104 protein-coding genes, 1 tRNA gene and 2 pseudogenes are annotated in these 115343 nt (G+C 58.2%); 36 read left to right on the top strand and 71 right to left on the bottom strand.

All coding sequences use genetic code 11. The annotated features are described in order from the left end of the window. Window positions 1–88: 88 nt before the first annotated feature. Complete coding sequence (locus AWM69_RS21280; RefSeq protein WP_020300784.1) at window positions 89–889, bottom strand: SDR family NAD(P)-dependent oxidoreductase; 801 nt, start codon at window positions 887–889, stop codon at window positions 89–91. Window positions 890–990: 101 nt separating this feature from the next. Between AWM69_RS21280 and AWM69_RS21275 the strand changes: the two genes are divergently transcribed. Further along, window positions 991–1731: a DUF2889 domain-containing protein gene (locus AWM69_RS21275; RefSeq protein ID WP_218728342.1), complete on the top strand. Its 741-nt coding sequence runs from the start codon at window positions 991–993 to the stop codon at window positions 1729–1731. Window positions 1732–1815: 84 nt separating this feature from the next. Here the strand turns inward: AWM69_RS21275 and AWM69_RS21270 are convergent, their stop codons facing one another. From AWM69_RS21270 to AWM69_RS21255, 4 genes are all read right to left on the bottom strand, one after another. Then, window positions 1816–2391 carry an aromatic-ring-hydroxylating dioxygenase subunit beta gene (locus AWM69_RS21270; protein WP_020300786.1) on the bottom strand — a complete coding sequence of 192 codons (576 nt, stop codon included), beginning with the start codon at window positions 2389–2391 and terminating at the stop codon, window positions 1816–1818. 95 nt (window positions 2392–2486) lie between these two features. Next, window positions 2487–3887 carry an aromatic ring-hydroxylating dioxygenase subunit alpha gene (locus tag AWM69_RS21265; RefSeq protein WP_047530990.1) on the bottom strand — a complete coding sequence of 467 codons (1401 nt, stop codon included), beginning with the start codon at window positions 3885–3887 and terminating at the stop codon, window positions 2487–2489. A 123-nt stretch (window positions 3888–4010) separates the two neighbouring features. Next, on the bottom strand, window positions 4011–5009 hold the full coding sequence (locus tag AWM69_RS21260; protein WP_218728341.1) for a fumarylacetoacetate hydrolase family protein: 999 nt from the start codon (window positions 5007–5009) through the stop codon (window positions 4011–4013). After that, window positions 5006–5707, bottom strand: coding sequence for an SDR family NAD(P)-dependent oxidoreductase (locus AWM69_RS21255; RefSeq protein WP_047530994.1), 702 nt, complete (start codon window positions 5705–5707; stop codon window positions 5006–5008). The genes AWM69_RS21260 and AWM69_RS21255 overlap by 4 nt, the downstream gene beginning before the upstream one ends. A 139-nt stretch (window positions 5708–5846) precedes the next feature. Between AWM69_RS21255 and AWM69_RS21250 the strand changes: the two genes are divergently transcribed. Both AWM69_RS21250 and AWM69_RS21245 read left to right on the top strand, forming a co-directional pair. After that, a complete protein-coding gene (locus AWM69_RS21250) occupies window positions 5847–6245 on the top strand; it encodes a Zn-ribbon domain-containing OB-fold protein (RefSeq protein WP_218728339.1) in 399 nt (132 codons plus the stop codon). Continuing rightward, window positions 6245–7435, top strand: coding sequence for a thiolase family protein (locus AWM69_RS21245; protein ID WP_047530996.1), 1191 nt, complete (start codon window positions 6245–6247; stop codon window positions 7433–7435). Before AWM69_RS21250 ends, AWM69_RS21245 begins: the two co-directional genes overlap by 1 nt. Before the next feature lie 9 nt (window positions 7436–7444). On the opposite strand, the gene AWM69_RS21240 is transcribed toward AWM69_RS21245, so the two are convergent. From AWM69_RS21240 to AWM69_RS21215, 6 genes are all read right to left on the bottom strand, one after another. After that, window positions 7445–8230 carry an IclR family transcriptional regulator gene (locus AWM69_RS21240; RefSeq protein WP_077748093.1) on the bottom strand — a complete coding sequence of 262 codons (786 nt, stop codon included), beginning with the start codon at window positions 8228–8230 and terminating at the stop codon, window positions 7445–7447. A gap of 88 nt (window positions 8231–8318) precedes the next feature. Then, on the bottom strand, window positions 8319–9905 hold the full coding sequence (locus tag AWM69_RS21235) for an MFS transporter (RefSeq protein WP_077748092.1): 1587 nt from the start codon (window positions 9903–9905) through the stop codon (window positions 8319–8321). Window positions 9906–9944: 39 nt separating this feature from the next. Continuing rightward, window positions 9945–10829: a fumarylacetoacetate hydrolase family protein gene (locus AWM69_RS21230; RefSeq protein ID WP_218728337.1), complete on the bottom strand. Its 885-nt coding sequence runs from the start codon at window positions 10827–10829 to the stop codon at window positions 9945–9947. Between the two features lies 1 nt (window position 10830). Further along, window positions 10831–11781 (bottom strand): VOC family protein, encoded by a 951-nt coding sequence (locus tag AWM69_RS21225; protein WP_218728336.1) that lies wholly within the window; start codon window positions 11779–11781, stop codon window positions 10831–10833. Window positions 11782–11847: 66 nt separating this feature from the next. Next, window positions 11848–12606, bottom strand: a complete 759-nt coding sequence (locus AWM69_RS21220) for an SDR family NAD(P)-dependent oxidoreductase (RefSeq protein WP_218728335.1) — start codon at window positions 12604–12606, stop codon at window positions 11848–11850. Window positions 12607–12657: 51 nt separating this feature from the next. Next, a complete protein-coding gene (locus AWM69_RS21215) occupies window positions 12658–12894 on the bottom strand; it encodes a ferredoxin (RefSeq protein WP_020300797.1) in 237 nt (78 codons plus the stop codon). Window positions 12895–13256: 362 nt separating this feature from the next. On the opposite strand from AWM69_RS21215, the gene AWM69_RS21210 reads away from it, so the two are divergent. From AWM69_RS21210 to AWM69_RS21195, 4 genes are all read left to right on the top strand, one after another. Next, window positions 13257–14519 carry an MFS transporter gene (locus AWM69_RS21210; protein WP_077748089.1) on the top strand — a complete coding sequence of 421 codons (1263 nt, stop codon included), beginning with the start codon at window positions 13257–13259 and terminating at the stop codon, window positions 14517–14519. Window positions 14520–14547: 28 nt separating this feature from the next. Continuing rightward, the gene (locus AWM69_RS21205) at window positions 14548–14868 is read left to right on the top strand and encodes a 2Fe-2S iron-sulfur cluster-binding protein (protein ID WP_047531008.1); all 321 of its coding nucleotides are present in this window, start codon (window positions 14548–14550) and stop codon (window positions 14866–14868) included. 20 nt (window positions 14869–14888) lie between these two features. After that, on the top strand, window positions 14889–16124 hold the full coding sequence (locus AWM69_RS21200) for an NAD(P)/FAD-dependent oxidoreductase (protein ID WP_060766162.1): 1236 nt from the start codon (window positions 14889–14891) through the stop codon (window positions 16122–16124). Between the two features lie 85 nt (window positions 16125–16209). Then, a complete protein-coding gene (locus AWM69_RS21195) occupies window positions 16210–17043 on the top strand; it encodes an oxidoreductase (RefSeq protein ID WP_218728334.1) in 834 nt (277 codons plus the stop codon). 43 nt (window positions 17044–17086) lie between these two features. Here the strand turns inward: AWM69_RS21195 and AWM69_RS21190 are convergent, their stop codons facing one another. The 5 genes from AWM69_RS21190 to AWM69_RS21170 all read right to left on the bottom strand — a co-directional run bounded on the left by AWM69_RS21190 (window position 17087) and on the right by AWM69_RS21170 (window position 22029). Then, a complete protein-coding gene (locus AWM69_RS21190) occupies window positions 17087–17437 on the bottom strand; it encodes a nuclear transport factor 2 family protein (RefSeq protein WP_218728333.1) in 351 nt (116 codons plus the stop codon). A 23-nt stretch (window positions 17438–17460) separates the two neighbouring features. After that, window positions 17461–18762, bottom strand: a complete 1302-nt coding sequence (locus AWM69_RS21185; protein WP_218728332.1) for an MFS transporter — start codon at window positions 18760–18762, stop codon at window positions 17461–17463. 32 nt (window positions 18763–18794) lie between these two features. Then, entirely contained in the window at window positions 18795–19583 is a 789-nt protein-coding gene (locus AWM69_RS21180; protein WP_047531017.1) for an SDR family NAD(P)-dependent oxidoreductase, read from the bottom strand. Window positions 19584–19668: 85 nt separating this feature from the next. Further along, the gene (locus AWM69_RS21175; protein ID WP_047531019.1) at window positions 19669–20700 is read right to left on the bottom strand and encodes a hypothetical protein; all 1032 of its coding nucleotides are present in this window, start codon (window positions 20698–20700) and stop codon (window positions 19669–19671) included. A gap of 51 nt (window positions 20701–20751) precedes the next feature. Beyond that, complete coding sequence (locus AWM69_RS21170; RefSeq protein WP_177346229.1) at window positions 20752–22029, bottom strand: cytochrome P450; 1278 nt, start codon at window positions 22027–22029, stop codon at window positions 20752–20754. Window positions 22030–22211: 182 nt separating this feature from the next. Here AWM69_RS21170 and AWM69_RS21165 point away from each other — a divergent pair, with 182 nt between their 5' ends. Continuing rightward, window positions 22212–22877 carry a TetR/AcrR family transcriptional regulator gene (locus AWM69_RS21165; RefSeq protein WP_020300807.1) on the top strand — a complete coding sequence of 222 codons (666 nt, stop codon included), beginning with the start codon at window positions 22212–22214 and terminating at the stop codon, window positions 22875–22877. Window positions 22878–22978: 101 nt separating this feature from the next. On the opposite strand, the gene AWM69_RS21160 is transcribed toward AWM69_RS21165, so the two are convergent. The 8 genes from AWM69_RS21160 to AWM69_RS21125 form a co-directional block, all read right to left on the bottom strand. Further along, window positions 22979–24583, bottom strand: a complete 1605-nt coding sequence (locus tag AWM69_RS21160) for an NAD(P)/FAD-dependent oxidoreductase (RefSeq protein WP_060766166.1) — start codon at window positions 24581–24583, stop codon at window positions 22979–22981. A gap of 98 nt (window positions 24584–24681) precedes the next feature. Continuing rightward, window positions 24682–25503, bottom strand: a complete 822-nt coding sequence (locus tag AWM69_RS21155; RefSeq protein ID WP_032904481.1) for an SDR family NAD(P)-dependent oxidoreductase — start codon at window positions 25501–25503, stop codon at window positions 24682–24684. A gap of 30 nt (window positions 25504–25533) precedes the next feature. Then, entirely contained in the window at window positions 25534–26352 is an 819-nt protein-coding gene (locus tag AWM69_RS21150) for an enoyl-CoA hydratase/isomerase family protein (RefSeq protein WP_218728331.1), read from the bottom strand. Further along, complete coding sequence (locus AWM69_RS21145; protein WP_020300811.1) at window positions 26349–27320, bottom strand: hypothetical protein; 972 nt, start codon at window positions 27318–27320, stop codon at window positions 26349–26351. Before AWM69_RS21145 ends, AWM69_RS21150 begins: the two co-directional genes overlap by 4 nt. A 46-nt stretch (window positions 27321–27366) precedes the next feature. Next, entirely contained in the window at window positions 27367–29898 is a 2532-nt protein-coding gene (locus AWM69_RS21140; protein ID WP_218728330.1) for an RND family transporter, read from the bottom strand. A gap of 35 nt (window positions 29899–29933) precedes the next feature. Next, entirely contained in the window at window positions 29934–31064 is a 1131-nt protein-coding gene (locus tag AWM69_RS21135; protein WP_218728329.1) for a YCF48-related protein, read from the bottom strand. Window positions 31065–31159: 95 nt separating this feature from the next. Further along, window positions 31160–32527 (bottom strand): DUF1329 domain-containing protein, encoded by a 1368-nt coding sequence (locus AWM69_RS21130; RefSeq protein WP_218728328.1) that lies wholly within the window; start codon window positions 32525–32527, stop codon window positions 31160–31162. A gap of 30 nt (window positions 32528–32557) precedes the next feature. Continuing rightward, complete coding sequence (locus AWM69_RS21125; RefSeq protein WP_218728327.1) at window positions 32558–34219, bottom strand: DUF1302 domain-containing protein; 1662 nt, start codon at window positions 34217–34219, stop codon at window positions 32558–32560. Between the two features lie 419 nt (window positions 34220–34638). Here AWM69_RS21125 and AWM69_RS21120 point away from each other — a divergent pair, with 419 nt between their 5' ends. Together AWM69_RS21120 and AWM69_RS21115 are read left to right on the top strand one after the other, a co-directional pair. Continuing rightward, on the top strand, window positions 34639–35484 hold the full coding sequence (locus AWM69_RS21120) for an SDR family oxidoreductase (RefSeq protein WP_218728326.1): 846 nt from the start codon (window positions 34639–34641) through the stop codon (window positions 35482–35484). A gap of 64 nt (window positions 35485–35548) precedes the next feature. Beyond that, window positions 35549–36433: a DMT family transporter gene (locus AWM69_RS21115; protein ID WP_218728324.1), complete on the top strand. Its 885-nt coding sequence runs from the start codon at window positions 35549–35551 to the stop codon at window positions 36431–36433. Here AWM69_RS21115 and AWM69_RS21110 read toward each other — a convergent pair. The 9 genes from AWM69_RS21110 to AWM69_RS21070 all read right to left on the bottom strand — a co-directional run bounded on the left by AWM69_RS21110 (window position 36430) and on the right by AWM69_RS21070 (window position 47416). Continuing rightward, window positions 36430–37215 (bottom strand): tyrosine-protein phosphatase, encoded by a 786-nt coding sequence (locus AWM69_RS21110; protein ID WP_218728322.1) that lies wholly within the window; start codon window positions 37213–37215, stop codon window positions 36430–36432. The genes AWM69_RS21115 and AWM69_RS21110 overlap by 4 nt on opposite strands. A 2-nt stretch (window positions 37216–37217) precedes the next feature. After that, window positions 37218–38405 carry a phosphotransferase gene (locus AWM69_RS21105; RefSeq protein ID WP_373274347.1) on the bottom strand — a complete coding sequence of 396 codons (1188 nt, stop codon included), beginning with the start codon at window positions 38403–38405 and terminating at the stop codon, window positions 37218–37220. Next, window positions 38402–39439, bottom strand: a complete 1038-nt coding sequence (locus AWM69_RS21100; RefSeq protein ID WP_077748081.1) for an amidohydrolase family protein — start codon at window positions 39437–39439, stop codon at window positions 38402–38404. Before AWM69_RS21100 ends, AWM69_RS21105 begins: the two co-directional genes overlap by 4 nt. A gap of 210 nt (window positions 39440–39649) precedes the next feature. After that, entirely contained in the window at window positions 39650–41011 is a 1362-nt protein-coding gene (locus tag AWM69_RS21095; protein WP_047531045.1) for a DUF1329 domain-containing protein, read from the bottom strand. A gap of 27 nt (window positions 41012–41038) precedes the next feature. Continuing rightward, complete coding sequence (locus tag AWM69_RS21090; protein ID WP_047531047.1) at window positions 41039–42706, bottom strand: DUF1302 domain-containing protein; 1668 nt, start codon at window positions 42704–42706, stop codon at window positions 41039–41041. Window positions 42707–42770: 64 nt separating this feature from the next. Next, window positions 42771–44261 carry an aldehyde dehydrogenase family protein gene (locus AWM69_RS21085; RefSeq protein ID WP_218728320.1) on the bottom strand — a complete coding sequence of 497 codons (1491 nt, stop codon included), beginning with the start codon at window positions 44259–44261 and terminating at the stop codon, window positions 42771–42773. Continuing rightward, window positions 44258–45877, bottom strand: a complete 1620-nt coding sequence (locus tag AWM69_RS21080) for a GMC family oxidoreductase (protein ID WP_218728318.1) — start codon at window positions 45875–45877, stop codon at window positions 44258–44260. Before AWM69_RS21080 ends, AWM69_RS21085 begins: the two co-directional genes overlap by 4 nt. A 52-nt stretch (window positions 45878–45929) precedes the next feature. Continuing rightward, window positions 45930–46139 carry a ferredoxin gene (locus tag AWM69_RS21075; protein ID WP_077748078.1) on the bottom strand — a complete coding sequence of 70 codons (210 nt, stop codon included), beginning with the start codon at window positions 46137–46139 and terminating at the stop codon, window positions 45930–45932. Next, entirely contained in the window at window positions 46136–47416 is a 1281-nt protein-coding gene (locus AWM69_RS21070) for a cytochrome P450 (protein ID WP_077748077.1), read from the bottom strand. The genes AWM69_RS21075 and AWM69_RS21070 overlap by 4 nt, the downstream gene beginning before the upstream one ends. 239 nt (window positions 47417–47655) lie before the next feature. Here AWM69_RS21070 and AWM69_RS21065 point away from each other — a divergent pair, with 239 nt between their 5' ends. Continuing rightward, window positions 47656–48279 carry a TetR/AcrR family transcriptional regulator gene (locus AWM69_RS21065; protein ID WP_032904483.1) on the top strand — a complete coding sequence of 208 codons (624 nt, stop codon included), beginning with the start codon at window positions 47656–47658 and terminating at the stop codon, window positions 48277–48279. A 5-nt stretch (window positions 48280–48284) separates the two neighbouring features. Here AWM69_RS21065 and AWM69_RS21060 read toward each other — a convergent pair whose 3' ends face one another. Beyond that, the gene (locus AWM69_RS21060) at window positions 48285–49196 is read right to left on the bottom strand and encodes a LysR family transcriptional regulator (protein WP_218728316.1); all 912 of its coding nucleotides are present in this window, start codon (window positions 49194–49196) and stop codon (window positions 48285–48287) included. Window positions 49197–49338: 142 nt separating this feature from the next. Between AWM69_RS21060 and AWM69_RS21055 the strand changes: the two genes are divergently transcribed. Then, on the top strand, window positions 49339–50244 hold the full coding sequence (locus AWM69_RS21055; RefSeq protein ID WP_077748075.1) for an AraC family transcriptional regulator: 906 nt from the start codon (window positions 49339–49341) through the stop codon (window positions 50242–50244). Between the two features lie 39 nt (window positions 50245–50283). Here the strand turns inward: AWM69_RS21055 and AWM69_RS21050 are convergent, their stop codons facing one another. The 8 genes from AWM69_RS21050 to AWM69_RS21015 all read right to left on the bottom strand — a co-directional run bounded on the left by AWM69_RS21050 (window position 50284) and on the right by AWM69_RS21015 (window position 59303). Then, window positions 50284–51210, bottom strand: a complete 927-nt coding sequence (locus AWM69_RS21050) for a zinc-binding dehydrogenase (protein WP_077748074.1) — start codon at window positions 51208–51210, stop codon at window positions 50284–50286. Between the two features lie 94 nt (window positions 51211–51304). Beyond that, window positions 51305–52552 (bottom strand): MFS transporter, encoded by a 1248-nt coding sequence (locus AWM69_RS21045; protein WP_218728314.1) that lies wholly within the window; start codon window positions 52550–52552, stop codon window positions 51305–51307. Between the two features lie 11 nt (window positions 52553–52563). After that, window positions 52564–53385 carry an SDR family oxidoreductase gene (locus AWM69_RS21040; RefSeq protein ID WP_077748072.1) on the bottom strand — a complete coding sequence of 274 codons (822 nt, stop codon included), beginning with the start codon at window positions 53383–53385 and terminating at the stop codon, window positions 52564–52566. Between the two features lie 59 nt (window positions 53386–53444). Next, a complete protein-coding gene (locus AWM69_RS21035) occupies window positions 53445–54809 on the bottom strand; it encodes a phosphotransferase family protein (RefSeq protein WP_077748071.1) in 1365 nt (454 codons plus the stop codon). A 38-nt stretch (window positions 54810–54847) separates the two neighbouring features. Next, window positions 54848–55297 carry a nuclear transport factor 2 family protein gene (locus AWM69_RS21030; protein ID WP_218728312.1) on the bottom strand — a complete coding sequence of 150 codons (450 nt, stop codon included), beginning with the start codon at window positions 55295–55297 and terminating at the stop codon, window positions 54848–54850. Window positions 55298–55330: 33 nt separating this feature from the next. Next, window positions 55331–56149, bottom strand: coding sequence for an SDR family NAD(P)-dependent oxidoreductase (locus tag AWM69_RS21025; RefSeq protein ID WP_218728310.1), 819 nt, complete (start codon window positions 56147–56149; stop codon window positions 55331–55333). 64 nt (window positions 56150–56213) lie between these two features. After that, a complete protein-coding gene (locus AWM69_RS21020) occupies window positions 56214–57566 on the bottom strand; it encodes a DUF1329 domain-containing protein (RefSeq protein WP_218728308.1) in 1353 nt (450 codons plus the stop codon). A 66-nt stretch (window positions 57567–57632) separates the two neighbouring features. Continuing rightward, complete coding sequence (locus tag AWM69_RS21015) at window positions 57633–59303, bottom strand: DUF1302 domain-containing protein (RefSeq protein WP_218728306.1); 1671 nt, start codon at window positions 59301–59303, stop codon at window positions 57633–57635. 231 nt (window positions 59304–59534) lie between these two features. Here AWM69_RS21015 and AWM69_RS21010 point away from each other — a divergent pair, with 231 nt between their 5' ends. From AWM69_RS21010 to folE, 5 genes are all read left to right on the top strand, one after another. Then, window positions 59535–59984: a hypothetical protein gene (locus tag AWM69_RS21010; protein WP_218728305.1), complete on the top strand. Its 450-nt coding sequence runs from the start codon at window positions 59535–59537 to the stop codon at window positions 59982–59984. A 196-nt stretch (window positions 59985–60180) separates the two neighbouring features. Further along, window positions 60181–63744: an indolepyruvate ferredoxin oxidoreductase family protein gene (locus AWM69_RS21005; RefSeq protein WP_218728303.1), complete on the top strand. Its 3564-nt coding sequence runs from the start codon at window positions 60181–60183 to the stop codon at window positions 63742–63744. Between the two features lie 70 nt (window positions 63745–63814). Continuing rightward, a complete protein-coding gene (locus AWM69_RS21000) occupies window positions 63815–64996 on the top strand; it encodes an acetyl-CoA C-acetyltransferase (RefSeq protein ID WP_218728301.1) in 1182 nt (393 codons plus the stop codon). After that, complete coding sequence (locus AWM69_RS20995; RefSeq protein ID WP_218728299.1) at window positions 64993–65622, top strand: TetR/AcrR family transcriptional regulator; 630 nt, start codon at window positions 64993–64995, stop codon at window positions 65620–65622. Before AWM69_RS21000 ends, AWM69_RS20995 begins: the two co-directional genes overlap by 4 nt. A 36-nt stretch (window positions 65623–65658) precedes the next feature. After that, entirely contained in the window at window positions 65659–66216 is a 558-nt protein-coding gene (gene folE / locus AWM69_RS20990) for a GTP cyclohydrolase I FolE (protein ID WP_218728297.1), read from the top strand. Window positions 66217–66244: 28 nt separating this feature from the next. Here folE and AWM69_RS20985 read toward each other — a convergent pair whose 3' ends face one another. The 6 genes from AWM69_RS20985 to AWM69_RS22950 all read right to left on the bottom strand — a co-directional run bounded on the left by AWM69_RS20985 (window position 66245) and on the right by AWM69_RS22950 (window position 72419). Continuing rightward, entirely contained in the window at window positions 66245–67000 is a 756-nt protein-coding gene (locus tag AWM69_RS20985; protein WP_218728295.1) for an SDR family NAD(P)-dependent oxidoreductase, read from the bottom strand. A 17-nt stretch (window positions 67001–67017) separates the two neighbouring features. Further along, window positions 67018–68070 carry a phosphotransferase family protein gene (locus AWM69_RS20980; protein ID WP_218728293.1) on the bottom strand — a complete coding sequence of 351 codons (1053 nt, stop codon included), beginning with the start codon at window positions 68068–68070 and terminating at the stop codon, window positions 67018–67020. Next, window positions 68067–69362 carry an acyl-CoA dehydrogenase family protein gene (locus AWM69_RS20975; RefSeq protein WP_218728291.1) on the bottom strand — a complete coding sequence of 432 codons (1296 nt, stop codon included), beginning with the start codon at window positions 69360–69362 and terminating at the stop codon, window positions 68067–68069. Before AWM69_RS20975 ends, AWM69_RS20980 begins: the two co-directional genes overlap by 4 nt. A 24-nt stretch (window positions 69363–69386) precedes the next feature. Continuing rightward, the gene (locus tag AWM69_RS20970; RefSeq protein ID WP_020300842.1) at window positions 69387–70124 is read right to left on the bottom strand and encodes an SDR family NAD(P)-dependent oxidoreductase; all 738 of its coding nucleotides are present in this window, start codon (window positions 70122–70124) and stop codon (window positions 69387–69389) included. A gap of 327 nt (window positions 70125–70451) precedes the next feature. Beyond that, entirely contained in the window at window positions 70452–71459 is a 1008-nt protein-coding gene (locus tag AWM69_RS22955) for a CoA transferase (protein WP_373274346.1), read from the bottom strand. Further along, the gene (locus tag AWM69_RS22950) at window positions 71460–72419 is read right to left on the bottom strand and encodes a CoA transferase (protein ID WP_256930474.1); all 960 of its coding nucleotides are present in this window, start codon (window positions 72417–72419) and stop codon (window positions 71460–71462) included. 192 nt (window positions 72420–72611) lie between these two features. Between AWM69_RS22950 and AWM69_RS20960 the strand changes: the two genes are divergently transcribed. Further along, window positions 72612–73019: a VOC family protein gene (locus tag AWM69_RS20960; RefSeq protein ID WP_077748063.1), complete on the top strand. Its 408-nt coding sequence runs from the start codon at window positions 72612–72614 to the stop codon at window positions 73017–73019. Here the strand turns inward: AWM69_RS20960 and AWM69_RS20955 are convergent. From AWM69_RS20955 to AWM69_RS20945, 3 genes are read right to left on the bottom strand one after another with little or no spacing between them, the layout of a single operon-like run. Beyond that, window positions 73016–73795, bottom strand: coding sequence for an SDR family oxidoreductase (locus AWM69_RS20955; RefSeq protein ID WP_077748062.1), 780 nt, complete (start codon window positions 73793–73795; stop codon window positions 73016–73018). The genes AWM69_RS20960 and AWM69_RS20955 overlap by 4 nt on opposite strands. Window positions 73796–73819: 24 nt before the next feature. After that, the gene (locus tag AWM69_RS20950) at window positions 73820–74851 is read right to left on the bottom strand and encodes an oxygenase (RefSeq protein WP_218728289.1); all 1032 of its coding nucleotides are present in this window, start codon (window positions 74849–74851) and stop codon (window positions 73820–73822) included. 17 nt (window positions 74852–74868) lie between these two features. Further along, window positions 74869–75810 carry a Rieske 2Fe-2S domain-containing protein gene (locus AWM69_RS20945; RefSeq protein ID WP_218728287.1) on the bottom strand — a complete coding sequence of 314 codons (942 nt, stop codon included), beginning with the start codon at window positions 75808–75810 and terminating at the stop codon, window positions 74869–74871. A gap of 310 nt (window positions 75811–76120) precedes the next feature. Between AWM69_RS20945 and AWM69_RS20940 the strand changes: the two genes are divergently transcribed. From AWM69_RS20940 to AWM69_RS22945, 4 genes are all read left to right on the top strand, one after another. Further along, window positions 76121–76600 (top strand): MarR family winged helix-turn-helix transcriptional regulator, encoded by a 480-nt coding sequence (locus AWM69_RS20940; protein WP_218728286.1) that lies wholly within the window; start codon window positions 76121–76123, stop codon window positions 76598–76600. 154 nt (window positions 76601–76754) lie between these two features. Further along, window positions 76755–77774 (top strand): HlyD family secretion protein, encoded by a 1020-nt coding sequence (locus tag AWM69_RS20935; RefSeq protein ID WP_256930473.1) that lies wholly within the window; start codon window positions 76755–76757, stop codon window positions 77772–77774. Between the two features lies 1 nt (window position 77775). Continuing rightward, window positions 77776–78816, top strand: coding sequence for a DHA2 family efflux MFS transporter permease subunit (locus AWM69_RS20930; protein WP_373274345.1), 1041 nt, complete (start codon window positions 77776–77778; stop codon window positions 78814–78816). Further along, window positions 78817–79293, top strand: a complete 477-nt coding sequence (locus AWM69_RS22945) for a hypothetical protein (RefSeq protein WP_256930471.1) — start codon at window positions 78817–78819, stop codon at window positions 79291–79293. Here AWM69_RS22945 and AWM69_RS20925 read toward each other — a convergent pair. Further along, window positions 79281–79661 (bottom strand): annotated as a pseudogene (locus AWM69_RS20925) (methyl-accepting chemotaxis protein); the annotation flags it as partial. The gene AWM69_RS22945 and the pseudogene AWM69_RS20925 overlap by 13 nt on opposite strands. Further along, a pseudogene (locus AWM69_RS20920) lies at window positions 79625–80231 on the bottom strand (transposase); the annotation flags it as partial. The pseudogenes AWM69_RS20920 and AWM69_RS20925, both read right to left, overlap by 37 nt. 114 nt (window positions 80232–80345) lie before the next feature. On the opposite strand from AWM69_RS20920, the gene AWM69_RS20915 reads away from it, so the two are divergent. Continuing rightward, window positions 80346–81308, top strand: coding sequence for an ArdC family protein (locus tag AWM69_RS20915; protein WP_218728284.1), 963 nt, complete (start codon window positions 80346–80348; stop codon window positions 81306–81308). A 131-nt stretch (window positions 81309–81439) separates the two neighbouring features. Here AWM69_RS20915 and AWM69_RS20910 read toward each other — a convergent pair whose 3' ends face one another. After that, a complete protein-coding gene (locus AWM69_RS20910; protein ID WP_218728282.1) occupies window positions 81440–81637 on the bottom strand; it encodes a hypothetical protein in 198 nt (65 codons plus the stop codon). A gap of 220 nt (window positions 81638–81857) precedes the next feature. Between AWM69_RS20910 and mobH the strand changes: the two genes are divergently transcribed. The 6 genes from mobH (at window position 81858) to AWM69_RS20880 (ending at window position 88407) form a co-directional block, all read left to right on the top strand. Further along, window positions 81858–83582 (top strand): MobH family relaxase, encoded by a 1725-nt coding sequence (gene mobH, locus AWM69_RS20905; RefSeq protein WP_218728280.1) that lies wholly within the window; start codon window positions 81858–81860, stop codon window positions 83580–83582. Window positions 83583–83801: 219 nt separating this feature from the next. Continuing rightward, window positions 83802–84566 carry a hypothetical protein gene (locus tag AWM69_RS20900; RefSeq protein WP_218728278.1) on the top strand — a complete coding sequence of 255 codons (765 nt, stop codon included), beginning with the start codon at window positions 83802–83804 and terminating at the stop codon, window positions 84564–84566. A gap of 447 nt (window positions 84567–85013) precedes the next feature. After that, window positions 85014–86150 carry a nucleotide kinase domain-containing protein gene (locus tag AWM69_RS20895; protein WP_218728276.1) on the top strand — a complete coding sequence of 379 codons (1137 nt, stop codon included), beginning with the start codon at window positions 85014–85016 and terminating at the stop codon, window positions 86148–86150. Further along, window positions 86150–87034: a nucleoside triphosphate pyrophosphohydrolase family protein gene (locus tag AWM69_RS20890; protein ID WP_218728274.1), complete on the top strand. Its 885-nt coding sequence runs from the start codon at window positions 86150–86152 to the stop codon at window positions 87032–87034. The genes AWM69_RS20895 and AWM69_RS20890 overlap by 1 nt, the downstream gene beginning before the upstream one ends. Before the next feature lie 225 nt (window positions 87035–87259). Beyond that, a complete protein-coding gene (locus AWM69_RS20885) occupies window positions 87260–87757 on the top strand; it encodes a TIR domain-containing protein (RefSeq protein ID WP_218728272.1) in 498 nt (165 codons plus the stop codon). A gap of 2 nt (window positions 87758–87759) precedes the next feature. Further along, window positions 87760–88407: a hypothetical protein gene (locus AWM69_RS20880; protein WP_218728271.1), complete on the top strand. Its 648-nt coding sequence runs from the start codon at window positions 87760–87762 to the stop codon at window positions 88405–88407. A gap of 135 nt (window positions 88408–88542) precedes the next feature. Here the strand turns inward: AWM69_RS20880 and AWM69_RS20875 are convergent, their stop codons facing one another. From AWM69_RS20875 to AWM69_RS20830, 10 genes are all read right to left on the bottom strand, one after another. Then, a complete protein-coding gene (locus AWM69_RS20875; protein WP_218728430.1) occupies window positions 88543–91044 on the bottom strand; it encodes a hypothetical protein in 2502 nt (833 codons plus the stop codon). 199 nt (window positions 91045–91243) lie between these two features. Continuing rightward, window positions 91244–92080: a hypothetical protein gene (locus tag AWM69_RS20870; RefSeq protein ID WP_218728269.1), complete on the bottom strand. Its 837-nt coding sequence runs from the start codon at window positions 92078–92080 to the stop codon at window positions 91244–91246. Further along, a complete protein-coding gene (locus AWM69_RS20865) occupies window positions 92077–93267 on the bottom strand; it encodes a toll/interleukin-1 receptor domain-containing protein (protein ID WP_218728267.1) in 1191 nt (396 codons plus the stop codon). The genes AWM69_RS20870 and AWM69_RS20865 overlap by 4 nt, the downstream gene beginning before the upstream one ends. 6 nt (window positions 93268–93273) lie before the next feature. Beyond that, entirely contained in the window at window positions 93274–93816 is a 543-nt protein-coding gene (locus tag AWM69_RS20860; RefSeq protein WP_218728265.1) for a TIR domain-containing protein, read from the bottom strand. An 844-nt stretch (window positions 93817–94660) separates the two neighbouring features. After that, window positions 94661–96517 carry an integrase arm-type DNA-binding domain-containing protein gene (locus tag AWM69_RS20855; RefSeq protein ID WP_218728263.1) on the bottom strand — a complete coding sequence of 619 codons (1857 nt, stop codon included), beginning with the start codon at window positions 96515–96517 and terminating at the stop codon, window positions 94661–94663. 235 nt (window positions 96518–96752) lie between these two features. Continuing rightward, window positions 96753–96828: transfer RNA gene (locus tag AWM69_RS20850), tRNA-Gly, on the bottom strand. Window positions 96829–96894: 66 nt separating this feature from the next. Next, the gene (gene pgsA, locus AWM69_RS20845; protein WP_048380566.1) at window positions 96895–97452 is read right to left on the bottom strand and encodes a CDP-diacylglycerol--glycerol-3-phosphate 3-phosphatidyltransferase; all 558 of its coding nucleotides are present in this window, start codon (window positions 97450–97452) and stop codon (window positions 96895–96897) included. Window positions 97453–97484: 32 nt separating this feature from the next. Further along, window positions 97485–99308 carry an excinuclease ABC subunit UvrC gene (uvrC, locus tag AWM69_RS20840; RefSeq protein WP_048380568.1) on the bottom strand — a complete coding sequence of 608 codons (1824 nt, stop codon included), beginning with the start codon at window positions 99306–99308 and terminating at the stop codon, window positions 97485–97487. A gap of 3 nt (window positions 99309–99311) precedes the next feature. Further along, the gene (gene uvrY, locus AWM69_RS20835) at window positions 99312–99950 is read right to left on the bottom strand and encodes a UvrY/SirA/GacA family response regulator transcription factor (protein WP_131654146.1); all 639 of its coding nucleotides are present in this window, start codon (window positions 99948–99950) and stop codon (window positions 99312–99314) included. A 126-nt stretch (window positions 99951–100076) separates the two neighbouring features. Continuing rightward, on the bottom strand, window positions 100077–100442 hold the full coding sequence (locus tag AWM69_RS20830) for a helix-turn-helix domain-containing protein (protein ID WP_131654166.1): 366 nt from the start codon (window positions 100440–100442) through the stop codon (window positions 100077–100079). Window positions 100443–100523: 81 nt separating this feature from the next. Between AWM69_RS20830 and AWM69_RS20825 the strand changes: the two genes are divergently transcribed. From AWM69_RS20825 to AWM69_RS20800, 6 genes are all read left to right on the top strand, one after another. Then, window positions 100524–100766 carry a DNA-binding protein gene (locus AWM69_RS20825; RefSeq protein ID WP_218728261.1) on the top strand — a complete coding sequence of 81 codons (243 nt, stop codon included), beginning with the start codon at window positions 100524–100526 and terminating at the stop codon, window positions 100764–100766. A 619-nt stretch (window positions 100767–101385) separates the two neighbouring features. Beyond that, window positions 101386–102474 carry a 3-deoxy-7-phosphoheptulonate synthase gene (locus AWM69_RS20820; protein WP_218728259.1) on the top strand — a complete coding sequence of 363 codons (1089 nt, stop codon included), beginning with the start codon at window positions 101386–101388 and terminating at the stop codon, window positions 102472–102474. Between the two features lie 128 nt (window positions 102475–102602). Beyond that, entirely contained in the window at window positions 102603–102884 is a 282-nt protein-coding gene (locus AWM69_RS20815) for a peptidylprolyl isomerase (protein WP_048380578.1), read from the top strand. A 121-nt stretch (window positions 102885–103005) separates the two neighbouring features. Beyond that, window positions 103006–103776 (top strand): 3-hydroxybutyrate dehydrogenase, encoded by a 771-nt coding sequence (locus tag AWM69_RS20810; RefSeq protein ID WP_218728257.1) that lies wholly within the window; start codon window positions 103006–103008, stop codon window positions 103774–103776. A gap of 148 nt (window positions 103777–103924) precedes the next feature. Beyond that, window positions 103925–105031, top strand: a complete 1107-nt coding sequence (locus tag AWM69_RS20805; protein WP_218728255.1) for an enoyl-CoA hydratase/isomerase family protein — start codon at window positions 103925–103927, stop codon at window positions 105029–105031. Window positions 105032–105034: 3 nt separating this feature from the next. Continuing rightward, a complete protein-coding gene (locus AWM69_RS20800; RefSeq protein ID WP_218728254.1) occupies window positions 105035–106186 on the top strand; it encodes an acyl-CoA dehydrogenase family protein in 1152 nt (383 codons plus the stop codon). Window positions 106187–106296: 110 nt separating this feature from the next. Here AWM69_RS20800 and AWM69_RS20795 read toward each other — a convergent pair whose 3' ends face one another. From AWM69_RS20795 to selD, 7 genes are all read right to left on the bottom strand, one after another. Continuing rightward, a complete protein-coding gene (locus tag AWM69_RS20795) occupies window positions 106297–107070 on the bottom strand; it encodes an enoyl-CoA hydratase (protein ID WP_131654152.1) in 774 nt (257 codons plus the stop codon). A gap of 16 nt (window positions 107071–107086) precedes the next feature. Continuing rightward, window positions 107087–108214 carry an acyl-CoA dehydrogenase gene (locus tag AWM69_RS20790; RefSeq protein WP_218728252.1) on the bottom strand — a complete coding sequence of 376 codons (1128 nt, stop codon included), beginning with the start codon at window positions 108212–108214 and terminating at the stop codon, window positions 107087–107089. A gap of 9 nt (window positions 108215–108223) precedes the next feature. After that, complete coding sequence (locus AWM69_RS20785; protein ID WP_218728250.1) at window positions 108224–109417, bottom strand: acetyl-CoA C-acyltransferase; 1194 nt, start codon at window positions 109415–109417, stop codon at window positions 108224–108226. Window positions 109418–109427: 10 nt separating this feature from the next. Beyond that, window positions 109428–110195, bottom strand: a complete 768-nt coding sequence (locus AWM69_RS20780) for an SDR family NAD(P)-dependent oxidoreductase (RefSeq protein ID WP_131654155.1) — start codon at window positions 110193–110195, stop codon at window positions 109428–109430. A gap of 28 nt (window positions 110196–110223) precedes the next feature. Then, complete coding sequence (locus tag AWM69_RS20775) at window positions 110224–111888, bottom strand: AMP-binding protein (RefSeq protein ID WP_218728248.1); 1665 nt, start codon at window positions 111886–111888, stop codon at window positions 110224–110226. A gap of 205 nt (window positions 111889–112093) precedes the next feature. After that, window positions 112094–113185 (bottom strand): tRNA 2-selenouridine(34) synthase MnmH, encoded by a 1092-nt coding sequence (mnmH, locus tag AWM69_RS20770; protein WP_218728426.1) that lies wholly within the window; start codon window positions 113183–113185, stop codon window positions 112094–112096. Beyond that, a complete protein-coding gene (gene selD / locus AWM69_RS20765) occupies window positions 113185–114219 on the bottom strand; it encodes a selenide, water dikinase SelD (protein WP_048380596.1) in 1035 nt (344 codons plus the stop codon). The genes mnmH and selD overlap by 1 nt, the downstream gene beginning before the upstream one ends. 657 nt (window positions 114220–114876) lie before the next feature. On the opposite strand from selD, the gene AWM69_RS20760 reads away from it, so the two are divergent. Further along, window positions 114877–115206: a hypothetical protein gene (locus AWM69_RS20760; RefSeq protein WP_131654157.1), complete on the top strand. Its 330-nt coding sequence runs from the start codon at window positions 114877–114879 to the stop codon at window positions 115204–115206. Window positions 115207–115343: the final 137 nt, after the last annotated feature.

The following is a 115343-nucleotide window of genomic DNA, read 5'->3' as shown; positions in this document are numbered from 1 at the left end:
ACTCAAGGACAACGCGTTTTACCAGAACGTGCGCGTTATCGTTAACGTCCATCGCGAGCAAGCTCGCTCCTGCATTAATCGTGTGAAATCAATACTCGCGCACGGGAATGCCTTTGGGGCGGGAGTTGTAACCGGGTAGGTGCAGGCCACCGTCGACGTGAATGGTCTCGCCGGTGATAAAGCGCGACATCTCCGACGCGAGGAATACCACCACCGGGCCAATGTCGGCTTCAGGCTCGCCACAGCGGCCCAGCGGACGCATTGAAGCGGACATTTCGGCAAAGCCCGGGTTTTCTGCGGCAAGTTTGTGGAAGGTGGCGCCCATCGCGGTAGGTGCGATGGCATTGGTTCGAATGTTGAACCGCCCCCATTCAGAGGCGGCGCTGCGAGTCAGCCCGACGATCGCTGCCTTGGCCGTGTTGTAATCGCCGTGCAGCCAGGCGCCGATCTCGATATCGATTGAATAGAAGTTGATGATCTTGCCACCGCCCCGCGCTTTCATATGCGGCAGTGCGGCTTTCATCGCCCACCAGGCCGCCCACACCGTAGAGCCGAGGGTTTGCTCCAGCATCGCGTCGGTTTTTTCTTCCAGAAGGACATTAGGGGTGGGTGCAAAGGCATTGTTAACCAGGATGTCCAGGCCACCAAATTGATCAACGGCTAATTGCACGGCGGCTTCGATATCGGCCTTGCTGCACACGTCAGTCTTGATGAACACCGCTTGGGCACCCAGCGCTTTGAGTTCGGCGACTACGGCCTCGCCACTGGTGACATCCAGCTCGGCGACCACCACGGCAGCGCCCTCTTTGGCAAAGTTCAGCGCAATGCCGCGGCCGATTCCGCCACCTGCGCCAGTAATCAGCGCAACCTGTTCATTTAGCAGTGCCATAGTCACTCCACTTCTTGTTTTTTAGTGAACATTTTTGGTTATAGTGTTCAAATATAGCTTATTTCGTCAGCCTGAACAGCATTGAAACAAGGATATTGAGGATGACTGCATTTCGTCGCCGCGTAGACATCATTGCTCAGCATACCAATGGCACGGGCGAAGCTCGCGCCGCTCTGGAAGACGACTTCCACCACTTCCGGGTGTGGGTCAGCTACCGCGCAGGTGAAGTCATCGCCATTGGCGGTGAAGCGCTGCGCTATCCCTATTCCCTGTGCCCGCAGGCTTGCAATCAATTACAGCAATTGCGGGGGATGAAGCTGGACCGGATAGCCCATTCAGTCACCCGGCAGACCGACGCCAGTCATCAATGCACCCACTTGCTCGATCTCGCGGGGCTCGCCATTGCTGCTGCCGCACGTGGCACCCGCCAGCGCCGCTATGACATTAGCGTGGGCCAGCGCATCGACAACCGCACCCGCGCTACGTTGGTACGCGATGGCAATGAAGACCTGACCTGGGAAGTAGACGGCACCATGATTGAAGGACCCTCACCCTATTGCGGCATCAATCTTCGCGAAGGCATGGCACGCTGGGCACTGAATGCCCTCAATGAAGAAGCCGCCGAAGCGGCTCTTTTACTTCGCCGCTGCACCCTGATTTCGATGGGCCGCGCGTACAACCTCGACGAGCAGATTCATGCCCTGAACACCGGCCGCTGCTACAGCCAACAACCCGAACGCGCGGAACAGGCACTGCGCATGAAGGGTTCGACGCTGGACTTCAGCAATGAACAGTTCAGATTGTGCGCCCAGGACCAGGAGTGGCTTAGGCAGCACCAATAGTCACACGGCTCCCATATCAAAAGCCGCGCGACCATCACCCGCAAGGCCCGGCGATCCGGATTCGAACCAGACCGCCGATAATGCCTAGAGGAAGACGGCCAGATTTGGCGTTCCAAGCACCGCTTGGTCGATGATGACTTCGCGCCGCGCCAGCTTGAATCCCGCCTCACTCAGACGCAGCACATCACGCCGTTCGCCACTGATGATGTCGACATGGTGATCTTTGAAACGGCTACGGGTCAGCAGCAGGTAACTGGTCACCACAAACTCATCGCTCTTGTCGGTTTCTTCGACAAACACGTTAGTCACCAGACGTCGGGTACGCGAAGGAGGATCTTCCGCCCAGGCACTTTTGCCGGACAGGCGCAGGATTCGGCCCATGATCGAGCGGTAGTCATCGTGGTAATGCTGAACGCTGCGCACGATGGTGGTTTTCAACTCGGCGGCCAAGCGCGTCTGGCGCAGCGGCACGGTGTACACCAGGTCGGTGTCCAGGCGTTCGGCCCACTCCTGCAGGCGAATCTGGTCGAGCAGCGTGGCTTCCTCGTAGAGAAAGGTCACCACATCGTTGTAAATCGGCGAACCCACCGGTACTCGCTTGGTACCGACTGGGGAACCCGGCTGGATATCCTCCACACCGCGTTGTTGAACCTGAGCCATGAGTAACTCCTTAACTTTTATTCTTGTACTCGTGAATGCTGTTACCGGCGACTGCGGCCCGCTAGGATCGCTGTCGAACCAGGACTGGCGAACGCTTATTTCTCGTCCGATGCGGTCATCAGCTCATGCCAGTACAACCACCAGTGCCACTGGGTATCGTCCTTGGTGAAACCTTCGTTGACGATGCCGGGGCCAGGCCACCCTTCCGGTGCTCCGGTTTCAAAGACTGCCTGGTATTTCATCGTGCTCTTGCGGCCCATCGCCCCCTTGGCAGCCAGCGTCATGTGCGGCCAGGTATCGGAGTCATCCTGCTCGACCATGCCGGACGTGCCGAACAGCTGGATGGTTTGCTTGAGCATCTTGTCGCGCAGTTCCGGGGAAGCGTCTTTCTCGGCAAACACCCAGTTGACGAACTCGAGCTTGTCCGGACCTTGCGGCACGTAGGCGTGCAGGGTCATCGAGCCGACGACAGTGCCATCCGGCTGTGGAATGTAGACAAAACCGAAAAGAATATTCGGGAACATCCCACCGACTTGCGGCGGCATGCTGGTGAGCACTTTCAACTGATCTTCGGTCAAGTTGCGTGCCAGCTGTTCGACCATGTCGGCGGTCATGCCGGCAGGCGGCAATGCTTCGAGCTTTTGCTGCACACTCAACTCTGCCGGATCGAGTCCGGTGAGGCGCTTGATCTTGCGCGCCAGGTCGATGCAACGCAGCGCATGGCCGTGCGGCGAGCTGATTTCGACGCCGATCATTTCCGGGCTGAGGTCGGCTGTTTCGCCCTCGCCTTTCTTGGCGTAGTTACCCACTTCGCCTAACCAGCGGTGCAGGGTCAGTGTGTGGAAACCGTCGGCCGCCGATTGCTCGCCAGCCGTCTTCCAGTTGGCGTTAACGATAAAGCGCTGCGGTGGACCGAGTACTTCCATGCCTTTGTCGGAGCGGCAGAAGAGCATGTCGTAATACCACTTGGCATCGCCCAGGAATTCGTCGAACGATGGTCCATCGATATTCCAGGTCGCAAAGACCAGACCGCCATACAGCGTGACCCGAGCCTTTTTCAGGCCCAGTTCTTCTTTGGGCAGCATTTTGCCGTGCATGCATTCACGCTCGACGGGTGAGCCGACAAAGTCGCCATTCGGGCGGAAGGCCCAGCCGTGGTAGATGCATTTATGAATTTGTGTATTGCCGCAATCAGCGGTACTGATGCGCATGCCGCGGTGCGGGCACACATTGAGGTTTACAAACACCTCGCCCTCTTTGCCACGGGCAACAATGACCGAGTCGGAGCCCAGGTCGCGGACCATGAAGTCCCCGGAATTGGGGATCTCCGACTCGTGACCCAGGAGTACCCAGATCTTGCCGAAGATTTTTTCCATCTCCAGCTCGTAGATTTCGCGGTCAGACAACACGCGCATTTGTACTTCACGGCTGGATGGATAGATAAGGTCCGAGACCTTGGTTCCATCAGACAATACGGGGCTTGTTTTTGTTAGCATGATTGCCTCCTGATCAGAGCGTCACGACAGTGGTCGCAACGAAATATAAGACACTTTCTATATTTATGTACATAGAATTCACTTTCTACTTGTAAGTGAATTCTTCCGTCATTCACGTATGCGTTAATCCTTGCTCGATGGCTTGCCCGCTTGAGTACGCAGCACACCAATGCCGTCGATCTCCAGTTCAACCACATCACCAGGCTTCAAATAACGTAATTGCTCCAGGCCGCAGCCGTTGCCGACCGTCCCGGAGCCCAGAAACTCACCGGGGTACAGCGTTTCCGAGCAGGACACGTGGGCAATCACGTCTTCGAAACTCCAGCGCATATCACGGGTATTACCGCGCCCCCACTCCTCGCCATTGACCCGGGCAACCATATTCAGGTCATAGGGATCACCCAGTTCATCGGCTGTCACCAGGCAGGGCCCCATAATGTTGGCCGTATCAAAATCCTTGCTCTTGGCCGGGCCGAGCATGCCGGGCATTTCCAGGGCCTGGGCGTCGCGGGCACTCATGTCGTTGAAGATGGTGTAGCCGACGATATGCGCCCGGGCGGCCTCACGGCTGATGTCCTTGCCGCGCTTACCGATGTAGCAACCGAACTCGAGTTCGAAATCCATCGCCCGGCTGTAGCTCGGCCATTGAAATTCATCGTCGATGCCAATCACCGCGAAACGGTTGCCCTTGTAGTAGATGGGCTGCTTGTTGAAAGTCTCGATGACCCGATCGTCAGCACGAGTGTTCATCGCTTTCAGCGTGGCTTCCGGGTCTTCGGTACGTAGCGCACGCGCGCGACGGGCCGCCGCGAAGCTCTGGCGCAGATGCAATTCGAAGCAGGAACAGTCGCGCATTTGTGGAGGTGGCTGGATCGGTGCGCGCAGCTTCACGCTGGCACGCTCCAGCACCGCCGCCGAGGGTGCCTTGGTAACCAGCGCACGGGCCAGGTCCAACGCCGGCTCACCGGCCTCCACCAAGGCCAGAATGCTGCTCAATGCCACACTGTCACGACCTTCTCGCAGGCGGTAAGCATTTTGCAGATCGAGCACCTGCTGGTCCCGATTGAGCAATGCCCCCGCGCGATCAAAACCTTCGGCATCGGTATACGTCACCAGCCTCATACGCGGCCACTCACAGGCAGCAGTGCACCGGTTACCGCTGCGGCTTCGTCGGATAATAGAAACGCCACTACCGCCGCCAACGCCTGCGGAGTGACCCAGCGGCCGCTGTCGGCATCAGGCATGTCGGCGCGGTTGGCGGGGGTGTCAATGATGCTCGGCAGCACAGCGTTGACCGTTACACCACGATCCTTCAGCTCCTCGGCCAACGCCTCGGTCAACCGGGCTACACCGGCCTTGGAGGCGGCATAAGCCCCCATACCGGTTGCGGCTTTGACCGAGGCCAGCGCGCCAATGTTGACGATGCGCCCGGCCTTGGAATCCAGCAGGTGCGCCAACGCAGACTGGGAACTGACCACGGCGGTACGCACGTTCATCTGGTAAAGCCGATCCCAGGTCAGCAGGCTGCCGCCTTCGACGGTCTCCCAGGCAAAACCGCCCGCGACATTGACCAAACCGTCGATGCCACCCAAATGCGCCGCGACCTGCTCGAACGCAGCGCTGGCCGACTCGCTCGAGGTCAGGTCGACACCGCCCAGGCACAGCAGGTTTTCCGTATCCAGCAAGGCAGCTGGGGCCTCGTTGCGATCCAGCAACGCAACCCGCGCGCCTCGCGCCAGCAGAAATGTGCCAAGTGCGCTGCCGAGGGCACCAAACCCGCCGGTGACGACTACCCTCTTGTCCAATAATGATTGGAACATCGCGAAATCCTCTTGTTGTTGTTTTACGGCGCGAACGGTCGATTCGCGCCTTTGTCCAGATGAATATATGACACTTTTAGAAAATATGTACAAATGATACCGTATGACTTCAAGTCAAACACTCACCTGCGGACCGCTGATGCCTAGAAAACTGCCTGCACTCAACGCCGACAACCGCGCCTTCTGGCAAGGCGGTCAACAGGGCGAACTGCTCGTTCATCGCTGCGCGGCCTGTAGCCGGTATTTCCACCCGCCCGCCCCGCTCTGCCCGCATTGCGCAAGCTTTGACGTGGCGCCGCAAGCGGTGTCCGGCAAGGGCAAAGTGCTCAGCTTCACCATCAACTATCAGCCCTGGACCCCCGACTTGGAGGTGCCCTATGTGGTGGCGATCATCGAGTTGGTTGAGCAACCCGGCTTGCAGTTCGTGAGCAACGTGGTGGGCATGCCGGTCACGGATGTGCAGATCGACATGCCGGTACGGGTCATCTTCCTCAATGTCGAGGATGTATGGTTACCTCTGTTCGAGAAGGATCAGTGATGTTCGATCATCGTTATGAAAAAGACGTAGCCATTACCGGTATCGGTCAATCAGAGATCGGGCGACCGTCGAGCAAGTCAGCGATGCGCCTGACCCTGGATGCCTGCCTGGAAGCCATTGCGGACGCCGGCCTGCAACGCAGCGACATCGACGGCGTGGCCTGCTGGCCGGGCGACAACAACAATGGCGACCCGTTTTCACCGGTCGGTCCCAGTGCGCTGAAGAGTGCCCTCGGGCTCAACGTCAACTGGTTCGGTGGCGGTTATGAAGGGCCCGGCCCGCTCACCGGGGTGATCAACGGGGCCATGGCGATTGCGGCGGGCCTGTGCAAGCACGTACTGGTGTTTCGCACCATCACCGAAGCGTCGGCGCGCATGGTCAACAAACAGGCCGGCGCACTGACCAATAAAACCCAGGGTCGCGACAGCAGCTACGCCTGGCAGTGGTTTACCCCGTTCAATGTGCAATCGGGCATCAACCTGATGGCGTTGTATGCCCAGCGTCACTTCCATGAATACGGCACCCGACCGGAGCAGCTGGCGCAGATAGCCCTGACGTGTCGCCAGAACGCCATGCGCAACCCTAAGGCGCTGTATCGCACGCCGATGAGCATGGACGACTACATGGCATCGCGGATGATTTCAACGCCTCTGCGCATGTTCGACTGCGACGTGCATTGCGATGCGTCCACCGCCATCATCCTGTCCCGTCGCGATATCGCCCAGGACCAGCCGAACAAACCGATCCGCATCGAGGCCATGGGCGCAGCGTTGAACCAGCCATGGTCGTGGGATCAGATCTCCCTGACCAAAATGGCCGCCTTCGATGTCGGAGAGATGATGTGGGCACGCACCGACTACACCCCGCAGGATGTTGAATCTGCGCAGTTGTATGACGGATTTTCGATCTTGACCCTGATCTGGCTTGAAGCCCTGGGCCTGTGCCCCACCGGGGAAAGTGGTGCGTTCGTCGAGGGTGGCACGCGCATCGCACTGGAGGGCAGCTTGCCCATTAATACCAATGGCGGGCAGCTGTCTGGCGGACGCACCCACGGCCTGGGTTACGTGCATGAAGCCTGCCTGCAACTGTGGGGCCGTGCCGAAGGCCGGCAAACCCGCGAACACCGCGTCAGTACGGTGGCAGCCGGAGGCGGCCCGCTGGGGGGCAGCCTGCTACTGGTTCGCGAGTAACGGCGCGCCTCAGTAGAGTACGCCGGCCACTTCGCTACAGAACTCGATCAACGCCTTGCCCAGTTCGGCAAGGCCCTCTTCGTCCCGTTGGCCACGGAACATCACTGCTGACACGGTGAAATCGATGCTGTTGGTCGGTGAAAAGACCGGCGCCGCAATCGCAAGAATCCCCCCCGAGAAATGCCCGTCGTCCATTGCCCAACCACGCTCGGCAGCCTGTCTCACTTCCTCACGGTAAACCACCAGCGAAAGAGGTTGAGCCCAACGAATCGTCTCGAAACTGCTCTGTACTTCCGGATCGTCGAGGTCGATCTGCGTAGCGAACAACCGGCCGCTGGCGCCCATCAGAATCGGCAGACGCTGACCTTCGGCCATGTCGATACGCACATCGGTCGGGCTTGCAGCGGAACTGACAATGACGATGCGGTCAGGGCTCATTTTTCGCCACAGGGTGATGGTCACCCGCTGGCGTGCAGCCAGGTTCTGCAACAGCGGTTTGGCCATCTGAACGCGATGACCCTGGGTAACCAATTGTTCGACCAGACGCGCCAGGCCCAGGCCCACGGTGTAACGCTTGGAAAGAGCACTGAAATCGACCACATCCTCTTGCACCAGGGTACGCAGGATGTTGAAGCAGGTGCTTGGATTGATTTTCAGTTGCCGGGCGATGTCCACTGAACGTTCCGGCGTACCCACCTGACTGAGGTAACGCAAGATGCGTATGGCGTTGGAAACGGGTTTGACGAGGGTTGCGCCGGCCGATTTGCTGCTGTCGTTGACGTCAGTGAGTTCCATGCCCGATCCAGTAACTTTAGAGTGGCGCCATTCTAACCTGAGAATGATTGGCGTCGTAAAAGTTTTATCTGGGAATTATTCGATCACTTCAATCGGTTAGTTTCACTGGCGGCTGATAGATCAAACGACGGGTTTGCAGATCTTCGCGACGAAAACGCTCGATGAGACGCTCTTGGGCATGGTCGGCCTGGGTCACCCGAACCTGTTGGCGCAAGTATTCCAGCCAGGACTCGACAATAAAGCGCTCGCTGTAGAGTTGCGGGTCCGCCATGTCGCGGTACAAACGCCAGTTTTGCGCGCCGTTGCGCCGTCGCGCCTTGCCTACCGTGTATACAGCGGCCAGAAAGTCATCGCGGTCCGGCGCAGCCACCTGGTACACAATCTCCACCGATACCGGTCCATCGGAATGGGACACCGGACTGGCCAGCTGGAGTGTGTCGGTCAACTGCACCTCGGCAAAGTCTGCTTCCTGGCCCAGTTCCACATGGCCATTTCGGGTCAGCGCGATGCCGACCAGCAACAACAGTGTCGAGAGCAACAAGCTCTGGCTCAACCCCAGATACTCGGCCAATGCCCCCCATATCGCACCGCCGGCCGCCATCGCGCCCATCAGGATCAACACATAGACCGATGCGACCCGTGCGCGCACCCAATTGGCGGCATAGGTTTGCACCACCGTGGAAATGGTCGCGTTGACCGCCATCCAGCCGAACCCCGCCAGCAGCATCATCGCGCAGACCGCATAGCGGTTGTTGGATAGCGCGGCAGTGAGGGTGGCGAGGGCAAAGGAGATGGCGCCGCAAACCAGCAGATGACGCATGCCCAATACGCGATACAGCCGCGGCAAGCTGAGCGCAGCCAACACTGCACCGGCGCCAAGAAACGCCATGAGCAAGCCATAACCACCGGCATCCATACCCAATTCCTGCTTGGCCACCAGCGGCATCAAGGCCCACAAAGCGCTGGCACTCGTGGTGAACACCAGAACCTGCTTCATGGCGCTGAACAGGACCGCTGAATGCCGGATATAGCGCAGGCCACTGCGCATGCCACCGGTCAGGGTTTCCGGTGGCAAGCCCACGGCAGGCGGGTTGGGAGCGATACGAAAGAGGAATAGCAGCACCGCGAACATACACAGCGCGATCACCAGAAATACCGAGGTCGTGTTCCAGTATGCAATCAGTGCACCCGCCAACGCGGGGCCCAAAGCGCGGGTGGCGTTGATGGAAATTCCGTTCAAGGACACTGCGGCCGGCACCTGGTCGCGGGGCAGTACACCTACCATGGTCACCATCCACGCCGACATGCCCAGCGCACTGCCAGTACCGAGCACAAAGGTAAACGCCAACAAGCCCCAGGTTTCCAGGTGCGCGCTGTACGCCAGCACACACAACACCAGTGCGGCGAACAGCATCATGCACTGGGTAATGATCAGCCAACTGCGACGGTCCACCCGATCGGCAATCACCCCACCGGGAAAGGCAAACAGGAATACCGGCAGGGTCACGGCGGTTTGCACCAGAGAGACCATGGCTGCCGACGTCGTCAATGTGGTCATGATCCACGCCGCGGCGACCGTCTGCATCCAGATAGCCATGTTGACCACTGCGGCTGCCAGCCATAAGCCGCGGAACGCTTTGTTGCGAAACGGCGCCCACGCCGAACCCTCGCTCATCATCACTCCTCAGCGTCTATTCCTGTCAAAATCAGCGGGTTAGTTACCCAGCGGCTGACCCAGTCGCCCAGCCGCACGTGCGGGGCAGAGCTGGCGTGGCAGAGCGACGGTATTGCGCAGTCGGCCGACGCCTTGGATTTCAGCCTCGACCCGATCACCCGGCCGCAAAAAGCGCCCGCTTTCCAGGCCCACACCGTGGGTAGAACCGGTAAACACCAGGTCGCCAGGACGCAGACTGATGCGTGCATCCAGATAATTGAGCAACTCATCCAAAGGAAAAATCATCTGCCGCGTATTGTCCTGCTGGCGCAGCTCGTAGTTGACGCTGAGGCGTATATCCAGCGCCGGTTGCCCCGTTACGCCCAATTCGTCTGCCGTCACAATCCAGGGACCTACCGGAGTAGTGCGGTCCATGGCTTTCTGGGTCAACAAGTCCAAGCGGCCGATCTGTTTACCGGCATCTCGAGCACTGATGTCATTGCCCACCGTGTACCCCAGCAGGCAGTCGCTGGCATGGGGTTCATCCAGCAACGGTCGGCCCACCACTGCGACCAATTCGACCTCATAGTCAAGCTGGGTTGTCAGCGGCGAATATTCGATCTCGTCATTGGCGCCGACCAGCGCTGACTCAGGTTTCATGTAGGCCAGAGGGTGTGCCGGCGCATCACTGCCGAGGCGCTTGAGGTGGCTGAGGTAATTGAGACCCACACCAAACACCCGACTGCCCGGTTCCAGCGGCGCAAGCAGGCGCGCAGCCGACAACGGCAACCAATCGCCACTCAGGTCCAGGGCGTCTGACGCAAGATCCGCCCCTAGCCCGGCCCAGTGGGTGAACGGCGCATCAATACGCCGCAGGCGGTCAGTTTGCGCATCCAGCAACGCCCAGAACGCTTGCCCTGCAACTTCGACCCGCGCCAGACGCATGTCAGCGCTTGGCCAGGTACGTCGGCAGGTACTCGGCGTCGAGCACTTCTTCCGGTGTCTTGACGCTGGCGCCGAGAATTGGCCCGACCATTTCGTGGCCCCACAGGCTGAGTTTTTCCGGATTCAGCTCGTAGGGATCGCCTTGCCATGGCTCGATTTCAGCAATGGTCTCGAAGGCAAACCCGGACGGATTGAAATGGTAAAACGACAGATGGGGGTCCTGGGCATGTTGGCCGAGGGTCATCATCATCGGCAGTTCACGCTGACGCACGATGTCGTAGGTCTCACCGACATCACGCACGTTGCGCACAAACAACCCGACATGCTGCACGCCCATGCGACCCGGCCCGTGGCCATACGCGATGTCATGACTGGTGTGATGGTTGAGTTTGGAGCGGAAGAATCCGGTTCGTCCTTTGCCCGCACCGGCGCCATACCAACTGAAACCCATGACGTTAAGCAGGAAGTCCTCCAGTTCTGGCGTGTAGTCCGGAGTGATCAGCACCACATGACCCGCACCTCGTTCGTCGGCAAGGAAACCACTGTGCGGACGGCCCGGCTGGAACGAGCGCGGCATCCATTTTTGCCCGTAAAACAATTCGTGCTGATACCCCACCGGGTCACGAAAACGCACTATTTCACGCACGCCACGCTTTTCGCACAGTTCAGCGTCACCGCGGGTGAAGTCGATATTGGCGGCCGCCAGCTTCTTGATACCGTCCTCGAACGCCATGCGCCCCACCGCTTCCCAACCGATGTAGACAATTCGGTCAACCTTGCCTGGATGGAAAGCGAAGCGATGGCGGCGATCATCGATTTTGAAGTACAGCGAATCGGGGTCACTCTCGGGGTTCTTGCCGATGCCAAAACCCATCACCTGCGGGCCGTACTCGCGCCACGCGTCGAGATTGGGGGTCTCAAAGCCCATGTAACCGATACCGATGATGTCCACGTTATTCACCTTGTTATTGTTCGAGATGAAAGGGTGCCGGTAGCCCTTGCCAGGGCGCCGCGCGTGCTAGATCGCGAGTAACCCGCCGTCGATGACGAAGTCCGAACCGGTAATGAATGAAGCTTCATCCGAGGCGACAAAGACCGCCATCGCCACCACTTCCTCGGGTTCGCCGGGGCGATCCATCAATACCCCATCCAGCAGCATCGCGCGCATTTTTGGGTCTTCCAGAAACGGCCGGGTGCCCGGCGTCGCGACAAATCCCGGGCTCAAACTGACCGCACGGATACCGAACGGCGCGCCTTCTACCGCCAACTGGCGAGTGAAGGACACCACAGCGCCCTTGGCAGCGGAATGCGCGGAAATGCCGGCGACTTTCGAGCCACCCCACGCGGCGGTGGACGATACGTTGATGATCACTCCGCGCTGTTCGGCCAAGTGGTGCCAGGCATATTTGGTGGTATAGAACAGCAGGTCGATTTCGTTGCGCATGGTGTACTGCCAATCTTCGATCGACAGCTCGCTGACCAGCCCGAATCGTGCGGCGGAAGCGTTGTTGTAGAGAATGTCGATGCGCCCGTGTTCAGCTACGGCGGCATCGATCCAGACCTTGGCCTGTTCGTGATCGCCCAGGTCCACGGGTGCCGAGCCATACAGGGTAAACCCCTCGGCTCGCATCAAGGCTGCCGTCTCCTCGTGGCCTTCGGCATTGAAATCGCAACCGACCACAATCGCCCCTTCGCGGGCAAAACGCAACGCCGCCGCCCTGCCCTGGCCGCCGCCAGTACCGGTAATCAGCGCGACCTTGTTTGGTAATCGTCCCATAAGCACATCCTCACCTCAGTGGTTATCACGTTGCGGCTGACGCTCACGCCATCAAACAGCTTCGTCATCCGGGGTGATGGGCTCAAGCCAGATGGCCTCCGCAGGGCAGGCGGCTGCACCCTCACGAGCCTCCTCCTCCAACTCCGGTGGCACACGGGCATCGTCGAGGTACACCATGCCATCGGCATCAAGCTTGTACAGGCTGGGACAAATCGCAGCACACAAACCATAACCACAGCAGCGGCTTCGGTCGGCCACCGCTTTGAATTGCGCTTTTTCTGAACTCATTTTTTTCTCCTTTATCAGGTTCAGCCCCTGCAAATTATGAACACTTATTTATTTTATGTGCAATTAATTTTTAACGCGGATATGCTGAGACTCATCCGCTGTCGCTAATCACTGCCTTGGCATCAAAACGGGTGAATCGCAGCAGGATGTTGAACACGGTTGGCTTCAGAGTGATTCAACAGTGGGTGCAACGCATGAAATTCGTTTGTCCGTTAGTCAGATAGCTGCGCTGGACAAATCCGAATTTCTGATTTTATTCTGATTAAAAAACCAGATTCTGTTCAAAGAATCTGCTGGCGGTGGTCCACATCACCACTTGTAGCAGTGCTTGGCTCAACAAAACCTATAAGGAAGCCAACTTCATGCACCCGTCTAGAAACGAAGCGGCAATCGATCTGCGCGAGTTCCGCCAAAGCTGGAAAATCCTGATTTTGTCGGTCGCCGGAGTGGCCATCAGCATCAACGCCGCCCTGCTCTATGGCTTCGGCACACTGGTCGTGCCGCTCGGCGATGCCTTTGGCTGGAGCAAAAGTGAACTGCAAGCCTGCATCACCTTTCTGTTTGGCGGCGCGGTGGTGTCATTGCAGTTGGTGGGTTGGTTCAACCTGCGCTACGGCATGAAGCGCGTTACGGTTATTTCCCTGCTGCTGTTATCACTCGGCTACCTGGCGACCACGCAACTGACCCAATCGATATGGTCGATGTACATCGCCTTTGCGCTACTGCCCATCGTCGGCATGGGCGCGCTGGCGGTGACCTGGACCCAACTGATCAGCCTTTGGTTCGACAGCAATCGCGGCCTGGCGCTAGCCATTGGTCTGTCCGGGACCGGCGTCACCGCCGCCACCATCCCTCGCCTGATGGCTTGGGGCATAGAGCAATGGGACTGGCGTGCGGCCTTCGTGATTCTCGCGCTGCTCAACCTTTTGGTTCTGCTGCCGCTGATTCTGCTGTGGTTCAAGCTACCCACTGTTGCAGGTCACCGTGACGACGGCCATGCGCTGGAGCAATTGCCCGGCATGTCTTTTCGTGAAGGTATGGGCTCGCTGAAATTCTGGACCTGCAACCTGGCGCTCAGCCTGGTGATTTCTTCGATTGTCGGCATGGTCACCAGCACCGTGCCCATGCTGCAATCCCGAGGTCTGTCCGCTGGGGACGCGGCCACCATCTTCAGCTGTTTCGGTATTTCGCTGATCTTCGGCCGAATGCTGATTGGTTATTTGCTCGATCGCCTGTGGCCGCCAGCCGTGTCTGCACTAAGCCTGGTGCTACCCGCCGTCGGTTGTTTCATCTACCTGAGCCCAACCACCGAATTTGCCCCGCTCATGCTGGCAGCGGTGCTGGTTGGTTTCGGCGCCGGGGCGGAGTTCGATATTGCCGCATTCCTGATTGCCCGCTACTTCGGCCTGCGCGAATACGGCCGCCTGTTCGGCGTGCATCAGGGCCTGAATACCGTGGCCTCGGCGCTGGCCCCGCTGCTCTTCGCGTACATGCTGGCGCGCACCGGTTCGTATAGCGCGATGCTGGTGTACAGCGCCGCTTGCTGCCTGATCGGTCCGCTGTTGCTACTGACCCTGGGGCGTGTGCCGCGCTTCAATGCGCAAACCATTCCCAGACAATCCTGAGCCCCACCCAACAAGATCGGAGCAGAACATGCCCACATTGACGTTTATTGAACACAACGGCACCGCCCATCAGGTCAAAGGCGACATCGGCCAATCAGTGATGCAAGCCGCGACCTTCGCCTCGGTGCCGGGTATTTCTGCGGACTGCGGTGGTGCATGCAGTTGTGCCACCTGCCACACCTACATTGACGATGCCTGGCTGGGCAAAGTGCAAGCGGCGGAAGGCATGGAGAACGACATGCTCGAGTACGCTTTCGAGCGCCGTGACAGCAGCCGCTTGAGCTGTCAAATGATCATCAGCGAAGACATGGACGGCATGGTTCTGCACCTGCCGTCGTCGCAATTCTGAATGCGCTTGAAGGAGCTCCCATGACCCTCGCCTCAGTCGTTATCGTCGGTGCTGGCCAGGCCGGATTTCAGGTCGCTGCCTCCCTGCGTCAGGAAGGCTTTGACGGGCGCATCACCCTGATAGGCGATGAGCCAGGCCTGCCCTACCAGCGCCCGCCATTGTCCAAGGCCTATCTGCTCGGCAAGATTCAGGCGACCAATCTGCTGTTTCGTCCTGCGGATTTCTACACCACCCAGCGCATTGAACTGCTGCATGACCAGGCAACCGCGATCGACCGCCTGAACCGACGCGTGATATTGGCCTCGGGTGCTGCCGTCAGTTACGACCATTTGGTGCTGGCGACCGGCGCGCACAACCGCCCCCTGCCGGTTCCTGGCGCAGAGCTGCCGCAAGTGTTCGGTATCAAAACCAAAGCCGATGCCGACTCGCTGGCGCCGCTGGCTAAAGAAGCGCGCAACGTGGTGGTGATTGGTGCCGGGTTTATCGGCCTCGAGTTCGCGGCAGTGGCCGCTGCCCTAGGGGCTAACGTGCACGTACTGGAGCTGGGCGAGCGTCCCATGGCCCGCGCCGTTTCGCGGGAGATGTCCGAGCTGTTTCGCCAGGCACATGAAGCCTGGGGTGTGCATTTTGACTTTCGCCAAGGCTTGAGCCGCATCGACGGCGACAACGGCAATGTGTGCGCGGTGCAAACCGGTGATGGACGTGCGCTCCCAGCTGACCTGGTGGTGTTTGGTATCGGTGTGATCCCCAATGCACAACTGGCGACTGAAGCCGGTCTGGACATCGAGAACGGCATCAAGGTGGACGCCAGTCTGCTGACCTCTGACCCGCAAATTTCCGCAGTGGGGGATGTCGCCAGCTTCCCATGCCTGCAAAACAATGAGTTACACACCCGCCTCGAGTCGGTGCAGAACGCCATCGACCAGGCCCGCGCAGTGGCTGCACGCTTGATGGGCAAACCAGCGCCTTATAGCGCCCTCCCCTGGTTCTGGACCGACCAAGGCAACTTGAAACTGCAGATCGCCGGACTCTCCCATGGCTATGACAGTACCGTCGTGCTCGGTTCAGTCGAAGAACATCAAGCGTCCGTGCTGTGCTTCCGCAATGACCGTCTGGTGGCCGTGGAGTCCTGTAATCGCATGGGCGATCACATGGCGGCGCGCAAGATTCTCGCTCGCGCGCCCAAGCTGACGGCAGTCGAAGCCGCCACTGACGGGTTCGATCTGAAAGCTTGGGAAGCGGCCAACCGCGACTGAGCGTCGCACTGATCTTTCACGCCCGCTGCCGCGCCCGCCTCAAAGCTGACGCGGCATTTTTTTGCACAACGACTGGAGCGATGCAATGAACAAAGTCTGGTTTATTACCGGTGCGGCCCGAGGCTTGGGTGCTGCGATCGCCAAAGCCGCGTTGGCCGACGGTGACCGTGTGGTGGTCAGCGGCCGGCGTATCGAACCGCTTGAAAACGTCTTCGCCGAGTACGGTGAGCGCGTTATGGCAGTGGCCCTGGATGTGACCGACGAAGCCCAGGCGCTTGCCGCCGTAGAGACTGCCGTCGGGCGTTTTGGACGAATCGATGTGCTGGTCAACAACGCCGGTTATGGCCAACTGGCGCCGTTTGAAGACAATTTCGCCAGCGACGCCGCCCAGCAATTCGCGACCAATGTGTTTGGTGTGTTCAACGTCTGCCGCGCCGTGCTGCCTGTCATGCGTCAGCAACGCAGCGGCCGGGTGTTCAACGTGTCTTCAATGGGGGGCATGGTCGGGATGGGCGGTGCGGCGTTGTACTGCGCATCCAAGTTTGCCGTGGAAGGTTTTTCCGAATCCCTGGTCCAGGAAGTGACGCAGTTCGGCATCAAGGTCACGCTGGTGGAGCCCGGGGTTTTCCGTACGGACTTTCTCGACCCCAGCTCCGCGGTCTTCGGTACCCGCGGGCTGGAGGATTACGCTGCATTCACCGCCAAGGTCAAAAGCGCTTCGGCCGCCTACAACCATCAGCAAACCGGCAACCCGGCGAAACTGGGCGATGCGCTGGTGCACCTGGCCAACAGCGAACATCCACCGTTGCGTTATCTGGCGGGCTCCGACGCTTATCAGCAGGTCAGCGACAAGCTCAACAGGATGCTCGCGGAAATCGAGCAATGGCAGCAGTTGTCCCATTCCACCGATGGCGTCTAGGCGCCGACGCGCACAGCCTTTCTGACGAGGCTGTGCGCAACGATTACTGGTTGATGAAGTAACGTACGGACAACTTTCCATCTTCGAACCGATACAACTCGATCGTTTCGATGCCACCTTCCTGCTCACGAAAGGCGTTCAGGTGATGGCACGCCGCTTCATTGCCATTGACGATGCACTGGCGCACCTCGACGCGAACCCTGGTTTGCTGCTGCGCCCACATGCCTTCCAGCACCTGCCATGCATCAGCCTGCGGCTTGCCGACGTATTCGATACTCAAGCCGTTGGACGAGACGCTGCGATAGTGAGCGAAAAAGCCCTCTTTATCGCCTCGGTTCCAGCAGTCGATCTGCCCGTGCAGAAAGTGCTCGATGGTGTGTTTGTCCATGTTCATTTCACGTTCATCCTCAAGTGGGTTCAGGCATGTGGTCGTAGCTGGAGGTTTTGCTGACGGGCGAGGAAACTTAGCTCCATCCTCAACCACAGCAGAATGGTCGGGCCGATAATGGCGCAGCAGAAACAGCACACCAGCACGGCGGAATAGCTGCCGTACAGGTCATAAAGATGGCCGAACAGCATGGGCACCAGACCGGAAACAATGGTGATCAGGCACAGGTGCAGACCAAATATCCGCGCGTAGTCCTTCAAGCCGAAATAGCGCGCCATCAGGAATGCCGCCAGATCGAACTCAGCTCCGGCACTGGCGCCGATGCACAGGGTCGCCAACACCAGCAACGGTGTGTTCTGCGCCCCGCCAAAGAGAAAGATCGCGCAGCCCAATGCGGGTAGCGCCAGGCTCACGGCGGCCACCACCGAAGGTGAATAGCGGTCCAGCAGATAACCCACCAACAAACGCCCGCCGATGATGGAAATACCAAAGGTGCTGAAGATCTGGCTGGCTTGCTGCGCACTCAGGCCCTTGCTTTGCAGCATCGGCACCATGTTGGTGACCATGCCGACGGTCAACGACACCGACAATATCAACGCGACGTTAAAGCCCCAGTACATGCCTGAGCGCAATGCTTGTTTGAAGGACATGCCGGACAGCTCCGGAAGTTCCTTCTGCGTTGTCGCGTCAGGACTGGCGAGCAGCGCCGGCATGCGCAGCCACATCAATGACAAGGGCAGCGTAAACAGCAAAGGCATTGCGCCCAATGCAATAAACCCGGCTTGCCAACCGTAGGCGGCAATCAGCCGCGACAACAGGGGTGGCAGAATCATTGCCATCAGCCCGGTGCCACACAAAATCACGGCCAGCGCCAGTCCACGGTTACGCTCGAACCAAAGGTTGACCAATTGCGTCCAGGTGATCGCAATGGTGCCGGCACAGATGATCGGCATGCTGAAAAACGCCAGGTACAACCAGCCGATCGAACCCTGAATCCGCGTGATCGCAAAGTAACCGACGATCTGCAGCACGATCGAAACAATCGCCACCCGGCGCAGGCCGAAGCGACGGTACAGCCAGCCGACCAGTTGCGTGGAAATCGCCACCCCGGCGAAGAGAAAGGTGATGGAGGCTTGCAAGTCGCCCCGGCTCCAGCCGAACGCCTGTTCCAGCGGAATCACCAGGGTGCCGAAGGCGTACAGCAACGCAGCGGTAATGCTGGTGCAGATGCCAAACAGGCCTAACACAACCACGCGCCAGCCGCGCCTGAACTCGGTAAAATCATTGCCAGCGTGGGCCGTGGTGTTGCTACTGCGTGTATCCGATGTCATGACCTGACTCCCATCGCGGACGTGCGACTTGATTAATGGCCCTTGAGGATTTCTTCGACCTTGGGCAACGCGATCATGGTGGCGCCGCCATCCACCAGCAACGAGGTGCCAGTGATATAGGAAGCCTCGTTGGAGGTCAGAAACAGTACGGCGTTGGCAATGTCGGCGGACTCGCCCAGACGCCCTACCGGGAAATGTGCAGCGAGTTTATGCGGCAGTTCATTGCCAAGGGTTTCGAGCATGTGGTCAGTGCCGATCAGTCCGGGCTCGACGACGTTGACCAGAATATTCATGGCGCCGAATTCCACCGCCAGGCCACGGGCGAAGGCATTCATGAAGGCTTTGCTGGAACCATAGGCAATCAGTCGAGGGGTGTATTTGCGGTTGGCTTCGCCGGACGAGATGAAAATCAGCCGGCCTTTGTCGGCGGCTTTCGACAGATAAGGTGCGCAGTCCTTGGCCAACCAGAACAACGATTGAATATTGCTGCGAACGATGTGATCAAAAGTGTCATCGGCCATTTCGGCGATCAGCCCGTGACTAGTATCGGCGGCGCAATGCACCACGATGTCCAGGCCACCAAAGTGCTCTACACCACCTTGCACCATTGACTTGATCGCCTCGCGGTCGGCGATGTCGCCACCGACCAGGCAGGCTTGCGCACCCAGGGCCTTGATCTGTGCGATCGTTTCTTCACCGTATCGAGCGGTGCGTGCCGACACCACCACCTTGGCGCCTTCTCGGGCATAGGCCAGGGCAATGGCGCGGCCCATGCCTCGGCCGGCACCAGTGACCAGCACGACTTTGTCACGGAATTTCATCGTGATTCCTCATTGTTGTTATTAGAGAGGCTACTGATGCAGCGTATGCGCCGGATAATGATCGCAACCCGGCGCACCCGGCTGATTACAGGTCCTTGCCTGGAACGTTGCGGGCCGAGCCGTTACGCCGGTCCGATTCACCCCAGCCCAGCCAGTGCGAAGGCTCGCGGGTATCGCCAACCCGACGCCAGCGCCCTTCCTGCTGCGCCGTGATCGGGAAGCCGCCGACGAAGTCGATCATCTCGCCCTTCTCATCAGGCAAAAACTCCCACTCTTCCTTGCCTTCCAGCACGATTTTCGCGGACTTCAGGAAGTAGCTGCCGTCCTTGTGTTCGGTTTGTCCTTCGATATCGGTGGTGACCCGAACCTCGCCTTTCTCATTGTTGAAAATGGCGTAGCCCAAATGGTCGTGACCGACCATGAAAGAGCCGGTATCCCAGGTGCCGTCTTTATAAACGGTGACAAAGGACCACCAGATCACATGCTTGTTGTTGTTCACCACCAGGTCTTTCTTGAAGTGAATGGCGCCGCCTTCGGCCATGTAGAACTGGTCCAGTGCCATGGCGCCCTTGACCGGACGCCCCTCACAGACACCGGCGATGTCCCACAACTGCGAAACGTAGAAGGTGCCCCATTCCACGCCGGGCAAATACCACTGCAGTCCCGGACCGAGCAGACGCCCTTCGAGGTGAAACAGGCCTTCTTCTTTCCAGGTCAGCCGTTCGCTGCTAGCAGTGATTTCCCAGCCGTTGCCGGCTTCACCCGGTTGGCTGGCCCAGCGCGCGACATCGCCTTCCAGGCTGTGCACCGGCAGCGGTGTCAGCGCCTGGCGGGCCATTTTTTCGTGGTCCATGCGCAGGTTGACGTTATCGACGTGATTGTTCAGGTAAAAGAACTTAGTCGGGTTCGGTGTGCCGTTGGGCGCCATCAGCGAGCGGACGAAGGAATAGATATTGCCTTGCTCATCGCGCACAGATCCGAACGGCGAACTCTTGCTCAGGTGCAGGCCGAAGAAGCCGCGTTCCGATGACATCGACGCGCCTGTGACCTGGTGCGGCCCAACCAATTGTTGGAAGCCGAAATCACCGCGTTCTGGAATGGTTTTAAACGTTCTCATAATGCCCTCTGTTGTTTTTGTTGAGGCCTGGAAACGGATTTTCAGCCTGGTTCAGTCCCAGATCACCGGGAGCTTGGACACGCCGCGCAGTTGCGCACCGCCTATCAGCGGCACAGGCTCGCTCGGGTCGAGGCGCAAGTTTGGGAACAGATCGAGGATCGCGTTGACCGCGCAGCTGATCTCCACCTTGGCAACGAACTGACCGATGCACATGTGCGGGCCGAAGCCGAAACCAAAGGAGGGTTTTGGCTTGCGATCAATGTCGAATACATCGGGGTTTTCAAAGGCGTCTTCGTCGCGGTTGGCGGACACCACCATGCATTGGACGAACGAACCCTTGGGGATTTTCACGCCGTGAAATTCCACTTCCCTGGCGGTTTCGCGCACCTTGAAGGTGGCCACTGGTTCAAAGCGCGTGGTTTCGTCCATCAGCTTGCCGATCAGCGAGCGGTCGGCCTTGACTCGGTCCAGTAACCCGGGCGTGGTGAGCAGCAAGGTCATCACCGAGCCGAACATGCGCGTGGTGGTTTCGCCCGCGGCTGGCAACAGCGAGCGAGTGAAGGTGATCACCTCGTGGTCATCCAGCGTGCGCCCTTCGTACTCCGCGCGCAGCAAACGCCCGACTACATCATCGCCTTGGCTGCCCTCTGCACGACGTTGCACCACCACCTCGGCAAGCGCGTCGTACAAACCTTTGACGGCGATGCCGGCCTGACGTCGCGCTTCAACCATTTTGCTCGGGTCAATCTGGTTGCCGCCGACAATGGCCAAGGCCCACGCAGCGTATTGCTTGTACTTGGAGGGCTCATCCGAGGGGAAGCCCATCAAAGCGTACATGACGCGAATCGGCAGCTCGAGGCCAAACTTCATCAAGTCGGCCTTCTTCGCCGGCAACATCGGCTGGATGTACTCCTCGCGAATCACTTGATCGATCTGGGGGCGCCACTTGTTCACGGTCTCCGGCATAAAGGCCGGTTGCAGCAAGGCGCGCACCTTGCGGTGCTCGTCACCGTCCATGGCAAGAATGATCAAACCATCGAAAAACGCTCCAAGACCTTCGGCAATAAAACCGCTGGTATAGGTCGCACCGTCGCGCAGAACAGTCATTACATCCTGGTATTTGAACAAGGCGAAGGTCGGGCGAGTGCCCTGCTGGGTGCCGGCATTGGTCGGCACGCCAAACTGGGTGATGAAGTCGCCTTCATAGATGGGCGATTTCAACCGTTGCTCGCGGCACACCGCGTGAATATCCAGGTCGGTGCCGCGATACATTTCCGACACAGCGGAGTATGCGGTTGCCAGGTCCAGTGCTGCGCTTTCGTTGCTCATCAGGAGCTCCTGTCTTGTTTTTATTCTTCTTGCACACCAAGATTACCCGGCTGCCAACCCATGGTATGTGGTTGTGTCTGCCCCGGTAGTCCGCTTCGTTTGACTCGGGGTCAAACGAAGGCCCCCGGGGAAATGCTTCAAGGTGTGAATAACCTGGCCAAAACTGGCATGAGGAGGACGAGGTGGCGGTAAAGGCAGGAGAAGGTGGCGAACAGGGCAAACGCAATACGATGAATCGCCTGCTCGCGGCAGCGCGCGTGGAGTTCGCCAGAAAAGGCCTGGCTGGTGCGCGAGTGGAAGAAATTGCCCGGGAAGCCGGCGTCACCAAGCAGCTGGTCTACCACTACTACAACTCCAAGGAAGGCCTGTTTGTAGCAGTACTGGATGAGTCCTCGGACAACATCATGTCCGAGCTGGTCAATCTCAATGTCGAAGAGCTTTCACCGCCAGTGGCGATGCGCGCCGTGCTCAACCATTTTTTCGACCAGTACCGTCTGGACCCCTTCCTCGGCAGCCTGGCGCTGGAAGGCATTCGCTACCATGACACCCACGAAACGCCGCGTAACCACTTTCTGGAAATGGCACCGAAGCTGATTGCCAAGCTCGATGCGATTCTGTTGCGGGGGGCGGCCAGTGGTGATTTTCGCGCAGACATCAACCCGCGCCTGTTGTTGGCCAGCGCTTCGCTGGTGACTACTGGCTGGTTTACCAACCGCTATTCGATGTCGGCGCTTGCCGGGCTGGATACGGACTCGGAGCAAGGCATGGCCACGTGGCGGCAGTACTCGGCGGATTTTGTGCTGGCGAGTATTTCGTTGGGGGCAGAAAAAAACGTCGACGGCGTTTAAGCACCGTTCACACACTCTCGCCCAATAAGCTTTCCCTGTGGGAGCGAGCCTGCTCGCTCCCACAGTGGGTTCTCTGTTGGGCTTGGAATCAGCGACCCGCTTCAGTCAGCCTTTTTACGCAAATACTTGCTCACCCGCTTGGCCGCCAAGCGCCCGGCCATGCCATTGACCCCGCCGCCCGGATGAATACCGGCACTGCCCAGATACAACCCCGCCACAGGCAAGGTATCGCCGCCCAAACCGTACGCCGGGCGCATGGTGCTCGAGCGCATCGAGGTGGTGTCGATATGCACCACGCAGCCATTCACCGTGTTCAAGCGCGCAGTAAAATCCGGAGCCGCCTCGATGTGTCGGCCAATCACCTGCCCCTCGATCCCATCGATGTAGTCATACAGCTGTTCCTGTACCTGATCAGCCACCCGCTCACGCAGCGCGTCCCAACCTTCATTGGGATTTACCGGCATCACCGGCGGATAGATGTACAACACATCCTGCCCGGCTGGCGCTTGTGAAGGGTCAGCCGAACTCGGAGCGGCGACGGTGATATAGGGCAATTTCGGTACTTCGCCACGGGCGCAGGCGGCGAAGTTTTCCAGCACGGCTTCTTCGGTGCCGATCAGCATGACGGTTTTACGCAAATCCACGCCATCGCCGCGAATGGCAGCGAAACGTGGCACAGAAATCTGCCCACGCAAGGCAACATCTATCTTTAGTGGCCCCGAGCCTTTACCGTTGGCCGGCGCCATGGCGATGCGGGTCAACAGGTGTTTGGGAATCTCGCCGGGGGTAACCATATCCAGCGCCGGCTTGGGGTGGCAGCCAGCAATGACTGCCCGTGCGGTGAACTGACGACCATCCGCCAGTTTCACGCCTTTGATCAGACCGTCCCTGGCAACGATTTCACTGACGCTGGCCGACACCAGCACTTGCCCGCCCAGCTCTTCCAGTCGAGCCTGCATGGCATTGCTCAACTGCTGCATGCCACCCAATACCCGGCCCACGCCAAAACGATGGAGGAAACCAAGCAAGGCGTAATAGATGCCACCGCCATCGGCGCTGATGTCCCCCGCCAGGCCAGTGAGTGCGCACATTGCGGAAATGGTCACCGGGTGTTCGAAGCGCTCACGCGCCGCCTGCAATGCAGAGCCCGTCATCAGCGCCATCAATTCGGGTTTCAAGGCTTTGTGTTTGATCGCGGTGCCAAGCATTTTCAGCTTCACGCCGAGGTTCGTTTTGGCCGGGTCGACACGCATCATCGGCAGCGCGATATCGAGGAACATGTCGATGACTTTCATGAACTGCAGAAACGCCTCGGCATCCTTGCTGCTGAACCGGCGGATCTCGGCGGCGGTTTTCTCGCGATCGCGCCAGAAGATCAGCGATTGCCCATCCGGGTGCAAGTACACATACCCCGGCGCAAGCTCTATCGATTTGAAACCGTGTCGATCAAGTCCCAGTTCCGCTGGTACATGGGAATGCACGCGCATCGACATCATGTCCAGGGCACAGGGATGAACCAGATGCTGCGGCGCTTCGGGTATCAGGTAACCCGAGGAGGCCATCCCGCCGACCTTGTCCAATGCCTCCAGAACCAGCACCTTCTTGCCTTCCAGGCCCAGGTAGCAGCCAGCCGAAAGGCCATTGGTGCCACCGCCGACGATGATCACATCAAAATCCGTAGTGCTCGCATTTTGGTTCTGGTTCATCAATTAATTCCAAGTCGAAGTTCAACCACAGCGGCACGCGGCGGCTATGGCCGCAAAGATCAACCGCGGCGCACCGCACAGGGTGCGCCGGGCAAGGGTTACATGCCGGTGCGACCCATCTGCGCAAACAGCGCGCGCATCGCCACCAGGGAGGGGGTGTGGCTGCTGAAACCGCCGTCGGCGACCAGCGTGGTGCCGGTGACGAAGGAGGATTCGTCACTGGCCAGGAACGCCACCACATCGGCAATCTGCCGAGGCGTGCCCAGCTCGGCAGTGCAGTGGTTGTCGCGCAGGATGTCGAGCAAGGGTTCAGGCATGGCGTGTTCCGAAGGCGCCAGGCCGATCTGCACGGCGTTGCCGCGAATGCCTTGTTTGCCGTATTGCGAGGCGACCATGCGCGGCAGCATCATCAGCCCCGCCTTGGAGGTGGCGTAGCCGGTCAGGGACATATCGCCCTGCATGCCCAGACCCGAAGTGGCGAAGATAATCGAGCCCTTGCCGTTCTCCAGCATGACCGGAATCACATGTTTGGTGCACAGCACTGCGCCGCGCAGGTTGACGGCGATGGCCCGGTCCCAGGCCTGCATGTCGAGGTTGACAAAATCGCGGTCCAGCTGACGTTGCTCGGCGTTCAGGATCGCCGCGTTGTTGTGCAGAATGTCGATACGGCCAAAATGCTGTTTAACCTGAGCAACCATCGCCCGCACGGCGTCTTCCGAGGACACGTCAGTGGCGATTGCCAAGGCTTGATGACCCTCGGCGAGGAGTGATTGGGCCACGGCTGTGGCCCCCTCGAAATTGATATCGACCACCGCAATACTTGCACCATGCGACGCCAGCACCCGTGCGCACTCAGCGCCCAGGCCGCCACCGGAGCCGGTAATAATGGCCACTCGCCCTGCCAGTTTTCCTGTGCTCATGTTCTATTCCTTATTGTTTTGGGTGGCGCTTTACTCGCCGGTAAACCGCGGTTCGCGCCGCTCGCTGAACGCCTGGGCTGCCTCTCGGGCATCCTTGGTCGGGGCCAGCAAGGCGAACAGATCAAGCTCCAGATCCAGGCCACGCTTGAGGTCCATGTCCAGTGCCGCCCGAGCCGCTTGTTTGACAAAAGCCGACGCGGTGGGTGGTTTGCTGGCGATGCGCTGAGCAAAGGCTCGCACTTCGTCCACCAGGCTGGCATTGTCACTGGCCAAGCGACTGACCAGGCCAATGCGCTGCGCTTGTTCGGCGCCCACCCGGTCTCCAGTGAGCAACATGTCCAACGCCTGGCCCGGTGCAACCACTCGGGAAAGCCGTTGCGTACCACCGCCGCCGGGAATCAGCCCCAGGCCGGTTTCCGGCAGGGCGAACACGGCATCGGGCGCGGCGAAGCGGATGTCACACGCCAGCACCAGTTCCAACCCACCGCCCATGCAATAACCATGAATGGCAGCGATCACCGGTTTGCTGATGCCATCCAGCGCTTCGATCCAGCGCACCTGTTCCATGCGCTGCCGCACTTGCAGGCTCGATTCCGGGCCACGGCGCTCCTTGATATCAGCACCCGCACAAAAGCCTCGCTCACCTTCCCCGCGAATCACGATCACACGAATGTCCAGGTCTTGCTGCAACAGCGCCAGTGCTTGCGGCACGCCCTGACGAATATCGTCGTTGATGGCGTTGATCTGCCGGGGCCGGGTCAGTATTACCCAACCCACCATGGCATCACGCTCAAGGCGCACCGCATCGTTGATCAGCACAGGAGACTGCGTTTTTTGCGCTGTGTTCATACAGGGCACTCCTCGAACTCGAAGACCTGGCCATTGAGTTCTTGTGGGTCGATCTTGATCAACGCACGGCCGCCGACGGCCTCGGAGGATTCGATCCACTGGAACCGCGTGCCGCGTGACCGCAGATCCTCAGCCTTGGCAGCCAGATCGTTGACACCGATGCGGATGTAATACGGACCCGGCCCCCAGTTATTGACGTAGTGGCCGGCGTCGGTGTTCCAGTAGGTCGCCTCAAGGACATCGAGGGTGGCACTGTTCGGCACAGTGAAACCCATACGCGCACGGCGGTAACCTTCGCTGCCGATGCTCTCGACCGGCCCGCTCGGTTCCCAGTCGAGGTTGGTCGATACCTTGCGCAGGGTTTCATCGAGGTCGCGTACCAGGAAGCCACGGGCAGTGACGCGGACCATGTCGCCGGGCTTGAGATCACGCGGCTGCATCGGTGGCAACTGATAGGTTTCCGGCGGCATCTGCAAAGGCTCGGTCGGCATGATCTCAATGCACAAACCGCCATCCACAGTGGGCTGGTAATACGGTTGTTCGGGAGTAGCACCCAGCCACAAGCGGTCGAAGGGCATTTCCGGGGTGCGCTGCGCCATGCGAAACGGCAAGCGACGACGCATCAGTTTGTCGACCAGCGCATCGAACTTGTCCCCGTGCAAGGCCAGCACGATGGAGTGCGTGATCATCGGCCGATGATGCCCCTGGAAATCTTTCAGGCTTTCCAGAAAGTCATGGAACAACGGATCACCGGGGTTCGGCCGATCCAGGTGCCACTGCGGTTCAATGCGCGTAGGCGATACCGCGAGGGATTTGTGTACCCGCAGGAAATGCGCAATATACGGGTGATTATCGAACGCCTGGCGCCAGCGTTCGTGTTTGTAGATGCCGAGCTTGTCGACCAACATTTCCGTCATGCCGTCCGGGTCCGGAACCATCATGTCGGCACTCATCAATAACTCGAACATTGTTCTCTCCTTGCAGTTGCCAGCCAGGTCTGTGCCCGGCTATTAGTCAGCGGACACGCCGGGGTATGGCGAGCTCGGTCAATTGGGGTGTAGGTGCGCTGGCCGCGGGTTTGCGCGGTTCCTGTTGCGCGCGCGCGTCCTCCAGATCGAGGGTCACGCCGGCCTTGGAGTTGCCTTTCGGGTTGAGCAGGAAATGCGAGAGTGCCGGGATCAGCACCAGCGCACCGAGCATGTTCCACAGGAACATGAAGGTCAGCAGAATGCCCATGTCCGCCTGGAACTTGATCGGCGACCAGGCCCAGGTAATCACCCCGGCGGCCATGGTCAGGCCAACGAGCGCCACAACCCGACCGGTGAAGTCCAGCGAGCGGCGATACGCAACCGCCAGGCTTCCACCGCGTTCCTGCACCGCCAGTTGCACACTGAGCAGATACAGTGCGTAGTCCACGCCGACACCGACACCCACGGCGATTACCGGCAAGGTCGCTACTTTCAGGCCGATCCCCAACCAGACCATCAGCGCCTTGCAGATGATCGTAGTCATCAGCAAAGGAATCAGCGCCACGAGGGTTGCGCGCCAACTGCGGAAGGTCAGCAGGCAGAGCAAGGCCGTAGCGCCATACACGGCCAGGTACATGGTGATGATGCCCTTCTCTACCTCAATGTTAGTGGCGGCCTCGATCCCGGCATTACCCGCAGCCAGGAGGAATTCCACAGGCTGTTCGGCGCCAGCGGGCGTGTTGTTATCCTTGGCGAACTCTTCAGAAACTTTCAACACCCGACTCAGTGTGTCGGCTTTGTGATCAGCCAGGTAGGCGATCAATGGCGTGACCGAGCACTGCTGGTTGGTGATCCCCGGAGCAGAAATCATCGCTGCATCTACCGCCGAGTTGGTGATCGCCTGGTCGCGGCTGATGCTCAACCATTTCGGGCTGCCTTCAGCCATGCCGGAGCTGATCATGCGCACGGTTTCGGCCAGCGACTGGGTGGTTTGTACACCAGGCGTCTGGCGCAGACGCCAGGCCAGTTTGTCCATGCTTTGCAGCGACTGGTACAGACGGCAGCTGTCTTCGTTGGTCTTCATGATGACCACGAACTGGTCACTGGAAAGTCCGTAGTGGCTGGTGATGTAGGCGTTATCGCGGTTATAGCGCGAATCCGCACGCAACTCCGGTGCACCGGGATCCAGATCACCGACCTTGAGGTGCATCATCACCACGCTGCCAATCAGCGTCACCACCAACGATACGGCAATCACCGCCGTGGCCATCGGTCGTTCGGTGAAGCGATCCAGGCCGCTCCACAGACGCCCGAGAAAACCCCGGTTTTCTGCGCCGGCCTGATCTTTGGCGATGGCGATACGCGCGGCTTTCTTACTGACGCCCAGGTACGACAGCGCCACCGGAATCAGCAGCAGCTTGGTAAAAATCAGCACGGCGACGCCGATGCTGGTGGTCAGTGCCAGGTCGCGAATCACCGGAATATCAATGATCACCAGCACGGCAAAACCAACGATATTGGTCAGGAGCGCAGTCAAGCCAGTGAGAAACAAGCGGCGGAAGGTATAGCGCGCAGCGATGTATTTATGAGTGCCACGGCCAATGTCCTGAAGAATGCCGTTCATTTTTTGCGTGCCATGGGAGATCCCGATGGCAAAAATCAGGAACGGCACCAGGATGGAGTAAGGGTCCAGCTCGTAGCCGAGGAGTTGCATCAAACCCAGCAACCACCCCACCCCCGCCACTGCCACGCTCACCAGCAGCAACGTACTGCGCAGGCAGCGTGTATAGAAATAGACGAACAACCCGGCGATCAGTACCGATGCACCAAAGAACAGCATGACCGAATACAGGCCGTCGATCAGGTCGCCCACCAGCTTGCTGAAACCCACAATGTGGATGCCCACGTTGTCACTTTCCAGCGAGCGAATCTGTGCTTCCAGTTGCTTGGAAAAATCTCCGTAATCCAAGGGTTGTCCGGTCTGCGGATTAGTATCGAGCAGCGGCGCGACAATCATGCTCGACCGGCCATCGTTCGCCACGAGGTTGCCAATGATCCCGGAACGCATAATGTTGCGGCGCAAGGCCGTGATCGATTTGTCACTGCCGTCGTAATCCGATGGCATGACCGCACCGCCATCAATGCCCTCCTCCGTCACTTCTTTCCAGCGAACGATGGGCATCCACAGCGATTTCATCCAGGAACGGTCGATTCCCGGAATCAGGTACAGGGTGTCGTTGACCTTTTGCAGCGCCAGTAGATAGTCGGCGTCGTAGATATCACCGGATTTGTTTTCCACCACGACGCGAATGCTGTTGCCCAGGCCTGGCAACTGGTTTTTATAAGCCAGGTAATTCTTGATGTAAGGGCTGGAGCTGGGAATCATTTTTTCGAAGCTGGCGTTGACTTGCAGCCGTGTAGCGAAGAAGCCCAGCACCACAGTGGCGAGCAAGCAGGCAACGACGACCACCATGCGATGACGGAATATGACCCGTTCAAACCAGCCACCGGAGTTTTTGTCAAAGTCCTCCAGATTGGCGATCACTGGCATCCCACTGTTGAATTTTTGCTCGACCATTTTTTCTTTCTCGTAGGGGAATCGTGCCGAGGGCTTTAGTTGGCCTGGGCGATATCGATGACCTTGGCGCCGCTGAAGCGCGTGACAAGCAGGCTCCCAGCCTGTTTGGTGGCACTGGCTGCATACACCTCGCCTACCCGCGCGTCTGCCAGCGGGGTGACCTGCAAACTCTGCCGGTCAACATTGACCAGTTGCCCACCCTGGCTCACGACGATCAAGGCATCACCCTGCTCGACAATGCTGACCAGGCTGCTATTGAGATTGGTTGCCACAGGCTGCCATTGCTGGCCGTCATCACGGCTGGCAAACAGGTTGCCACGCAGCCCGTACGCCAGCAGCAGACCGTCGAAGGCGCGGACGCCGAAGTAAGTGCCGGTGTAGGGCGTATCGATTTTCACGAAACGTTGTTGCTGACCATCCAGGCGCAACAGCAAACCCTGCTCGCCGCCGATGTAAAAAGTGCCCGCATGTTCCGCCAGGCCATACAGGTGCATGCGCCGATCATTGTCACTGCGCTCGATCCATGGCTGCCAGTTCTGGCCGTCATCCGTGCTGTGCAACAACATGCCAAAGGCACCCACGGCAAATCCGTTACCGTGTTCATCGAACATCACATCGAGAAAGGGTGCGGCCAACACGTCCGGCGTCGCCGAGGTACTGGCGGCCATAGCCACTTCCTTGAGCATCTGGGCTGCGGCTTCATCGCCTTGTTCGGCCCGTGGGCCGTAGTAAGCGTTGAGCAAGGTCAACAGGCGGCGCCCGTCGAGTTGCACTTGCCAGCTGTCACCGCCATCGCTGGTGTGCATGACGACCGCATCGTGACCGACGATCCAGCCATGACGCTCGTCGCGGAACCGCACTTGCACCAGATCGCTGGACACCGGGCTATCGGCCTGTTGCCAGGTGCGACCTTCATCGATGGAGCGCTGGATCAACCCGTGCAGGCCGACGCCAATCATCGCGTCGCCCGCCGTGGCGACCGACAGCAAGGGTGCGGGCAGGTGTTCATCGATCCGCTGCGCCGGCACGTCGAGCGAATCGGACGACAACGCGACGGCGCTGTAGACAGGCGTCGTCAGCAATGAGCTCGCGCCGATCGTCAACGCGACAGCCAGGAGCAGGCGCGAAGTGGAGAGAAGAAAAGAAACAGGGCAAGGGCTAGTCATTATTTTTATTCCTTAACCATCCCGCGTGGCAAACACACCTGCTCTGCCTGCCCGGCTTGATGCGCAAACCGGCAGGCAGGACAGGCGAAATCACATCAGCGCTGGGTGACCCGAGCCACAATGGCTTCAGGATTCATGTCACGCTCGGAGAGTGGTTTGTCGATGAACTTGTAGCCGCCTTTCAAACCATCGTTGAGCAACGCGTACATGCCTTTGTTGAAGTCATACACGACGTTTTTCACGTTATAGGGAATGTTTTTGTCGTAGAGCTGGACGCCGCTGAGGAAGATCGAGCGATACAACGCGCCGCTCTTGTCCCAGGCGTCATACAGGCCTACGCCGAAGGTATCTTCATCCAGGTAGTAAGTGCGTTTGCTGTAGACATGGCGCATGCCCGGCTTCAACGTTGCTTCCACGACCCACACCCGATGCAGCTCCCAGCGCTCGTTCGCCGGGTTGGCGTGGTGCGGCATGAACTGGTCTTCCTGCTTGGCGACGCCGAAGTAGAATTTGTAGGCGTTGTACGGGATATACATTTCCTTGCGACCGACCAGCTTGTAGTCAAAGCGGTCCTGGCTGCCGGAAAACATTTGCAGTTCGTCGAACAGCGTCACGCCACCCTGGCTGGCAACGGGTGTATCAAATGCAAATTCCGGTGCCAGTTTCACCCGGCGCTGACCTGGGGAATAACTGAACGAACGACGGGCCTTTGCCAATGGATCGAGGAAGTCAGTGAGCACCACCACTTCACCGGAGCGCCGGGCCGGATAGTCATTGCGCGAGAACACCCGTGCGTACATCAGCGGATCGCGATCCGCTTGAGTTACCTGGTAGTAAGGGGTTTCTTCGAATGTCGCCTGTTCGGCGGTTTTGGTGATCGAGCCGTTTGCGTCGACTACCCAGCTGTTGGACGAAGACGTGGTCGAGTAACCGGTGCCGATCTTGTAGCGCACCTGCTGGTTCCACATCACTTCGTTGCCGTTTTTTGGAATCGGGAACGGCAGGCCACCACGGCAAGATGGATCAACGGCCAGGCCGTCTTTCTGGATCACGCAGCTGCTGGCGTTTCGCACGGTGGCATCGAGTACCGCTTTGGGATAGGCAGTCGTGCGATGGCTTGGGTAAATGTCGATGTAGTAAGTCGGGTATTTCTTGATCAGGGTTTTCTGCCCCTCACTGAGCTTGTCCGCATACTTGTCGACGTTTTTGGCGTCAATGCGAAACAGTGGCTTTTCATCTTTGAACGGATCAACCCAAAACCCGCTGTCAGGCTTGAAACCCGCCGGAGCGGTGGTAAGGCCGCCCTCGTAAGCGGGGATCGTGCCATCGGCGTTACCGGCCTGAATCGCTCCGAACTGCGTCAGGCTCTTACCCAGGTCCGAGGCGTCGCCAGCAGCGGCGGCTGTGAGACTACAGGTCGCAAAACTCATCAGGACGACAGTTAATGCAAGTGGACGTTTCATGAACACGTTCTCCGATTCTTGTTTGATTTATCAGAAGGAGGTTTTGAAGGTAAAAGCCAGCCAGCCGCGGTCTTCACCGCCTACGTTGCCGTTACCGGCAACGGTGCCATTGGCCAGGTTCTTCGGTTGGGCAGCTGTGTCGGCATAACGCAGACCGAACTCATACAGTTGGGCATAAGTGAGTTTGACGCCGACGGAGTAAGCCAGCGCGCCTTCGCTGCCGCCACCGGCTGTTGGTGCGTTGCCATGCAGGCCGTAGTTGACGGTGAGAGGTACATCCATGTCCCAGGATGGGAAGATCGAAATGTACTGCGGAGTGTAGTTGACCGCGACCGCATAATAATCTTTCGAGGAGCAGCCATCCGACTCGCTGCCGGAACCGGCGATACCTGGCGTTCTGGCATTGGTACAAGCGGCTTTTCCGACACCTTTATAGAGCTCTTCGTGTTCAGTCACGCGATCCAGGTGGCTGTAGGCAAACTCACCAACGAGGGTCGCGTTGTTCGAAATGAAGTTACGCGGCACGCCGTAAACAGCGTTGGCAATAAAGTGAATGGTGTCGCCGCGCGGGCCTTCGTCGTCCAGCGCGCTGACGCCGGTGGCATTCAAGGCACCGTTCATGCGGTAGGACAGTTCAGAGCCGACCGCAACCGTGTTGAAAACCCGGGCAAAACTGACGCCTGCCAGCTTCACGCCACGCGGGTAAACAACCCGGTACGAACCCAGCGCGGCCTTGACCTGCGGGGCCAGCCAGGGCTGGTAGTCGTCGAACTGGCGATAATAGGCGCCGAACGTCGATTCGACTTCTTCAACGTTGAGTTTGGCCATCACGCCCCAGTTTTTGCCATCGCGACCGAACCGCGAATCCTGACGCTGCAACGTTGCTCCGTTAGGTGCTACCGGCAGTTGGTCCGGCCCTTCGAACAAAGGGTCGGCCGCGCCGAAATAGGTACCACCATAAGGAATGCGCGTGGGCTCCCATTCATAGAAGTATTGACCGGCAACCGAGAGATGATCAGTGACCTGGGCCTTGGCCGAGATCTGCCCGACCGGCAGAAACACTTCCTTGGTTTCGATACCCGGGCTGGTCGAGGCTTTCACACCATCGCTGGGCGCCTGGGAGTAGGACACGGCGTGCGCCCCGAACAACAGGCTTTCACCCCAATAGTTGGTATGACGACCGACTTTCACGTTGACCGGTATCTCGCCGATGTTGAAGTTGCGCCAGACGAAGGCATCGAGAATCTCTCCCGACGGGCCGTTCATGTAGCGCTTCACTTCATCGCTGTAACGATTGTTGTGATAGCTGGTGGCGTAGCCGGGTACGTTACTTTTCACATCGTGATCGTTATAGGCCTGGTCGAACCAGCCTGCACCACTGAGGCGTCCACCCCACTCGTTGAGGTAAGAAAAATCGAGTTCGCTCAACACATCGAGACGATTTGTAACAATGTCACCTTTATCGAACTTGCCGTCGGATTCGTCGAAGTTCGGCGTGTTCATGATGCGACTGTCCTGACTGTCAGTCCGCATGCCCAAGTTGTAACGGACTGTGTTGTCCCAACGCAGGCGATAATCAGGATTCGGCAGATCGAATGAGAGCGCCATGACGCCTTGAGCGCTCCCAACCATCATCAGCGTAAGCGCACCTTGAGCCAGTACCAGCCGACTCTGCTTGGTCTTATGATTCATACACACTACCTTTTATTGTTATTTTCAGTCGCTATGTGTGTTCAAACGGTCCTTCCAGCGATTTGCGCAACCCACAATATCGTTGAATGTCTCGCCTGGACAGTCCGCTCAAGAGCTCTGGCACGCATCCAGAACCACTTCTCTCCTCAGCTGAAAGTCACCGTAACGGATCACAAAATAAAATTCCACATAAAGATTTCAATTCTCTATCTAGAATTTCATCTCCATCAAACTGCGGAATCGTTCCAGCGAAGGTGCTCTGCTGCTAGATACTGCACACAAAACAAATAAACGTTCAAATAAACTTTGACGCTTTTCAGCTTTGGGCTTTCAATAGCCCTGTCATACCCACATAACTCGTGGCGTTGCACAGGAAAAACGGCAGTTGAACCGGCAGAAAAAAAACAGGAGGAGCCAGCATGAATATTGATTTGAGTGCCAAGCGCGTAATCATCACGGGCGCTTCCCGGGGCATTGGTCTGGCCATCGCCCGCGCATTCGCATCTGAAGGGGCACGGGTAGCGATTTGCGCACGCAGCGAGGCAGACGTGCGCGAAGTCGGCGCGCAACTCGCGGAACACGCCCAGGCAGTAATTGCCCGGGCTGTCGACGTGACGGACAGTGAGGGGGTCAAGGCGTTTGTTGCTGAAGTTGCACGCGCGTGGGGCGGGGTCGATGTGTTGGTGAACAACGCCGGTCAAGGTCGTGGCGGCAACCTCGATACCCTCACCCCGGAAGTCATCCTCGAACATGCCAACATTCTGCAGATGGGGCATTTCCGATTCGTGCAAGCGGTGGTGCCGTTCATGCGTGAACAGCGCTGGGGGCGGATCATCGAAATCAACGCCCTGGCCGGGGTGATTCCGACGCCCGACGGAATTCCTTCGGTAATCAACCGCGCATCGTGCATCGCCCTCTCCCGCTCGTTGGGCATGTCGTTGCCCAAAGACAATATCCTGGTCAACAGCCTGAACATGGGCTGGATCGATACCGGTCAATGGGATCGTCACTACAAAGAAATGGGACCTGGCGTCAGTCGCGAGGAGTTCGACGCCATGGTGATGAAGGTGGTCCCGCTCGGGCGTTATGGCAAACCTGAAGACGTTGCCGGCATGGCGCTATTCCTGGCCAGTGAATATGCCAGCTTTATCAGCGCTGCCTCGATCGACATTGCCGGCGGCATGGGCGGACAGATTGCTTACTTCCCAACCCTCAAACGCGATTTTGCCGCGACGATTGCGGCACGTAACGCTGCCAGCAAATAACGCGATAACACATCGACAACCTCACCAGTGCGTTCTGCGCACCCTCAACGTTGGCGCCCCCGTGATGAACTTGCTATTCCCTGTTCTTTCCACACTGATCTGGGCCGCCAGTACCGTGGTCAATCGCCTATCTGTTGGGGTGATTGACCCCGCAGCCATTTCCTTTTACCGCTGGCTGATCGCGTTGCTGGTGTTGTCACCGGTGTTGTTGCCCAGGGTCTGGCGGTTGCGGCGGCAGATTCGGCCGCACCTGCCCAAGTTATGGTTGCTGGGCTTGCTCGGCATGTCGCTGTACCAGTCGCTGGCCTATTTTGCCGCGCACACTGTCAGCGCCACTTCCATGGGCCTGATCCTGGCGACAATGCCCCTGCTCACCGTGCTGCTCGCTTTTCCCATTCTAAAGACCCGACCGACCGCGACCTTATTGGTCGGCGCTCTGGTGTCGTTTGCCGGACTGACCTGGTTGCTGGCCGCAGGCGACCTGCCCTCGCTCTGGGCACACGGGGTTGGCCGAGGGGAATTGATGATGTTGCTGGCCTCGTTGTCGTACGCGCTGTATTGCGTGCTGGTCAAGCGCTGGCAGATTCCCCTGCCGACCTGGGAAAGCCTTTACGTGCAAATAATCTGCGGCACCCTGCTGTTGGTGCCGCCCTTTGTGCTGGCCCCTTCGATAGCCCTGACAACCGCTAATGTCCCGCTGGTGTTGTTCGCCGGGCTGTTCGCCTCGGCGCTGGCACCCGGCCTATGGATGCGCGGCCTGCAAACCCTCGGCGCAGAAAAAACCTCCGTACTGATGAATCTGGTGCCGTTGTTTACTGCGGTATTGGCGATTGCACTGCTTGGCGAATCACTGCACCTGTACCACGCGGTCGGCGGCGGATTGATTTTGCTGGGAATTGGATTGGCGCAATGGAAACCTGCGCGGGTCATGACCGAAGTCGTGACCTAGATGACCAGCAAAGCATCTCGCAATCGCTGCAAACGCTCGGTGCTCAAACCACTGAAGCGTTGCAGATAGCAATCCAGCCCTCCGTACTCGGCCTCGATTACCAAATAAGCGGCATTCAAGTACTCGGGCCGGGCATCCAATACAGCGTTGATCGCTGATTCGCTAACCGGCTGGCCCACCATGCGATTCACCGTATTACTCCTCGCCTCCTGGCGTTCTGCATCCAGCTGGCTGAAACGTCGTGCCGAACGCAAGTAGTCGGCCATGATGTGTTCAGGCGCCACGCCTAGGGAGTGCAACAGCAGCATGACCGCCACGCCGGTGCGGTCCTTGCCCGCCGCGCAGTGAATCAGCACCGAAGCATTCTCTCCAGACAACCGCTCAAACAATGCTGACAGCCGGGGCGCCAACATTCCCGGTAGTTGCCGGTAAACCTCCAGCATCATGCACCGTGCCCCCTCCTCTGCCGGATTGTCGGCCAGCATCGCGGCAATCTGTGGATCGGCACGCAGATCGCCGATGACCTCCAGATGCAATAGGTGCATACCCGAATCAGGCAGACGGCTCGGGTAATGCTCACGCTCGCCCGCGCTGCGTAAGTCGCAGAGGGTCTTTAGCCCAATACGCTGTAATGCCTGCCAGTCTTCAGCGGTCAGGCGATGCAATTGGTCTGCCCGTAACAGGGTATGGCCGCCAATGCGGCGACCACAGCGGGTGGGCATGCCTTTCAAACTGCGAAAGTTATCCGCGCCTTGCAGCAGCAAGTGTTCCGGGTTGCTCATGCTCAATTCTCCAACAGGTGCTGATAGGCCTGTGTCAATGGCCGCGCGCCCTGCCCCAGTATCGGCGTCCGGCGTGGCTTACGACCGTGAGTCAGCAAGTGCAGGGTATCGAAATCTTCAGCAGCGGCGAAAAAACGTTCCACCATCGGCAGCCCTGCCTGCCCCCATTCATCCATATTCGACATCCAGGTCTGCATCCCCCAAACCGGCCAACGCCGCAATTGTTCCCACGCCGCGTCCTGGTCGAGCACGCCTTCGGCACCGAGGCTGATCAGTTTTTCGCGGTACACGCTGAGCAAACGCTGCGCATCGGCACGGCGCTCCGCCACGGTCAACGCACCCAGCATGAAGTACGCGACATCGCGCCATGGCCGGCCATACCTGGCGAGTTGCCAGTCCAGCCAGATACGTTGACCGTCACTGCGTAAAAAGCTGTTGCCCTGGTGCGAGTCGCCATGGATCAGACAGCTGGGTGAAGTCTGCTCCCGTTCGAACGCTCCCAATTCGTCGAAGGCATGGCTGAACAGATCTGGCGTCTCGTACATCCATTTCGGCAACAACCGCTGGTACTCCGGGTTGCGCAGATTGACCTTGATGTAGTTGTACATGCGCAAGAGTCCGTCGCTGTCCACCGGGTTGGCCATCGACACCGGCAGCCAGCCCTGGCCCCGTAGCTGCGGACTGTTCCAGGTGGCAGCATGCAACGTCGCCAGTGATTCCAGCCCCCCGGCGACGCCGTCCACGCCCAGGTGATCGGTGCTATGGCCAAATTGCCCGGCGGCCAGGCCAAGGTCTTCCATCATCAGCACGCCTCGACCGCCGCCATCGGCGTCCCAGTCGGTGAGATAGGTGTCTGGCAGTGGCGCATCGGACCAGCCGCGCGCCAAATGATAAAAGCGCGCTTCCAGCTCACAGATATCGCCGCTCTCGAAACCCTCGGACCAATTCGACTTCAGGCACACGTGCGCAGGAATCCCCGCGCGCTGACCGACCTCATTCAACTCAAGCCTGATGCGGAATTTGGTGGTGTGACCGTTTCGAACTTCCACTGCCGTCAACGCCAGCACCTGGATGCCCGGATAACGCGGCTGCAATAGCTGAGTTAGCCAGGCTGCGGTGATCTCGCTCAGGTGCCGTGGCAACCGTCCGCTGCGCTGCGGGTAGGGCCGCCCCAGCGAGCTATCAGTCACAGCGTCAGCACCCGACCAGCGTTGGCCGGCACCTTCAGCTTGAGCAGTTCGATCGCGTTACCGCTGCGAATCCGCTCGCGGTCTTCAGCGGACAAGCCGATGCCTTCGGTCAGATCGCCATGGTCATACGCACCACCAAAGTTGGTGCCGTACAACAGACGCTCCGCGCCGACCACCTCGGCGACACCGCGGCGCAAGCCGGGCGCATGAACGTCAAGGTCGAAGTAAAAGTTCTGCAGGTAATCCATCAACGGTCGCTGGTTGCGCGAGTCCGGTGCCATGGCCCGGTTCAGTTCGCTCAGGCGTCCCAACTGGAATACCGCCATGCCACCGGCGTGGGTGATGTAGGTTTTCAACGTCGGGAAAACATCCAGTGCGCCGCCGCAGATCAGGTACCAGAAGAACAGCGTTTCATCGACGCAGTCACCGACGATGGAGGTGGTTTCGAACTTGTCGTCGGTGTGTTTTTCGCCCCAGTAAATCGACTGGTTGAAGCCATGCACCATGATCGGTACATCCAGCTGGGTGAGTTTTTCCCAGACGGGGAACAGGCGTTCGTCGTGAGCCTCCAGACCATTGAAGTTGGCCCCGCCGACGCACACACCCTTGGCGCCCAACTGAGTCACCGCGCGTTCAATTTCCTTCGCAGCGTTTTGCGGGTCCGCAAGGTTGGCGTGGCACCAGAAATCGAAGTGGTCGGGATCAGCCCGGCAAAATGCCGACAACTCGTCGTTGCAAATGCGCGCGTATTCATTGGCGAAATCACCCGCCCAATACATAAAACAGTGAGACGGCGTGGACATCACCAGTTTGTCGACACCCCGCTCGGCCATTAGCTTGCGACGGCTGGCGTGGCTCATACGCGCGAGGATATTGGCCTGCGCTTCGGCATCCGTCGCGGCTTTGGCCGGTTGCTTGGTGCCGAGGGAAAAATGCCCCACGGTCAGCCCCTGCACTTTCATGAATGGCCCCCAGAACTCGTGGCGGTTCAGCATGCCCTCAGTCAGCAAGTGGGCGTGGACATCAATCAGCATGGCGTTCTCCTTGTTGTAATTAGCCAGCAGACCGAACGACCCGCTCGCAGGGCATTCGGATCAATTTAAGGGATAACTGCACCTCCAATAATATAAACACATTCCTAATATGTGTTCATTTAAATATGAGTCGCAGGGCTACCTTTTTATAAAATCCGCACAAAAAAAAGCGGCCCTCTCAGGCCGCAAATGCGTGTCCACTCGATGAAATCAGCGTTGGGTCTCCTGGGAAACAATCGACTCAGGTTTCATGTCGCGCTCCGATAGCGGCGCATCGTGCACCCGATACCCGCCCTTGAGGCCATCGTTGAGCAATGACCACATGCCTTTGTTGAAGTCATAACTGACGTTTTTCACCGTGTACGGCAGGTTTTTGTCGTACAGCTGCACGCCGCTCTGGAACAGCGCGCGATACAGCACCCCGCCCTGGTCCCAGGCGTCATAAAGGCCGGCACCAAAGGTGTCTTCGTCGAGGTAGTAGGTGCGCTTGCTGTAGACGTGGCGTTTGCCCGGTTTCAGAGTCGCTTCCACCACCCACACCCGGTGCAGTTCCCAGCGCTCGCAAGCCGGGTTGGCATGATGCGGCTTGAACTGTTCTTCCTGGCCGCAACTGAAGTAGAACTTGTAGGCGTTGTACGGAATGTACATCTCCTTGCGGCCCACCAGTTTGTAGTCGAAACGGTCCTGGCTACCGGAGAACATCTGCAATTCGTCGAACAGGTTCACACCGCCCTGGTTGGGCACCGGCGTGTCGTAGGCGAACTCCGGCGCCAACTTGATGCGGCGCATCCCTGGGGTGTAGCTCCAGGCACGCCGTGGCTGGCTTTGCGGGTCGAGGTAGTCGGCGAGGATGATCAGTTGCCCGGCGCTGCGAGCCGGGTAACTGTCCAGTGCCCAGGCGCGGTAGTACAACTGCGGATCGCGATCGGCCTGTTGAGTCTGGTAGTACGGCGCCTCTTCCATGGTCGCGGACTCGGCGGTCTTGGTCACCGAACCCTGGGAATCTACTACCCAACTGTTGGACGATGCCGTGGTGGTGTAACCCGTGCCCTTGTAGCGCAGTTGCTGATTCCAGATGACTTCATTGCCGTTTTGCGGCAGCGGGAACGGCAGCCCTCCTCGGCACGCCGGATCGACCGCGAGGTTGTCCTTGGTCGTGCGGCAGTTGCTGGCGTTGCGCTGCGAGGCATCGAGCAACGCTTGCGGGTACGCCGCGGTGCGGTGGGTCGGGTAAATATCCAGGTAGTAGCCGGGAAATTTACTCAGCAGCATTTTTTGCCCGCCGCTCAAGCGGTCGGCGTACTGCTCCATGTTTTTCGAGTTGATCCGCAGCAGCGGTTTTTCATCCTTGAAGGGGTCGGCCCAGAAGCCGCTGTCGGGCTTGAAGCCAGGCGGACTCTGCGTCAGGCCACCCGTGTACGGAGGAATGCTGCCATCGGCATTGCCCGCGATAATCGCACCGAATGGCGTCAGGGTTTTACCGATTTGTGCAACCTGGTCGGCCGGTGCCGCAGCCAGGCTGGCGGTGGCAATGCTCAACAGCGCCACCGCCCATGGAAATTGTCCTTTCATAAACAGGTACTCCGCTTCTTGGCTTTTTTAGATGGAGGTTTTGAAGGTAAAGGCCAGCCAGCCACGGTCGGTTCCGCCTACGGCGCCGTTACCCCCGACGGTGTCCCCGGGAATGTGCTTCGATTGGGCGTCGGTGTCGGAGTAACGCAAGCCAAATTCGTAACGCTGGGCATACGTCAGCTGCACGCCGGCAGACCAGGTCAACGCGCCTTCGTTACCACCGCCGGCGCTGGCGGCGTTGCCCGACAGGCCATAATTGACGGTCAGCGGCACGGTCATGTCCCAAGACGGAAATACCGACAGGTATTGCGGTGTGTAATTGACCGCGATGGCCGCGTAATCTCGGGTCGAACAGCCGTCGCGTTTGTCCCCTGAACCGGGCGTGCCGACTCGTGGATCGACACAGTTGCTGCTGTTCTCACCCAGGTAAAGTTCTTCGTGCTCGGTTACTTTGCGCAGGTGGCTGTAGGCGAACTCGCCGATCAGCGTGGCGTTGTTGGCGATAAAGTTACGCGGCACGCCATACACGGCGTTGGCGACGAAGTGGAACGTATCGCCACGCGGCCCTTCGTTGTCAGAAGGATCGACGCCGACCGCATTCAACGCACCGCCCTTGCGATACGAAATCTCGCTTCCGATCGACACCGTGTCGAGCACAGTCGACAAACTCAAGCCGACCAGTTTGACGCTGCGTGGGTACACCAGACGGTAGCTGCCGGTAGCGGCCGAGACTTCTGGCGCCAGCCAGGGTTGGTAGTCATCGAACTGGCGGTAATACGCGCCCAACGTCGATTGAATTGCTTCAACGTCGTACTTGGCCATCAGACCCCAGTTGGCGGAGTCGCGACCGTATTTCGATTTCTCCCGGTTAAAGGAAAAACCCGGGGCTACCGGCAAGCGGTCCGGGCCTTCGAAAAACGGGTCCGCCGCGCCGAAGTAGGTGCCGCCGTACGGGATACGGGTGTAATCCCATTCGTAGAAATACTGCGCGGCCAGGGTCAGGTTGTCGGTGGCCTGGGCCTTGACGGAAATCTGCCCGATGGGCAAGAACACTTCCTTGGTTTCGATACCGGGACTGGTCACCGCCTTGGCCCCATCAAGTGGTGCTTGCGAATAGGAAATCGCATGGGCGCCGAATAGCAATCCCTCGCCCCAGTAATTGGTATGGCGGCCGATCTTGACGTTCACCGAAGCATCGCCCAGGCGCAGGTTCTTCCAGACAAAGGCATCGAGAATTTCCCCCGACGGCCCTTCGACGTAGCGCTTCACTTCAGAGCTGTAGTGATCGTTGTCGTAGCTGGTCTGGAAGCCGGCAACATGACTGCGCACATCGTTATCGTGGTACGCCTGGTCATACCAGCCGGCAGCGCTGAGCCGCGCTCCCCAGTCCTTGCGGTAGGCAAAATCGAGTTCGGTGAGCAAGTCGATGCGGTTGGTGACGATGTCGCCCTTGTCGAACTTGCCGTCGGATTCATCGTAGTTGGGGTTGTTCATGATGCGCCGGTCCTGGTCCTCCATGCGCATCCCCAGGTTGTAGCGCAGGGTGTTGTCCCAACGCAGGTGAAAGTCCGGGTTGGACAGTTCGATCGGCGCCGCCAGCACCGCACCACCGTAACCCAACGCCATTTCCCCGACCGCCAGCAGTACCATCGCCCGCTGGGCTCGCATGCGCCCCTGTTTACTCATCTTTTTCATGCAAACCACCTTTTGTTTTTATTGTCAGTCGTTTTGTCTGCACCCCGGCCGCAGGGCGTCATGGCTAGCGCCCGATGGGGTAAATGATGGATTTTTCCTGGGTGAACTCTTTAAGCCAGTTCGGCCCGAATTCGCGGCCCAGGCCTGAACGTTTGAAGCCGCCAATCGGCGCATAAGGCAGGCTGCCGCTGCCGCCATTGAGGTACACGCTGCCCGCACGAATGCGTCTGGCCAGGGCGTAGGCGGTGGCGGCATCGGCCGAGGCCACGGCAGCGTTGAGGCCAAAGCGCGAATTATTGGCGATGGCCACGGCTTCGTCATCGCTGTCGAAACCGATCACCACCCCCACCGGCCCGAAGATTTCCTCTTGGGCAATCAGCATGTCGTTGCGCACGTCATCGAACAGGGTGATGTCGCTGAAGAAGCCCTGGCTCAGGTGCGCAGGCCGCCCCCCACCACACACCAGCGTGGCCCCGGCGTCGCGGCCGCTGGCGATGAAATGCTCGACCTTGGCGCGCTGGGACTCGCGGATCAGCGGGCCCATCATCACGCTGGGGTCCGCCGGGTCACCGACCTTCCACTGCCCGGAAATGGCTTTGGCGCATTGCACGAATTGCTCACGTACCGAGTGATGCACCACGAAGCGCGTAAGCAACGCACAGCCCTGCCCCGCGTTGACCGCCAGCCCGGCGACGGCCCCCAGGGCGGTGGCCTGAATGTCGGCATCGGCGCGCACGATCAATGCCGATTTTCCACCCAGTTCCAGATGCACGCGCTTCAGGGTCGGCGCCGCTTGACTCATGATGCTCATGCCCACCGTTTCCGAACCGGTGAACGAGACCATGTCCACCCGCGGATCGCTGCTCAGCAGGCTGCCCACTTCAATACCGCCGGTGACAATGTTGAGTACGCCCTTGGGCAGGCCGATTTCTTCAGCGATCTGACCGAACAACAGCGCCGAGTACGGGGTAAATGGCGAAGGCTTGAGCACCAGGGTGTTGCCGGCCAGCAAGGCTGGAAACACCTTGGCCAGATTGAGCAGAAACGGAAAGTTGTAGCCGGTGATACCGGCCACCACCCCAATCGCCTCACGCTCCACCGTGCCGCTGCCGAGGATCATCGGCCCGGTCGGGTTGAACGGATTGGGATTGGCCTGCACCGGAATCTGCAGGCTGTCACTGTGCAGAGACTGCTCGATCGCGGTCAGCACATGGCCCAGCGGCATGTCCACCTGCATGGCGTAAGTCACGCCTTGCGAGCAACCGACTTCAGCGATGATCAGCGCGGCAAGCTGCTCCCTTTTGGCCACCAAAGCGGCGTGCATCCGCCGCATGTACCCGACTCGTTCGGCCATGCTCAACCACGGCCAAGGGCCGTTATCAAAGGCGTTGCGAGCAGCGGCAATGGCCGCGTCGGCGCTGTGCAGATCACCGCTCGGTGCATGACCGATGACCGCTTCGGTGGCCGGGTTGAGCACCGCTTCGCGCGGACCGTTGACACCCACCCACGCACCATCGATGTACAGCTTGTCCAGCTGGGTAAAGGGAACTCTCATGGTGTTGGATCTCCTGAGACTTTGCCGGTGATAATTTCTGCAGCGCGCATGGCAATGGCCATGGCTGGGGCATTGGTGTTGCCAGAAACCAGGCACGGCATCACCGAGGTGTCGACCACACGCAGCCCCTCGACGCCACGCACTCGCAGTTCGGGGTCGAGCACCGACGCGCTGTCGGCCCCCATGCGACAGGTCCCGGAAACGTGATAGGCGGTCTGGCCGAAGCGGCGGAACGCGGCAAGAATTTGCGCGTCGCTTTCTACCTTCGGCCCCGGTGTCAGCTCGCCGACAATGAATGGCTTGAGCACCGGCTGTGCAGCCAGACGGCGGAACCAGCGAAACAAGGCAATCGCGGAGGTACGATCGATCTCGGCGCTCAAGTAATTGGCGTTGATCCGGGGTGGAACCGTGGCGTCCGCCGATTGAATGCGCACCTCACCCTGGCTCTGCGGACGCAGGAAATAGCCACCGATGGTCAGGCCGGGCTGCTTGTCGATTTCGACTTTGTTGCCGTCGCCGTCCATGGAATAGAGGCTGACGCCGATTTGCGCGTCCGGACGATCCAGCTCCGGGCGCGTCTTGATGAAACCACCGGCCTCGTGGGCGGCATGGGTCATCGGTCCCTTCTTGCGCAAAAAGTATTGGGCCACTGCACCGAGTAACCCAATCCCATGGAAGCAGTGATTGAAGCTGCCACGGGTGACCCGGTACTGCATGGCTATGTACACGTGCTCACGCAGGTTGCGCCCGACCTCGGGGGCGTCGTGCAGCACACTGATACCCAGCGAATTCAACAATGCGGCCGGGCCGATGCCAGACAGTTGCAAGAGCTTCGGCGATTCAATGGCACCGGCGCACAACAACACCTCGCGCCGCACGTCGAAGCGTCCCTTGCCGGCATTGTTGTTGACCAGCACGGCACAGGCACGGTGATTGCTGAACTCGATGCGTTGCACATCCGTGCTGGTCATAACCGTCAAGTTCGGGCGTGTTCGCACCGGGTCGAGAAAGGCTTTAGCTGCGCTGAATCGCTGGCCTTTCCAAGTGGTTTGCGGCTGATAGCCAAAGCCACCCTGTGTGACCGAGTCGATATGATTAGTGTCTTCAGTACGCGCCACACCCAGCTCACCGGCCGCGTTGATGACGGCATCGCACAGGGCGTGGCCCGACGGGTGCACGGTGACTTTGAGCGGACCACCGACTCCGCGCCATTGGCTCTTGCCCAACTGGTGGTCTTCGAGGGCGACAAACTGCCGGCCCATGTCTTTCCAGCCCCAGCCCGCGCAGCCTTGCGCTTCCCAATGGTCATAGTCGGCTGGCGCTCCGCGCACATAGACCATGCCGTTGACCGAACTGGAGCCGCCGATTGTTTTGCCCTTGAGCCATTGCTCGTCGGTCATACCCTCGCCGCGTGCGGCCTTGTAGCTCCACACATGCGGATTGCCAAGGCTGAGCAGTTTGCCAATGCCACGGGGCATGGCAATCAACGGGCTGGTGTGATCCGGTCCGCTCTCGATCAGCAGCACCGAAACGGTCGAGTCGGCAGACAAGCGATTGGCCAGGACGCAGCCGGATGACCCCGCACCGATAATGATGTAGTCGTAGGTTTTGCTCATTGTGGTTCTACTTTCGCTGGTTGCTGTAAGCCTTCCATCTCCAGGGCGGTACTCACCGGTGTTCGTCGGATGTATCGCGAACCTCGATGACCCGTTCCGGGCAGGCACGGGCACCGCGTTTTGCCAGCCCCTCTTGCCCAATCGGCACACTGAAGCCGCTACTGGCGATGTAGCCGTTGTCATCGAGTGGATAGAGCGCGGGCGCGACGTTGTTGCAGCGGGCATGACCTACGCAGCCGGATTGGTTGATCAACACTTTCATGCGTTGGCTGCCTGTTTGTTCGAGGCGGTTGCCGTGGTACCCGGCTGGTCCCATTGCAGGTGCAGGTCTTCCATGCCAAATACGCCAAAGGCGTTGAATTTGGGCGTGGTGTCGTCAGCGATGCGCAGGGGCGGCAGCCGTTGCAACCACAACTCCAGGGCAATCCGAAGTTCACGGCGCGCCAGGTGCGAGCCGACGCAACGGTGCACACCATAGGAAAACGCCATGTGCGGAGACGCACCGGTACTGCGCTGGAAGTCGACTTTGTCAGCCTCTTCGAACACTTCGGGATCGAGATTGGCCAGCTCGGTGCTGATCAGCACCATGTCGCCCTTCTTCATCATGACCTCGCCGATCTGCACGTCGCAGGTGACCGTGCGGCGCATATTGACGATCGAGTACGAGCGCAGCAGTTCTTCCACCGCATCGCCAATCAGCTCGGGGGTGGCCCTCAGTTGGGTTTGCTGCTCCGGATTGCGCGCAAGATGCCGGAAAAATAGCCCCAGGCAAGAGGTCACCGTATCCAGGCCGGCAATGAATATCAGGAAGTTGATGCCGAGCATTTCATCGTCCGTCAGCGGCCGACCGTCGATCTGACTGTTCAGCAGATAGCTGGTGAAGTCATCACCGGGATCGGCACGACGCTCGGCGATGTGGTTGCGGATCCAGGCGGTGATCGCCCGCGCGTTGTCGGTCACCGTTTGCAGGTCGACGCTTTTGATCAGCGTCTGCGTCCAGTGCTGGAACAATGGCCGGTCTTCCAGCGGCCAGCCCATCAGGGTCAAGAAGATCAACGTGGGAAACGGTTTGGCGAACGCTTCGTTGAAATCGCAACGACCGTCGGCTTGCACCTCGTCAATCAGCTGGTTGGCCAACTGGCGAATGTTCTGCTCCAGCGCCTCAACCTTTTTCGGTGTGAACAGCGGGTTGAGCAATGCGCGATATTTGGCGTGTTCAGGTGGATCGATTTCCAGTGGCGCCAGGCGCCAGCTTTCCCCGAGCAACATCGCGTAGGGTGTCAAGCCGACACTGCTGAAGGTCTGAGGGTCTTGCAAAATGCGCCGCAGGTCCTCGGCACGCCGAGGTACCCAAGTGCCGGGTAAAAAGCCTAGACGTGGAATCCAGAAAATGGGTGGGGTCGTCTGGTGCAGTTCGGCGGCCCAGGTGTAAGCATTTTCAGCCTGGGCGGTGAGCTCTGCCCATAGATCGAAATCGCGGACAAGGTGTTTGGGAATGTGCGCAGGAACAGGTGCAGGCGTTTCAGGAGCGTTATTCATTATTGTTCTCCAGGTCTCTATCGGACTGGAGAAACGGTAAGGCCGCAGGAACAAAGCCACAACGAACAGAAGCGCAAATCTGTACGGCACAAACGGAATTAATTAACACTTTCACTGAAAATGTTCTAAAACCAACCCTGCTGGTGCAAAACATCCTCTGTCATTGTGTGCCCATCACCGCCGGGAAGCCGTTGTACCCGACGCCATGAAACCAATAAAAAGCGCTGCCGAGGTTCAGAATGTCTCACCTAGCTTCCGTGCAAACAGCCGATAAAAATCACGCCAGTCAACGCCACGCCTTGCGTTCCCAACGCACCCGGGAACTGCTGCTGGACCACATGTATCGCCTGGCGCTGGAAAAGGGCTACGAAGGAATTACGGTCCAGCAATTACTGGACAGTACAGGGGTCGCGCGCTCCACCTTCTACGCGCACTTTCGTGACAAGGAGGATCTGATCGTCGCCGGGTACGAAGCCATTGGCGTTCCCTCGACCAAGGTCACCGAAGTCGATGGCGACCGCCGTGTCCTGCTGGATGTTTCGGCCTGGCTGTTCAGCGCCACCGAACGTCATGCGGCACTGACGACGGCGTTCTTCAGCGGCCCGGGACAGAACGTGATTCTCGCGCACCTGGAAAATATCTTGATCATCCAGGTCCGGGAACACTACCGGAAACAGGGCCTGTACCAAATCGATCAACTGCGTGGCGAGGCCGCCGTGCGCTGTTTCGTCGGTGCCTTGGTGGGGTTGTGGTTGTGGTGGGTGCGCCACGACTATCCGAACCCGGCGCGGGAAATGACCGAAACCTTCGACAGCCTGATGAACAACGGCACCTGGCCGCCTGACAACAACGTGCGCCAGTAGCGGGATCAAGAGGCGCAGGCCATGATCAGAAACTGTCGGAATGCCTGGGCCGGTGCCGACAAACAGTTATCCGGCAGCCAGATCAGCCCCAGTTCCATGGGTGGAATCACATCCACCAGCGGCCGGATTTCAATCTTCTTGCTTTCCAGAGACCAGGCCCGGTACAGCATGTCCGAGAGAATGGTCACGCCGAATCCATGCCCCACAAGCCCGCGCAATGCCTCCATGGATGAGGTACGAAAAGCCACCTTGGGTGCCAGTCCGCGGGATTCCCAATAGCGCATGGTCGAGGTCTCCCCCTCATCGACCGTGGCCAGGATATAGGCATGCTCGGCGACGTCTTCGAGATTGATCGAGGTGGCAGACATCAATGGGTGCTGACTGGCCAACCAGAGTTGGCGGCGCGAACGAATCAGCACATGGTGAGAAAAACCGTGCAAGTTCGGCGTGTTGGAGACAATCGCCAGGCCCAAGTCGAGGTCGCCATTGCTCAGGGCTGCTTCAATGCTTTGGCGGTCCATGTCGATCAGGTCGATCTCTACCTGAGGATAGCTACGCTTGAAGCGTGCCAGCAGCGCTGGCAGAAAATAGCCCAGCACAGTGTAGGAGGCACCGACACGCACGGTGCCCTGCATCGCATGGCCAAGGAACAGCGGTTCACTGAGGGCGTCCTGCAGGGTGTCGAGAATGTGCCGTGCATGCTGGGAAAACTTATTGCCTTCAGCAGTCAGCGTCACGCCATGGGGCAAGCGGTCGAACAGGCTGACGCCCATCGACTGCTCCAGATGCAACACCGCTGCAGTAATCGCCGATTGCGAGACATGTGCCTTCAGTGCCGCCTGGGAAAACTGCCCGGCGTCGGCGGCGGCAACGAAATAGCGCAGTTGACGCATCGAAATATCTTTGCCTTTTGTCATCTGATTTTCTGATACCTGGCGCCTGAATATATGAAACAGCTCGGTCCTCACGCTGGTTACACTCGAGACCGGGTAGCTGCCCTGACGTATCGTTATCCTTCGAATTTCAGCGCCAATAATAAAAATGGCTGAAGGTTGAAAAATGAACGCGATCCACTACAGCGAGTACGACTGTGAAGCGTCGGGTAATTTCCTGACCGAAGCTTCATTGGCCAGGCAAGGCTTCGACATCCGGGTTGAACATGCGCAATGGTCCAACACCGGCACAGCCTTGATCGAAACCGGCGACAGTTGCCTGTTACGTCTGATGCTGCCTGCCAGTTCGCAGATCAAGCCTAACTGCGGCGGTTTTTCCAGCCACGGCGTGCCTCAATTCCAGCCTCTGGGCAAGCTGTTGTTCATTCCCCATGGCACCGAATTCCACCTGCGCCACGATGCCGGTGAGCAAAAGGCCCTCGTGTGTCTGTTCGATCCCTCATCACTCGGCGTCCTCGGCAGCTATCGCTGGAACTGGCAGGACAACGTCAGCGCAGCCATGCTCAACCTGCAAAGCGGTTACTTGCATGCCTCACTGCAACGGCTGGCCGAAGAAGTCGCCAACCCCGGCTTCGCCAGCGAACTGCACACCGAGTGCCTGCTCACCAGCATTGCCCTGGACCTGCGCCGCGAATTTATCGACGCGCCCAACGAGTCCGGCAGTGACTCACTCAACGCTGAAAAACTCAGCCCCCGGCAACTCAACATCCTGCGGGAACTGCTCGACAGCGCAAGTGACGAAGGCCGCTCTCTGGGCCACTTGGCGCGGGCCTGCGAACTGCCGTTGCGGACCCTGTCCAGTCGCTGCAAAAACACAACGGGCATGACCTTGCGCCAGTACGCCGCGCATACCCGCTTGCAAAAAGCCGTGGCGCTGTTGGCTGACCCACGGTTGCTGATCAAACAAGTGGCCTATCAGGCCGGCTTCAACAATGCCGCCGCTTTCAGTGCGGCCTTCCGTAAAGAGCTCGGTGTCACACCCGAGGAATTTCGCCACCAGCGTCAGCGTTAGAAGGCACCCTGACAAGGGCGCCTTCTAACGCTCGCGGCTTCAACGACGAATCGTGGCGGTGATTTTGGCGTGTGGCCCATTGACCTGCGCGGCCCAGGCTTCGGCCGCCTGATCGAGGGTAAAATCCAGGTAATCCACCTGAATCTGCTGCTCCTTGGCGATCTTCAGCAGACGCAGCCAGATCTGTTCACGGTCTGCGGGCGGGCGCTGGCCAGTGCCAATGCACGACAAGTTGCGAAACAACAGATCGGCAATATCCAGATTGAGCTGACGCCCAGCCCCCGTGCCAATGGTCATGATCCGCGCTCCCCAATTGGTGGCTTTCAGGGACGTCAACATCGGTTGACCGCACACGAGGTCGAGCACCACATCAAATCCGCCATCGGCCGCATCCTTGAGCGCAGCGACATCATCGCTGCCACCCAGGGTCACCACTTCATCGGCAAGGCCTCGCGATTTCAACCGGCCCAGTGCTTCAGCGGACCGGGCAGCACCGACCACCTTGCCCGCACCCAGACCGCGCGCCAGTTGCAGGGCGATCTGGCCGAGAGTGCCGGTGGCGCCCAAGATCAGCACTTTCTCGCCCTTCTGAATCGCGGCTTTTTCCAGGGGCACGATGGCGCCGGTCGCGGCAATGCCCATGCTGATCGCGGTTTTATCGTCCACGTCGTCCGGCACATTCCATACTTCGGCTTGCGGCACCAGGGTGCGCTCTGCCCACGCACCAAACGGCAACACCGAGCGTTCGCCGAAATACACCCGGCGGCCATCCGGCGCACGGCCGACGCCTTCGCCGCGAATGACACAAGGATATTCAACACCCAGACGGTAGGCGCCGAGTACATCCCAGCCGCCAAGGCCAGCGGTATCGACATCGATCAACACCGAGCCGTCTTGCAGTTGCGGATCACGAAACTCACCCACTACCGGCGGCGCATTGCGCTCGGAAATGATTGCTGCACGCATGGCATTCTCCTTGTCTGTTTTATTGTCAGGCTGCACTTGAGGCAATAATTGAACATTATTCTGTTATTTGTCTATATTTACTTCGGCAGCTTCTCTAACTGGCCACTAATGGCTCGGACTGATATCGCGGATACCCACCCAACGTCAGGAGTAGCAAGGGGCCGACGACAAAGCAGATAAAACTGAACAGCAGCATGGCCGAGTAGCCACCGGTGAGCTTGAACAACCCGGCGAACAGTAACGGCGAGATAGCCGCACCTGCGGTAATCAAGCCCAGGTGCGCGCCAAACAAGCGGCCGTAGTCGCGCATGCCGAAGTAGCGGGCGATCAGGAAAGCAGCGATATCGAACTCGGCACCCGCACCCACACCCACCAGCAACGTGGCGAAGGTGTACATCGCAATACTGGAATCCCCATAGGCAAAAATGCCACAGGCAAATGCCGGCATCAGCAGCGCCAGAGAGGCGACACCGGGCGCCCACAACCGGTCGATCAGGTAGCCCACCAGCAGCCGGCCAAGAATCAGCGACACGCCGAAGCTGGCGAAAATCTGGCTGGCCTGCAGGGCACTCAGGCCACGATCCTGCAGCAACGGGACGATGTTGGTGACCATGCCCACCACGCACGACACAACCAACGTCATCGACAGGTTGCACACCCAGAAACGCCAAGAGCGCATTGCCTCGCGCAGCAGTAGCCCGCCGGTTTGTTCACTGGTGGCGGGGAGTTGCGTCGAGTTGTGGCTGACATTGGCGGTCGGCAACAACCAGCGTAAGGCCAAGGGCAACGCCAGCAGCACCGGCAATACACCCAGCGCGAGGAATCCCGCCTGCCAATTCCACCGGCTGATCGTCCAGGCGGTGATCAGCGGCAGCATGATGGCCGCCAGTCCGGAGCCACTGAGGATGATCGCCAGCGCCAGACCACGGTTTTCCTCGAACCACAAGTTCACCAGGTGCGACCAGGTCACCTGCAACGTCCCCAGCCCGGCTAGCGGCACCAGGAAAAAGCCAAGGTAGAGGGTCCAGATCGAGCCATTGATACAGGTCAGGGTGAAGACACTCAGGGACAACGCCAGCAGCGACAGTAACGTGACCCGGCGCAAGCCGTAGCGCGAGTTGAGCCAGCCAGCCAATTGCGATGCGACGATGGTGCCCAGCGACAGTGCGGTGATTGCCGCCTGCAACTCCGCCCTGCCCCAGCCCATGGCCTGTTCCAGCGGAATCACCATGGAGCTGAAGCTGTACAGCAACAACGAACTGGAACTGGTGGCAACGCCCACCAGCGCCAGAATCAGCACTCGCCAGCCGCGTTTGAATTCTGCGTTATCAAAGCCTTTCATGGTGTGTGACCTCAGTCGTTACCGATAAACACAGCCGCTTGGGCGCTCTTGCTCAGCACCTGGGCACGGCGTGCCGGGCCAGGTGCATTGGCGACCTGGACAAGGGTGTCTTCGGGGTGAATCAGCGTCGGGCCATTACCCAATTGCTCAAGCGCCAGAAGCGCCAGGTCTTCAGCCTTGGGCAAGGCCATGGTCAGGGCGTCGGGAATATTCAGTTTGACCATGGCATCGCGCATGGTGGGTGTGTCGACAGTGCCGATGAGCAGGTTGAGCACATCGACGCCACGGTCTTTCCACTCCGCCCATAACGACTCACCGAGGTTCAGCGCAAACCCTTTGGTGGCGGTGTACATCGCCAGTTTGCGAATGCCCCCCAATGCAGCCTGGGAACCGACCAGCAGCAAGCCGCCCTGCCCGCGCTCCAGCATCGCGGCACCAAAGGCATGGCTGCATTGCATCACAGTCAAGCAGTTGAGGCGCAGCAACGCGCCCCAGTTCTCGGTCGAGGTATCGAGGAAGCGCGTGATGTAGGGGTCGCCACCCGCGTTGTAGATAAACAGACCAACTTGACGTTCACCGACAGCCGCGAGCAATCGCTCACAGGTATCGGGCTGAGAAAGGTCCTGGATTACCACCAGCACTTCGATGGCGTAACGTTGCTCTAATTCGCCTTTCAATTGCGCCAGGGCGTCGCCACGGCGCGCCACCAGCACGCAGTTGAGGCCACGCTCGGCGAGGGCACGGGCAAACGCCGCGCCCACTCCATGGGAGGCACCGGCAATCACCGCCCACGGACCATAGCGATGCAGGAAGGCATTATCAGAAACAGACATAAGCACTCCGAAAACGAAGGCCCGGCGACCAGCCACCGGGCGAGAAAGGTTTCACCCTGTCAGGCGACGGGTGGCAGGTCGATGTGGCTGGCGGAGGCGCCAATGGCGGTGCTGCCGTAGACCAGAACACGTCGTTCGATTTGCGCCATGAACAGGCGCAGCAAGGGTTCGTCGTATTCCGGCCCGGCGCTGTTGACGAAGGCTTCCAGCGCTGTGTCAATCTCGCTGTAATCGTTGAACGTGCGGTCCAGCAGGACTTGCGCCTCCTGCTGTTCCAGCTCGCGCAAGTGCAATTCCATGGCATCGCCACGGCCCAGGTACTCCACCAGTTTGCTCACCGCGCTCAGCTTGGTTTTCTGGAAGTCACTACCGACCTCCACCTGCGCCAGGGCATCGGCGAGCATGGTCAGCAACTGGGCATTCGGGCCGCTGCTGACCATGTCCAGTTTCGGCGTTTGCAGAGGCACACCCATGGCTTCGGCCAGCGCATGCACCACCACCCGGCGCAGGGCGATGTCAAACTCGGTGTAGGTGTCATGTGGGTCGCCCGGTTGTGGCGTGGCCACCGACGCCGAGAACTGCATCGTGCTGACGGTGGCAAACAGTGCCGTGTGGTAACGCACCACATCGGGGTCCGCCGGTTCGCCGGTTACTTGCTGATAGTAGCGATACAGGGCCGCGAAGCTGTCCCCGAGCGGCTCGTAATTGTCACGCATGCGCGCCGACGCCAGGTCGGCCAAGGGATCGCCGATCATGGCAAATTCGAAATCGTAGAGACCCTGTACCTGTCCGTTCTCGAACAGATATTGCCCTGAATCGTACTGCACGAAAGCAGGCCGGGTACGGTGCTGCGGCACATTGCGGCGCAACCAGCCGAGGGCGAATTCAGCCAGCGGCTGAGGCCTGGTTTTATTGCGCGCATACAGCGGGTAATAAGCCTCTAGGCCTGCGAGGGTGATGTCCTCGGCACTGGTCGGCAGATGAATGCCCTGCTCAATGAAGGGTTGCAACGGCAGTTGGTGCATGCGCGCCATGGCGTAGACCCACTGGCGTGCGACAGCATGGCGCTCGGCATCACTGGTCGCCGTGCTGACATCACGACTGCCCGGCACTAACTCCATCACGATGGCTTGCGGGTCTTCGCAGAAGCCGTAGATACGCGGCACCGGCACACCTTGCTGGCCGAGCAAGGTGAGAATATCCGCCTCCCGGCGCAGATCTGGGAATGGGCTGACATCACCACCTCGCTCGCCACGAATATGCAATTGAAGGGTTTCGCCATCGCGTTGCAGTTCAAGGTTCCACGCCGGACGCCAGCGCAGCAGGCGTTGCATGGCCGTGATGTTCCCGCCCAGAAGCCCTTCGACAAAGGTGCGCAGCTTTTCTTCGACCGGATCAACAGTCGCATTTATTGTTGTTGGCATACGGGGTCTTCCTCAGGCGCTGATGTTCAGCGCCGCTCTCAATGGGTGCTGGTGCTACCAGCGTTCGGCCCGCCTACCTGCTCCAGCGGCACGCCCTTTTTCTTCGCCAGGTCGGCGGTGTCCAGGTACTCGCGCCAGGCACAGATCAGTCCGTGTTCGTCCAGCTCATACACCGCTACCATCGTGTGCGGCATGGGGACGCCGTTGCTGACGCAGTAATCGTCGCGTTCGGTCATCACCACGCGCTCCGAAGAGACGATGTGGCGCGTGGTGCAACGGTTATGCGTGACATAACTCATCTGTCGCTCTATCTCCCGGCGTAACGCGTCGCGCCCCCGGATCACAGGACCACCGGGCACCCACAGTTGCCAGACGGCGTCGTCGGCGAAGGTGGCCATGATGCGTTCGATATCGGGGCGGCTGCCGTCGCTGCCATCGCCCCAGGCGGCCAGCATGTCGAGGATGAAGCGTTCCTGTTCGAGTGCCATAAAACGGGCTCCAGTGCAGTGAATGGATCGGGATCAGACCGAGGTTTGGGGCAGCAGGAAGTTGCGCACCACCGGCACCATCGGTGTGCCGCAACTCATACCGCCGTCCACGCGCATCAGCGTGCCGTTGACATAGGCGGCGTCGTCGCTGGCGAGGAAAGCGGCCATGGCGGCGATGTCTTCCGGCTCGCCCAGTTGCGGTACGTTTTGCAGGTCGAGAAAGGCCGACTTCATCGCTTCGTTGGCCCAACTTTCCATGGCTGGCGTGCGAATCACTCCCGGCAGGATGCCGTTGCAACGAATGCCGCGTTTGCCAAAGGTGGCGGCAATGCTTTGCACGTACCAGTTGAGCGCGGCCTTGGAGGCGCCGTAGCTGAACTGAGAAATTTCGCCGGCAATCGAGCTGGTGGACGAGGTGAACAGAATCGAACCGTTGCCCTGGGCGAGCATGTGCGGCAAGGCGTATTTACACGCCAACACGCCGCCCAACACGTTGACCCGCATGCAGTTGTGGAACAGCTCGGTGTTGAAGTTGATGAAGTCGATATCGCGGGTGGTGGCCGGGTTTCTGTACACGGCGTTATTGAACAACACGTCGATACGACCGAAGGTCTCGACGGTCTGCTCGATCATCTGCCGCAAGACGTCTTCCTCACCAACATCCACTTGCATGGCCATTGCCTTGGCACCTATTTCAGCTGCCACGGCCTGCGCCGATTCGACGAAAAGGTCGGTGACCACTACCGTGGCGCCCTCCCGCGCAAAACGCAGTGCCGAGGCGCGGCCGATGCCACTGCCGGCGCCGGTGATCACGCAGACCTTGCCGTCTAAACGTTGCACAATCTCGCTCATAAAAGGGTCTCGGGACGGATAAAAAAATCGGCGCCCGTGACGAGCGCCGAAAAGGAGCATGAGGTCAGCGGGTCTGGCCACCGGCGATGGTCTGCGGATTGGCTTCACGCTCGGCGACCGGTTCCTGGCGGTAGTGCGTCGGGCCGTTGCCGAACATGCCGTACTGGTCACGGGTGAAGTCGTACAACGAGTAGGAATCCTGTTGCGGGTTATTGGGAATGCCATAGGCCTCGATGTTGTATTGCGAGCCGGTACGGAACAGCGCGCCGCTGTCGTCCCAGGCGTCGTAGACCGCAGCACCAAAGGTGTCCTCGTCGATGTAGTAGCGACGTTTTTTCTGCGCGTGGCGGACGCCGTCCTTGCGGGTCGCTTCCACCACCCAGACACGGTGCAGCTCCCAGCGTTCACACGCGGGATTGATGTGTTTGGGCATGAGTTTTTTGTCCATGTCGCAACCCCATTTCAGCGTGTAGTTGCTGTAGGGGATGAACATTTCCTTTTTGCCCACCAGCTTCCAGTCGAAACGGTCCATCTTTCCGGAGAACAGGAAGATTTCGTCGTAGAACGCCACCCCGCCGAACGCCGAGTTGGGGGTGTCGTAGTTGAATTCCGGAGCCTTGCGCACGCGGCGCTGGCCGGTGCTGTAGCTCCAGGCGTAGCGCGAGTCGGAGACCGGGTCGAGATAGTCCCAATACCCGGATGCCTGTCCGGCCGTACGGGCCGGCGCGACGATGCGCGACCAGATACGCTGGGCGATTTTCGGATCACGCCCGGGAACATCCATCTGGTAGAAGGGTTTTTCGCCGGTGGACCGATTGGTGTTGGTTAGCGTCGCGTGGCCTTCATTGACCACGTAGGCACTGTGGTTCCAGTCCCAGCCATTCACGCCCTGATAGTTGAGGATGTAGTTCCACATCAATTCCCGGCCATCTCGCGGCAGCGGGAATGGCAGGCCGCCCCGGCACCCTTCGCTGATCGACAGCCCGTCGTTCTCGGTTTTGCAGTCCTTGCGGCTGGCGTTGCGCTGGGTGGCTGCCAGGAAATTCGCCGGAAAGGTTGCCGTCCTGTGGGTGGGGTACACCTCAAGGTAATAGGTGTCGGGGTTCTGCTTGAGCAGTTGCAGCTGCCCGGCCGCCAATTGGTCGGCGTACTGGTCGGCGTTGGCCGCCGTAATGCGCAAGCGGGGTTTTTCATTGGCAAACGGGTTGGGCCAGTTGCCGTCGCCGGGCACCAGCCCTGCGGGCACTTTCAGGCCACCGTCGTAGGGCGGAATAGTACCTGCCGCGTTACCCGCCACAATCGCGCCAAAGGTCGTCAGCTTGCCGCCCAGGTCGGCGGTGGTAGCGCCCTCATCGGCCACAGCCGACCCCGCCAAAGCAATGGCTACAAGGCCCATCGCATATGCATTAACCGTCATAACGTTCTCCATTCAGATGGGTGATCGCCGAGTCCGGTGATCACTGCATTGCAGTTCAGGCGCGGCTCAGAACGCAGTGCTGAGGGTCAGCGAGACCCAGTTGCGGTCGGTCAGGCCGACGTCGCCGGTGCCCCCGACGACGGTTTTTCCGACGCCGGCGACGTCTGCATATTTGCGTTCGCTGCCGTAGCCGATGTACGACAGAGTCACGTCGACGCGCTCGTCGTAGGTGCCCTTCACACCCGCTTTCCAGGTGTATTTCCCTTCGTTGCCACCGCCCGTGGCGGCATTGCCGTTTACGCCGTAATCCACACTCATGGGAGTGGAAATATTCCAGCCGGGAAACACCCCCAGCCATTGCGGCGCAAAACTGACGGCCAGACCGACATAGTTCTTGGTGGCGCAGCCGTAATGCTTGTCCTGCCCCTCCGGGCAGCCGCCATAGCCTTCACCTTTGAACAGTTCCTCGTGCTTGGTCACCCGTTGCACATGACTGAACGCCATTTCGGTGATCAGGCTGCCGGTGTCGAAGTAATCGGTGCGCGGTAGCAGCCACAGGCCGTTGACCACCATGTGCCAGGTGTCACCGCGAGCACCCTGATTGTCGGCAGTGCTGATGTTGCTGGAGACCAGCGAGGTGTTCTGGCGATACGACAGGTCTACGCCAAGGGAGCCGCCCCCCAACACCGGGCCTGCGGAGTAACCCAGGCCATAGAGCTTGACGTTCTCGGCGTACACGTAACGGGCGAAGGTCGGCGCCACTTGCAGGCCCCACGGGTTGTAGTCATCGAACTCGCGATACAACGCGCTGACCTCCGAATGCAGGAAGTCGAAGCTGTAGGTGCCCATCACGCCCCAGTTGCCCCTGTCCTTGGGTTTGACCGGATCAATCAAAGGCCGCGAAACACCGCTGAACAACGGCAAACGGTCCGGCCCTTCCAGGGCGACGTCGGCGGAGGCCAGATAGGTACCGCCTTCAGGCGCGCGCGTGGTGTCCCATTCGAAGAAGTATTGCGCTGCCAGCGACAACTTGTCGGTGACCTGAGCCTGGGTTGAAATCTGCGCCAGCGGCAGGAAGATTTCACGGGTCTCGGTACCGGGGTTGCTCACCGCCTTGCGCCCATCCAACGGTGCTTGCGAGTAGGACACCGCATGCCCGGCAATCAGCAGGCCGTTGCCCCAGTACACGGTATGCCGGCCGGCACGCACGCTGACCGGAATCTCACCCAGGTCGAAGCGGGTAAACGCAAAGGCGTCCAGCAACTCGCCGCTGGGTCCGCGGTGGTAACGCTTGGTGAAGCTGGAGTATTTGCCGTTGTTGTAGCTCGGCGTGCTGGTACCGGGAAACGCGCCTGGGTAGTAAACATTGCCGGGGCTGGTTTCGACATCAGTGTTTTCATATGCCTGGTCGTACCAGCCAGCGCCACTGATGCGAAAGCCGTTGTACTGCTTGTACGCGACCTCCATTTCGCTCATCAAATCGACCCGATTGGTCACCACATCGCCGCGATCAAACTTGGCATCGGACTCGTCGTAGCTGGCGTTGTTGGCCAACGCGGAGTCGCGCCCCTCGGCCCGGATCCCGAGGTTGTAGCGCACGGTGTTGTCCCAACGCGCGGTCCAGTCCGGATTGCCGGTATCAAACTCGGCGGCCTGCACAGCGCCAACAGTCAAGGCACACCCGGTCACGCTGAACCAGACAGCCAGGCTTAACGGCTTTAGCTTTGCGTCGATCATCAACACTCCCATTACTTTTTTATTGTTGTTGGCAGCCGAAGCGTTGGGCCGTCTGGACCGCGCCAATGAGCGCTGATCCGTGGGCTTTCGGTATGGACTGAAGTAGACGGGACGGGGAGGTTTGAGACAACGATTGGGAGTATTGCTGAAATGCATTTTGGTATTGGTCAAATACTCCCGACCTATACTCAAAGGCCCTGGATTGTGCTTTTTTGAGTACAGGAGGTGACCATGAAATCGGGAACCCAGACAGCGGCACTCCTAGCCGCTGCGATAATCGTCGGCTGTACGACTTCATCAAGCCAGACAGTGACTGTTCACTTGAACGCTACACCACGCAACGGCGGTCAGATCGCCAATACAACGCTGGCCGTTCAGGGCAATGAGACAGCGTTTTCCTTTGTCGTCAGTGGAGTTCCAAGCGGCACTCTTCGGCCCTTGAATCTCTACACGTTTATCAACAAAGGCAGCTGCGAGCGGCCCGGGTCTGTCGCCTATGCAATGAATGACCGGATCAACACCAATCGCATTTCTGCAACGCGCGGCTGGACCTATTCACGAAGTGCGCCAGTGGCGCTGTCAGAGCTGCTTTCTGGTGGATATTACTTAGTGGTAAGGACCTCACCGGCCGATGGCAACGTGGATATTTTCTGTGGGGATATCAAGCCAGAAACAAGGTGAAAATGACACCAGACCGGTAACCGGCTTTATCTACAACAGCGTGAAGAACAGTGTGCATACCGGTATTTGAATAACCGATACCGCCCCATTGTTTTTGTGATTTTACGATGGCAAAACCGCTCCCTAGACTCCAGCCAATAACTAGGCAACGCCGCTCTCCTGGCGCCGCCATGACAATAAAGCCTGGAGGATGAACATGAGTGCGCCCCCATCTCTGGATGACAAATACGTCCAGCACACTGGAAAAGTCTTGCTCACCGGCATTCAGGCGCTGGTGCGTCTGCCACTGATGCAGCGCCAACGCGATCTGGCCAATGGTCTGAACACCGCCGGGTTTATTTCCGGGTACCGTGGCTCGCCGCTGGGTGGTTTCGACCAGGCATTGTGGAAGGCGCGCGACTACCTCAAGGAACACCACACGGTGTTCCATCCAGGCATGAACGAAGACCTCGCTGCTACCTCAATCTGGGGTACGCAACAGGTCAATCTCTTCGAAGGCGCCACCTACGATGGCGTGTTTGGCATGTGGTACGGCAAGGGGCCGGGCGTCGACCGCTGCGGCGATGTGTTCCGCCACGCCAACGCCGCCGGCACCTCGCAATTTGGCGGTGTGCTGGCCATTGCCGGAGATGACCATGGCGCGCGCTCCTCCTCACTACCGCACCAGACCGAGCACATTTTCAAAGCGGTGATGATGCCGGTGCTGGCGCCATCGGGGGTGCAGGAATACCTCGACTACGGCATGCATGGCTGGGCCATGTCGCGCTATTCCGGCTGCTGGGTCGCCCTCAAAGCGGTGGCCGACACCGTAGAGAGCGCGGCCGTCGTCGACATCGACATTCATCGCGTACAACCGATCATTCCCGATATCCCGCTGCCCGAAGGTGGCTTGAATATCCGTTGGCCAGACCCGCCCCTGGCACAGGAACAGCGCCTGCTGGAACACAAGTTATATGCTGCCCTCGCCTATGCCCGGGCCAACCGCCTCGACCGTGTCGTGATGGACTCAGCGAAAGCGCGCATCGGCATCATCACGTCAGGCAAATCGTACCTCGACGTTTGCCAGGCACTGAAAATCCTCGGCATCGACGAAACACTCGCCCAGCAGATTGGCCTGCGGGTCTACAAGGTCGGCATGGTTTGGCCGCTGGAGGCTGAAGGCGTCCGGCAGTTTGCCGAGGGCCTGGAAGAAATCGTGGTGGTGGAAGAAAAACGCCACATGATCGAATACCAGTTGAAAGAAGAACTCTACAACTGGCGCGAGGACGTACGCCCGCGCATCGTCGGCAAGTTTGACGACAAGGGTGAGTGGAGCCTGCCGCACACGGGTTGGTTGCTACCAGCCATCAACGACCTGACCCCGGCGATGATCGCCCGTGCGCTGGCCAAGCGTATTCTGCGTCTGCATCAAAGTGGCCCGCTGCAAGTGCGCCTGGCCGTGCTGGATGCGCAACTGGCTAGCAAAGACCAATTCAGTAACCTGATGGAACGCGTGCCCCACTACTGTTCCGGATGCCCGCATAATACATCGACCAAAGTCCCGCAGGGCAGTCGCGCACTGGCGGGCATTGGCTGCCATTACATGGCCGCCTGGATCTACCCGCAAACCCAGACTTTCAGTCAGATGGGCGGCGAAGGCGTGACGTGGATCGGCCAGGCACCGTTCACCACTACTCAACATGTGTTCGCCAACCTCGGTGACGGAACCTATTTCCACTCCGGCATTCTCGCGATTCGGGCTGCCATCGCGGCCAAGGTGCAGATCACCTACAAGATTCTCTACAACGACGCCGTGGCCATGACCGGCGGCCAACCGGTGGACGGCAGCCTCAGTGTGGCGCAAATCAGCCGGCAACTCGTTGCCGAAGGCGTGCAGCGTGTGGTGGTGGTCAGCGAAGATGTCGAGAAATATCAGCACATCCATGAACTGGCAGACGGCGTGCCGGTGCTGCGTCGCGACCAGATGGACGAAGTGCAGGAACAGCTGCGCCAGTTCCAAGGCGTATCCGCAATCATCTATGACCAGACCTGCGCTGCGGAAAAACGTCGGCGTCGCAAGCGCGGCAAGTTCCCGGACCCGGCACGCCGGGTTGTGATCAACGAAGCGGTGTGTGAAGGCTGTGGCGATTGCAGCAGCAAATCCAACTGCATGTCGGTGGTGGCGGTGGAAACCGAGTTCGGCCGCAAACGGGAAATCGACCAGTCCTCGTGCAACAAAGATTTCACCTGCCTTAACGGCTTTTGCCCGAGTTTCGTCACGGTCGAAGGGGGCTCGTTGCGCAAACCCAAAGCGCTGGCAGCCAAAGCGGATGAAGTATGGGCATTGTCCACGCCATCAACCGTTACGCTGGATGAGCCCTACAGCATTCTGGTGACCGGCGTGGGTGGCACCGGCGTGGTGACCATCGGCGCCTTGCTAGGAATGGCAGCGTTTATCGAAGGCAAAGGCACGCTCAATCTGGACATGGCCGGCATGGCGCAAAAAGGCGGCGCGGTGTGGTCGCACATCCGCATTGCCGCGCACCAGGATCAATTGTTCGCACCCCGTATTGCCGAAGGTGAAGCAGCCTTGCTGTTAGGCTGCGATCTGGTGGTCAGTGCCAATACCGAAACCTTGTCCAAGCTGCGTCAAGGCGTTACCCATGCGCTGATCAACAGTGAAGAAACCATCACCAGCGCATTCGTGCGGACCTTCGCCCAACAGGCGGAAAGCGGAGATTTGCTGAAGCACCCGGACCCGAAATTCCACACCCACAACATGTCGGCACAAATCGCCGAAGCGGTTGGCCATGCCCAGGCGGACTTTGTCGACGCGAGCAAAATCGCCACGGCATTGATGGGCGATTCGATTGCCACCAACACCTTCATGCTCGGCTACGCCTACCAGAAAGGCTGGTTACCGGTGGGCGAAGCCGCGCTGCTGCAGGCTATCGAACTGAATGGCACTGCGGTGCCCTTCAACCTCGCCGCCTTTGCCTGGGGCCGGCGCAGTGCCGAAGACTTGCCACGGGTCTTGCGCAAACTGGAAGCAGGTAAAGTGCAGAACACAGATCGCTTGCTGTCGCAAAGCCTGGAAGAAACACTGGCACGACGTATGGCATTTCTCACGGCGTACCAGAATAAGGCTTATGCCCAACGTTACCGGCAACGAGTCGAGCAATTCATGAAAGCGGAAACGGCGCTGCTCGGGCAACCGGGCAAACTGTCGGCAAGCGTCGCCCGTTATTACTTCAAAGTGCTGGCCATCAAGGATGAATACGAAGTGGCACGCCTGTTTACCGATGGCCAGTTCCTGGAAAAAATCCAGGCTGGCTTCGAGGGCGACTACCGCCTGCGTTTCCACCTGGCGCCACCGCTGCTGAATGATAACGGCAGCGGCCGTGAGCCGAAAAAGCGCAGCTTCGGCCCGTGGATGCTGCAAGGCTTCAAGCTGCTGGCTAGGTTCCGGTTCCTGCGCAACACCTGGGCCGATCCGTTTGGCCACACTCACGAACGCAAGGTGGAACGTGACTGGCTGGCCAATTATGAACGTGTCCTCGACGAAGTCTTGATGGATTTGACCGCCGACAACCTGACCCTGGCCCAGGACCTGGCACAGCTGCCAGACAGCGTGCGCGGTTATGGCCCGGTCAAGGAGCGCTACCTCGTCCACGCCCAACAGCGTCAGGCGCAATTGCTTGAACGGTGGCGCGATGGCTCGAACGCGCAGTTCCACGATGCCAGTCAGGCCGGCAGCAAAATAGCCGTTACCCAACTGTAAGCCCGAGTGTGGCAGGCGTCGGTTGCCTGAAAAGGCACCACGCCGTATCCACCGAAAACTGGAGCACAGCATGCATGAAGTCGTGATAGTCGCCGCCACTCGCACCGCCATCGGTACCTTCCAAGGCGCATTGGCCACCACCAGTGCCGTGGAATTGGGCAGCGTGGTGGTCCAGGCGTTGCTGAAAAAAACCGGGATTGACGTCGACCTGGTCGATGAGTTGATTTTCGGCCAGGTGCTCACGGCCGGGTGTGGGCAAAACCCGGCACGTCAAGTGGCGCTGAAAGCAGGCCTGCCCCATAGCGTATCGGCCATGACCCTGAACAAGCTCTGCGGCTCCGGGTTGAAATCCGTGATGCTGGCGGCTCAGGCGATTCGCTGTGGCGATGCCGAGGTGGTGATTGCCGGCGGCATGGAAAACATGAGCTTGGCTCCCTACACGCTGGCCAAAGCGCGCACCGGCTTGCGCATGGGTAACGCGCAACTGGTCGACTCGCTGCTGCAGGACGGCCTGATCGACGCCTTCCACGACTATCACATGGGCATCACTGCGGAAAATCTGGTCGACGCTCACAGCCTGACCCGTAAGCAACAGGACGCTTATGCCCTGCGTTCGCAGCAACTTGCCAGCGCAGCCATTGAGGCCGGCCGTTTTGTCGCGGAGATCACCCCGGTGCCGATTGCGCAGCGCAAAGGCGAGCCGCTGCTGTTTGCCGTGGATGAGCAACCTCGCGCGCAAACCACTGCTGGCAGCCTGGCCGGGCTCAAACCAGCCTTCAGAAAAGACGGCAGCGTCACCGCCGGCAACGCCTCGACAATCAATGACGGCGCCGCTGCAGTGCTGTTGATGAGCGAAGACAAGGCCAGGGAGTTGGGCTTGCCCGTTCTGGCAAAGATCAAGGCGGGTGCGTGTACTGGCGTAGACCCGGCGATCATGGGCATCGGTCCGGTGTCGGCAAGTCGCAAGTGTCTGGCAAAAGCCGGTTGGAGCCTGGCTGAACTCGATCTCATCGAGGCCAACGAAGCGTTCGCTGCCCAGTCGTTGGCGGTGGGTAAAGAGCTGGGTTGGGATTTTGACAAAGTGAACGTCAACGGCGGCGCCATTGCCCTCGGTCACCCGATTGGCGCTTCGGGTTGTCGTGTGCTGGTCACGCTGCTGCACGAAATGTTCAAGCGCGACGCGAAAAAAGGCCTGGCGACCTTATGCATTGGCGGCGGCCAGGGCGTCGCCCTGTTGCTGGAACGTCCATGATTGGCGCCCGCCCCGCAACGGCCGCCGGCCCTCAGCCGCGCTGGCATGGGCAGCCGGATGGCGATGTCGGAACCCACGAATTGCTGTACCACACGGCGCTCAGATTATTTGCCGAGCATGGATTCGAAAGTGTCAGCCTGCGCCAATTGGCAGCCGCAATGCATTTGCAGCCGGGATCGCTGTACAACCACATTGAAAACAAGCAGGCGCTGCTGTTCGAACTGATCGAGACGCATGAAAGCGATCTTCTGGCGTTACTGCAAACCAAGGTCGCGCGTCATGCTGAGGGTCGGCTGCAACTGCAACGTTTTGTACGTGTGCACCTGCAGTTCAACAGCTTGCACGATCAGCGCCACACGCTGACGCGCATGGAATTTCGCAGCCTCAGCCTGGAGCAGCGCGAACGCGTCGAGCAACTGCGCGACACCCGCACCCGGGACCTGGAAAACATCCTCAGCCGTTGTGGATTGCCGGCCGGCCAGCGCGCACCGATGGCGCTGGGCATGCAAGCATTGCTCGATGGCGTGGTAGCCGGTTACCCGCAGGATGCGCGGCCTCCTCTGGAAAGTCTGACGAGTCTGTTTACCAGCATGGTGCTGACCGGTTTGAGCAGGCCGCTGGCTTAGCTGCTCCCCTTACATCACTAACAATAAGGTCGATCGATGAACGAAGAAATGACGAAAAATTATCGGAAAATTCTCCAGCACGTCGGTGAAGACCCACAGCGTGAAGGCCTGCTCAAGACTCCGGAACGTGCAGCGAAAGCCATGCGTTATCTTTGCCATGGCTACCGGCAAACGCTGGAAGAGATCGTCAACGGAGCACTGTTCGAGTCGGATAACGATGAGATGGTCATCGTTCGTGAAATCGAATTGTATTCGCTGTGTGAACATCATCTCTTGCCATTTATTGGCAAGGCTCATGTTGCCTACATACCGACAGGCAAAGTGCTCGGATTGTCGAAGGTCGCGCGAATTATCGACATGTTTGCCCGCCGCCTGCAGATCCAGGAAAACCTCACCCGGCAGATTGCCGATGCAATCGCCCAGGTCACCAATGCCGCCGGGGTGGCCGTGGTGATCGAGGCGAAACACATGTGCATGATGATGCGAGGTGTGGAGAAGCAGAACTCGGTGATGAGTACTTCAGTGATGCTTGGCGCATTCCGCGAGTCGTACAACACCCGTCAGGAATTTTTGCAGCTGATCCGCAGCCGCTAGGCGAGGCGCCAGGCGCCCCACCTTCAACTCAACTGAGCATCAGCATCCCGCCGTCAATCATCAGCGTCTGCCCGGTGACAAATCGAGAACCTTCTCCGGCAAGAAATACCAGCACTGGCGCCAGATCCCGGGCCGGCTCACCCAGTTGCCCGCCGATGGGCACTTGCCCTGCCATGTACGCATCGTGCTGCTGCAGTTGTTCGGCGCTCATGCTCGCGCGAGTCGCCTCGTACATCGGCGTCCACATCGCCGGGGCGATAGCGTTGACGGTAATGCCCAATGGGCCCCACTCCCGCGCCACCGTGCGCGTCCACGCCAGCACGGCCCCCTTGCTGGCCGCGTAATGGGCTTTGCCGGGCTGTCCGATGACGCCTGCCCCAGAGGCGAAGTTGATGATCCGCCCACCGCTGCCCTTCAGCAGCTCATAGGCCGCGCGGTTGGTCAGGAATGTGCCACGGGTATTCACCGCAAAGACTTTTTCCCACTCGTCCAGTGTGATGCTGTCGGCACTGGCATTCGGCGTGATACCCGCAGCATGTACCAGCACATCCAGACCATTGAGCCGTTCGTTGGCCCAGGCGAAAGCGGCGTCCACGGATTGGCTGTCAGCGATATCGCAGACTCGTGTATGCGCCCACCCGCCACCGTCCCCCGTCATCGAGGCGGCTTCGCCCAGGTCGAGGCTGACGACATAGGCTCCCTCCTCCACAAATGCTTTGACCACTGCCGCGCCAATACCCCTGGCGCCCCCCGTGACGATGATGCGTTTACCGGCCAGCTGCATGGGCTGTTCCTCTGATATCAGACTGTTTGATCGATGCGCTGCAACGCCGTAGCGAACAGACGCAACGCTGAGGCGTGGTGTTTTTCACCCGAGACCATCGAGGCTTTGCCCGCACACGCACGGGCGTAACTGACTTCGAGAAAGATGCCGAGCTTGAAGCCGGCCAACACCAGGTACCAGGTGAAGTCCGCCAACGAGCGCGAGCTGCCGGCGCGGTAATGGGCGACCAGTTCGTCGCTGCTGCAAAAGCCTTCCCAGGGGCGAACTTCAATGGTGCCGGCACCACGACCATCAGCACCGGGCCAGGTGACTACCAGCCAGGCAAGGTCGAGCAACGGATCGCCGATGGTCGCCAGCTCCCAATCGACAACTGCGGCCAGTTCCGCGCTGTCGTGGCGAAACATGACGTTGGACAAGTGAAAGTCACCATGCTGGATACCGGTCTGGAACTGCGTCGGGTAATGCTCGCTCAACCAGTTGGCCAACCGGGCAAGTCCCGGCAGACCGCTCGCGCCCGGCCAACCGGGGTAGTCTTTGACGCTGTCCAGTTGCGCCAGCCAACGTGAGACCTGGCGTTGATGAAAACCTTCGGGCCGCCCAAAATCCCCCAGGCCCACCGCCTGATAGTCGATTTCTCCCAGACGCAATAACGCGTCCACCATGGCCAGCCCCATACGTCGGCGCATTGCTGTCTGCTGCGCGTGCGGCGTCGGCAAACCTGCCGCGCAGTTGGGATTGAAGCCCTGTACTGGTTCCATCAAATAGAAACTGGCGCCCAGAACGTCTTGGTCGGCGCAGTCGGCTATCAGGCCGGCATGGGGCACCGGCGATCCGGCCAACGCTTTGAGCAACCGTGCTTCACGGGCAATGGTTTTACTGCCGACTTCGCGCAACTCCCTGGAAGGCCGACGCAATACGAATTCGCGCGTGCCACGCCGAAAGCGCAGCAACAGATTCTGAGCGCCTCCGGTTAATCGCAGTGGGGCCTCGATGGAGCCACTTTCCAGACCCTTTGAGTCCATCCATAGAGCCAGGCGCTCGAGTTCGACCAGATCCTGCCAGTCGTTCATGCGTCGTACTCGCCCAGACTGGCCAATGCATCGGCGTATTTTTCCCGGGCTCGGGCCGCCGCGGTGGGCCGGTGGTAATCGGGGAACAGTTCGTCGCAGGGTTGATAATCGCGTAGCAGTTGTTTGGCGACCGTGATTTTGTGCACTTCGGTGGGCCCGTCGGCCAGCCCCATCTGGAAGGAGCGGACGATGTACCCGGTAAACGGCATTTCTTCGCTTACCCCTAACGAGCCATGTACATGCAGGGCGCGCGCGGCGATGTCATGCAGCACCTTGGGCATGGCGGCTTTCACCGCAGCGATGTCTTTGCGTACCCGTTTGTAGTCCTGATACTGGTCGATGCGCCATGCCGTGCGCATGACCAGCAAACGAAATTGTTCGAGCTCGATCCACGAGTCGGCAATTTTTTCCTGGACCATCTGCTTGTCCGCCAGGCGGCTGCCCTGGGTACTACGCGACAGGGATCGTTCACAGAGTGCATCCAGGGCTTTCTGCGCTTGGCCAATCACCCGCATCGCATGGTGCACGCGGCCGCCACCCAGTCGTACCTGGGCCACGACAAACGCCTGACCGGGCGCGCCGAGCATGTCGCCAGCAGGCACTCGCACCTTGTCGAACGACAGGTAGGCATGGGTTGCGGCCGGGTCATCGGCGATACCGACGTTGCGGATAATGCTCACCCCCGGAGCATCGGCGGCAACAATAAACATCGACATGCCTTCATACACCGACACGTTTTTATCGGTGACCGCCATCACGATATAGAACGCGGCGTAGCGGGCATTGGAGGAAAACCATTTTTCGCCGCTCAGCAGCCAGTCATCACTCTCACGCACCGCTTCGGTGGTGAACACCGCAGGGTCTGCGCCGCCTTGGGGTTCGGTCATGGCGAAGCAGGACACGATATCGCCGTCGAGCAAGGGTTGCAGGTAGCGCTGCTTCTGCGCCGGCGTGCCGTAATGGGCGAGGATTTCACCGTTACCGGAGTCCGGTGCCTGACAACCAAACACAATCGGTCCGAACAGCGAGCGGCCGAGAATTTCATTGATCAACGCAAGGCGCACCTGGCCATACCCTGCCCCGCCCAGTTCCGGGCCCAGGTGACAAGCCCACAAGTTGCGCGCCTTCACCTGCGCTTGCAACGGTTTGACCAGTTGCTTGAACAGCGGGTCGTGGATATTCCACGGGCTGCCCAACACGTGGTCGAGAGGCTCGACTTCCTCACGCACGAACTGCTCGATCCAATCCAGTTCCACTTGAATCTCGGGGTCGGTCTGAAAGTCCCAGGCCATGGTGTTTCTCCTAGCAAATAGCGATCAGGCCAGCAGCATGCCGCCGTCGACCAATAGGGTTTGGCCGAGCACATAGCTGGCCAGCGGCGAGGCGAGAAACAGAGCCACATTAGCCATGTCCTGAGGCGTGCCGAGGCGCCCTTGAGGAATGGCGCGCAGCGCACCTTCCAGGCGTTTCGGGTTGCTGGTGGTCACCCGTGTCAGCTTGGTTTCCACCAGCCCCGGGGCAATGCCATTCACCCGGATACCATCACGAGCCCAGGCTTCGGCCAAGGTGCGAGTCAGCCCGAAAGCGCCGGTTTTCGAGGCGTTGTAGGCAGGGTTGCCACGGGTAGAATGGAACGCTGCTGCCGAACTGACCGTGATCATCGAACCCTTGGCTTCCATCAGCAGCGGGTGAAATTTCTGCGCGCAAACCATCAGGCTGGTGAGGTTGATGTCGAGCACGCGCTTGAAGCCCTCAGCGAGGAATTCCTGACGGTCGTAGAGCACCGTGCCTTGTGCTTGCACCAACACATCCAGACGGGTGAATGGCACACAGACCGCTTCGATCAACGCTGCATCCGCGACGTCGACCTGCGCGTAATGCAAGCCTTCAAGGTTAGAGTCGGGTGAGTCGTGATAGGCCGCCGCCGAGGCACGCGTACCCCAGACATGCACTTCGGCACCGCGCTGGCGAAAGTTCTGCGCAATGCCATTGCCGATACCACTGGACCCGCCGACTACCAGCACGGTTTTACCGCTGAAATCCAACTCGTACATGGGTATTCCTTGTGCTTGTCGAAAAATGCTGCCGGGCAATAGGCCCACCGTTACAGCGCCACCAGGCCAGCCGAGGCCAATCGTTCGAGCTCGCTGCCGGTAAAGCCGAGGCCTTCCAGAACTTGCCGGGTATGTTGGCCGAGGGCGGGCGGTGGGCGGTGGGCGCTGCTGCGATAACGGCAAGTTGCCGAAGTCCCAGAACGCGCCGATCTGTTGCAAGTCGCCGTAAACAGCATGTGAGTAATGCGCGTGCAGACCCGCGGCGGCGTGTTCGGGGCTGTCGAGAAAGGCATCCATCTGCGCCTCCAGGACGGCCTGCGCAGGAACTTACACTTCTGCCAATGCTGCGAGCGCCGCTTGCCGGGTAAGACCTGCAAACCAGGTTTCGGGCTGATCGCCCATGAGCGCCTTGAAACGCTGCACCTCATCCGGTTGCAGCGCTGCCACCACCAGCCAGGCATCGCTACACCGATACAAACGATGGGCATCACTCAGACCGGTCTGTTGCGCGTCCAAATGATCGATTGGTGTGAGACTGCCGTCTTCTAGCACCACCGCTTCGCTCATCGACAGCATCGTGGCGCCCAGCAATGACGAACTGACCATTTGCCCGACGCCACTGCGATTGCGCTCATACAACCCCAGGAGCAAGGCGTAGAGTGAGGACAGACTGGCAAAAAAATCACCCACGCCGAAGCGCAGCCACATGGGCGCCTGGCTCTCACCGCCCTGCTCGACTTCCCAACCGCAAGAGGCCTGCATCAGTTGGTCAAAGCCCGGCCAATCCGCGCGCGGGCCGGTCGGTCCGTAGGCACTGACATGGCAATACACCAACCGAGGGTTCAGCGCTTTCAGGCTTTCGTAATCAACCTTGAGTTTGCATGCCGCCGGCAGACGCATGTTGTGATGCACCACATCGGCCCAACGGGCCAACGCTTCTACGGCCGGTTCGGTTTGCTGATCGCCCAGTTGCAGTGCCACGCCCAACTTGCCACGCTGGGTACCGCTGAAAATCCGCTCCAGGCGGCGCATGGCATCGCCTTTGGGCGCTTCGATTTTGATCACGTCCGCACCCAGGTCCGCCAGCAACATGCAGGCAAACGGCCCGGCAAGATAGGCGCCCAGATCCAGCACTTTCAGACCGTGCAGCGGCGGTAAGGGCGCCGGGCTCGATCCCGGCACTTGCGAAGGGATCACAGCATCGGCGGCTGGCAGTCCGGCGTTCCCCTCACCTGCCACTGGTGCACTACCGCCAACTCGTGCGGGTGGCTGCACCTGCCAGGCCGGGCCTGGTTGCAGGGTCCTGCCCAATTGCACGTCGTCGACTTTAACCACCTAACCATTCAGGCGTGCTTGCTCGTCGAAGTAGATATCGCCGAACGCAGCGGCAACTTGCGCAGCCACATCGTGCTGCCAGAAATGTTCGACCCAGTCCTGCGCCGGTCGTGTAGCAATAATTGCCTTGTTGGCGCCGAAGTTAGGCGCCACATGACTGGGTGGCCACAGCGCATTCAAGCGAGCCACTTCGGCTTCCCCCAACTCACTGAGCGCCGCGGCCATCCACGGTGATTTATCCGGCGAATAGTGCACATGCAACCAGCGGCCATCCGCGCATTGGTGCAATGGAATTGGAATGTGCTTATCCAGGCCTTTGGCGAAGGCCGGGGTTGGCGTTTGCGTGCGGTTCCAATGCATGGTCATGGGTACCAGGGCTGCCTGGGCCAGGCTTGTATGCGCAATGCCACCGAAGCCATCACGGTCGCGCGCCAGCAACCGCGCCATGACTGCGACCACACACAGCCAACTGGCCAGCCAATTGGCAAACGGCATGCGGATGAAGGCCGGGCCGGGACGATGCGCGGGTTGCTCGTCCAACAGGCCCAGGCGCGCCAGGATCAATGTTTCCCGAGGCAGGGCATTCGCCAGCGCATGCCGTTGTGGCCAGCCGCTGACCGCCGAGATTACCAATCGAGGGAAGTCTGCGCAGAGCTGCGCGTCAGCCAGGCCATGCGCGTGTGTCACCTCAGGCGTGAAGTCGTGCAGCAGCACATCGGCATCCGCCAGCAGGGATTGCAACTGCTGGCGATCTGCGGCGTTTTCCAGACTGAGGATGACACTCCGTTTGCCACGGTTAAGCACGGCAAACAGCGCCTGTTTCTCTCTGGCGGGGTTGGCAGGTGGCTCGATCATCACCACTTCCGCACCCGCTTCGCGCAGTTGCAAGCCAGCGGCGGAACCGGCAATGCCGGAACACAGACTGATGACGCGAATACCTTCGAGGATTGCCTGGCTCATTCAGCACCTGCCTTGTTCTGCGCTTAGCGTTTTGCAGCAGAGCTGCAGAACGAATCCATGGCGTTACCCTAAGCGATCAATGATAAATTCCATAGATAGATTAGTATTCCGAATATAGAATCATAAGCATGAATACGAACAGAAAATAACAATTCGTCTAAATATCACTAAAAGCCGATCAGGGGCGTTGCTATGATCCTGCGCATGGACCACTTCACCATCGTCACCAACCAACTGGAGGCGACACGGGATTTCTATGTTGAGGTACTGGGTCTGGTCGACGGGCCACGCCCGCCCTTCCCGGTTCCCGGGTTCTGGCTGTACACCCAGGAACAACCAGTTCTGCATGTGGTAGGCGTATCACAAATGCCGGAGCCGCGACGTGGCGTGCTCGACCATATGGCGTTTCGTGTCCGGGGCTTGCAGAAGATGTGGACGCACCTGGATGAGTACGGCGTGCGATTCAAGGTGATCCGTGCTCCCGGTGCCGAGCGCACGTGGCAGCTGTTCATGCAGGACCCCAATGGAGTTGAAGTGGAGTTGGATTTCGACGCCAGCGAAGTGCCGCCCGCCAACTGGAAGGAACGCCGGGGCGGCTAAATCAATCCGGCATAACTGCCGCCGTCGATCTGCAGATTTTGCCCGGAGATATAGCCAGCCTGCGCCGAACAGAGAAACGCGCAGGCGGCTGCCAATTCGCTCGGCTGGCCAAATCGTCGCGCCGCTATCGGCTTGAGCATTTCCACCCGTGCTTGCTCAAAACTGAGCTGGCGAAGTTCCGCCAGCTGCTCGGTCATAAAGCGCAGACGGTCCGTCTCAATGCGCTCCGGCAGCAGATTGTTGATCGTCACATTGTCCCGTACCACTTCGACCGACAGGGCTTTGCAAAAAGCGGTCAGCCCGGCACGTGCAGCCGTGGACAAACCCAAGGGCAAGCGTGGCGATTTGACCATCGCCGAGGTGATATTGACGATACGGCCGAAACCTCGCGCACGCATACCGCTGACCACAGCCTGAATCAGCAGGATACCCGAGAGCATATTGGCCTCAATGGCAGCCAGCCAGGCGGTGTGATCCCAATCCTCCAGACGACCCGGCGCAGGGCCGCCATTGTTGGTCACCAGAATGTCTACTACCGGGCACGCGGCCAACAATGTCGCCCGCCCGGCAGAGGTGGACAGATCCGCCACCACCGTGCGGGGCAGCCGGCCAGTGCCGAGAAAAATGTCCTGCGCGGTTTGCGCCAGGGTCTCGGCATTGCGGCCGTTGATCAGTATCTCGCAACCCTCCTGCGCCAATGCCAGCGCACAGGCTTTGCCAAGCCCTCGTGAAGACGCGCATACCACCGCCATGCGCCCGCCAATGCCCAGATCCATAGCCGTACTCCTTGCGTGATGGGGTCAGTCTTTCATGCCCAACAACGTGCTGATATCGCGTCCGGGTTCAGCATCGCTGCCGTAGGCGAACTGACCGGCGCGCTGGCGTTCGACCAGTTGTTCCATCTGGTAGCGATAACGAGTACCTGGCGTATCGAAACGCGAATGCAGGTCACGTCGCTCATCGGTCTCGAAATAGCGCTGATTCTGCGGACGCACCACCGAGTTGTCCTGGGGCTGGATGATGTAGTTGATGCGCGGCATCACGTAGCGAAACGGTGACGGTGCAGCGGTGGTATTGAACGTGACGTCACAGCGCGAGCGATGCTTGCCCACCGGCAAGAACGGTTGCAGGTTAGGCACGTCATAACCGGGACGAAAGCGCGGGTAGGAGATGCACACATTACTGCGCAAATGGATGTGCAGCACCGCGCGAAAATCCTGGTATTTGGCGCGCACCCCGCCGACCCAACGCATGATCGGCGCCACTGATTTTTGTGCGACGGTACGAGTGCGGGTCACCGTTTCAGAGGTCCATTGCACCTCGACCTCGTCCGACTCGCTGATGCCGTCGCCGATGGTATTGGCGTGCAGGAAATCGGCGTGGGTCAGGTCAATCAGGTTTTCCACCGAGAGCGCCGAAGTTGCATCAAACCGCACGGTACGCTGGGTGTAGCCGGGAAGGCTGCCGTCCTGCGGTAGGAACGGAATATGCGGCAGCAATAGCGCATCGGCAGCGTCCGGGTTGCCGTACCAGACCCAGATGTAGCCGTAGCGCTCCACCAGCGGATAAAACCCGCTGCCGCCGGTGAACTGTGTCAACACGCGCGCATTGTCACGCAGGCGATAGGGATGAAATTCAGCTGCTCTCGGCTGCCCGTTTTCCCGCCACAGGTAATAGGGTTGGGCATGAATGATTCGACGAATTGGCTGGGCACTGAGGTCGCGACTATGGGAGACCGGAAACCAGGTGTCACGCAGGTCATAGTTGATCGGTGTCCAGTCACCCCGCACTTTGCGCGACGGAGTATCGGTAGAGGAAGTCACGGTATGCATGGTGAGTTCTCCTGTGCTCAGACGATCGCGCTTGCGGGAATCAAATGCGGTCGGCGCAAGGCACGCAGGTCGCGGGATGGGGCTTGCAGCAGGGCCGAGACGGCTACGCCGTCAATCAGGTGGTTCACCCGGAACGGCGACCTGCTGAATGCACGAGCAATACGCCAACGCAACGGTGCCTTGGCCGGCACGTGCTCAGTCACGAATCCTCGCCAGCACAGGCTGGTGGTGCCACGGAGGTTGGCTCCGGTTGCGATCATCAGGGTAACGAGCGGCATTTCTACTTCGTTGAGCAAATCCGCCCGAATACTGCCGCCGCTCAGGGGTACTGAGGTGCGCACAATCAAGGGGTAGTCCACCACAAACTGCGATGGCAGAAATTGTGTGGACCATACCGCACCGCGCTCCAGAACCACACGTCCCAGCTCTCTGCGTAGATCGCCAAGGAAGAAATCGGTGAGGCGCACATGGGTAAAGCCGAGCAAGCATTCCGGGCCGTCGAGCATCGCCGCCAGATATTGGTCGTGACTCATGTTGACGACGGTGGAACCGGTAAATTCGCGCCCGCTTGGTCGGTAATCGCTGCTGGGGAGCTCCCCTTGCGATGCGCCCTCACCCAACCACACATGGACGAAGCCATTGGCTTCGCTCACCTGAAAGGCCCGCACGGCATAGCGTGGTGGTACGCGCTCATCATCATTAAGGTTGGGAATTTTTGTACAACCGCCACGGGCACCATCGAAGGTCCAGCCGTGGTAACCACATTGCAAACCAGACTCGACAACTCGTCCCAGAGCCAACGGCACCCGCCGATGTGGGCAACGGTCTTCCAGAGCAAAAGGCTGCCCAGCTGCGTTGCGAAACAGGACCAGTTCCTCGCCACCAAAGGCCACGGCCAATGGCTTTTGATCATTCACAGCCTCGGAAAGCGCCATGGCCCACCAGCCAGGGGTCGTCATCGGTTTGCCTCATTGTTGTTCTGTTTTTGGGCTTTTGTTTGCAATGCAGTCAACGCTAACGGTAGCGGCACAATGCTGTGATGGCAACAACAAATAAACACTTTAATGATTTATGTTCATAATAATAAAAACCTATCTAAAACCCATAAACACTCCGAACACTGCTCAAAAAAATGGATTATCAGCCAAATATATCTATAAATATGAACATTTTTAACTTTAATGCCTATTTTTTCCTTGAAAAGGATCAGCAGAAAACCTATAAGCCTGATCACCATGAGCATGCTCATTTACTTCAGGTGCGATGACGATGACCCAATCCACCCTCGGTTTTGTCCTCCATGACGTTGCCCGTTTGATGCGTAAACGCTTCGAACAATGGGCCCGCGCAGCCGGTCTCACGCGCTCTCAATGGCAAGTTCTGGCCAAACTGTCCACGCATGAAGGCATTCACCAGAAGGGTCTGGCCGACTTGCTTGAAATCGAGTCGGTCACGCTGGTGCGCTTGCTGGACAAAATGCAGGAGCGCGGTCTGATCGAACGTCGCAACCACCCCACCGATCGCCGTTTTCCCTTGTTATTTCTCACTCCGGATGCCCATCCGCTGCTGCAATTCATGCACACCATTGGCGAGCAGACTCGAGTGAAAACCATGACCGACTTTTCCGTTCAGGAGCAGGATCAATTGCTGCAGTACCTCGAACGCATGCGTGAATACTTGCTGACGGCTTGCAGCCAGCCGGTGGATGAGCTAACTGACTGCGGGGCAGACGAGGTGACGTATGGCTGAGTCCACATTGCAGCGTCATGCGATGCAGGCAGAAGCCCGTCCACTCGACCCACTGGCGAAACCTTACGCGCAGGCGCCTGAAGCTCCCACCTTTGATCGTCATGGGCCATAATCCTCCAGCGCGCCACGGCAACGCTGGCGCGTCGGCCTGTTTTTGCTGGCGCCGATTGTCGTCGTGGCCTGTGGAGCCTGGTATGTATTGGGTGGCCAAGTGGTCAGTACCGACAACGCCTACGTTCAGGCCGAACGGGTGGGCGTTTCGACCGATGTGGCCGGGATCGTGGCGGCCATTGAGGTCAGTGACAACCAAGTCGTGAGCAAGGGCCAAGTGTTATTTCGCTTGAAGCCAGAACCCTTTGAAATCGCCTTGGCCAGTGCCAGCGCGCAACTGGAAGGCGCGCGCAACCAGATCCTTTACCTCAAGGCCAGCTACAACCAGTCACTGGCCGAAATCGCCCAGGCTGAAGCACGCCTGCCCTACTACCAGACCAATCTTCAACGCCTGGAAAAGCTGGTCAGCGTTGCCGCCGTATCAAAAACAATCTACGACGATGCCCGTCAGGACCTCGACAATACCCGTCAACAGGTTGCGGTAGCCAAGGCCCAGGCTGCGACGGCTCTGGCCCAACTGGGTGGAAGGCTGGACAGGTCTCTGGAGCAACACCCCGCCTACCTGCAGGCACAATCGGCCCTGAATGAGGCCGAACGTAACCTGCGCAACTCCGTGGTGACCGCTGCGTTCGACGGCGTAGTCACCAACGTTGACTCGTTACAAGTGGGCGCTTACCTGCAACCACCGCAATCGGGCTTCAGTCTGGTATCCAGCGAACACTTATGGGTCGATACCTCGCCAAAAGAAACCGAACTGACCCATGCTCATCCCGGCCAAGGTGCAACTATCGAAGTAGACACCCACCCCGGAGTCACGTGGCATGGTACCGTCGAAAGCATCAGCCCGGCGTCAATCTCCAGCTTCTCGCTACTGCCGGCGCAGAACACAACCGGCAACTGGGTGAAGGTCGTGCAGCGTATTCCGGTGCGGATCCGAATTGACGACGCGGCGGGAAAACCTGCGTTGCGCCACGGCATGAGTGCCGTGGTAGAGATCGACACCGGCACCGCCCGCGGCCTGCCGAAACCATTGGCCGACTTGCTCGCCCGCCATCATGAGTGAAGTGACCAGGCCTCTGCCGCCTTCGCTGCTGCGCGTATTGATCACACTTTGCGTGGTGCTGGCAGTGGTGATGCAAGCCCTGGACACCACCATCGCCAACGTCGCCCTGCCCTATATGCAAGGCAGCGTGTCGGCCAGTGCCGATCAGATTAACTGGGTGCTGACCTCCTACATCGTCGCCACCGCCATCATGACCCCGTCTTCGGCATTCCTGGCCAGACGTTTTGGTCGCAAGCGCGTCTTGCTATGGTCGATCTTTGGTTTTGTTCTGGCGTCAGTGCTCTGTGGCGTCGCTCGTTCCCTGGAGGAAATCATCCTGTTTCGTCTGCTGCAGGGGCTGGCCGGTGCGGCGTTAGTGCCGCTGTCGCAAGGCATACTGCTGGACATATACCCGCTCAAAGACCGAGGCGCGGCAGTGGCCTTGTTCGGAGTATCGGTCATGGTCGGTCCCGTGCTGGGTCCGATGCTCGGCGGCTGGCTAACAGAACACCTCAGCTGGCGCTGGGTGTTCTTCATCAACTTGCCTATCGGATTGCTGGCCTTTGTCGCCATGATGCGCTTCATTCAGGAAACCCCGGCCGACAGAACCGCCCGCTTGGACTGGTTAGGCTTTGGCTCGCTCAGCGTGGCCATCCTGTCGATTCAATTGTTCCTCGACCGCGGGGAACAACTGGGCTGGTTCGATTCAGGAGAAATCATCCTGGAGGCGCTGGTGGCCGCCATCGCTTCGTACATTTTCATCGTCCACACCTTCACCCACGACAAGCCCTTTATCAGTCTGAAACTGTTCAAGGACCGCAATTACTCGGTGGCGGTCGTGTTTATCTTCATCATCGGCATTACCTATTTAGCGTCATTGGCGCTGATGACACCCTACCTGCAAACCCTGATGGGTTACCCGGTGCTCACCGCCGGCATGGTCATGGAGCCACGCGGACTGGGGACCATGCTTAGCATGTTCCTTGCCGGGAAGATCATCGGCAAAGTGGATATTCGCTGGATACTGTTTTGCGGTTTGTTGCTGTCCGCCTGGTCGATGTAGATGATGACCGGCTGGACGCCGGCAGTGTCCATCAACAACATCGTGTACGTCGGCTTTATTCAGGGCGCGAGCCTGGGTCTGTTGTTCGTCCCACTGACCACCATCGCCTTTACCACCCTAGCGCCGCATTTGCGTGGCGAAGCCACTGGCCTGTACAACCTGTCACGCAATGTCGGCTCAAGCGTTGGCATCTCGATCGTTACGGTGCTGCTGGCTCAAAACACTCAGATCAATCATGCCGAAATCGGCGCATACGTTACGCCGTTCAACCGCCTGTTCGATGCCTGGCCTGTAAACAACCAACTCAATCCATTAACCGCGGGCGGGCGTGCGGCGCTGGATGGCATGATCACTGTGCAGGCCAGCTGGGTGGCCTACCTGGATGACTTCAAGCTGCTGATGTGGTTATCCATTGGCGTCATACCCCTGTTGCTGATATTCAGGACACCGAAGTCTCAAGCAAATCAGGCCTCGTAGCGAAAACGCCCCACTGCTACATTCAGCTCATCGGACAGTTCGCGCAAAGACACCACAGCTCCGGACACATGATGAGTGATCGCATCGCCCTCGCCGGCCATGCATGCGATGTGCTCGACGTTGGCAACGATGCCCCGCCCACCCTCGTTCTGCACGCTCACCGCATCGGCAATCCGGTCTACCCCACACGTGGAGTCGCCAACCAGTTCCGCTGCCTGTTGCAGGGTACTTTCCAACTCACTCAGCAGTCGGCCGCTGTCGTCCAATGCCACCGTGCCGGAGCACAGGGCTTCGTCGACCACCTCGGACTAGCTCTCGAGCTTTACCGTCAACTTGTTGATCGAGTTGGCTGGGAGCCGGGTTGTTTGCTGACTAAATCAAGCTCGCGCATCAAGCTACGCACTTTGAATAGACCGAGTTGCTCACCGTCCTCACGCATCAGCGACAGGATGCTACGGCTGCCCGCAGAGCTGCGACTTTGCGAGAACAGCTCACTGACGCGACTACGCAATCGAAGCCGTTCAACATCGAGCGTGCGGCGCCGCAGGCGCTGGGCGTAGTAACACGAGCGAGTGACATCAAACACCTTGCACAGCCAATCAACCGGTTCATGTGCGCTAACTGGTCAATCAGCGCGAACGCTCGTGATCTTCCGACATCAAGAGCGCGGTAGCCTTTTTTAATATCGATTTCTCTCGTTCGAGACGGGCGATTCGGGCTTCCAGCTCCTGGATTTTTTGCTGCTCTGGGGTCAGCGCCTTGCTCTAAGGGGTGACACCAGTGCGCTCCTGCAGAAGCTGACTAACCCAACGGCGCAGGGCCGACTCGCCAATGCCGAGTGAACGACTGACTTCAATGAAACCGTAGTTTTGCTTGAGTACGAGGTCGGCAGCCTCGCGTTTGAATTCAGCGGAAAAAACACGACGCTGTTTGGTCATCTCACACCTCGATATGACGAGAATTCTCGCCTAAATGGGTGTCCGGTTTCATTAGACCACTACACCTCCCCCGACGGGCAAGGCGTTCCTCCGTGTTCTCTCGAGGAAAATGCCATGCGCGATATCTACCAAGACGTGACTGACAAGATCGTTACCGCTTTGGATCAAGGCGTTGCCCCCTGGATCAAACCCTGGTCCTCAAGTGGCTCAGCTTACATCGGTCATCATCAACCCTATCCCATTAACGCCATCACGCGGCGTCCCTATTCGGGGATCAATTTACCGTTGCTCTGGGCCGAGGCCAGGTTGCAGGGGTTCACTCAAGATCGTTGGCTGACCTTCAACCAAGCCAAAAAAGCCGGTGGGCACATCCGTAAGGGTGAGCACAGTGCCCTAGCCTTGCTCTACAAGCCGATGGAGCGCGAGGAACAGACCGAGTCAGGCCAACCCGTACTCGATGAAAACGGTCAGCCCAAGGTCGCTCACTTTGGCATTCTCAGGACGCATTTTCTGTTCAACATCGAGCAAACGGAGAGGCTCGACACTTTCGATGAAACACTGATCGAAACGGAACCGGCCGATCCCTTCCAGGCCAATAGCGTTGCGGAAAATCTGCTGTTAAGTTCGGGTGCACACATCGTTCATCGATCTACCGATGAAGCCTTTTACCATCCGATCAGGGATCTCATCCAACTGCCGACAAAAGCGCAATTTCACGATGAAGGTGGGTACTACGCCACGGCACTTCATGAGCTGACGCACTGGACTGGGCATTACGCTCGGTTGCAGCGCGAAGGCGTGACGTCAGCCTGTACCTTCGGCTCGCCAGGCTACGCGTTTGAGGAGTTGATCGCCGAAATGGGCGCTGCGTTTTTATGTGCCAACACCGGTATACAGGGAGAGTTGCGGCACGAGGGCTACATCGACTCCTGGCTCGGCCTGCTCAAGGCTGACAAACGCGCGATCTTTCGCGCCAGTGGCCAGGCCCGAAGCGCCTCTGAATATGTACTCAACCTGGAGCAACAACTGAAGCGAGCGGTCTTGGACGACTCACTCTGCATGAACGATGGAGCTTAATCGTTACCTCATCGCTGCAATCGCTTCACAGGGCCCAACGCGAGTTGAGCCCTTTTTTCTCCGCCCAGAAAAATCCCCATGCCGCAGGGCTCTGACGCAAAGAATCAGAGAGGGGCACACACCGCAGCCTGTCATTCCGCATCCAGGTTCTGCGCCAGAAAATCCACCAGTTCGAGCGGGCTTCGGCTATCGATCACCTTGTAGATCAGATCGCGCTTACTGCGCGGCAACTTCTTGACCACGCTCTTCGCCGAGGCCCTGACGGCTGCGTCGGTCCCATGGATGCGTGCCGCGAGCAGCAGCACGAGCGTGGCGTCAGTGAGATTCATGGCAAGGCCCAAAAAATATGCATCGCAGTGTACCGATTCTTGTCTTTTCCGTACTAGCCCAAAAAAAATGATGCCTAGGAGAATCCATATTCCGATTGCCGCACAAAGGGACACGAGCCAAAAGGACGGGTAAGGGTTGGAAGGGAATGGGCACTCAAGGGTAAGAGCGCTATCCGAAAAGGCTAAAAGGCCGATGACCCAGCCACTTCCGGAGGTCACGATGCTCAGTCTGTTTCGCCACAAAAGGCAGAAGCCCCCTCCGCCACCGACCGTCAACGTCGCCGAAGGTTACCTGTCCATCGAGTCAGCCCATACCCTCTTAGCAGTGGAGCACCGCCGCCAGTTGCTCGACCGCATCTGGCAGTACACCGCCCTCTCCCACGCGCAGTTCACCCAGCTCTATATAAATCCGATCCATCGCTACGCCGAACAGGTCCAGCAACTGCCTGCCAGCGAGACGCACCACCATGCGTATCTCGGCGGCATGCTCGACCATGGTCTTGAGCTGGTCGCCTGTAGCTTGAAACTGCGTCAGTCGTATCTGCTGCCCACCGGCGCTGCGCCCGAAGACCAAGCCGCCCAGACCGACGCGTGGTCCGCTGGCATCGCCTATGGCGCCCTGCTGCATGACATCGGCAAGATCGCCGTGGACCTGCAGATCGAACGCCAGAATGGCCGTGTTTGGCATCCCTGGCAGGGGCCACTGGATCAGCCCTACCGTTTTCGTTACCTCACGGGTCGTGACTACCACCTGCACGGCGCCGCCGCAGGTTTGCTCTACACCCAGATTCTCGACCGCACGATTCTGGACTGGCTGAGTGGCTTTCCGTCGCTGTGGGCCAGCCTGCTGTATGTCTTGGCCGGCCAATACGAACGCGCCGGCGTGCTGGGTGAGCTGGTGATTCAGGCCGACCGCGTCTCTACCGCGCAGAACATCGGTGGCAATCCGAACAAGGCGTTACAAGCACCCATTCACTCGCTGCAACATCACCTGATCAGCGGACTACGTCATCTGGTTCAACACGAGTTGAAACTCAACCAGCCAGGTGCCGCAGGATGGTTGACTCAAGACGTACTCTGGCTCGTCAGCAAGACGGTCACCGACAAGCTTCGAGCCTATCTACTGTCACAATCAATTGAGGGCATTCCCTCATCCAACATCGCAGTATTCGATGAACTGCAATCACATGGATTAGTCGAGTCGACCCCGGAAGGCAAAGCCATCTGGACCGCGCTCGTTGCGCAAGGCAACTGGCAACAGACCTTCACCTTTCTGCGCCTTCAACCGGCATTGATTTGGGGTAACGAAGACCGCCCCGCGGCCTTTAGCGGAAAGGTGAGCATGGTAGTCGATGATCCCCCAACTAACACTATGACGTCGCCAGCCGCCCCCAAGGCAGTCAGTACAAGGTCAACGCAAAGCCCATCAAAGCCCTACCCATTGGCTATAGAGGATGCGGACTACCTCGGTACGTTGCTGGACATGTTCGATATGGAAGAGCCCGAGGCACGTGCTGCACCGTTAGCAAACGCTCCCGTGATCTCAACTCCACATTCGGATAACCCTGGCCAGGAATTCCTGAATTGGGTCAAGGAAAGCATCCTGAGCCACAAGCTGATCATCAACGACAGTAAAGCCAAGGTGCACACTGTTAGCGGCTCGGTGTTTCTGGTAACACCTGGCCTCTTCCAACGCTACGCGCAGGAATTTCCTGGTATCTCACGGGGCGCCGATCAAGAGATTGAGGAATGGCGCTGCGTGCAAAAGCAGTTTGAGAAACTGAAGGTCCACAGGAAGCGTGCTGACGGATTTAACATCTGGACCTGCCTAATTGAAGGCCCACGCAAGACGGCCAAACTCAAAGGCTATCTACTCGAAAATCCCGAGCTAATTTTCGAATCACTGCCACCAGAAAACCCTTACCTCCTGCTTGAGGTAAGGTGATCTAGAGATAATGGTCCATACTCTGGATGCAGAATCTCCATGCTTCTTACGGAGATGACGAGGGTAAAATCTTTGTGGCATGAATCCTATCTACAGCCATGCGAATTAGAGGGAAGGAGAGCCTACTTGTGCCTAATCAGGCCGCCGAGCGACACCTCAGTCAATTGAAGCCGTATCTGGGCTAATGATTTTTTTTGCTTATCAAAGGGATTTGACTGAATGACGAAGCGTTCTGGAATGTTTTGGAGTGGCGAGACCTTAAGCGAGCGGCTGAAGACGCTTATCGACCCATTTGTCCCTGAGAGAGTTGATTGTGCTGCGTATACCCTCGCCGTGGGCCCCGAAATCTACGTATCACCGAATGAACATACAATCGACCCGACAACAGTAACGGTTCGCAAGCTCACCGATGGGGAGGCCTTCACAATTCCGCCAGGACAGTTCGCGTTTCTGGTCACTGAGGAGATTGTCTCCATTCCCGCGGACGCGCTTGCCTTCATTTCCGTCCGGGCGAAAATAAAATTTCGCGGATTGGTCAATGTTTCTGGATTTCATGTCGATCCTGGCTATTGCGGACAGCTCACCTTCGCCGTTTTCAACGCCGGACCGGTGCCAATTCACCTGAAGCGCGGACAGGCCATCTTCCTTATTTGGTTTGCGGGCCTTGATCGCGAAACCACCCTAAAGAAGGGCAGCGCGGTTCATAGGGGTATAGACCCCGAAATAATCACGGCCGTGGCAGGCGAATTGCAGTCTTTTGCTGGAATTTCTAAGAAATTGAAGGACGTCGACAAAGGGCTGAGCGAGCGCATTCATGCGATCGAGCGTGAGCAAATCTACTATCGGGTAATTGGTGCTGTCGCTCTGGCAGTCATGATCGCGTTAACTATTAACTGGGTGAAGGACACCCGCGCGCAATCAACCAATGTTAGTCCTAGCCATGCATCTGATACGGTAAAAATGGGAAACGAGACTCCAAAGTGAGGGCCGGCTACCTTAGGGTAAATCATGATCTGCGACCTCGGCTCGCGGCGCACAAATTGAGCACACTCAAGCCAAACAGCACTAAGCGGCTGCTTCTGCTGGCATCTATGCACTGCTCCGCTGTCGAAGAGGGAACGACAAGCAATGAGTGCCCATCTCTCCACCAGAATTGTTGCTGAACGGATGTCCCGGTGGTACAAGGAGTGCAAACTCCGATCGTTGGGTGCTATGGGGTTAGGACCGTATTTTAAAAGTCCTTTCTGTGCATAACTGCTGCTCCAGATAGCACTAGAATGCATATCGTCGTTTGCGTTGCAATGCTCCAGCGCATCCTCAGGTCTATTACTAACCTACAATCCTTGGACATGGCAGCCTGGGCGAACTTTCGCATTCGGCGCCGCCATCGAAAAGTATTGAAGCGCATGCCCCCACTGTAGAGATCAACGCGTGAAAGCTGAAACTAGAAAAAAATGTCTATCTTTGGAGGCTAGCCCGACGGATTTGCTAGACACAACTGTCATTTCGTCGCATTTACTTCCGATCAAGGTGACCCCTGTCTTCGATAGCTATTGGCGGTTTGCCGCAGAACGACAAAGAGTATTCCGTCAAAGATTAGAAAGGCAGCCGGCTCCGTGGACAGCCGATCCAGTTATTGCTATTCATAAATTTACAAACGCGTATCGTGCTTCGGATCGAGTCAGCCAGTTTCTTATAAGGCATGTAATCTACCGCGACGACCTTCCAAACTCGCCATCCGAGGTGCTGTTTCGTACTTTACTGTTTAAGCTATTCAACAAGATCGAAACATGGAACTTGCTTGAGCATACTTTTGGCGAAATCACTTTTAAAAATTACAAATTTGAGCATTATGATAACGTTTTGAGGCAAGCAATGAGAGCCGGTGGGCGAATCTATTCAGCCGCCTACATAATGCCACCCGGCGGCTCCACCTTTGGTTATCCTGCCAAACACCAAAACCATTTACGTTTGCTGGAACGCATGATGGCTGACGACCTTGCTGGCCAACTGTCACGTTTAACTAAAATGCAAAATGCATTCGAGCTACTTAAAAGCTATCCAACAGTTGGAAACTTCTTAGCATATCAATTTGTGACTGACATTAATTACAGCGAGGTTACAGACTTCTCCGAGATGGACTTCGTCATACCAGGTCCTGGTGCTCGCGACGGCCTAAGGAAGTGCTTCAGCGATAGCGCGGGCCTAAATGAGTCTCAGCTGATCCGGTTGATGGCGGAAAACCAGGAACAAGAATTTGAGAGGCTCGGCATCAAATTTCAGTCTTTGTGGGGGCGTCGATTGCAATTGATCGACTGCCAGAATCTTTTCTGTGAGGTCGACAAATATGCACGGGTCGCACATCCAAGCGTAACCGGCATCTCGGGGCGGACTCGCATCAAGCAGAAATTTTCGCCCACTGGAACTCTGGACAGGCCTTGGTATCCGCCCAAGTGGGGCATCAATTCGAAGATTGAGTTGGACCTCTTAGGGGGGGACACATCTTTGGAGCATGATAAAATCAATAGATCTTTTTCCCTGTCAACACTGGACTTAGGTAGCTCGTAATGGATTTGAATACTTATCAGCGAGAGGCTCAGGCGACTGATCGCGTACCTTCGCGACAAAACACAAGCGACGCAGGGACCAATCTTGTAGTGCCGCTGCTTGGGCTGGCGGGTGAGACCGGTGAATTGCTCAGCGAGTATAAGAAACACCTCAGAGACGGCGACTCTCATCTCTTATTCAGGGAGCGGGTATCAGAGGAGTTGGGGGATTTACTATGGTACATCGCAAACGTCGCAGAGAAGTTTGGTCTAAAACTTGACGATATTGCTCAGCAAAACTTGGAAAAATCCAAGGGCCGCTGGGGCCCCCAAGACACTAGGTCGGTTATTTTTGATGCTGAGTTCGAAGAACCAGAGCGATTGCCTAGATATTTTGAGGTTGAACTCAGCGAGGTCGTGGTTGACGGTCATACAAAGATCCAAATGCGCGTCAACGGTGAAAAAATCGGTGATGACCTTACTGATAACGCCGATGACCCTGATGGCTATCGGTTTCATGACGTTTTCCATCTCGCGTATGTCGCGGTACTAGGCTGGTCGCCTGTTATTCGTAAACTTATGAAACGAAAACGCAAGAGTGTTCCTAAGGTGGACGAGGTGCAGGATGGCGGTAGAGCCCAAGTTTTGGACGAGGGTGTGGCAGCCTTGGTGTTCGACTATGCAAAAGAGCATAATTGGCTCGATGGGGTCAGCGAATTGGATTACAAACTTTTACGTACGATCAAGGGAGTGACGTCGCTTCTCGAGGTCCGAGAAAGGTCTCTCGGTGAGTGGCAGCGAGCAATTCTGCTTGGTTTCGAGGTATGGCGACAGGTTTTACAGTCTAATGGCGGGAGAATACTAGTAGATCAGGACGCAAAAAAACTGACCTATCTGGGATTATGACGCAGCGCGGAGGAAGGTCTACCCGCAAGCCTTATTAAGGATTGCGGTCGGACAATGGCAGGAGGCCAAGATATGACTCATCCTGTTTCCTTCCTTTCTATTTTCAGTCGCGCAGCGCGGGCCTAGTCGAGGTGCTAGACGGCCTGCTATGCTACTAAATTTTAATAAATGTCATAGTTAAAATAACTCGTAGACAATAATTTTCGCATCGGTGGGGATATTTTTATGAGCAATTCGGGGCAGCGGCGACATCTATTTATAAGCCACCATCATCGAGATGATGCAGTAGTTGATAAGCTTACAGGTCTTCTTGGGTCCAAGGGCTGGGATGTTCGCAATAGTTCGATTCGTGCGAAACCCGCCAACCAGGATCGACTAGACCGAGGACTAGTTAAAGATTCCGTTATCAAGCGCCTGCTCCGTATAAAAATTGCCTGGGCGTCTACTGTTGTCGTTTTGATTGGGCAGCAGACCCACGCAAGACCTTGGGTTAACTGGGAAATCAACCAAGCACATGCTCAAGGAAAAAGGATTGTTGGGGTCTACGAGCAAGGTGGCAAAGACTCAGATATACCTGAAAGTCTTGAAAAATACGCCTCGGCAATTGTAGGCTGGAATTCTGAGAGCATTCAAAAAGCTATTGATGGTGGGGAAAACACCTTCGAAAATCCGGATGGCTCCGATCGATCATCCGTCAACGCTGCTGCTAATTCTGAGTGTTAGATATGTCGAAGGCTTATATTTATGTCGTTGCGCGGGACTTTGGATTTGCCCCAAATCCATTCCACAACTTCTGCACACTTGCTACATGCAAACCTGATATAAGACGAGTAGCAAAAGTGGGAGACTGGGTTATCGGGATGGGTGGTTCGCGGTTACGTGCCACAGGCCGTTGTGTATTTGCGATGAGAGTTTCCGACTCTGTTACCTATGACGAGTACTGGACAAACCCTTTGTATAGGGATAAAAAACCAGTCCGCAACGGCAGTAAAAAAATGATTGTCGGAGACAATATTTACCATCAATTGAAAAATGAATGGCAGCAATCCAACTCTCATCATAGCTATTCCGACGGCTCCCCGAATCCTCACAACATAAAAACTGATACTCGAACTAACGCTGTTCTATTATCCGATTATTTTTTTTACTTTGGCGCCGCCGCGATTGAAATCCCGACTGGTATTCTTCGAGAGATGGGCTATGAAAATCGGAGAGCCCATAGAACATTCGCAGGCACTAAAGCCCAACCTCTAATTTCTTTCTTGGAGGAGGGATTTCAGCCTAATATTTTGTACGGTGATCCGTTTGACTTCGATGCGGCGAAGTCAAGATACTCAGTCAAAGGTGACAAAGTAACTCTCAGTAACAACTGATGTGACTTTGCATAAAAAGTCGTCTTCGCTTTTTTTGCGAGCCCGAAGCATTGTCGGGCATCGCAATGAACGCGGGAGGAATAGGCCAGATTGCGTAGGACAATGAGTTTTCTGGCTTGCAGTCTGCCTGAATCGTTAACGTGTAGGTTCAAGCATGTTTTTTGCAAGTTGCATAAACCAACTATCTATATTCGTAGGATTAGGGTTTTCGGTTAGCAGGGCAGACGAAAATACACCTTCAGCTACGTGCACGCCTAACTGTCTGTATGCTTCAAACTGCTCCTCGCTATAGAACTGGTCGGTAGTTGCTTCATGAGGAAACTCCGGGCTTACTAAGCGATAACGTTTGAGCAACTCTGTTTCATCACCTGTAAGCGAGAGCTTAAGATACAACATCAGACCAATATCTGGCTGATGATCGGGGCTAGTTGCAGGGTAGTGTATTCTCAATAGATGGGAATGCGTTCGGCTGAAATTCGACTTGGGATCAAGCCGAATATCGTCAAGCCTTGGCTCAAGGCGTACCCCAAAGTCGATTTGGGCGTGCCGAACAAGTGTTAATTGCCCTTCAAAAGTTGATCGAGGGTCTGCTTCGCCATCGACACACACTATAAACTTGCAACGCCTCCTCAGTAACTCATATATGCCCATATTTTCTATATGGCCACCGTCGGACAAATTAAGCCACGGTTTTTCCTCGCTCATTCCGAAACCTGTCATCTCTCGAAGGAGACACCGAAATCCAGGCGAGCCTCGCTGCACAGTTTTAGGATTTTTGATCCAATAACCAAGGCGAACGTTTAGCAATGTCAATAATGCAGACAAGGTTGGTATTGAGCTTTTCCCCATCTGTGGCGAGGCTGCGGCGCCAGAAATTGCCATTGCTGTCGAAAGATCAATTTCCTTACCATTACTAGTCCAACTTGTGCTTCGCTCATACCCCGTTGCAGCTGACCCTGCCCAATGTTTTGAAAATATAAAAAAGTCGCCTCTTCGATCCCTGAGCGTACGATTCCTGCTAGACGGCAAATTAATGGTTGCGTTTATGATGTGATAAGGTGCTTTGTGCGCCATATTTACAGAGCTAAGTGGAAGTTGCCTAACTTCCTCTGATTCTTGCACGAAGGTATTAGAGAGTTGGTCTCGATACAACTTGTGCAGACCGGTTGAATTTACATCAAGAAACATTGCCACAACCCCGGAAAAAACTGCCAGACTGATTAGCACATTGGTGCCGACAAACCATTCGGGGGCCCAAGCCAGAACGGGGGCCGATTCTGGGGGCATAGAGCCAACTATGCGTAAAAGATAGTACGTTGCCAGGGCAAGTAAAGGTACGATGGCGCCCGATGCCAATATGGCGCCATTCAATATTAGTGTTTTTGTCGTGGCCGCACGAAACATGGGCAGAAATCTTGCAATTGCTGGCGTGACGATCACCCAAACAGCCATATATCCAGATATCTCCCAGTGCGACGATAACGCTACTGAAAATAAGTCGTAACCTTTTTCACTAACAAAACCAGCCAATGTAAAAAGTGTACAGCCCGCGGCCCACGCCAGTATTTGACTTGCTAGTCGCGCCCCCACATTAAAACGTAGCGTAAATCCGTAGATCGCTGTCAATGACACAGTAATACTAGCTAGGACGGCAGCTATAGATAACCATATGCTTTCCGAAAAATGTGTGGCAAGTAAATTCCCTAACAGTGCTAGTATGGCCAAAATAGACACCGGCGCGGACCAGTTTAATACTAGACCAGCCATCGTTCCTGTAACCATGGACCAACGCTTCTTAAAATCGGCGGCACTCAAATACTTAGCATTCTGACGCACGTACCGTATTTGCTCAGTATCCGGCCCATAAGGTTTGCCTATATCGGAATAATCTTTTCCACCCCCTATGATGGATGTAATAAAACTTCCGATGTAGCCTCCTCCTGAAACGGTTGAAAGATAATCAAACTCTTTCATCAGACCCCGCTCAGCAATTACCTGGACAACTCCCAAGCAGAACGTTGCCGATCTTATACCGCCTCCTGACAGTGACATGCCCACAGCATCCTCCCCTACTGGCTTGTCTATTCCGTAGTGATTTCGGCGTGCGTTGATTTCCGCCTCTTCTGTTGAATTTATATCATCTGCATTCGCGATGCTTCCCGAACCAAATTTATTTATGCCAAAGGTTACCGGCGCAAAACAACCCTTTATATCCTCGTCGTCGATAACCGACGGAGTTTTTCGATCCGTTTGTTTTGTGCCGTAAGCCATTATTTGCAAGGACTCACAAAATGAGACCAGTTTTACTTGTAGTGAAGCAAGATCCACGCGAAAGTCGTTAGCGCCATCCTTAGAATCAAGCAGGCCAGCTTTATGAGCACGGTGCCACTTCGCCGTGACAGGCCTTAGGTCAACATTCAACATATCTGTAGTGAGTTGCGAAAATTCCTGGCAGCCCGGATAGGTTTTCATGGCTTCCCTCGATAAGCCAAATATTTCCCAAAGACTTTCGAGGGCTCTAGCTTCTATGCCATATTGATAGGGCAGTTGTTGCACCGCAATGCGAGTACGCAGTTCTGAGAGCAAGTAGTGCGCGGCTTGCTGGTCCGGTGTATTGCTTGCGATTAAACTAGTCATCCTGCGCACGCTAACCTTTAATTTTGGCGACGATACGTTGGGCGTTCCCTATATCAGGCTCACCCGATTAATGATTCTGGGCAACTCTATAAAGTTAAATCCGTGGCTGCTGGGATATGCGAAAGTACGGTCAACGAGCCGCAGCCAATAACGAAGAATGAATCGGTAGATCGTATAAGCGTACTTTTTCAGTCAGGCACTATTTCTCGACCTCTGAACCCTCTGACTTGGTCAATTGCATCAGCCCGCGAAGGATGAGAGTGATTGCTTGGTCAACGTGCGGGGTTGATGCGAGCGTTGCATTTTCTTCACTGGTCAAACCATTGTTAAGGTTCGCCACAGTGAATGCCGCGAACTCGTCGCAATGAGCCCATACAGGATTGGACGTAATGCGGGGTGGTATAAGACCTAAGATCTCGGCGATGTCGCGAGTACAGCCTCCAAAACCGCCGACTAGAAAAATCGGCTTGCCGGCCCTCAACGATATAAGCGCCTCTTCGGCAATACCCGGCATAGTCCCCTTGTAGCCTTCTATCCGACCACCAACAATTATTCTTGCGTCGGAGTCCGACATCATGGTGGTACGCATTGACGTAAGCCCATCTGCCCACTCTTGCTCTGTAGGCACTTGAGACGGAAGACCGCAGCGCTCCTCAACGGGTAACCCGCTACCGTCAATTCGTAGGCAAACTAGCTCCGCAAAGTCTTGAACTTCAACGATCTGCTTTTTCAGGTCAGCAAGTGCCTGCAGAACATGGACCGGCCAAGCAAGATAGTTTTTTACTCCGATCCGGCTGTCACCCTCATCAGCATCTCGACGATGCCGGGCTACAAGCTCGAATAGTAGATCGCTGAATCCATGTTGACGTAGATCCCCTCCGTAGACCAGCCTCGCCCCGAGCGCGAGCAAATGACGAGCTATCTCGGCCATAGCGTCTCGCAAATGTTCGTCGCACAGACCTAAAGCCGGCATGTCTGGGCTTTCCGAAATTGAAATTGCAATGGTCTTCCGACCGAGAACTTCTTGGTAACTCATCGCACAGCCCCTGCTTTCCATTCGGTCAGGCTGCGCAGTTGAACCCGTGGTGATATCTCTGCGAACAGCCGCTCTTCTTCTGCACTAAGTGGCGGATCCGGATAAACAATCATCGGATTTGGTACATCCGCCTCGGATGGTAGACTGGCAAGTGAGATAAGCTCTGGTGGCCTGGGCACGAAAATGACCGCGGGATCGAGATTTCCCTCCGCTAGCTCTAGCGTAATGCGGCAACGCCATAAAAAATTTTTCAGAACCTCGTCAAGCAGATGGGCAATCACGAAGTCAATACGATCGGTGCCGCCGGGTTCCAGCCGGACCACCGGGACGTTGCCCATGTAAGGGAAGCCACGCTCGTCAATGTCGCTAATACTGTTGGCTACGACAAGAGGTACATGCCAGCGCTTTGCCTCAATAATTTCTTTTCTACACCATTCACGTGAGGAGTAAGAATCAGTGTGGATGGCGACCATCGCGCTCACGCGAACCTTGTGGAGCAGCACTTTCTGAAACTGAAGGCCTGCTGGAATGTCGTAGACATCGAAAAAACTGTCCATCCCTGGAGTGTTGTAAAGCCTGCTTCGGATACTTCGGGCAATCTCTTCGCCATGCTGGTCGTGCTTTGAATGGCTAAGGAATATTTGTACCTTCTTTAGGTAGGCTTCAAGTGCTGCCTCATCCTCTTCGGGGCGCGAGAGGTGCTCCAGATAATGCCGTAACAAACGGCAAAACGCGTACGTTAATGCAGAAATCAATCGACGTCCACGCTCGACCAGCCCTCCCTCCCAACGCGCCCAGAGCAACGCTTGTTCATCCGTTCCTAGGTGCGTTAACACGCCGATGTCAATTTCTACAGGAAAAACCCTCGTTCCTAAGCCCGCCGCTTCGGTCCGATCGCAAAGTTCTCGCACATACCCCGTCCAAGCTGCATCGCCAACCAGGTTGTTGTCTACGAGGACGATAATGGCGGCAGTGTCAGCGTCCTCTAGGTCAATTGGTAGAGGTTGCGCGGATTCCGGCGCCACAACGTATCGGTATATGACGCTAAGCCCAGTACCTCCCGCGACATTTTCGTATAACTTCCGACGAAAATGTTGTCGAAGGATCTCAGCGATGATGGGGCCGTCTGCAAAAGCCGGGTGCCATACGACGTACACCACAAGGAACGGGCGCGTTGAGTCAGTCATATTCGCTTACCCGTTGTGGACACGGCGTGTCCGAGTGTTATGAATTTTCGAAACACTTCGGTTTTTTGCCTCTGCAATGTGCTGACCAAGCTGGGCTGTACCAGCTGTGATTTGCTCCCACGTAAGCCACGATGCGAAGCCGGAGTTGATATTGTCAAGAAGCCGATCAGGGACGAGGACATATTGATTGTCAGGGGTCAAACGCGCAGTGGGTAGGCGTACGCCAATCAGGGCGTGACCTTTTTCAAGTGTCGCCGAGATTTCCCAATCGATGTACTTCCGCTTTGGGCTTTCTGCGCCAACAAGTACGATCGTACAGGACGTGCCGGTGATGTGATTTTCCCGAATACGGCGCATCACGTAATTGACGTCATCGCTATCGATGCTGCGCTCAAGGGAATTGTCGTAGATCACATCGTAGGTATCATGAAATGCGTTTGAAAAAGCGTTGTAGTAAGCCTGGTCACCGTGGTGATGGTAGCTCACGAATACTTTGTGTTTCACCGGTGCCTGGGGGCGGTAAGCGCCACCGAAAATTCCATAACTCATCAGCGCTCCTTGGCATTTACCGTCGATGGTGATATGCAATTTCGCACGTTATTCCCCCATGCTCAGGTTGTCCAGCATGAGAGGTCACATCGTCGCGCGCAGGTGATGTAGCTGTTGGTGCCGCGTTTTCTTTCGCGAGGAAGCGATCAGCTGCTAAGGTTTCTGAGCTCAGACTTTATGCAGCAATATAGCCTTATTAGTGAGCCAACAGGCGGGCCCTGGTCGACGGCATTTCAACTCATGCAGTGCCAGATGCTGTAGACCATTAAGCACAAGTGATACTGGAGGGCTTTGGCCGGGCTCTCGCCAATGTTCTACACCGTCGAAATCCAGTCGATCACTGGCTAATTTTCCCCCAGCGCTCTGATTCGCGGAGCACGACACGTCATTCGCACTAAATTTCCCGCTAACTCACAAAAGTTCCAGAATATCCGTGGGAGTAAATGTGGGAGTATTTTTTTAGACATGAAAAAGCCCAACCTTTTCAGGTTGGGCTAAGTCATTGAATTATATGGTCGGGACGGAGTGATTCGAACACTCGACCCCTAGCACCCCATACATGGGGTAGTTGGATATTCCAAGTTTCGCCGCCAGCCATGCTTGCCGGACGAATAAAAAACCCGGTACGAGGCCGGGTTGCCCACCATCTCCAAGACGCAGCCCCCAAATGAGAGGGATGGAGAGCTGACAAGAAAATGCGGGGGCGGGATACTGCCAAATGGTGTCCTTCTGCGCAATAGAAGCCTCTTTCCGACCCTCTCCAACACATCAGGTGACTTGTAAATTCCACGTATCCTGGAGCAGCCCGCGCCAGATGCACTCAAGCCAGCGGCTACATCCGTTGTCACCGCTCGAAGACAGCAACTCGGCTCGAGCCCAGGGTCCTGCAGACAATCCGCGCGGTAATTTCGAAATTATCCATGGTGAGCCCATCGATTGGCGAATGACCCTTTAGTCGCTCATGAGGTTCACACAGAGTCCGATAAAGCCTCCATGCATCCACATCCGGAGACCGCGTTAATACCGTGAGTACCAACTTGTGCCGTAACGGATCAAGCTGCCAGTCCGGAATGCGCTGACCACGATTCCCCAAGCTCAGGGACAGAAGACGTCGAGCCTTAATATCACGATTGATCTGATCGCGGGATTTGCCTGCCAGTCTGGCGAAGACCAGCAGCGGCAAATTACTCGAAGCTTCAAACGTGGCCAACATTTCGGCCCGTTCGCGCTGGATTTCAGACACGTGAGATTTGTGAGGTTTTTCAGTCCGTATTGGAGCGGGCACGACAGGCGATTGGTTGGGCCCAATGGGGTCTTTCTCGCTACTGACCAGCATCGTCGATGAGGTCGCCGCTGCAAAGCTGCTGCTGTACAGAACGGCATTTCCCTTCGCGTTTTCCAGTAAGGGCAGCGAAGCTGCGCCCTCCAAACGAATAGTCAGCGGAGAGCTTGCTGCTTTCGGTTTACCCTGCCCCCAAAGGTCCAATCTATTCGCCCAATCCTGCATCATGGTCCGACGTTGCTCGACATATTCCGCGTGGTTGTAGGCCGCACTCACCTTGTCTGAATCGGCATGAGAAAGCTGCGCATCGACCCATACCTTGGGGTAGCCAATCTCGTTAAGCGCCGTCGAAATCGTGGCCCTCATCCCATGCCCGGTCAGTTGGTCGGCATACCCCATTCGACGCAACGCTCCATTCAAGGTGTTCTCGCTAATGCGCTTGCTTAGGTCGCTCCGGTGCGCGAACAAATAACGCTGCGCGGGGACAACTTGGCTCAGCATCTGGCGCACTATTTCAAGCGCCTGGACCGACAACGGCACGATGTAAGGCGGTATGTTTGAGGTCTGTTTCCCCGCCTTGCGCATGCCCAACTGAAGCTGCTTCACCACTTCCGGCGGGATGATCCACAACCGCTGATCCAGATCAAACTGATCGGGCGTCGCCAAGCGCAGCTCGCCGGTACGCACCCCCGTTAGCAGCAACAAGCGAAGACCTAGTCGTGTTTGGTTTGCACCACCGTAACCTCGAAGCACGGCCAGCAATGCAGGCAGCTCGTCCATACGAAGAAAGGGATTGTGTGCGACAGGGGGTCTGGGAAGCGCGACCACATCAAGGTCCGACGCGGGATTCTGGTCAAGCCCCTCCACCTTCACCAGGGCGTATCGGAACAATTGCTTGAACCAGGTCCGACATTTTTCGGCTGTTGTTAAGGCCTTGCGCTGTTCGATTCCGCTCAGTAGGTGCATCAAGTCGTGGCGATTGATGTCGTAGATGGAGCGCCGGCCGAGCGTTGGCAGAACATCTTTTTTAAAGATTCTCAAGATCTGCGAGAGTGTGCTCTGGCGCCCCTCCTTCAGGCTCAGCCTGCGGAACGCGACCCATTGATCAAACACCGCTTCAAAGGTGTGCTCTGCTGCATTACGAACAGAACGACGCTGCTGTTTACGATGCTCATAAGGATTGATGCCTTGAGCAACCAAGGCTCGCGCCTCATCACGGCGTCCACGCGCTTCTTTGAGACTAATCTGCGGGTAACTACCCAGGGACATGCGCTTCTGCTTGCCTGCCCAGTAGTACCTGAAATACCAGATCTTTCCCCCTCGGGCCGTCACATTGAGCGCAAGCCCATCCGTATCGCCGAGGGAGTAATCGTTGCCGGTAATTCTGGCTTGCCGAACGGTGGTATCCGAGAGTGCCATAGCGAGCTCCTGATCAGAGTCAGGGCCAGATGCTCATCTCGCTATCCAAGCTGCTCCAGCAACAAACCGATTCAGTGCGCGTCCGAATTCAAGACTCTCATTCAGGACTCAATTCAGGACTTAAAAACACTGGATGGTGCTGGATTTCAGTGGTTCCCGCCGGAACGAAAAAAGGACCCGAAGGTCCTGATTTCAATCACTTACAGAATTCAGTGGAACTCTGCAGCGCAATATTTGGAGCGGGAAACGAGACTCGAACTCGCGACCCCGACCTTGGCAAGGTCGTGCTCTACCAACTGAGCTATTCCCGCGTCTTGGTGCTGGGCATTCTATAGAAATGAAAGTGTGCGTCAAGCCCTTGATTCAAAAAGTTTTATTTATTTTGTGGAGGTGGTCTTCAAATGCGGCCAGGCGGCCCGCAAGTATTGAAGCATCGACCACAGAGTCAGCCCCGCCGCCACCAGCAACAGCGCATAACCCACCAGCACCCAGAAGCTGAAGTCCGAGGGGTTGGCCAGCAAAATAATCAGGGCCAGCATCTGCGCCGCGGTTTTCCATTTGCCCATGTTCGATACGGCAACCTGTGCCCGGGCGCCCAGTTCGGCCATCCATTCACGCAGGGCCGAAATGACGATCTCACGGCCGATGATCACGGCGGCAGGCAGCGTCAGCCATACGTTGTGATGCTCCTGCACCAGCAAAACCAGGGCAACCGCCACCATCAACTTGTCGGCGACCGGGTCGAGAAAAGCGCCAAACGGCGTACTTTGCTCCAGTCGCCTGGCCAGGTATCCGTCGAGCCAGTCCGTCGCCGCCGCAAATGCGAAGACTGAGCTGGAGGCAACATAACTCCAGCTGTAGGGAAGGTAGAACAGCAGAATGAAGAAAGGAATCAGTAGAACGCGTAGTACGGTGATCAAATTAGGGATATTCATCGGCACAACTGGCTACGAGGTGAAGGGGCATTCTACTCGCTGTGCAGGTTTGCATAAATCAACTCAGCGAGCTTTTTACTGATCCCGGGTGCTTTGGCGATCTCGTCGATGCTTGCACGAGTCAGCTCCTGTAATCCACCAAAATGTTTCAACAGATCACGCCGCCGTGTCGGCCCTACCCCTGCAATGCCTTCCAGGGTTGACGTTCGCCGGGTTTTTCCGCGTCGCGCCCGGTGTCCGGTAATAGCAAACCGGTGAGCTTCATCACGGATCTGCTGGATCAAATGCAAGGCCGGAGAGTCGCCTTTCAAGGTGAACTCATGGGCCGCATCGTTCAGATAGAGGGTTTCAAAACCCGCCTTGCGGGTTGCCCCCTTGGCGACACCCAGCAGGATAAGGTCCGGGATCGCCAGTTCATTGAGCACATCCCGCGCCATGGACAACTGCCCCTTGCCACCATCGACCAGCAGGATGTCCGGCAGCTTGCCCTCCCCTTCCTTGAGCCGGCTGAAGCGGCGCATCAGGGCCTGATGCATGGCGGCGTAGTCATCGCCCGGAGTGACACCCTCGATGTTGAAGCGTCGATAGTCCGACTTGATCGGGCCTTCAGGGCCAAACACCACGCAGGAGGCAACCGTTGCCTCGCCACTGGAGTGACTGATGTCATAGCACTCAAGGCGCTGGGGGACTTCATCGAGCTTCAGCACCTGCGCCAGGGCCTCAAAACGGGCGGCCACGTGCAGTCGATTGGTGAGGCGAGCCCCCAGGGCCTGCTCGGCGTTGGTGACCGCCAGTTGCTGCCAGCGGGCCCGGGTGCCGCGCACGCGGTAGCTGATGGCCATTTCCCGCCCGCGCAAAGCCTCAATCGCGTCAATGATCGCCCCGAAGCTTTCGTGCTCCACGTTGACGATCAATTCGCTCGGCAGGTCGCGCTCGGGGCTGCTGATGTAGTACTGCCCGAGAAAGGCCGCCATGACTTCGGCCACGTCTTCCTCAATGCCCACTTGCGGGAAGAAATTCTTGCTGCCCAACACCCGCCCGCCGCGCACATTGATCAAATGCACGCATGCGCCACCGGGGTTTACAAAAGCCGCGATGACATCGACATCACCGGTACCGCCTTCCATGCTCTGCTGATCCTGAACCCGCCGCAGCAACGATATCTGGTCACGCACCTCGGCAGCACGTTCAAAATCGAGGGTACTGGCCGCCTGCTCCATTTCTGCATTGAGCTCATCGGTCAGGGCACTGCTGCGTCCCTCAAGGAACATGACCGAGTGACGCACATCCTCGGCGTACACCTGAGGATCCACCAGCCCGACACACGGCCCCTTGCAGCGTTTGATCTGGTACTGCAAGCACGGGCGGGTGCGGTTCTTGAAGTAGCTGTCATCGCACTGACGGACCAGAAAGGTTTTCTGCAGCAGGCTCAGGCTTTCCCGGATCGCCCCTGCGCTGGGATAGGGCCCGAAATACTTGCCCTTCAGCTTCTTGGCGCCACGGTGAATGCTCAGCCGCGGGTAGTCTCCATCGGACAAAAACACATAGGGATAGGACTTGTCGTCCCGCAACAGGATGTTGTACGGCGGGCGCCACTCTTTGATCAGGGTCTGCTCGAGCAGCAGCGCCTCGGTCTCATTGGCGGTGATGGTGGTTTCAATTTGCGCGATGCGCCCCACCAGCGCAGCGGTTTTAGGCGCCAGCCCGGTTTTGCGGAAGTAGCTGGCCAAGCGTTTTTTAAGGTTCTTGGCCTTGCCCACGTACAACAGCCGCGCATCGCCATCAAACATGCGATACACGCCAGGGCGACCGCTGCAGGTCGACAGGAAAGCACTGGAATCAAACACGTCAGTCATGTTTCAACCGGCATCGACCATGCCGTGACGGACTGCCAGCAAGGCCAGCTCAACGTCACTCTTGACTGAAAGCTTCTCGTAAATCCGATAGCGGTAAGTGTTCACGGTCTTGGGGGACAAACACAGTTTGTCCGAAATCACCTGGACCTTCTGGCAGCCGACAATCATCAGCGCGATCTGGATTTCGCGTTCAGACAAGGCATCGAAAGGGGAATCACTGGCCGGCTGAAAGGACTTCAGTGCCAACTGTTGCGCCACTTGCGGGCTGATATAGCGCTGACCGGCAAACACCTGGCGTATGGCGTGGACCATTTCGGCCAGGCCTGCACCCTTGGTCATGTATCCGGCAGCGCCCGCTTGCAGCAGACGCGTCGGAAAGGGGTCTTCTTCACAGACAGTGACGGCAACCACCTTGATGTCGGGATGGCTGCGCATCATTTTGCGTGTGGCCTCAAGGCCGCCGATGCCCGGCATCTTCACATCCATCAAGACCACATCGGGCTTGAGCTCGCGAGCCTTGAGCAATGACTCTTCACCGGACTCGGCCTGACCGACCACCAGCAGGCCTTCGATATCAGCCAGCATACGAGTGATGCCTGTACGCACAAGATCGTGATCATCGACCACTAGAACCCGAATCAAGTCGACACCTCGCAATTGGTCTTGGTTGAATGTCGACACCTTAGCAAAAAACCATTCAACCAACCTACCTACCTGCGTCAACTCATTCGCTGATAATCAAAAACACATCGACTGACCGATCCCCGATCAACTTTCACCCATTCCACTGCTGCCTTTGACCGGGCGAGATACCGAAAGCTCGGCCAGCGTCACAGTCAGCCGGCGGATGGCATCCTGATCCTCCTTGTGCAACACCCTATAACTGACGAGCACTTTCTCTTCGACCTGGCTGAGGTTATCGAGCTGGGTCGGCGTGTGACAGCCGGTCAGTACATAAAGGACATCTACACCCCGCTCTGCGACACGGGACAAATAATCTGCCTTTGGCGCACGATCACCATTCTCATACTTGCCTTGGGCGTTTGCCTCAACACCACCGATTTCACCAAAAGATTTCTGCGACAACCCAAGGCGCTCTCTCTCTTGCCGCAACCGCGAACCAATTCCACTCATTTGGATGTAAGATCCCATTTTAAACACCCGCGAGGATGGTATAATCGATAAATATCAAACAATTTTGAACGGTTTTGAACTATGACCGGAATTCGTACTGCCGCACAAGCCAAGGCATGGCTGGATCATCAGGGGAAGTCCGTTCAAGAGTTCGCTCGAGAGCATGGCGTCGACCCGGCCACCACTTATCAAGTGCTCGCTGGGCGTAAAAAGGGAAAGCGCGGTGAGGCCCATAAAGTAGCGGTTCTTTTGGGCATGAAAGACGGCATCATCCCGGCTCAGGCTTCAGTATCAGAAGAAGCCGAACGTGACGATCTGCATTGAGTATGCGCTTAATTGAGCCGGCCGCCTGATTAACTGACCGCTGTAACAGATCCCCTGCACAGACGGTCAGAGAACGTGAAGGCCAAGCGTACACTCAGTTCATTTTTCTGTTGAATCCCCCGGCCCGGCTCGCGTAAGCTGCGAAACATTCAGTGGAGATAACTCATGTTGCATCACGTTAATACAGGTTGCACGTCCGCAGGCGCCCAGCGTCCGGCTGCTACTGTGTGCGCGAACAACACGCTCTCTGCTGCACGATTTTATTTTGGGTATTGGTTTAGCCACTGGCGCGCCTGATACCCAACCGGCGCCCACTTTTACGGGTCGCCTACCAGAGAATTCTCACCCCCGGTCGGCCTCCCGACCGGGGGTTTTGTTTTTTCAGGCCCCGACATTTTATTAATTTAAGGAATCACCCCATGAACTACGTCACTTATTACCGCTTCGACCTTTGCACTGCATGGCGATTTATCAGCCGTCGTTCGGGACAGTCTGCCGCCTCCGAACGGACCCACATCGGTGGCACGCATGCACTCACAGCCAGCCCGGCCAATTGTCGAACACCCCACTAGGGCCGAGCGCGCGGGAAAACCCGCCGTCTGCCCAGGAAGCCCACACCATGAACGCATCCGTATCCGCTCTGTCCGCTTCACACAACGCCGTCAAAGCCGTCTTGACCCAGCGCCTGCCCAGCGCTTCGCAGCTCAAACAACAGCTGCCCCTCAGCGACACGCTGAGCGCCCGGGTGCATGACCAGCGTCAGGCCATCCGCGCCATTCTCAACGGTGACGACTCCCGCCTGCTGATTGTCGTCGGCCCCTGCTCCATCCATGACCCGCAATCCGCCCTTGAGTACGCCAGCAACCTGGCCGCGCTGTCGCATGAGCTGCGCGATGACATGCTGCTGGTCATGCGCGCTTATGTCGAAAAACCACGGACCACCGTCGGCTGGAAAGGCCTTGCCTACGACCCGCACCTGGACGGTACGGACGACATGGCCCACGGCCTTGCCCTGTCACGCGAACTGATGCTTGAAATGCTGCGCATGGGCCTGCCCGTTGCGACCGAGCTGCTGCAACCGATTGCCGCCGGATACTTCGACGACCTGCTGGGCTGGGTCGCCATTGGCGCGCGCACCACCGAGTCGCAGATCCACCGCGAAATGGCCAGCGGCCTGGGCATGCCCGTAGGCTTCAAAAACGGTACGGATGGCGGTGTGGCCATTGCCTGTGATGCCATGCGCTCTGCAGCCCACAGTCATCGCCATTTCGGTGTGGACGAACAGGGTCACCCGGCAATCCTCCTGACCCCCGGCAACCCGGATACCCACCTGGTGCTGCGCGGCGGCCACAGCGGTCCTAACTACGACCGCGCCAGTGTCGCCAAGGCGCGGGCCGGCCTGGAAAAGAGCGGCATACCTAGCCGGGTGATGGTTGACTGCAGCCACGCCAACAGCAGCAAAGACCCGCTGCGCCAACCGGCCGTGTTCGACGATGTACTCCAGCAGCGGCTGGCGGGCGATAACTCACTGATTGGCATGATGCTCGAAAGCCATCTTTTCGAGGGTTGCCAGCCGCTGGGCTCAAACATGCGCTACGGGGTGTCCGTGACCGATGGTTGCCTGGGATGGGATGCCACCGAACGCATGCTGCGCACTGGCGCCGCCCGACTGCAGGCACAACGCAACGCGATCAAGGCCATCGCCTGAACCGTTGCCCGGCAGACTGCAGCGCAACCGGGAGACTGCAAGGCCTCCCGTTGCGCAAAGGAACTTTGCCGAGAAAAAACCGACTGAATCCGGTAGGCTCAGCACTTTCTTGAAAGGAGTAATCTCTCATGGCCAAAGCCACTGCCCGTCACATCCTTGTTGCCAGCGAAGACAAGTGCAACGAACTGAAAGCACAAATCGAAGCCGGTGCTGATTTCGCCGAAGTCGCAAAAGCCAACTCCTCTTGCCCGTCCAGCCGTCAGGGTGGCGATCTCGGCTCTTTCGGCCCGGGTCAAATGGTTAAAGAATTCGACACCGTCGTCTTCAGCGCGCCAATCAACGTGGTGCAAGGCCCGGTTAAAACCCAGTTCGGCTACCACCTGCTGGAAGTCACCAGCCGCCAGGACTAATCTCCCAGGCTCTGTGTGAAAACGGCCCACCTTTTGGTGGGCCGTTTCGTATCCGCAGTACTCACCTCGTGCTACGTTTCTTCATTCACGCACCCATCGTGCGTCACCTGAGGAATGGATCATGAGCCTTGAGGGTAAAACTGCTTTGGTAACCGGCTCCACCAGCGGGATCGGCCTGGGCATCGCGCAAAGTCTGGCCAAGGCCGGAGCCAACTTGATACTCAATGGGTTTGGCGATGCCAGCAAAGTGATTGCCGAGCTGGAACAGTTTGGCACCCGAGTGGGCCACCACCCGGCAGACGTCAGCGATCCTGCGCAAATCGCCGACATGATCAGCTACGCCGAGCGCGAATTCGGCGGTATCGATATCCTCGTCAACAACGCCGGAATCCAGCACGTTGCCAGTGTCGAGGCGTTTCCGGTCGAGCGCTGGGATGCCATCATCGCGATCAACTTGTCTTCCGTGTTCCACAGCACCCGACTGGCTTTGCCCGGCATGCGCAAACGCGGCTGGGGACGGATCATCAATATCGCCTCCGTACACGGGCAAGTCGGCTCGGTCGGCAAGGCCGCCTATGTCGCCGCCAAGCATGGCGTGATCGGCCTGACCAAGGTGGTCGGGCTTGAGACCGCCACCAGCAACATTACCTGCAACGCCATTTGCCCGGGCTGGGTATTGACCCCGCTGGTCCAGAAGCAAATTGATCAGCGCATCCAGCAAGGCATTGATCCCTATCAGGCGCAACACGACTTGCTGGCCGAAAAACAACCCTCGCTGGAGTTCGTCACCCCGCCCCAACTGGGCGAACTGGTGCTGTTTTTATGCAGTGACGCCGGCAGTCAGGTGCGCGGCGCGGCCTGGAATGTGGACGGCGGTTGGCTGGCGCAATAACAATGCCCGCTTGTGCCTGCCAGACATGCAAATTTGCACACCAAGCCTGCACTTATCCGGGTTGTAATGGGCAAATTTGCACTGTTAGCATCGACCATCGTTCGCGCGCGAACACACTCTAAAAACAAGATAAAGCAGGGAGTTAGCGATGACTGCTCAGGTTTCAACCTCACCGGCACAGGATGTCGAAGCCCATCAGGGCGAGATCCTGGCCGACGTGCGCAACCATATCGGCCACCTGACCCTGAACCGCCCTGGCGGCCTGAATGCCATCAACCTGAACATGGTCCGTGAGCTGCAGCGCCATCTCGATGCCTGGGCGACAGACGCCAGTGTCAACGCCGTGGTCCTGCGGGGTGCAGGCGAAAAAGCCTTCTGTGCCGGCGGCGATATCCGCTCGCTGTACGACAGCTATCAAAACAACGATACGCTGCACACGGTCTTCTTCGAGGAGGAATACGCCCTCGACCTGACACTGCATCGCTATCCCAAACCGCTGATTGCCTTGATGGATGGTTTTGTCCTGGGCGGCGGCATGGGCCTGGTGCAAGGCGCTGACCTGCGCCTGGTGACCGAACGCAGCAAACTGGCCATGCCGGAAGTGGCGATCGGTTATTTCCCGGACGTTGGCGGCAGCTACTTTCTGACCCGCACGCCCGGCCAGCTCGGTACGTACCTGGGCGTCACCGGGGTCCAGGTGCGCGCCAGCGATGCCTTGTATTGCGGCCTCGCCGATGGTTTTATCGAGAGCGGAAAACTGGCCGAACTGGATCAATGCCTCGACACCCTTGCCTGGAAAACAACCCCCCTTGAAGACCTGCAAACGCTCATCGGCACTTTCGCCGTAAGCTCATTGCCGGAGCCACCGCTGGCCAAAGTCCGCGCCCGGATCGATGAGATTTTCGCCCGGCCCGACATGCCCGGCATTGTCGCCGGATTGCACGCGGTCAGCGACGAGCACACCCGGGACTGGGCCAATGACACGCTCAGCCTGCTGCAGACCCGCTCACCGCTGGCGATGGCCGTCACCCTTGAAATGCTCCGCCGTGGCCGCAAGTTGCCCCTTGAGCAGTGCTTCGCGCTGGAGCTGCACCTTGATCGCCAGTGGTTTGACCGCGGCGATCTGATGGAAGGTGTGCGGGCACTGATCATCGACAAGGACAAAACACCACACTGGAATCCACCCAGCCTTGATGCCCTGGATGCGGCTCATGTCGCCAGTTTTTTCACCGATTTCAAAGCGACGGGAGCTTGAGCCATGCAGGACATCGAACTGAGCGAAGAACAAATCATGATCCGCGACATGGCCCGCGACTTTGCCCGCCGCGAGATCGCACCCCATGCCCAGGCCTGGGAAAAAGCCGGCTGGATCGACGATGCGCTGGTGTCAAAGCTGGGCGAACTGGGCCTGCTCGGCATGGTGGTGCCTGAAGAGTGGGGTGGCACCTATGTCGATTACGTCGCCTACGCGCTGGCCGTCGAAGAAATTTCAGCCGGTGACGGCGCCACCGGAGCGCTGATGAGCATTCACAACTCCGTCGGCTGCGGTCCGATCCTCAAGTACGGCACGCAAGCGCAGAAAGAGACCTGGCTGGCGGAACTTGCCAGCGGCCAGGCCATCGGCTGCTTTTGCCTGACCGAGCCGCAAGCCGGCTCTGAGGCCCACAATCTGCGCACCCGCGCAGAACTGCGGGACGGCCAATGGGTGATCAACGGCGCCAAGCAATTTGTCAGCAACGGCAAGCGCGCCAAACTGGCCATCGTATTTGCCGTCACCGACCCGGAACTGGGTAAAAAAGGCCTCTCGGCGTTTTTGGTCCCCACCGATACCCCCGGGTTTATCGTCGACCGCACGGAACACAAAATGGGCATCCGCGCCTCGGACACTTGCGCGGTGACCCTGAGCAACTGCAGCGTGCCGCAAGCCAACCTGCTGGGCGAACGCGGCAAAGGCCTGGCCATCGCCCTGTCCAACCTTGAAGGGGGGCGCATCGGGATTGCGGCCCAGGCATTGGGCATCGCCCGGGCCGCCTTTGAAGCCGCGCTGGGTTATGCCCGTGACCGGGTGCAATTCGACAAAGCAATCATCGAGCACCAAAGTGTGGCCAACATGCTGGCCGACATGCAGACCCGCCTCAATGCCGCCCGGCTGCTGATCCTGCATGCGGCGCGCCTGCGCACGGCAGGCAAGCCTTGCCTGTCGGAAGCCTCGCAGGCCAAGCTGTTCGCCTCGGAAATAGCTGAATTCGTATGCTCCAAAGCCATCCAGATTCATGGTGGCTACGGTTACCTCGAAGACTACCCGGTGGAGCGTTATTACCGCGACGCGCGCATCACCCAGATCTATGAGGGATCCAGCGAGATCCAGCGGATGGTGATCGCCCGGGAGCTGAAACATTACCTGGTGTGAAAAAAGCCTGCCTGTGGAGCAAGGCCGATCGGTCAAGCGAAAAGGTCCCTGCAGGAGCGAGCAAGCTCGCTCCTGCAGGGGTTGATCGTTTCAGGATCCGTAGCGGGTAATTACTGGTTCTTGAACTGAGCTTCGCGCTTGCCGACAAACGCCGCCATGCCTTCTTTCTGGTCTTGCGTGGCGAACAGCGAGTGAAATACGCGACGCTCGAAACGCACGCCTTCAGACAAACTGACTTCAAACGCACGGTTCACGCTTTCCTTGGTCAGCATCAACACCGGCAGGGATTTTTTAGCGATCTGGGCCGCGACTTTCAGCGCTTCATCAAGCAACTCATCCACCGGCACCACGCGGGCCACCAACCCTGAACGCTCGGCTTCCACAGCATCCATCAAACGCCCGCTCAGGCACATTTCCATGGCCTTGGCCTTGCCTACGGCGCGGGTCAGACGCTGGGTGCCGCCCATGCCCGGCAAGACGCCGAGGTTGATTTCCGGCTGACCAAAACGTGCGTTATCACCGGCCAGGATAAAGTCGCACATCATCGCCAGCTCACAGCCGCCGCCCAGGGCAAAACCCGCCACCGCTGCAATGATCGGCTTGCGCCGCGAGGCCACGCGATCGCTGTCCGAGAACAAGTCTTCCAGGTAAATCTGCGGGTAAGCCAGCTCTGCCATTTCCTTGATGTCTGCACCGGCAGCAAAAGCCTTTTTCGAGCCGGTGAGGACGATGCAGCCAATGGCGCTGTCAGCTTCGAGCCGGTCCAGCGCATGGTTCACTTCGCTGACCAATTGCGCGTTCAGGGCATTCAGTGCCTGTGGCCGGTTCAACGTAATCAGGCCGACCTGCCCGTGAATATCCAGCAGAATGGTTTCGTAATTCATGGTTAACGTCCTCGATTCAAAGATTGCGCGAAATGACCATGCGCTGAATATCGCTGGTGCCTTCGTAGATCTGGCACACCCGCACATCGCGATAGATCCGCTCCAGCGGGAAGTCGCTCAAATAGCCATAACCGCCCAGTGTTTGCAACGCTTTGGAGCACACGCGCTCGGCCATCTCCGAAGCGAACAGCTTGGCCTGGGACGCTTCGACCAATGCCGATTGCCCACTGTCACGCAGCGCGGCGGCATAGCTGACCATCTGCCGGGCGACGGCAATTTCAGTCGACATGTCCGCCAGGCGAAATGCCACGGCCTGATGCTCAATCAACGGCTGGCCAAAGGTCACGCGCTCACGGGCGTAGTCACGGGCCGCTTCGAACGCTGCACGGGCCATGCCCACCGCCTGGGATGCGATACCGATGCGGCCGCCTTCCAGGTTACCCAACGCAATCCTGTAGCCCTGCCCTTCTTCACCCAGGCGATTGGCCACCGGGACTTTGACGTCGGTAAACAGGATCTGGCAGGTGTCCGAGGCATGCTGCCCCAGCTTGTCTTCAACCCGTGCCACGCTGTAGCCCGGCGAGTCCGTGGGCACGATAAACGCGCTGATGCCCCGCTTGCCGGCCGCCGGATCGGTCACTGCGAACACAATCACCAACCCCGCGTTTTGCCCCGAGGTGATGAATTGTTTGCAGCCATTGAGCACGTAATGATCGCCCTCGCGGCGGGCACGGGTTTTCAGGTCGCTGGCATCCGAACCGGCCTGCGGTTCGGTCAGCGCAAATGCGCCAAGCATTGCACCGCTGGCCAGGGGCGTCAGGAACTCGCGTTTTTGCTGTTCGGTGCCGTAGGTCAAAATCGGTACGCACCCCACCGAGTTGTGCACGCTCATGATTGTGGAGCACGATCCGTCGCCTGCAGCGATTTCTTCGAGGGCCATGGCATAGGCTTGATAACCCGTGTCGCAACCGCCCCACGCTTCTGGCACCAGCATGCCGAAGAAACCCAGTTCGGCCATTTCATCGATGGCCTCGCGCGGGAAGCGATGCTGCTTGTCCCATTCAGCGGCAAAAGGCTTCAGGCGCTCCTGAGCAAACTGGCGTGCCGCTTCACGAATTTGTAAGTGTTCGGATGTGGGCAGCATAAAAATTCCTTAGTACAGACATTCCACGGCAATGGCCGTGGCTTCACCGCCGCCGATGCAGATCGCGGCAACCCCGCGTTTCTGATGGCGCTGGCGCAGCGCCGAAATCAGCGTCACCAGAATCCGCGCTCCCGAAGCACCGATCGGATGCCCCAGGGCACAGGCACCGCCAAAGATGTTGACCTTATCGTGGGGGATCTCCAGTTCACTCATGGTCACCAGCGTCACCACCGCAAAAGCCTCGTTGATCTCGAACAGGTCGACGTCAGCCAGGTCCCAGCCGGTCTTGCCCATCAAACGCTTGATCGCCCCCACCGGTGCGGTCGGGAACAGCCCGGGCTCATCGGCAAACGCTGCATGCCCGTGAATCACTGCCAGTGGCGTCAGCCCACGTTTGTGCGCCTCGGAGCGACGCATCAAAACCAGCGCTGCCGCGCCATCCGAGATGGAACTGGAGTTGGCCGCCGTCACCGTGCCACCTTCGCGAAAGGCCGGTTTCAGGGTGGGGATTTTCCCCAGGTTGGCCTTGGGCGGCTGCTCGTCATCACTGATCAGGCGCTGCTCCTTGCCCACCATCACCGGCACCGGCACGATCTCGGCACTGAAGCTGCCCTCTTTGATCGCCTGCTGCGCACGGGTCAGTGACGCCACGGCAAAATCATCTTGCGCCTCGCGGCTGAAACCGTGGGCCTGGGCGCAATCTTCTGCGAACGTGCCCATCAAGCGGCCACGGTCGTAAGCGTCTTCAAGGCCATCCAGGAACATGTGGTCCAGCACCCGGCCATGCCCCATGCGGTAGCCGCTACGCGCGCGGTCCAGCAAGTACGGTGCGTTGGACATGCTCTCCATGCCCCCCGCCACTGCCACATCGACACTGCCGGCCAGCAACCGGTCGTGGGCTAGAATCGTGGCTTCCATGCCCGAACCGCACATTTTGTTCAGCGTGGTGCAGCGTGTGCCCTTATCGAGCCCCGCCCCCAGCGCTGCCTGACGCGCAGGGGCCTGGCCGAGGCCGGCCGAGAGCACACAACCAAACAGCACTTCTTCGACGCCGTCTGCCGGCACACCGGCCCGCTCAACCGCCGCACGGATCGCCGCAGCGCCCAGCTGTGGCGCCGTCAGCCCTTTGAAGTCACCCTGAAAACCGCCCATGGGCGTACGCGCAACACTCACAATTACAACGGGATCATTGGCAATCGTCATTTCAAACCTCCTATTTGGCGGCCATGCGCAAGGCACCGTCGAGACGGATCACCTCACCATTGAGCATGCTGTTTTCAAGGATATGCCGCACCAGTGATGCGTACTCGGCAGGCTTGCCAAGACGCGGCGGGAACGGCACACCGGCAGCCAGCGAGTCACGTACTTCAGGCGTCATGCCGGCCATCATCGGTGTTTCAAAAATTCCGGGAGCGATGGTCATCACCCGAATCCCGAAGCGCGCCAGCTCACGGGCTGCGGGCAAGGTCAGGCTGGCGATGGCGCCTTTGGAGGCGGCGTATGCCGCCTGGCCGATCTGACCATCAAAGGCGGCAACCGAAGCCGTATTGATGATAACGCCGCGTTCGCCATCGGCGTCAGCGGTGGTTTCAGCGATGGCCGCAGCGGCCAGACGCAGCATGTTGAAGCTGCCTACCAGGTTGACGTTAATCACCTGGCTGAAACTCTCCAGGGCGTGCGGACCGTTTTTGCCGAGAATCTTTTCGCCGCGCACAATGCCCGCGCAATTGACCAGCCCGTTCACCCCGCCAAATGCTGCTACCGTGGCGTCAACGGCCGCCTGGGCCGCCTGCGCCTGACTGATATCGGCCACCGCGCTGCGGGCATGATCCCCCAGTCTGGCCGCCTGAGCCGCCACCGCCTCGGCATTCATGTCGACCAGCATCACCCGGGCGCCAGCCTTGATCAACATCTCGGCCGTGGCAGCGCCCAGTCCCGAAGCACCACCTGTGACGATAAACACCTTGTTTTCAATTTGCATGAGGGTTCCTGAACTCTAATCCTGACAATTAAGCCGTAACGTTGGCGTTTGCAGCCAGTTCGGCCTTGGCGATTTCCTGATTGCGCAAAATAAAGCGCTGCAGCTTGCCGCTCGGGGTTTTCGGCAGCTCGCTGACAAATTCGATTTCACGCGGATAGGCATGTGCCGCAAGGCGCTGGCGCACATGCAGGCGCAGGGTTTCAGCCAGTTGCGCATCCCCTAGGTAGTGCGGACTCAGCACCACAAAGGCTTTGACCAGTTCGGTGCGCTCGGGGTCCGGCTTGCCGACCACGGCAGCCTCGACCACGGCCGGGTGCTCGATCAGGGCGCTTTCCACATCGAAGGGCCCTACCCGGTAACCGGAGGTCGTGATCACATCATCGCTGCGCCCGACAAAGCTGATGCTGCCGTCGGCGTTCAACTCCACGGTATCGCCGCTCAAGTAGTAATCGCCGACGAAAGCCTTGGTGTTGAACCCTTCATAGCCATTGAACCAGCACATCGGTGACTGGCTGCGATCGACGGCCAGAATCCCCGGCTGGCCCACCGGCAGTTCCTGATGGTTGTCATCGAGCACCACGATCCGGTGGCCCGGCGAGGCGAAACCGGCAGCCCCCATGTGCACCGGATGCGCCAGCCCGTGGTGATTGCACAGCACCATGCCGATTTCGGTCTGGCCATAGTGGTCATGGATGGTGACGTCCAGCTGCTCGGCGAACCAGCGGATCACTTCCGGGTTCAACGGCTCGCCGGCACTGCTCACCGCGCGCAGGCGACCTTTGATTTTGCCGGCAAACCCCTCCCCGGCGGCGATCAGCATGCGATACGCAGTAGGCGAGCCGGTCAGGTTGGTAATGCCGTATTTGTTGATCACCCGACAGGTGCTTTCAACCGTGAACGGGCCGTCGTAGAACGTGATCGGATGCCCCATGGACAACGGCCCGGCGATGCCGAAATAAATACCATAGGCCCAGCCCGGATCAGCCAGGTTCCAGAACGCGTCTTCCGGGCGCAAATCCACGGCATCACGGGTATAACTCTGGAAGGCGACAATGGCCTTGAGCGGCACCAGCAGCGGTTTGGCCGGGCCGGTGGTGCCCGACGTGAACATCAGCAGAAACGGGTCTTCGCCAGTCAGCATGACGGGTTCACAGATCGCCGGATAGTTGTCCAGCTCTGCCCAGAAACTGAAATCGCCACGCACCAGGCCCTGCCCTTTGGCGCCCGCTACCGTGACAATCGCAGGACAGGCGTTGACCTCATCGAGTTTGGGGCGGTTGACCGCATCGGTGACCACCAGCGCCGCGCCTGAACTGTTGAGCCGATGTTCGATGGCTTTGGGACCAAACGCCGTGAACAGCGGCTGGTAGATCGCACCGATACGCCAGGCGGCCAAAGCGACCACCAGCAACTCGACATTACGCGGCAGCAAGCCGGCCACTTTGTCTCCGCGCTTGATACCCTGGGCGAGCAGGAAATTGGCAAAGCGTGCGGCCTTGTCCTGCAAGTCAGTGAAGGTATAAGTCGCGCTACTGGCATCGCGGCCTTCCCAGAACAACGCAATACGCCCTGGCAAAGCGTGTCGGTCGCAGCATTCGATACAGGCATTGAGTGCCGCCAAATGGCCGTTCAGTGCGCTGGCCACCGTACGCGGGTAGTCAAAGTCGGTCATCTCGGTCAGATAATCGCGCATCAGCAGAATCCCTCGGTCTTTTTTTTAGGATGGGAACCGTTGAAAAATCCTGCTGATAATCGCCCTGCGAAGGCTCTGCAACAATGGTCAAACCGCGCAAGCTGGCTGACTGTTTTGGCCAATGACCGACCGGCTGGTTAACTGCAGGCGCCAGCAGACGCCTGCACAAGCGCCGGGACTGGCGCCCGATCCTGCCCGTTGCGGGTCAGCCCTGCTGGCGCAGATACGCCAGCACCGCGGCCTGATCGCCGGCAAAGGCGATGCGTGCGCCTTTCTTCTCGCGCTGAAAGGCGTACATCGGGTCGTAATATTCGCGCAGCAAGGCTTCGATCCAGACCCGGTGCAAGTCCACCGAACCGCAGCTGGCCTGCTCATCCAATGCGGCTTCCATCACCGCCTGCAGGCGCTGGTAACGTTCACCGCCAAGGCGGCGCTGAATATTCGACAGGCTGTCGAGCAACCGGCGGGAAAACAGCGCGAAACCGTGCTCCCCGTTCTTGTCGATGAACTCGGCGTTCAACTCCACCACGTAATCTCGCAGGATGCGCTCAACGCGGCTTTCAAGGCTGTCTTCAAGCCACACCATCGGTGCGTTCTGCATGCGTTGATAGAGCGGCAACGGTAACGCGCAGCTGCCCACGGTACGGCTCTCGTCCTCAAGCACAAATTGCTGGTGGCCGTTGGCGCGTTTTTTCAGGACATCAATGGCCAGCCGGTTCTCAAAGTCGATGTTCGTCGGCTGTCCGGTCGCCCGTTTGCCGAAACTCGATCCCCGGTGATTGGCATGACCTTCCAGGTCCAGTGCATTGTCGAGTTGCACCAGCACGTCGGTTTTTCCGGTGCCGGTCATGCCGCCGAGCACAAGTAAATCGCATTGCTCGACCGCGTCGTCGACGGTTTGAATCAGAAACGTACGCAGCGCCTTATAACCACCGGTGACACGCGGGTAGTCGATGCCGGCGTCCTGTTTGAGCCACTGCTGGACGATTTGCGAGCGCATGCCGCCGCGAAAACAGTACAGGCATCCCTCGGGGTTGGCCCGGGCAAAATCGGCCCAGGCCTGAAGACGCTCGGCCCTGGTCTGGCCCGACACCAGTTGATGCCCCAGGATCACCGCAGCCTGCTGCCCTTGCTGCTTGTAGCAGGTGCCCACGCGCTCGCGCTCGTGGTCGGTCATCAGCGGCAGGTTGAGCACGCCGGGGAATGCGCCTTTGAGGAATTCTATCGGCGCACGGGTATCCATCATGGGCCGGTCATTGAGGAACAGTTCGCGGAAGTCGGTGATGTCATGAACCATCATGAAACCTCAACCGCGTGTGTCTGTCGCTCAACCAGTTGACCAATCGGCTCAAGGTTCAAGCCATGCTCAGCGGCCACTTTCAGGAACGCCTCGTTGCCCTCCGGCGTGACGGCAACCAGCAGGCCACCGCTGGTTTGCGGGTCACACAGCACCAGTTTGTGCAGCGGTTGCAGTGGCGACAGCTTGCTCGCGTAACTGTCAAAGTTGCGCAACGTACCCCCGGGCACACAGCCTTGCTCCAGGTAGTACTCAACCGAGGCCAGTTGCGGCACCCGGGCATATTCGATACGCGCCGTGAGGCCGCTGCCGTCTGCCATTTCCACCAGGTGGCCAAGCAGACCGAAGCCGGTGACGTCGGTCATCGCCGTGATGCCCTCCAGCTTGGCAAACTGGCTGCCGATCTTGTTCAGGGTGCACATCCAGTCCCGCGCCACGCCCACGTCTTCGGTGCGCAGCTTGCCTTTCTTTTCAGCGGTGGTGAGCACGCCGATGCCCAAGGGCTTGGTCAGGTACAGCAAGCAGCCGGCGGTGGCGGTGTCGTTGCGTTTCATCTGTCGCTTGTTGACCACCCCCGTGACGGCCAGCCCGAAGATCGGCTCCGGTGTGTCAATCGAGTGGCCGCCCGCCAGAGGAATACCGGCCTCATCGCACACGGCGCGGCCACCGCGGATCACTTCACGGGCGACTTCCGGCGCCAGCAAATGTACTGGCCAGCCCAAAATGGCAATGGCCATCAACGGATCACCGCCCATGGCGTAGATATCACTGATGGCATTGGTGGCGGCAATGCGCCCGAAATCATAGGGATCATCGACGATCGGCATGAAGAAGTCCGTGGTCGACACCACGCCCCGCTCCTCGTCCAGCGCATACACGGCCGCGTCATCGCGCGATGCATTGCCGACCCAGAGCTTAGGGTCAAGATTCTGCGCGCCGCTGCCGGCAAGAATCACTTCCAGCACCTGAGGTGAAATCTTGCAGCCGCAACCTGCTCCGTGGCTGTACTGGGTCAGGCGAATCGGCTCGCTCATGGTGCACCTCTTGGTCAATTTCAAAGCCCGGATATTAACAGAGCGCGCGCTTGCCCATGGATTTGTCCTGAAGGCCAACGGCCAGCTGGCAGGCGTCAACCTGCAGGCCAGAGAGCACGCTTAAAAACGACCCGATAACACACGACCAACACCTGCGTTCTCAAGGCGCTGCGGGCGTCCCGAGGGATGACCGGCATGCTGAAAAGCGACCCGTCGGTCACATATGTAGTGAGCAAAAATAAACACTACATATGTGTTGACGGGGTGAATTTCACCCAGCATTATGCACACGTCTTCCCCACCGGAAGCACTGGAAAGGGTTGTTGCATGCATGCTCGACGAGCTGTCGGGCTGTTCCGGGATAGGTACTGCCCACAAGGCAGAATTGATGAAGCCGAACTGGCTTGTTCGTCCGGGTTTAGGGCGAGAGAGGCTGGCGAAACGTCCTCAAGAGGCTTGTGGCTGATGTGTCATGTCACCCAAGGCATCCTGGTTCACGCGGCTCCCCTCGCTTCACGCTTTGAATGTAGTGCCTGATTTTACGACTACATGTGACGAACTCAAGGCCGGATCTGCTTTAGATGGACACTACGTAGCGCTGCATCGGCAGTTGCGCGAATCAATTAGACAGATCAATGCATGGTCAAGGAGTTAACGATGAACCTGAATAACCAACCGACTGTTAATGAGCTGGCTCGACTGTTCGCCGCCCAGAAAGACACGCTTGATGACCACATTCTGTGGATCAGCGAAGCCGGTGATGTTCGGATCGATACTGTGACATCTTGCAAGGAAGAAACCCCATTCGAGAAGGACCGCCCACAAATGCGCGCCCATCTCAAAATGTACCGTCGTGGCCAGGGCTACGTGGGCAAGAAAGCTGCCGCCGATACCGATTACATGGCGCGTGTGCTGCAAACCTTGACCCTGACCTGGGAGAAGGCGAAAACCGAGCCGTCTCTGGTCAAAGTTAACAGCTACAGCTGATAACCCCGCCACATGAAAAAGCCCCGGACAATCTCCGGGGCTTTTTTTATCGGCGCAACCCGTAGGGCCGGGCTATTTACGGACCTTCAAACTGCGCGTTCCAGCTCCGGCACCGCCTCGAACAAGTCCGCTACCAG

It is taken from the genome of Pseudomonas sp. D1HM (assembly GCF_019266105.1).
Lineage (GTDB): Bacteria > Pseudomonadota > Gammaproteobacteria > Pseudomonadales > Pseudomonadaceae > Aquipseudomonas > Aquipseudomonas taetrolens.
Note: the sequence above shows the minus strand (reverse complement) of the source record. Positions and strands in the feature narration are given on the sequence as shown.

Excerpts from the sequence above, each read along its gene's own strand:
- AWM69_RS20780 (WP_131654155.1), bottom strand. The coding sequence starts at position 110,195 with ATGCAAATTGAAAACAAGGTGTTTATCGTCACAGGTGGTGCTTCGGGA.
- AWM69_RS21095 (WP_047531045.1), bottom strand. The coding sequence starts at position 41,011 with ATGAAAGGACAATTTCCATGGGCGGTGGCGCTGTTGAGCATTGCCACC.
- AWM69_RS21200 (WP_060766162.1), top strand. The coding sequence starts at position 14,889 with ATGACCCTCGCCTCAGTCGTTATCGTCGGTGCTGGCCAGGCCGGATTT.
- AWM69_RS20785 (WP_218728250.1), bottom strand. The coding sequence starts at position 109,417 with ATGACGATTGCCAATGATCCCGTTGTAATTGTGAGTGTTGCGCGTACG.
- AWM69_RS20970 (WP_020300842.1), bottom strand. The coding sequence starts at position 70,124 with ATGTACGAGTTGGATTTCAGCGGTAAAACCGTGCTGGTAGTCGGCGGG.
- AWM69_RS20790 (WP_218728252.1), bottom strand. The coding sequence starts at position 108,214 with ATGCTGCCCACATCCGAACACTTACAAATTCGTGAAGCGGCACGCCAG.
- AWM69_RS21245 (WP_047530996.1), top strand. The coding sequence starts at position 6,245 with ATGTTCGATCATCGTTATGAAAAAGACGTAGCCATTACCGGTATCGGT.
- AWM69_RS21070 (WP_077748077.1), bottom strand. The coding sequence starts at position 47,416 with ATGAATAACGCTCCTGAAACGCCTGCACCTGTTCCTGCGCACATTCCC.
- AWM69_RS21060 (WP_218728316.1), bottom strand. The coding sequence starts at position 49,196 with ATGACAAAAGGCAAAGATATTTCGATGCGTCAACTGCGCTATTTCGTT.
- AWM69_RS20890 (WP_218728274.1), top strand. The coding sequence starts at position 86,150 with ATGGATTTGAATACTTATCAGCGAGAGGCTCAGGCGACTGATCGCGTA.
- AWM69_RS21065 (WP_032904483.1), top strand. The coding sequence starts at position 47,656 with ATGTCTCACCTAGCTTCCGTGCAAACAGCCGATAAAAATCACGCCAGT.
- AWM69_RS20960 (WP_077748063.1), top strand. The coding sequence starts at position 72,612 with ATGATCCTGCGCATGGACCACTTCACCATCGTCACCAACCAACTGGAG.
- AWM69_RS21115 (WP_218728324.1), top strand. The coding sequence starts at position 35,549 with ATGAACTTGCTATTCCCTGTTCTTTCCACACTGATCTGGGCCGCCAGT.
- AWM69_RS20860 (WP_218728265.1), bottom strand. The coding sequence starts at position 93,816 with ATGAGTTATGGAATTTTCGGTGGCGCTTACCGCCCCCAGGCACCGGTG.
- AWM69_RS21240 (WP_077748093.1), bottom strand. The coding sequence starts at position 8,230 with ATGGAACTCACTGACGTCAACGACAGCAGCAAATCGGCCGGCGCAACC.
- AWM69_RS20995 (WP_218728299.1), top strand. The coding sequence starts at position 64,993 with ATGATTGGCGCCCGCCCCGCAACGGCCGCCGGCCCTCAGCCGCGCTGG.
- AWM69_RS21180 (WP_047531017.1), bottom strand. The coding sequence starts at position 19,583 with ATGAAATTCCGTGACAAAGTCGTGCTGGTCACTGGTGCCGGCCGAGGC.
- AWM69_RS21025 (WP_218728310.1), bottom strand. The coding sequence starts at position 56,149 with ATGAGCGAGATTGTGCAACGTTTAGACGGCAAGGTCTGCGTGATCACC.
- AWM69_RS20775 (WP_218728248.1), bottom strand. The coding sequence starts at position 111,888 with ATGCGCGATTATCTGACCGAGATGACCGACTTTGACTACCCGCGTACG.
- AWM69_RS21175 (WP_047531019.1), bottom strand. The coding sequence starts at position 20,700 with ATGAGAACGTTTAAAACCATTCCAGAACGCGGTGATTTCGGCTTCCAA.
- AWM69_RS21210 (WP_077748089.1), top strand. The coding sequence starts at position 13,257 with ATGCACCCGTCTAGAAACGAAGCGGCAATCGATCTGCGCGAGTTCCGC.
- AWM69_RS20940 (WP_218728286.1), top strand. The coding sequence starts at position 76,121 with ATGACCCAATCCACCCTCGGTTTTGTCCTCCATGACGTTGCCCGTTTG.
- AWM69_RS21155 (WP_032904481.1), bottom strand. The coding sequence starts at position 25,503 with ATGAGCACAGGAAAACTGGCAGGGCGAGTGGCCATTATTACCGGCTCC.
- AWM69_RS20875 (WP_218728430.1), bottom strand. The coding sequence starts at position 91,044 with ATGACTAGTTTAATCGCAAGCAATACACCGGACCAGCAAGCCGCGCAC.
- AWM69_RS20855 (WP_218728263.1), bottom strand. The coding sequence starts at position 96,517 with ATGGCACTCTCGGATACCACCGTTCGGCAAGCCAGAATTACCGGCAAC.
- folE (WP_218728297.1), top strand. The coding sequence starts at position 65,659 with ATGAACGAAGAAATGACGAAAAATTATCGGAAAATTCTCCAGCACGTC.
- AWM69_RS21020 (WP_218728308.1), bottom strand. The coding sequence starts at position 57,566 with ATGACGGTTAATGCATATGCGATGGGCCTTGTAGCCATTGCTTTGGCG.
- uvrC (WP_048380568.1), bottom strand. The coding sequence starts at position 99,308 with ATGACTGACGTGTTTGATTCCAGTGCTTTCCTGTCGACCTGCAGCGGT.
- AWM69_RS21265 (WP_047530990.1), bottom strand. The coding sequence starts at position 3,887 with ATGCTAACAAAAACAAGCCCCGTATTGTCTGATGGAACCAAGGTCTCG.
- AWM69_RS21160 (WP_060766166.1), bottom strand. The coding sequence starts at position 24,583 with ATGAACCAGAACCAAAATGCGAGCACTACGGATTTTGATGTGATCATC.
- AWM69_RS20805 (WP_218728255.1), top strand. The coding sequence starts at position 103,925 with ATGACTGCTCAGGTTTCAACCTCACCGGCACAGGATGTCGAAGCCCAT.
- AWM69_RS21145 (WP_020300811.1), bottom strand. The coding sequence starts at position 27,320 with ATGTTCGAGTTATTGATGAGTGCCGACATGATGGTTCCGGACCCGGAC.
- AWM69_RS21015 (WP_218728306.1), bottom strand. The coding sequence starts at position 59,303 with ATGATCGACGCAAAGCTAAAGCCGTTAAGCCTGGCTGTCTGGTTCAGC.
- AWM69_RS21050 (WP_077748074.1), bottom strand. The coding sequence starts at position 51,210 with ATGCGTGCAGCAATCATTTCCGAGCGCAATGCGCCGCCGGTAGTGGGT.
- AWM69_RS21100 (WP_077748081.1), bottom strand. The coding sequence starts at position 39,439 with ATGCTGATTGATGTCCACGCCCACTTGCTGACTGAGGGCATGCTGAAC.
- AWM69_RS21130 (WP_218728328.1), bottom strand. The coding sequence starts at position 32,527 with ATGAAACGTCCACTTGCATTAACTGTCGTCCTGATGAGTTTTGCGACC.
- AWM69_RS21090 (WP_047531047.1), bottom strand. The coding sequence starts at position 42,706 with ATGAAAAAGATGAGTAAACAGGGGCGCATGCGAGCCCAGCGGGCGATG.
- AWM69_RS21110 (WP_218728322.1), bottom strand. The coding sequence starts at position 37,215 with ATGAGCAACCCGGAACACTTGCTGCTGCAAGGCGCGGATAACTTTCGC.
- AWM69_RS20800 (WP_218728254.1), top strand. The coding sequence starts at position 105,035 with ATGCAGGACATCGAACTGAGCGAAGAACAAATCATGATCCGCGACATG.
- AWM69_RS20865 (WP_218728267.1), bottom strand. The coding sequence starts at position 93,267 with ATGACTGACTCAACGCGCCCGTTCCTTGTGGTGTACGTCGTATGGCAC.
- AWM69_RS21080 (WP_218728318.1), bottom strand. The coding sequence starts at position 45,877 with ATGAGCAAAACCTACGACTACATCATTATCGGTGCGGGGTCATCCGGC.
- AWM69_RS21280 (WP_020300784.1), bottom strand. The coding sequence starts at position 889 with ATGGCACTGCTAAATGAACAGGTTGCGCTGATTACTGGCGCAGGTGGC.
- AWM69_RS21220 (WP_218728335.1), bottom strand. The coding sequence starts at position 12,606 with ATGGGACGATTACCAAACAAGGTCGCGCTGATTACCGGTACTGGCGGC.
- AWM69_RS20795 (WP_131654152.1), bottom strand. The coding sequence starts at position 107,070 with ATGAATTACGAAACCATTCTGCTGGATATTCACGGGCAGGTCGGCCTG.
- AWM69_RS21205 (WP_047531008.1), top strand. The coding sequence starts at position 14,548 with ATGCCCACATTGACGTTTATTGAACACAACGGCACCGCCCATCAGGTC.
- AWM69_RS20825 (WP_218728261.1), top strand. The coding sequence starts at position 100,524 with ATGACCGGAATTCGTACTGCCGCACAAGCCAAGGCATGGCTGGATCAT.
- AWM69_RS20910 (WP_218728282.1), bottom strand. The coding sequence starts at position 81,637 with ATGAATCTCACTGACGCCACGCTCGTGCTGCTGCTCGCGGCACGCATC.
- AWM69_RS21055 (WP_077748075.1), top strand. The coding sequence starts at position 49,339 with ATGAACGCGATCCACTACAGCGAGTACGACTGTGAAGCGTCGGGTAAT.
- AWM69_RS21255 (WP_047530994.1), bottom strand. The coding sequence starts at position 5,707 with ATGTTCCAATCATTATTGGACAAGAGGGTAGTCGTCACCGGCGGGTTT.
- AWM69_RS21235 (WP_077748092.1), bottom strand. The coding sequence starts at position 9,905 with ATGAGCGAGGGTTCGGCGTGGGCGCCGTTTCGCAACAAAGCGTTCCGC.
- AWM69_RS21005 (WP_218728303.1), top strand. The coding sequence starts at position 60,181 with ATGAGTGCGCCCCCATCTCTGGATGACAAATACGTCCAGCACACTGGA.
- AWM69_RS20915 (WP_218728284.1), top strand. The coding sequence starts at position 80,346 with ATGCGCGATATCTACCAAGACGTGACTGACAAGATCGTTACCGCTTTG.
- AWM69_RS20945 (WP_218728287.1), bottom strand. The coding sequence starts at position 75,810 with ATGACGACCCCTGGCTGGTGGGCCATGGCGCTTTCCGAGGCTGTGAAT.
- AWM69_RS20810 (WP_218728257.1), top strand. The coding sequence starts at position 103,006 with ATGAGCCTTGAGGGTAAAACTGCTTTGGTAACCGGCTCCACCAGCGGG.
- mnmH (WP_218728426.1), bottom strand. The coding sequence starts at position 113,185 with ATGGTTCATGACATCACCGACTTCCGCGAACTGTTCCTCAATGACCGG.
- AWM69_RS20815 (WP_048380578.1), top strand. The coding sequence starts at position 102,603 with ATGGCCAAAGCCACTGCCCGTCACATCCTTGTTGCCAGCGAAGACAAG.
- AWM69_RS21230 (WP_218728337.1), bottom strand. The coding sequence starts at position 10,829 with ATGCGTCTGGCGCGGGTCGAAGTTGCAGGGCAAGCGTTCTGGGCGTTG.
- AWM69_RS20980 (WP_218728293.1), bottom strand. The coding sequence starts at position 68,070 with ATGAACGACTGGCAGGATCTGGTCGAACTCGAGCGCCTGGCTCTATGG.
- AWM69_RS21040 (WP_077748072.1), bottom strand. The coding sequence starts at position 53,385 with ATGTCTGTTTCTGATAATGCCTTCCTGCATCGCTATGGTCCGTGGGCG.
- selD (WP_048380596.1), bottom strand. The coding sequence starts at position 114,219 with ATGAGCGAGCCGATTCGCCTGACCCAGTACAGCCACGGAGCAGGTTGC.
- AWM69_RS21010 (WP_218728305.1), top strand. The coding sequence starts at position 59,535 with ATGAAATCGGGAACCCAGACAGCGGCACTCCTAGCCGCTGCGATAATC.
- AWM69_RS20820 (WP_218728259.1), top strand. The coding sequence starts at position 101,386 with ATGAACGCATCCGTATCCGCTCTGTCCGCTTCACACAACGCCGTCAAA.
- AWM69_RS20985 (WP_218728295.1), bottom strand. The coding sequence starts at position 67,000 with ATGCAGCTGGCCGGTAAACGCATCATCGTCACGGGGGGCGCCAGGGGT.
- AWM69_RS21030 (WP_218728312.1), bottom strand. The coding sequence starts at position 55,297 with ATGGCACTCGAACAGGAACGCTTCATCCTCGACATGCTGGCCGCCTGG.
- AWM69_RS21170 (WP_177346229.1), bottom strand. The coding sequence starts at position 22,029 with ATGAGCAACGAAAGCGCAGCACTGGACCTGGCAACCGCATACTCCGCT.
- AWM69_RS22950 (WP_256930474.1), bottom strand. The coding sequence starts at position 72,419 with ATGAGCCAGGCAATCCTCGAAGGTATTCGCGTCATCAGTCTGTGTTCC.
- AWM69_RS20950 (WP_218728289.1), bottom strand. The coding sequence starts at position 74,851 with ATGCATACCGTGACTTCCTCTACCGATACTCCGTCGCGCAAAGTGCGG.
- AWM69_RS21250 (WP_218728339.1), top strand. The coding sequence starts at position 5,847 with ATGCCTAGAAAACTGCCTGCACTCAACGCCGACAACCGCGCCTTCTGG.
- AWM69_RS20975 (WP_218728291.1), bottom strand. The coding sequence starts at position 69,362 with ATGGCCTGGGACTTTCAGACCGACCCCGAGATTCAAGTGGAACTGGAT.
- mobH (WP_218728280.1), top strand. The coding sequence starts at position 81,858 with ATGCTCAGTCTGTTTCGCCACAAAAGGCAGAAGCCCCCTCCGCCACCG.
- AWM69_RS21125 (WP_218728327.1), bottom strand. The coding sequence starts at position 34,219 with ATGAATCATAAGACCAAGCAGAGTCGGCTGGTACTGGCTCAAGGTGCG.
- AWM69_RS20760 (WP_131654157.1), top strand. The coding sequence starts at position 114,877 with ATGAACCTGAATAACCAACCGACTGTTAATGAGCTGGCTCGACTGTTC.
- pgsA (WP_048380566.1), bottom strand. The coding sequence starts at position 97,452 with ATGAATATCCCTAATTTGATCACCGTACTACGCGTTCTACTGATTCCT.
- AWM69_RS20870 (WP_218728269.1), bottom strand. The coding sequence starts at position 92,080 with ATGAGTTACCAAGAAGTTCTCGGTCGGAAGACCATTGCAATTTCAATT.
- AWM69_RS21075 (WP_077748078.1), bottom strand. The coding sequence starts at position 46,139 with ATGAAAGTGTTGATCAACCAATCCGGCTGCGTAGGTCATGCCCGCTGC.
- AWM69_RS21085 (WP_218728320.1), bottom strand. The coding sequence starts at position 44,261 with ATGAGAGTTCCCTTTACCCAGCTGGACAAGCTGTACATCGATGGTGCG.
- AWM69_RS21000 (WP_218728301.1), top strand. The coding sequence starts at position 63,815 with ATGCATGAAGTCGTGATAGTCGCCGCCACTCGCACCGCCATCGGTACC.
- AWM69_RS20955 (WP_077748062.1), bottom strand. The coding sequence starts at position 73,795 with ATGGATCTGGGCATTGGCGGGCGCATGGCGGTGGTATGCGCGTCTTCA.
- AWM69_RS20900 (WP_218728278.1), top strand. The coding sequence starts at position 83,802 with ATGACGAAGCGTTCTGGAATGTTTTGGAGTGGCGAGACCTTAAGCGAG.
- AWM69_RS21150 (WP_218728331.1), bottom strand. The coding sequence starts at position 26,352 with ATGAACACAGCGCAAAAAACGCAGTCTCCTGTGCTGATCAACGATGCG.
- AWM69_RS21215 (WP_020300797.1), bottom strand. The coding sequence starts at position 12,894 with ATGAGTTCAGAAAAAGCGCAATTCAAAGCGGTGGCCGACCGAAGCCGC.
- AWM69_RS21270 (WP_020300786.1), bottom strand. The coding sequence starts at position 2,391 with ATGGCTCAGGTTCAACAACGCGGTGTGGAGGATATCCAGCCGGGTTCC.
- AWM69_RS21195 (WP_218728334.1), top strand. The coding sequence starts at position 16,210 with ATGAACAAAGTCTGGTTTATTACCGGTGCGGCCCGAGGCTTGGGTGCT.
- AWM69_RS21035 (WP_077748071.1), bottom strand. The coding sequence starts at position 54,809 with ATGCCAACAACAATAAATGCGACTGTTGATCCGGTCGAAGAAAAGCTG.
- AWM69_RS21135 (WP_218728329.1), bottom strand. The coding sequence starts at position 31,064 with ATGACTAGCCCTTGCCCTGTTTCTTTTCTTCTCTCCACTTCGCGCCTG.
- AWM69_RS21120 (WP_218728326.1), top strand. The coding sequence starts at position 34,639 with ATGAATATTGATTTGAGTGCCAAGCGCGTAATCATCACGGGCGCTTCC.
- AWM69_RS21045 (WP_218728314.1), bottom strand. The coding sequence starts at position 52,552 with ATGAAAGGCTTTGATAACGCAGAATTCAAACGCGGCTGGCGAGTGCTG.
- AWM69_RS20885 (WP_218728272.1), top strand. The coding sequence starts at position 87,260 with ATGAGCAATTCGGGGCAGCGGCGACATCTATTTATAAGCCACCATCAT.
- AWM69_RS21275 (WP_218728342.1), top strand. The coding sequence starts at position 991 with ATGACTGCATTTCGTCGCCGCGTAGACATCATTGCTCAGCATACCAAT.
- AWM69_RS21185 (WP_218728332.1), bottom strand. The coding sequence starts at position 18,762 with ATGACATCGGATACACGCAGTAGCAACACCACGGCCCACGCTGGCAAT.
- AWM69_RS22945 (WP_256930471.1), top strand. The coding sequence starts at position 78,817 with ATGATGACCGGCTGGACGCCGGCAGTGTCCATCAACAACATCGTGTAC.
- AWM69_RS20830 (WP_131654166.1), bottom strand. The coding sequence starts at position 100,442 with ATGAGTGGAATTGGTTCGCGGTTGCGGCAAGAGAGAGAGCGCCTTGGG.
- AWM69_RS21260 (WP_218728341.1), bottom strand. The coding sequence starts at position 5,009 with ATGAGGCTGGTGACGTATACCGATGCCGAAGGTTTTGATCGCGCGGGG.
- AWM69_RS20880 (WP_218728271.1), top strand. The coding sequence starts at position 87,760 with ATGTCGAAGGCTTATATTTATGTCGTTGCGCGGGACTTTGGATTTGCC.
- AWM69_RS21190 (WP_218728333.1), bottom strand. The coding sequence starts at position 17,437 with ATGAACATGGACAAACACACCATCGAGCACTTTCTGCACGGGCAGATC.
- AWM69_RS21140 (WP_218728330.1), bottom strand. The coding sequence starts at position 29,898 with ATGGTCGAGCAAAAATTCAACAGTGGGATGCCAGTGATCGCCAATCTG.